At 47.6% G+C, this 115,343-nt stretch carries 107 protein-coding genes and 2 riboswitches (2 of these 109 cut by a window edge); of the genes, 71 read left to right on the top strand and 36 right to left on the bottom strand.

The genetic code is table 11. The features are described from left to right. Both K6T22_RS14250 and K6T22_RS14245 read left to right on the top strand, forming a co-directional pair. Window positions 1-94 carry the end of a Delta(5) desaturase DesA gene (locus tag K6T22_RS14250; protein WP_238237913.1) on the top strand. The gene continues 926 nt to the left of window position 1, outside the view, so only the last 94 of its 1,020 coding nucleotides appear in the window; its start codon lies off the left edge, out of view; the stop codon is at window positions 92-94. 158 nt (window positions 95-252) lie between these two features. Continuing rightward, window positions 253-765: a VanZ family protein gene (locus tag K6T22_RS14245; RefSeq protein WP_238237912.1), complete on the top strand. Its 513-nt coding sequence runs from the start codon at window positions 253-255 to the stop codon at window positions 763-765. Between the two features lie 52 nt (window positions 766-817). On the opposite strand, the gene K6T22_RS14240 is transcribed toward K6T22_RS14245, so the two are convergent. Further along, window positions 818-1,012, bottom strand: a complete 195-nt coding sequence (locus tag K6T22_RS14240) for a hypothetical protein (protein WP_238237911.1) — start codon at window positions 1,010-1,012, stop codon at window positions 818-820. 258 nt (window positions 1,013-1,270) lie between these two features. Between K6T22_RS14240 and K6T22_RS14235 the strand changes: the two genes are divergently transcribed. Continuing rightward, window positions 1,271-2,704 (top strand): ankyrin repeat domain-containing protein, encoded by a 1,434-nt coding sequence (locus K6T22_RS14235; protein ID WP_238237910.1) that lies wholly within the window; start codon window positions 1,271-1,273, stop codon window positions 2,702-2,704. 201 nt (window positions 2,705-2,905) lie between these two features. Here the strand turns inward: K6T22_RS14235 and K6T22_RS14230 are convergent, their stop codons facing one another. Then, window positions 2,906-4,591, bottom strand: a complete 1,686-nt coding sequence (locus tag K6T22_RS14230; protein WP_238237909.1) for a bifunctional metallophosphatase/5'-nucleotidase — start codon at window positions 4,589-4,591, stop codon at window positions 2,906-2,908. A gap of 300 nt (window positions 4,592-4,891) precedes the next feature. Between K6T22_RS14230 and K6T22_RS17315 the strand changes: the two genes are divergently transcribed. The 3 genes from K6T22_RS17315 (at window position 4,892) to K6T22_RS14220 (ending at window position 7,119) form a co-directional block, all read left to right on the top strand. After that, on the top strand, window positions 4,892-5,014 hold the full coding sequence (locus tag K6T22_RS17315) for a hypothetical protein (protein WP_255359374.1): 123 nt from the start codon (window positions 4,892-4,894) through the stop codon (window positions 5,012-5,014). A gap of 326 nt (window positions 5,015-5,340) precedes the next feature. Next, window positions 5,341-6,150 carry an ABC transporter permease gene (locus tag K6T22_RS14225; RefSeq protein ID WP_238237908.1) on the top strand — a complete coding sequence of 270 codons (810 nt, stop codon included), beginning with the start codon at window positions 5,341-5,343 and terminating at the stop codon, window positions 6,148-6,150. Between the two features lie 15 nt (window positions 6,151-6,165). After that, entirely contained in the window at window positions 6,166-7,119 is a 954-nt protein-coding gene (locus tag K6T22_RS14220; RefSeq protein ID WP_238237907.1) for an ABC transporter ATP-binding protein, read from the top strand. A 148-nt stretch (window positions 7,120-7,267) separates the two neighbouring features. On the opposite strand, the gene K6T22_RS14215 is transcribed toward K6T22_RS14220, so the two are convergent. Continuing rightward, window positions 7,268-7,849 (bottom strand): LOG family protein, encoded by a 582-nt coding sequence (locus K6T22_RS14215; RefSeq protein WP_238237906.1) that lies wholly within the window; start codon window positions 7,847-7,849, stop codon window positions 7,268-7,270. Window positions 7,850-7,928: 79 nt separating this feature from the next. Here K6T22_RS14215 and K6T22_RS14210 point away from each other — a divergent pair, with 79 nt between their 5' ends. Together K6T22_RS14210 and K6T22_RS14205 are read left to right on the top strand one after the other, a co-directional pair. Continuing rightward, the gene (locus tag K6T22_RS14210) at window positions 7,929-8,102 is read left to right on the top strand and encodes a hypothetical protein (protein WP_023469413.1); all 174 of its coding nucleotides are present in this window, start codon (window positions 7,929-7,931) and stop codon (window positions 8,100-8,102) included. A gap of 291 nt (window positions 8,103-8,393) precedes the next feature. After that, complete coding sequence (locus tag K6T22_RS14205) at window positions 8,394-8,711, top strand: hypothetical protein (RefSeq protein WP_238237905.1); 318 nt, start codon at window positions 8,394-8,396, stop codon at window positions 8,709-8,711. A 31-nt stretch (window positions 8,712-8,742) separates the two neighbouring features. Here K6T22_RS14205 and K6T22_RS14200 read toward each other — a convergent pair whose 3' ends face one another. Further along, window positions 8,743-9,624, bottom strand: coding sequence for a helix-turn-helix domain-containing protein (locus K6T22_RS14200; protein ID WP_238237904.1), 882 nt, complete (start codon window positions 9,622-9,624; stop codon window positions 8,743-8,745). 147 nt (window positions 9,625-9,771) lie between these two features. On the opposite strand from K6T22_RS14200, the gene K6T22_RS14195 reads away from it, so the two are divergent. The 4 genes from K6T22_RS14195 to K6T22_RS14180 all read left to right on the top strand — a co-directional run bounded on the left by K6T22_RS14195 (window position 9,772) and on the right by K6T22_RS14180 (window position 12,384). After that, the gene (locus K6T22_RS14195; RefSeq protein WP_156323178.1) at window positions 9,772-9,918 is read left to right on the top strand and encodes a hypothetical protein; all 147 of its coding nucleotides are present in this window, start codon (window positions 9,772-9,774) and stop codon (window positions 9,916-9,918) included. A 77-nt stretch (window positions 9,919-9,995) separates the two neighbouring features. Then, a complete protein-coding gene (locus K6T22_RS14190) occupies window positions 9,996-11,201 on the top strand; it encodes a hypothetical protein (protein ID WP_238237903.1) in 1,206 nt (401 codons plus the stop codon). Then, entirely contained in the window at window positions 11,194-11,931 is a 738-nt protein-coding gene (locus K6T22_RS14185) for a class I SAM-dependent methyltransferase (RefSeq protein WP_238237902.1), read from the top strand. The genes K6T22_RS14190 and K6T22_RS14185 overlap by 8 nt, the downstream gene beginning before the upstream one ends. A gap of 141 nt (window positions 11,932-12,072) precedes the next feature. Further along, a complete protein-coding gene (locus tag K6T22_RS14180; protein WP_238237900.1) occupies window positions 12,073-12,384 on the top strand; it encodes a hypothetical protein in 312 nt (103 codons plus the stop codon). A 41-nt stretch (window positions 12,385-12,425) separates the two neighbouring features. On the opposite strand, the gene K6T22_RS14175 is transcribed toward K6T22_RS14180, so the two are convergent. Next, window positions 12,426-12,845, bottom strand: a complete 420-nt coding sequence (locus tag K6T22_RS14175; RefSeq protein WP_238237899.1) for a helix-turn-helix domain-containing protein — start codon at window positions 12,843-12,845, stop codon at window positions 12,426-12,428. Between the two features lie 207 nt (window positions 12,846-13,052). On the opposite strand from K6T22_RS14175, the gene K6T22_RS14170 reads away from it, so the two are divergent. Both K6T22_RS14170 and K6T22_RS14165 read left to right on the top strand, forming a co-directional pair. Beyond that, window positions 13,053-13,577: a VanZ family protein gene (locus K6T22_RS14170; protein ID WP_238237897.1), complete on the top strand. Its 525-nt coding sequence runs from the start codon at window positions 13,053-13,055 to the stop codon at window positions 13,575-13,577. Window positions 13,578-13,593: 16 nt separating this feature from the next. Then, on the top strand, window positions 13,594-14,589 hold the full coding sequence (locus tag K6T22_RS14165) for an ATP-grasp domain-containing protein (RefSeq protein ID WP_238237896.1): 996 nt from the start codon (window positions 13,594-13,596) through the stop codon (window positions 14,587-14,589). Between the two features lie 63 nt (window positions 14,590-14,652). Here the strand turns inward: K6T22_RS14165 and K6T22_RS14160 are convergent, their stop codons facing one another. Further along, window positions 14,653-15,411 (bottom strand): homing endonuclease associated repeat-containing protein, encoded by a 759-nt coding sequence (locus K6T22_RS14160; RefSeq protein ID WP_238237894.1) that lies wholly within the window; start codon window positions 15,409-15,411, stop codon window positions 14,653-14,655. Between the two features lie 28 nt (window positions 15,412-15,439). Continuing rightward, window positions 15,440-16,708: an O-antigen ligase family protein gene (locus tag K6T22_RS14155; RefSeq protein WP_238237892.1), complete on the bottom strand. Its 1,269-nt coding sequence runs from the start codon at window positions 16,706-16,708 to the stop codon at window positions 15,440-15,442. 338 nt (window positions 16,709-17,046) lie between these two features. Between K6T22_RS14155 and K6T22_RS14150 the strand changes: the two genes are divergently transcribed. The 14 genes from K6T22_RS14150 to K6T22_RS14085 are packed head-to-tail and all read left to right on the top strand — an operon-like array spanning window position 17,047 to window position 31,680. After that, window positions 17,047-17,682, top strand: a complete 636-nt coding sequence (locus tag K6T22_RS14150) for a YveK family protein (protein ID WP_238237891.1) — start codon at window positions 17,047-17,049, stop codon at window positions 17,680-17,682. Between the two features lie 21 nt (window positions 17,683-17,703). Next, window positions 17,704-19,569, top strand: coding sequence for a polysaccharide biosynthesis protein (locus K6T22_RS14145; protein WP_238237889.1), 1,866 nt, complete (start codon window positions 17,704-17,706; stop codon window positions 19,567-19,569). A gap of 15 nt (window positions 19,570-19,584) precedes the next feature. After that, complete coding sequence (locus K6T22_RS14140) at window positions 19,585-20,844, top strand: oligosaccharide flippase family protein (protein WP_238237888.1); 1,260 nt, start codon at window positions 19,585-19,587, stop codon at window positions 20,842-20,844. 12 nt (window positions 20,845-20,856) lie between these two features. Beyond that, entirely contained in the window at window positions 20,857-22,143 is a 1,287-nt protein-coding gene (locus K6T22_RS14135; protein WP_238237887.1) for a hypothetical protein, read from the top strand. Beyond that, window positions 22,133-23,167: an NAD-dependent epimerase gene (locus K6T22_RS14130; protein WP_238237886.1), complete on the top strand. Its 1,035-nt coding sequence runs from the start codon at window positions 22,133-22,135 to the stop codon at window positions 23,165-23,167. Before K6T22_RS14135 ends, K6T22_RS14130 begins: the two co-directional genes overlap by 11 nt. After that, window positions 23,157-24,506, top strand: coding sequence for a phenylacetate--CoA ligase family protein (locus K6T22_RS14125; protein ID WP_238237885.1), 1,350 nt, complete (start codon window positions 23,157-23,159; stop codon window positions 24,504-24,506). Before K6T22_RS14130 ends, K6T22_RS14125 begins: the two co-directional genes overlap by 11 nt. A gap of 12 nt (window positions 24,507-24,518) precedes the next feature. Further along, on the top strand, window positions 24,519-25,862 hold the full coding sequence (locus K6T22_RS14120) for a nucleotide sugar dehydrogenase (protein ID WP_238237884.1): 1,344 nt from the start codon (window positions 24,519-24,521) through the stop codon (window positions 25,860-25,862). Next, on the top strand, window positions 25,850-26,959 hold the full coding sequence (locus tag K6T22_RS14115) for a glycosyltransferase family 4 protein (RefSeq protein ID WP_238237883.1): 1,110 nt from the start codon (window positions 25,850-25,852) through the stop codon (window positions 26,957-26,959). The genes K6T22_RS14120 and K6T22_RS14115 overlap by 13 nt, the downstream gene beginning before the upstream one ends. Window positions 26,960-26,974: 15 nt before the next feature. Then, the gene (locus tag K6T22_RS14110) at window positions 26,975-27,595 is read left to right on the top strand and encodes a sugar transferase (RefSeq protein WP_238237882.1); all 621 of its coding nucleotides are present in this window, start codon (window positions 26,975-26,977) and stop codon (window positions 27,593-27,595) included. Next, window positions 27,576-28,649 (top strand): lipid II:glycine glycyltransferase FemX, encoded by a 1,074-nt coding sequence (locus K6T22_RS14105; RefSeq protein ID WP_238237881.1) that lies wholly within the window; start codon window positions 27,576-27,578, stop codon window positions 28,647-28,649. The genes K6T22_RS14110 and K6T22_RS14105 overlap by 20 nt, the downstream gene beginning before the upstream one ends. Continuing rightward, window positions 28,646-29,797 (top strand): aminotransferase class I/II-fold pyridoxal phosphate-dependent enzyme, encoded by a 1,152-nt coding sequence (locus tag K6T22_RS14100; protein ID WP_283205689.1) that lies wholly within the window; start codon window positions 28,646-28,648, stop codon window positions 29,795-29,797. Before K6T22_RS14105 ends, K6T22_RS14100 begins: the two co-directional genes overlap by 4 nt. A gap of 23 nt (window positions 29,798-29,820) precedes the next feature. Further along, window positions 29,821-30,564, top strand: a complete 744-nt coding sequence (locus K6T22_RS14095; RefSeq protein WP_238237880.1) for a hypothetical protein — start codon at window positions 29,821-29,823, stop codon at window positions 30,562-30,564. A gap of 28 nt (window positions 30,565-30,592) precedes the next feature. Further along, entirely contained in the window at window positions 30,593-31,489 is an 897-nt protein-coding gene (locus K6T22_RS14090; protein WP_238237878.1) for an LCP family glycopolymer transferase, read from the top strand. Beyond that, window positions 31,486-31,680, top strand: a complete 195-nt coding sequence (locus K6T22_RS14085; RefSeq protein WP_238237877.1) for a hypothetical protein — start codon at window positions 31,486-31,488, stop codon at window positions 31,678-31,680. The genes K6T22_RS14090 and K6T22_RS14085 overlap by 4 nt, the downstream gene beginning before the upstream one ends. A gap of 94 nt (window positions 31,681-31,774) precedes the next feature. Here K6T22_RS14085 and K6T22_RS14080 read toward each other — a convergent pair whose 3' ends face one another. Both K6T22_RS14080 and K6T22_RS14075 read right to left on the bottom strand, forming a co-directional pair. Next, on the bottom strand, window positions 31,775-32,380 hold the full coding sequence (locus tag K6T22_RS14080; RefSeq protein ID WP_238237875.1) for an AmiS/UreI family transporter: 606 nt from the start codon (window positions 32,378-32,380) through the stop codon (window positions 31,775-31,777). A 148-nt stretch (window positions 32,381-32,528) separates the two neighbouring features. Continuing rightward, window positions 32,529-33,782: an SH3 domain-containing protein gene (locus K6T22_RS14075; RefSeq protein WP_238237874.1), complete on the bottom strand. Its 1,254-nt coding sequence runs from the start codon at window positions 33,780-33,782 to the stop codon at window positions 32,529-32,531. 172 nt (window positions 33,783-33,954) lie between these two features. Between K6T22_RS14075 and K6T22_RS14070 the strand changes: the two genes are divergently transcribed. Continuing rightward, window positions 33,955-34,866, top strand: a complete 912-nt coding sequence (locus tag K6T22_RS14070) for a Gfo/Idh/MocA family protein (protein ID WP_238237872.1) — start codon at window positions 33,955-33,957, stop codon at window positions 34,864-34,866. 60 nt (window positions 34,867-34,926) lie between these two features. Here K6T22_RS14070 and K6T22_RS14065 read toward each other — a convergent pair whose 3' ends face one another. Next, a complete protein-coding gene (locus K6T22_RS14065; RefSeq protein ID WP_238237870.1) occupies window positions 34,927-35,550 on the bottom strand; it encodes a hypothetical protein in 624 nt (207 codons plus the stop codon). Next, window positions 35,547-36,236, bottom strand: coding sequence for a hypothetical protein (locus K6T22_RS14060; RefSeq protein WP_238237869.1), 690 nt, complete (start codon window positions 36,234-36,236; stop codon window positions 35,547-35,549). Before K6T22_RS14060 ends, K6T22_RS14065 begins: the two co-directional genes overlap by 4 nt. A gap of 133 nt (window positions 36,237-36,369) precedes the next feature. Here K6T22_RS14060 and K6T22_RS14055 point away from each other — a divergent pair, with 133 nt between their 5' ends. After that, window positions 36,370-37,443: a glycerate kinase gene (locus tag K6T22_RS14055; protein ID WP_238237868.1), complete on the top strand. Its 1,074-nt coding sequence runs from the start codon at window positions 36,370-36,372 to the stop codon at window positions 37,441-37,443. A 63-nt stretch (window positions 37,444-37,506) separates the two neighbouring features. After that, window positions 37,507-38,076, top strand: a complete 570-nt coding sequence (locus K6T22_RS14050) for a hypothetical protein (RefSeq protein WP_238237866.1) — start codon at window positions 37,507-37,509, stop codon at window positions 38,074-38,076. Between the two features lie 45 nt (window positions 38,077-38,121). Here K6T22_RS14050 and K6T22_RS14045 read toward each other — a convergent pair whose 3' ends face one another. Continuing rightward, window positions 38,122-38,601, bottom strand: a complete 480-nt coding sequence (locus tag K6T22_RS14045) for a glutathione peroxidase (protein ID WP_238237865.1) — start codon at window positions 38,599-38,601, stop codon at window positions 38,122-38,124. A 171-nt stretch (window positions 38,602-38,772) separates the two neighbouring features. Here K6T22_RS14045 and K6T22_RS14040 point away from each other — a divergent pair, with 171 nt between their 5' ends. From K6T22_RS14040 to K6T22_RS14020, 5 genes are all read left to right on the top strand, one after another. Next, the gene (locus K6T22_RS14040; protein ID WP_029342614.1) at window positions 38,773-38,967 is read left to right on the top strand and encodes a hypothetical protein; all 195 of its coding nucleotides are present in this window, start codon (window positions 38,773-38,775) and stop codon (window positions 38,965-38,967) included. Between the two features lie 241 nt (window positions 38,968-39,208). Next, window positions 39,209-39,362: riboswitch (cyclic di-AMP (ydaO/yuaA leader) on the top strand. A 325-nt stretch (window positions 39,363-39,687) separates the two neighbouring features. Further along, the gene (gene kdpA, locus K6T22_RS14035) at window positions 39,688-41,328 is read left to right on the top strand and encodes a potassium-transporting ATPase subunit KdpA (protein WP_238237863.1); all 1,641 of its coding nucleotides are present in this window, start codon (window positions 39,688-39,690) and stop codon (window positions 41,326-41,328) included. Window positions 41,329-41,345: 17 nt separating this feature from the next. Next, window positions 41,346-43,415: a potassium-transporting ATPase subunit KdpB gene (gene kdpB / locus K6T22_RS14030; protein ID WP_337927080.1), complete on the top strand. Its 2,070-nt coding sequence runs from the start codon at window positions 41,346-41,348 to the stop codon at window positions 43,413-43,415. Between the two features lie 14 nt (window positions 43,416-43,429). Beyond that, the gene (kdpC, locus tag K6T22_RS14025) at window positions 43,430-43,951 is read left to right on the top strand and encodes a K(+)-transporting ATPase subunit C (RefSeq protein WP_238237861.1); all 522 of its coding nucleotides are present in this window, start codon (window positions 43,430-43,432) and stop codon (window positions 43,949-43,951) included. Then, window positions 43,948-45,036, top strand: a complete 1,089-nt coding sequence (locus tag K6T22_RS14020; RefSeq protein ID WP_238237860.1) for a universal stress protein — start codon at window positions 43,948-43,950, stop codon at window positions 45,034-45,036. Before kdpC ends, K6T22_RS14020 begins: the two co-directional genes overlap by 4 nt. A gap of 332 nt (window positions 45,037-45,368) precedes the next feature. Here the strand turns inward: K6T22_RS14020 and K6T22_RS14015 are convergent, their stop codons facing one another. Together K6T22_RS14015 and K6T22_RS14010 are read right to left on the bottom strand one after the other, a co-directional pair. Beyond that, a complete protein-coding gene (locus tag K6T22_RS14015; protein ID WP_238237858.1) occupies window positions 45,369-48,953 on the bottom strand; it encodes an SH3 domain-containing protein in 3,585 nt (1,194 codons plus the stop codon). Between the two features lie 201 nt (window positions 48,954-49,154). Then, window positions 49,155-51,185 (bottom strand): thioredoxin domain-containing protein, encoded by a 2,031-nt coding sequence (locus K6T22_RS14010; RefSeq protein WP_238237857.1) that lies wholly within the window; start codon window positions 51,183-51,185, stop codon window positions 49,155-49,157. A gap of 600 nt (window positions 51,186-51,785) precedes the next feature. Here K6T22_RS14010 and K6T22_RS14005 point away from each other — a divergent pair. Together K6T22_RS14005 and K6T22_RS14000 are read left to right on the top strand one after the other, a co-directional pair. Next, entirely contained in the window at window positions 51,786-51,965 is a 180-nt protein-coding gene (locus tag K6T22_RS14005; RefSeq protein WP_238237856.1) for a DUF2188 domain-containing protein, read from the top strand. 129 nt (window positions 51,966-52,094) lie between these two features. Then, window positions 52,095-54,842: a DUF8508 domain-containing protein gene (locus K6T22_RS14000; RefSeq protein ID WP_238237855.1), complete on the top strand. Its 2,748-nt coding sequence runs from the start codon at window positions 52,095-52,097 to the stop codon at window positions 54,840-54,842. 15 nt (window positions 54,843-54,857) lie between these two features. On the opposite strand, the gene K6T22_RS13995 is transcribed toward K6T22_RS14000, so the two are convergent. Further along, entirely contained in the window at window positions 54,858-55,214 is a 357-nt protein-coding gene (locus K6T22_RS13995; RefSeq protein ID WP_238237854.1) for a hypothetical protein, read from the bottom strand. 350 nt (window positions 55,215-55,564) lie between these two features. On the opposite strand from K6T22_RS13995, the gene K6T22_RS13990 reads away from it, so the two are divergent. Next, window positions 55,565-56,443, top strand: coding sequence for a CAP domain-containing protein (locus tag K6T22_RS13990; RefSeq protein ID WP_238237853.1), 879 nt, complete (start codon window positions 55,565-55,567; stop codon window positions 56,441-56,443). Window positions 56,444-56,529: 86 nt separating this feature from the next. Then, entirely contained in the window at window positions 56,530-57,027 is a 498-nt protein-coding gene (locus K6T22_RS13985; RefSeq protein ID WP_238237852.1) for a GNAT family N-acetyltransferase, read from the top strand. Between the two features lie 58 nt (window positions 57,028-57,085). On the opposite strand, the gene K6T22_RS13980 is transcribed toward K6T22_RS13985, so the two are convergent. The 4 genes from K6T22_RS13980 to K6T22_RS13965 all read right to left on the bottom strand — a co-directional run bounded on the left by K6T22_RS13980 (window position 57,086) and on the right by K6T22_RS13965 (window position 61,037). Then, window positions 57,086-57,901: a MetQ/NlpA family ABC transporter substrate-binding protein gene (locus K6T22_RS13980; protein ID WP_238237851.1), complete on the bottom strand. Its 816-nt coding sequence runs from the start codon at window positions 57,899-57,901 to the stop codon at window positions 57,086-57,088. Between the two features lie 27 nt (window positions 57,902-57,928). Further along, the gene (locus tag K6T22_RS13975; RefSeq protein WP_023469366.1) at window positions 57,929-58,594 is read right to left on the bottom strand and encodes a methionine ABC transporter permease; all 666 of its coding nucleotides are present in this window, start codon (window positions 58,592-58,594) and stop codon (window positions 57,929-57,931) included. After that, the gene (locus K6T22_RS13970; protein WP_238237850.1) at window positions 58,584-59,597 is read right to left on the bottom strand and encodes a methionine ABC transporter ATP-binding protein; all 1,014 of its coding nucleotides are present in this window, start codon (window positions 59,595-59,597) and stop codon (window positions 58,584-58,586) included. Before K6T22_RS13970 ends, K6T22_RS13975 begins: the two co-directional genes overlap by 11 nt. An 84-nt stretch (window positions 59,598-59,681) precedes the next feature. After that, window positions 59,682-59,787: riboswitch (SAM riboswitch) on the bottom strand. 62 nt (window positions 59,788-59,849) lie between these two features. Next, a complete protein-coding gene (locus tag K6T22_RS13965; protein WP_238237849.1) occupies window positions 59,850-61,037 on the bottom strand; it encodes an aminotransferase class I/II-fold pyridoxal phosphate-dependent enzyme in 1,188 nt (395 codons plus the stop codon). Between the two features lie 149 nt (window positions 61,038-61,186). Between K6T22_RS13965 and K6T22_RS13960 the strand changes: the two genes are divergently transcribed. Continuing rightward, the gene (locus K6T22_RS13960; protein ID WP_238237848.1) at window positions 61,187-62,797 is read left to right on the top strand and encodes a glycoside hydrolase family 13 protein; all 1,611 of its coding nucleotides are present in this window, start codon (window positions 61,187-61,189) and stop codon (window positions 62,795-62,797) included. Window positions 62,798-62,864: 67 nt separating this feature from the next. On the opposite strand, the gene K6T22_RS13955 is transcribed toward K6T22_RS13960, so the two are convergent. The 3 genes from K6T22_RS13955 to K6T22_RS13945 form a co-directional block, all read right to left on the bottom strand. Next, window positions 62,865-63,593 (bottom strand): MBL fold metallo-hydrolase, encoded by a 729-nt coding sequence (locus tag K6T22_RS13955; protein WP_238237847.1) that lies wholly within the window; start codon window positions 63,591-63,593, stop codon window positions 62,865-62,867. Between the two features lie 126 nt (window positions 63,594-63,719). Continuing rightward, the gene (locus K6T22_RS13950) at window positions 63,720-64,526 is read right to left on the bottom strand and encodes an SMP-30/gluconolactonase/LRE family protein (protein ID WP_238237846.1); all 807 of its coding nucleotides are present in this window, start codon (window positions 64,524-64,526) and stop codon (window positions 63,720-63,722) included. Between the two features lie 168 nt (window positions 64,527-64,694). After that, window positions 64,695-64,958: a metal-sensitive transcriptional regulator gene (locus K6T22_RS13945; protein WP_023469359.1), complete on the bottom strand. Its 264-nt coding sequence runs from the start codon at window positions 64,956-64,958 to the stop codon at window positions 64,695-64,697. Window positions 64,959-65,184: 226 nt separating this feature from the next. Between K6T22_RS13945 and K6T22_RS13940 the strand changes: the two genes are divergently transcribed. From K6T22_RS13940 to K6T22_RS13930, 3 genes are all read left to right on the top strand, one after another. Further along, window positions 65,185-65,748 carry an RNA polymerase sigma factor gene (locus tag K6T22_RS13940; protein ID WP_238237845.1) on the top strand — a complete coding sequence of 188 codons (564 nt, stop codon included), beginning with the start codon at window positions 65,185-65,187 and terminating at the stop codon, window positions 65,746-65,748. Continuing rightward, on the top strand, window positions 65,729-66,466 hold the full coding sequence (locus K6T22_RS13935; RefSeq protein WP_238237844.1) for an anti-sigma factor: 738 nt from the start codon (window positions 65,729-65,731) through the stop codon (window positions 66,464-66,466). Before K6T22_RS13940 ends, K6T22_RS13935 begins: the two co-directional genes overlap by 20 nt. 182 nt (window positions 66,467-66,648) lie before the next feature. After that, window positions 66,649-68,691: a bifunctional diguanylate cyclase/phosphodiesterase gene (locus K6T22_RS13930; RefSeq protein WP_238237843.1), complete on the top strand. Its 2,043-nt coding sequence runs from the start codon at window positions 66,649-66,651 to the stop codon at window positions 68,689-68,691. A gap of 230 nt (window positions 68,692-68,921) precedes the next feature. On the opposite strand, the gene K6T22_RS13925 is transcribed toward K6T22_RS13930, so the two are convergent. Genes K6T22_RS13925 through K6T22_RS13915 form a run of 3 tightly spaced genes read right to left on the bottom strand, consistent with a single transcriptional unit; the run spans window position 68,922 to window position 70,957 of the window. After that, on the bottom strand, window positions 68,922-69,269 hold the full coding sequence (locus tag K6T22_RS13925) for an iron-sulfur cluster biosynthesis family protein (RefSeq protein ID WP_133207743.1): 348 nt from the start codon (window positions 69,267-69,269) through the stop codon (window positions 68,922-68,924). 51 nt (window positions 69,270-69,320) lie between these two features. Further along, a complete protein-coding gene (locus K6T22_RS13920) occupies window positions 69,321-70,052 on the bottom strand; it encodes a tryptophan-rich sensory protein (protein ID WP_238237842.1) in 732 nt (243 codons plus the stop codon). 56 nt (window positions 70,053-70,108) lie between these two features. After that, window positions 70,109-70,957 carry a DegV family protein gene (locus K6T22_RS13915; protein ID WP_238237841.1) on the bottom strand — a complete coding sequence of 283 codons (849 nt, stop codon included), beginning with the start codon at window positions 70,955-70,957 and terminating at the stop codon, window positions 70,109-70,111. Window positions 70,958-71,144: 187 nt separating this feature from the next. On the opposite strand from K6T22_RS13915, the gene K6T22_RS13910 reads away from it, so the two are divergent. The 6 genes from K6T22_RS13910 (at window position 71,145) to K6T22_RS13885 (ending at window position 76,153) form a co-directional block, all read left to right on the top strand. Beyond that, window positions 71,145-71,690: a helix-turn-helix domain-containing protein gene (locus K6T22_RS13910; protein ID WP_238237840.1), complete on the top strand. Its 546-nt coding sequence runs from the start codon at window positions 71,145-71,147 to the stop codon at window positions 71,688-71,690. A gap of 13 nt (window positions 71,691-71,703) precedes the next feature. After that, window positions 71,704-72,798, top strand: coding sequence for an ABC transporter ATP-binding protein (locus K6T22_RS13905; protein ID WP_053454271.1), 1,095 nt, complete (start codon window positions 71,704-71,706; stop codon window positions 72,796-72,798). Next, entirely contained in the window at window positions 72,795-73,604 is an 810-nt protein-coding gene (locus K6T22_RS13900; protein WP_238237839.1) for an ABC transporter permease, read from the top strand. Before K6T22_RS13905 ends, K6T22_RS13900 begins: the two co-directional genes overlap by 4 nt. Beyond that, window positions 73,604-74,404: an ABC transporter permease gene (locus K6T22_RS13895; protein ID WP_029342587.1), complete on the top strand. Its 801-nt coding sequence runs from the start codon at window positions 73,604-73,606 to the stop codon at window positions 74,402-74,404. Before K6T22_RS13900 ends, K6T22_RS13895 begins: the two co-directional genes overlap by 1 nt. A 3-nt stretch (window positions 74,405-74,407) precedes the next feature. Continuing rightward, the gene (locus tag K6T22_RS13890; protein WP_238237838.1) at window positions 74,408-75,481 is read left to right on the top strand and encodes an ABC transporter substrate-binding protein; all 1,074 of its coding nucleotides are present in this window, start codon (window positions 74,408-74,410) and stop codon (window positions 75,479-75,481) included. Between the two features lie 162 nt (window positions 75,482-75,643). Further along, window positions 75,644-76,153: a YjgB family protein gene (locus K6T22_RS13885; RefSeq protein WP_238237837.1), complete on the top strand. Its 510-nt coding sequence runs from the start codon at window positions 75,644-75,646 to the stop codon at window positions 76,151-76,153. A gap of 31 nt (window positions 76,154-76,184) precedes the next feature. On the opposite strand, the gene K6T22_RS13880 is transcribed toward K6T22_RS13885, so the two are convergent. Next, a complete protein-coding gene (locus K6T22_RS13880) occupies window positions 76,185-76,793 on the bottom strand; it encodes a YktB family protein (protein ID WP_238237836.1) in 609 nt (202 codons plus the stop codon). Window positions 76,794-76,927: 134 nt separating this feature from the next. Here K6T22_RS13880 and K6T22_RS13875 point away from each other — a divergent pair, with 134 nt between their 5' ends. Then, window positions 76,928-78,625, top strand: a complete 1,698-nt coding sequence (locus K6T22_RS13875; protein WP_238237835.1) for a GGDEF domain-containing protein — start codon at window positions 76,928-76,930, stop codon at window positions 78,623-78,625. 96 nt (window positions 78,626-78,721) lie between these two features. Here K6T22_RS13875 and K6T22_RS13870 read toward each other — a convergent pair whose 3' ends face one another. The 4 genes from K6T22_RS13870 to K6T22_RS13855 form a co-directional block, all read right to left on the bottom strand. Continuing rightward, on the bottom strand, window positions 78,722-79,372 hold the full coding sequence (locus K6T22_RS13870; RefSeq protein ID WP_047393045.1) for a homing endonuclease associated repeat-containing protein: 651 nt from the start codon (window positions 79,370-79,372) through the stop codon (window positions 78,722-78,724). Between the two features lie 269 nt (window positions 79,373-79,641). Next, window positions 79,642-81,291: a peptide ABC transporter substrate-binding protein gene (locus K6T22_RS13865; protein ID WP_238237834.1), complete on the bottom strand. Its 1,650-nt coding sequence runs from the start codon at window positions 81,289-81,291 to the stop codon at window positions 79,642-79,644. 330 nt (window positions 81,292-81,621) lie between these two features. After that, a complete protein-coding gene (gene bcp, locus K6T22_RS13860) occupies window positions 81,622-82,071 on the bottom strand; it encodes a thioredoxin-dependent thiol peroxidase (RefSeq protein ID WP_238237833.1) in 450 nt (149 codons plus the stop codon). Window positions 82,072-82,084: 13 nt separating this feature from the next. After that, window positions 82,085-82,924: a hypothetical protein gene (locus K6T22_RS13855; protein WP_238237832.1), complete on the bottom strand. Its 840-nt coding sequence runs from the start codon at window positions 82,922-82,924 to the stop codon at window positions 82,085-82,087. Between the two features lie 121 nt (window positions 82,925-83,045). Between K6T22_RS13855 and K6T22_RS13850 the strand changes: the two genes are divergently transcribed. The 9 genes from K6T22_RS13850 to rlmD all read left to right on the top strand — a co-directional run bounded on the left by K6T22_RS13850 (window position 83,046) and on the right by rlmD (window position 93,839). After that, window positions 83,046-83,333, top strand: a complete 288-nt coding sequence (locus tag K6T22_RS13850) for a HesB/YadR/YfhF family protein (protein ID WP_023469340.1) — start codon at window positions 83,046-83,048, stop codon at window positions 83,331-83,333. 129 nt (window positions 83,334-83,462) lie between these two features. Continuing rightward, window positions 83,463-85,007: an L-glutamate gamma-semialdehyde dehydrogenase gene (gene pruA / locus K6T22_RS13845; protein WP_238237831.1), complete on the top strand. Its 1,545-nt coding sequence runs from the start codon at window positions 83,463-83,465 to the stop codon at window positions 85,005-85,007. Window positions 85,008-85,085: 78 nt separating this feature from the next. Continuing rightward, complete coding sequence (gene putP / locus K6T22_RS13840) at window positions 85,086-86,597, top strand: sodium/proline symporter PutP (protein WP_283205688.1); 1,512 nt, start codon at window positions 85,086-85,088, stop codon at window positions 86,595-86,597. A 67-nt stretch (window positions 86,598-86,664) separates the two neighbouring features. Then, window positions 86,665-87,948 (top strand): Nramp family divalent metal transporter, encoded by a 1,284-nt coding sequence (locus K6T22_RS13835; protein WP_425293158.1) that lies wholly within the window; start codon window positions 86,665-86,667, stop codon window positions 87,946-87,948. 200 nt (window positions 87,949-88,148) lie between these two features. Next, the gene (gene gatC / locus K6T22_RS13830; RefSeq protein ID WP_023469336.1) at window positions 88,149-88,439 is read left to right on the top strand and encodes an Asp-tRNA(Asn)/Glu-tRNA(Gln) amidotransferase subunit GatC; all 291 of its coding nucleotides are present in this window, start codon (window positions 88,149-88,151) and stop codon (window positions 88,437-88,439) included. A 15-nt stretch (window positions 88,440-88,454) separates the two neighbouring features. Further along, entirely contained in the window at window positions 88,455-89,897 is a 1,443-nt protein-coding gene (gene gatA / locus K6T22_RS13825) for an Asp-tRNA(Asn)/Glu-tRNA(Gln) amidotransferase subunit GatA (RefSeq protein WP_238237829.1), read from the top strand. Window positions 89,898-89,911: 14 nt separating this feature from the next. After that, entirely contained in the window at window positions 89,912-91,345 is a 1,434-nt protein-coding gene (gene gatB, locus K6T22_RS13820; RefSeq protein WP_238237828.1) for an Asp-tRNA(Asn)/Glu-tRNA(Gln) amidotransferase subunit GatB, read from the top strand. Window positions 91,346-91,492: 147 nt separating this feature from the next. Then, complete coding sequence (locus tag K6T22_RS13815) at window positions 91,493-92,455, top strand: diacylglycerol kinase (RefSeq protein ID WP_029342573.1); 963 nt, start codon at window positions 91,493-91,495, stop codon at window positions 92,453-92,455. A gap of 25 nt (window positions 92,456-92,480) precedes the next feature. Beyond that, on the top strand, window positions 92,481-93,839 hold the full coding sequence (gene rlmD, locus K6T22_RS13810) for a 23S rRNA (uracil(1939)-C(5))-methyltransferase RlmD (protein WP_238237826.1): 1,359 nt from the start codon (window positions 92,481-92,483) through the stop codon (window positions 93,837-93,839). Window positions 93,840-93,965: 126 nt separating this feature from the next. On the opposite strand, the gene K6T22_RS13805 is transcribed toward rlmD, so the two are convergent. Further along, a complete protein-coding gene (locus K6T22_RS13805) occupies window positions 93,966-96,107 on the bottom strand; it encodes a bifunctional glycosyltransferase/CDP-glycerol:glycerophosphate glycerophosphotransferase (protein WP_238237824.1) in 2,142 nt (713 codons plus the stop codon). A 101-nt stretch (window positions 96,108-96,208) separates the two neighbouring features. After that, entirely contained in the window at window positions 96,209-97,366 is a 1,158-nt protein-coding gene (locus K6T22_RS13800) for a helix-turn-helix domain-containing protein (protein ID WP_238237823.1), read from the bottom strand. 455 nt (window positions 97,367-97,821) lie between these two features. Between K6T22_RS13800 and K6T22_RS13795 the strand changes: the two genes are divergently transcribed. Together K6T22_RS13795 and K6T22_RS13790 are read left to right on the top strand one after the other, a co-directional pair. Next, complete coding sequence (locus K6T22_RS13795) at window positions 97,822-98,244, top strand: CBS domain-containing protein (RefSeq protein WP_029342568.1); 423 nt, start codon at window positions 97,822-97,824, stop codon at window positions 98,242-98,244. Window positions 98,245-98,382: 138 nt separating this feature from the next. Beyond that, the gene (locus K6T22_RS13790) at window positions 98,383-101,169 is read left to right on the top strand and encodes a putative bifunctional diguanylate cyclase/phosphodiesterase (protein ID WP_238237821.1); all 2,787 of its coding nucleotides are present in this window, start codon (window positions 98,383-98,385) and stop codon (window positions 101,167-101,169) included. A gap of 302 nt (window positions 101,170-101,471) precedes the next feature. On the opposite strand, the gene K6T22_RS13785 is transcribed toward K6T22_RS13790, so the two are convergent. Next, window positions 101,472-103,178 carry a M3 family oligoendopeptidase gene (locus tag K6T22_RS13785; RefSeq protein WP_238237820.1) on the bottom strand — a complete coding sequence of 569 codons (1,707 nt, stop codon included), beginning with the start codon at window positions 103,176-103,178 and terminating at the stop codon, window positions 101,472-101,474. Between the two features lie 175 nt (window positions 103,179-103,353). Between K6T22_RS13785 and K6T22_RS13780 the strand changes: the two genes are divergently transcribed. From K6T22_RS13780 to K6T22_RS13745, 8 genes are all read left to right on the top strand, one after another. Next, window positions 103,354-103,857, top strand: coding sequence for a PTS sugar transporter subunit IIA (locus tag K6T22_RS13780; RefSeq protein ID WP_035396161.1), 504 nt, complete (start codon window positions 103,354-103,356; stop codon window positions 103,855-103,857). 157 nt (window positions 103,858-104,014) lie between these two features. Further along, on the top strand, window positions 104,015-104,776 hold the full coding sequence (locus K6T22_RS13775; RefSeq protein ID WP_238237818.1) for an ABC transporter ATP-binding protein: 762 nt from the start codon (window positions 104,015-104,017) through the stop codon (window positions 104,774-104,776). Next, entirely contained in the window at window positions 104,763-106,679 is a 1,917-nt protein-coding gene (locus tag K6T22_RS13770; protein ID WP_238237817.1) for an ABC transporter permease, read from the top strand. The genes K6T22_RS13775 and K6T22_RS13770 overlap by 14 nt, the downstream gene beginning before the upstream one ends. A gap of 94 nt (window positions 106,680-106,773) precedes the next feature. After that, window positions 106,774-107,460, top strand: coding sequence for a response regulator transcription factor (locus K6T22_RS13765; protein WP_238237816.1), 687 nt, complete (start codon window positions 106,774-106,776; stop codon window positions 107,458-107,460). Then, window positions 107,457-108,449: a sensor histidine kinase gene (locus K6T22_RS13760; protein WP_238237815.1), complete on the top strand. Its 993-nt coding sequence runs from the start codon at window positions 107,457-107,459 to the stop codon at window positions 108,447-108,449. The genes K6T22_RS13765 and K6T22_RS13760 overlap by 4 nt, the downstream gene beginning before the upstream one ends. Then, window positions 108,442-109,206: an ABC transporter ATP-binding protein gene (locus K6T22_RS13755; RefSeq protein WP_238237814.1), complete on the top strand. Its 765-nt coding sequence runs from the start codon at window positions 108,442-108,444 to the stop codon at window positions 109,204-109,206. Before K6T22_RS13760 ends, K6T22_RS13755 begins: the two co-directional genes overlap by 8 nt. Then, window positions 109,172-111,103, top strand: coding sequence for an ABC transporter permease (locus tag K6T22_RS13750; RefSeq protein WP_238237813.1), 1,932 nt, complete (start codon window positions 109,172-109,174; stop codon window positions 111,101-111,103). The genes K6T22_RS13755 and K6T22_RS13750 overlap by 35 nt, the downstream gene beginning before the upstream one ends. A gap of 30 nt (window positions 111,104-111,133) precedes the next feature. Further along, on the top strand, window positions 111,134-111,763 hold the full coding sequence (locus K6T22_RS13745) for a helix-turn-helix domain-containing protein (RefSeq protein ID WP_238237812.1): 630 nt from the start codon (window positions 111,134-111,136) through the stop codon (window positions 111,761-111,763). Window positions 111,764-111,811: 48 nt separating this feature from the next. Here the strand turns inward: K6T22_RS13745 and K6T22_RS13740 are convergent, their stop codons facing one another. The 3 genes from K6T22_RS13740 to K6T22_RS13730 form a co-directional block, all read right to left on the bottom strand. Further along, the gene (locus K6T22_RS13740) at window positions 111,812-112,240 is read right to left on the bottom strand and encodes a hypothetical protein (RefSeq protein WP_149427807.1); all 429 of its coding nucleotides are present in this window, start codon (window positions 112,238-112,240) and stop codon (window positions 111,812-111,814) included. Window positions 112,241-112,306: 66 nt separating this feature from the next. Further along, window positions 112,307-113,506, bottom strand: coding sequence for an ABC transporter permease (locus K6T22_RS13735; protein WP_238237811.1), 1,200 nt, complete (start codon window positions 113,504-113,506; stop codon window positions 112,307-112,309). Continuing rightward, complete coding sequence (locus tag K6T22_RS13730) at window positions 113,496-114,389, bottom strand: ABC transporter ATP-binding protein (protein ID WP_238237810.1); 894 nt, start codon at window positions 114,387-114,389, stop codon at window positions 113,496-113,498. The genes K6T22_RS13735 and K6T22_RS13730 overlap by 11 nt, the downstream gene beginning before the upstream one ends. A gap of 179 nt (window positions 114,390-114,568) precedes the next feature. Here K6T22_RS13730 and K6T22_RS13725 point away from each other — a divergent pair, with 179 nt between their 5' ends. After that, window positions 114,569-115,343: the 5' portion of a VOC family protein gene (locus K6T22_RS13725; protein ID WP_238237808.1), read on the top strand. Its footprint extends 161 nt past the window's final position; the window shows 775 of its 936 coding nt (coding positions 1-775); it begins with the start codon at window positions 114,569-114,571; its stop codon lies beyond the right edge, outside the window.

The following is a 115,343-nucleotide window of genomic DNA, read 5'->3' as shown; positions in this document are numbered from 1 at the left end:
TCGCTATAAATTATACGATGCGAAGAACAGAACGTTCGTGACGTTCCAAGACATCAAGCACCTCTTACGCGAGCCAAAGACGTCATCGTTGTAAGTTACTGCACCTCATCCATGTGGATGGGGTGTTTTTTGTTGTATTCGAAGTGAAAACGGGAATATCATATGTATCACAAACAGCGGATGTCCGTCTTATGACGTATGTTCTTCGTGATCATCCATGATAGGATGTACCAATAGAGAGGAGAGTGCAGGATGCGCCGGATACCCATTGCTGCTTATGTAGGAGCAGCCATCTTACTTTCCTTATTCGTCTTTAGTTCAATGACGTACCAGCAACAATCCTTGATTCCGTTTTTGACGCAACATATCCCGCTTGACTGGGTCTATGCGTTTTCCTTCGTATCGTTCCATTATGAAGTGCCGATTAGTGTCGCGTCGCTTGGACCTGCAGCATTCCTTGAGTTTTTCATTCGTAAGGGGATGCACGCTGGTTTGTTCTTTATCCTCGGGATCAGTATCGTTCATTTCTTACGTGGACGAGGCTACGCGGCATTACCAGCTGCCTTCTTTGCCTTCACGACGGCGATGACGATTGGTGTCATGGATGAGTTCCATCAATTGTTGACGGGTGGACGAACACCACTCGTTGGAGATGTACTGATCGATGGAAGTGGAGCACTCATCGGTATCCTATTGTATACAATGATACGACTGTATTTAAAAGCCGATCAGATCGTTCGCGAACAAGAACAGCAGCGGGCATGAAAATACCCCATTGTCTCAATCCTATGACTGAGGCAATGGGGTATTTTAGCGATTAGAATCGTTGCACCCATTCAATTTTGAATTGGGTACGTCCGAATTCTTTTCTTAAAGTTTCATCCGCTTTTTTTCTAGCTATGGTGTGGTTACCAGCTCGAACATTAAGCCGATCCGTATCAATAACCTCGTCTTGATGTAATACTTGATACTGAATCGTATAGTCTCGCTTAAATAAGTTAAGTACACCCAATATACTCACTCCTCTGTTCATGAATTTTTGTCGATTATTTAGTTAATAACCTTTTATTACGAGTTGTAATCGGAAATGAGTTAGAAATATTAAATTTCGAATTTTGTTTGATTAGATATAGATTAATGTAATTTGTATAACTATCGTCCTTTTAGTATTCCAAAAAAGGATTACCTTGGAACTTTAAGGGGATTACCGTTAAAATAAAAAAGTAGCAACGATTATAATGTACCAACTGATATATAAAGGAGAGTAATCATGGAACAGGAGATGAACGAATCAAACGATCATGCACAATTGATCAGGCAAGCGGTGACACGCAAAGAGACCACTTTTTTTAGTTTATTATTAGCAGTCGCCATTTTGACGGTGGGTGGCATCATTGGATTAGTATTTGAAACAGGTGAGAGCGGGATCTATGCCATGTTCGCGCTAGTGATCCTACTATTCCTACTTTGGTTACGTCAATGGCGGCGAGTATCCCGGATTCGAAGTGAAGGGGTTCGCTTGAGTGCGGAGCAGTTCCCGGAGTTGTTCGAGCAAATCGGTCTATATACAGAACAATTGCAGTTGTGGCGGATCCCAGAAATTTACTTCCAAAACGACGTGGAACGACCAAACGTCATCGGATTATTTCAAAAGTATTTGATTGCCCTTCCGACGTCGTATTTGGAATTGACAGAGGTACGACGGTTCCAGTTATTGCTTGAACTCGCGCGCATCAAACGAAATCATCAAGAGAAGCAGGTCTTGCTTTGGGTCGGGAGCTGGGTTCCATTTTTACGTCCGGCTTACACGCGCGCATGCGAACGGACCCGCTATCAGATGGTCCTACCGCTTGTATCTAATCAAATTGCCCGGCAAGCGACCTTTGAAGATACCCTGGGACCAACACTTCTTGCGACGACGGATCTCGCCGTCTATGCGGCGGAGAAGCGTCAGCAACGAACGTTTTCTGTCTTATTGTATGAGAAACTACGGACCAATCTTTCGATGCTGGAACGGCTTCGCTTGATGGGGGAACCGCTCGATCAACCTCGTCCTGTCCTGCGTTATAGTCAGGGGATCGTCATCGGTCTCAGCGTTCTAACAGCTATGTTCTTCGTTAGTGCAGGGGCGGGGATTCTGCTGGACGAAGAGGGAACGCAAACGGTAGCCAGTAACGACATGGCGACGACAAAGACGAACAATCAGGATTTGAACGAGACGGAATTGATGGTGGCGATTCAAAAAGGGAAGCTTGAAGACATCCATCGTTTGATTCCGAAAAGTGATATGAAGGCAGTCGATGCAGACGGGGATACGGCGTTGCATTATCTCGGTTACCGGAAGTCGAGCAAGGGGCTTGAATCGATTTTTAAGGAACTACTTGCAGCAGGGAGTGATGTTGATGCCGTCAATGACTTTGGCGAACGACCATTCATTACAGCCGTCTTCAGCAATAACAATGAACTCGTCGATCTGTATTTAAAACGAGGCGAAAAGATCAATCAGCAGGATGACGATAAGTTCACGCCACTTCATCATGCGGTCGAAGGGGAAGGGAAACAGACAGTCAAGCTGCTGCTCGATCGTGGTGCCGATCCGTCAATCAAAAATGCCGATGGATTCACACCACTGATGATGGCGCAGGAGTATGAACTCGATGAAATCATTGATTTGTTGAAACAACACTCAGCACAGACGTTATGAAATGAAGACTAATTCAAATCATTATAAAAACGGCTTAATCCTTAAATGAGAGGATTAAGCCGTTTGCGTCTATAAAGTTGAATGGTTCGTTAAATGTTCAAATCGAAAATTTATTACAAAATATGCTTATAAAAGCAGATAAATTTATTAGCCAAATTGCTTTTGTAAGGAAGTATATGAAAGACTAAATGTATTTTCTACTTATTTTGCAGTTGCCGAAACATTAACGATGCGACCCTCTACTTTGTAATTGACTTCTTTTAATGAAGCTGCATAATCTCGAAGGTTTTCCCAGTCTGATAACCCAAGGTCAGTAACGCGACCTTCTTTATATGCTGTCGCGAATGGTGTAAGACCGTCTCCTCCTTTTGCAGTGAAAGCATTCGTTGCAATCACATAAGACTTAGCGAGATCAATCGTTTCGAATGTGCCGTTGTTATTGACCTGCATTTTTGTGACTCGAGAGCCTTTCACCTTTGAAGCGTCATATTCAAATTTCATACCTGCTACATGAAGGAAACCACCATTTTCGATTGGTGCCACACCAACACTGATTTCAAGAAGATCTTTAATTTCCTGTCCTGTCATTTTTGCTATCGCTAAAGTATTTCCGAATGGGAGTGTTGTCAAAACTTCTCCAACAGTCAATGGACCTGCATCGATAGCAGCACGAATTCCACCGCCATTTTGCATTGTGATAACTGTATCTTTATTATATTCTTTTGCTTTTTTTAGCATACCGTCAGTAATGAAGTTGCCGAGTGCTGTCTCACTATTTCGAACGCTAACTGTTCCGCGCGGATTCGGTAAGGCGTTAATGATATTCGCACCGACTTCTTCATTTTTGAGTTCCGCAATTTGATCAGCATACGGTTTGAGAATTTCAGCAGCGCGCGCATCTTCCGCAGCTTTCGACACATCAATCAATGAACCGTTGTAAGCTGTCAGTTTTCCTTGATAATCAAAAGTGACATCAAGATTTCCTAGGAAATCACCATATTGATAGGCTTGAGTAATGATGGTAGGCTCAGTCTTTCCAGGAACGACTGTCTCATCGACAACTACAGGCTTTTCAAGTTTCGTATGAGAATGACCACCGATGATAACGTCGATGCCATCGACGTTACGAGCAAGCAATTGGTCATTGTCGACCGCTTCATTATCATCGAATCCAATGTGTGTCAAAGCAACAATTTTATTTGCGCCACGTTTTTCTAAATCTTTTACAGCTTTTTTAGCACTTGCAATATAATTCGCAAATGTTACTGATCCAGCACTTGAGATTTCTGCTGTCTCTTCAGTCGTCAATCCGAAGAAACCGATTTTTTCATTTTTATATTGTTTAATGACGCCAGGATAAATTTGACCGTTTTTTGGGTTAGACTTATAGGAATCTGATTGAAGATTTGAAAGTAATTCATTTTTACTAAAGTCAATATTTGCTGTGACAAAAGGGAAGTCAGCATTTGCAACGAAATCCCGCAAAGCTTGGTGGTTATCTTGGCTTCCAAGATCAAATTCATGGTTACCAAATGTCATAAGATCATACTTCATATAATTCATTAGTTCTAAATCAGCTTGACCTTTAAATTTATTGAAGTATAAAGATCCTGAAAAAACATCACCTGCATCTAGTAACAAAGATGGAATTCCTTTTTTCTGAGAATCCAAGCGCAATTCGTTAATGACAGTTGCTCTTTTTGGTGCCTTATCTAGATTTGCATGTGTGTCGTTTGTGTGCATTAAATGAAGTGAAAATGACGGCTTTTGCTTTTCTTCTTTTTCTTTTGGAGAGGCAAGCACATTAATCGGTTGATTGATCAGAAAAGCGGACGAGACAAGAGACAGGGCAACTGCATTCGAGAGTAAGACTTTTGGATTCTTCATGATAGACCCCCTATGAAATATGATGATTAGTTTAAAGGTCAACGTGCAATCAGCGACCTCTATTTATTACTATAAATCTTTTTTTAGGATTTGGGTTTAAAATTAAGGTAAAAATTTTAAAAACAAACTAAATATATGATAACGCTTACAAAAATGAATATTATTTTTAAATATATACCTTAAAATATGAGTAATAGGAAATTTATTACGAATAATTCCGATTTGTTAGTGGTTTAAAATTACTAAAAATTGTATAATTTTGATTAAGGATAAAGTTCGGATGAAAAGAGGCAACGATAGATGAATGATACGATTCGAGGAGGCGTCCTCGTCGGCATTATTTGTGTGATCACGGTGCTCCTCGTATGGGGGCTTGCATCACCACCGACGACGATTGAGTTTCCACATTTTAATCACGCGTAAAGGAAACAAACTAGGAGATGACCGGTGGTATACCCGCCGGTTTTTTTCGTGCCCGAAAAACTACAGTTTGGTGTCGGTTCGTCCTATACATTGACACGCTTTTTCACGATAGCTAGAATTGATTAAGTGTATATAAGAAGTATTGCTTCTGTCATGCACGAATGAGTGGATAAAGGAGGCGAGTCGGAATTGACCGGGCAAGGTCCCGTTCACGCAGAGAGAGCGTTCGTTTGAGTAATCGCGGACGGCATCTGTCTTTTTTTGAGTGGAATCAACGAATATGAAAATAAAATACATGTATCATGAATCGGAAGGAACTTACACTTATGCTGAAAGAAATGAGAAGTATCATCCGGGAACAGGTGGAGAATTTCCCTCTGATTCGCCGGTTGGCGCGATATGAGATCAAATCAGCGCATGCAGAGCAACGCCTTGGCCTTTTATGGGAGCTCCTCAATCCGGGTCTCCAAATCTTTATCTATTGGTTCGTCTTTGGTGTCGGTCTTAAAGGAAATAAGAACGTGGATGGCGACATTCCGTTCATCGTCTGGCTCCTTTGCGGGATCGTCGTCTGGTTCTTCATTAATGATGCGTTACTTCGCGGATCGAACTCGATCAACAGTCGTCTCGCGATGGTGACGAAGATGCGTTTCCCGATGAGTGCGATTCCATCGTATGTCATCTTGTCACGGATGTATCAACATTTTGCGATGCTCTTGATCGTCTTCATCGTCATTATCGCAAATGGCATCCCAATCACGTGGAAGTTACTTCAATTGCCGTATTATATGATCGCGACGTACATTTTCGTCTATGCGTTCTCACTTTGTTTTTCAACACTCATCACACTCGTCAAGGACATCCAGCTCTTCTTGCAATCGATGATGCGGATGCTCTTTTATATGACACCGATCCTCTGGAACATTGATCGGTTCCCGGACTTTTTACACGGCGTCCTTCGTTTAAATCCTGTCTTTTATCTCGTCGAGGGATACCGGGCGAGCTTGCTCGGTGGGCATTGGGTCTGGCAGGAGTGGCCGACCGGTCTGTACTTCTGGAGTGTGACGCTCCTATTGTTCACAGCGGGAACATTCTTGCACATCAAGTTCCGTAAATCATTCACAGAGCTCGTTTAAGGGAAGGAAATCGCCATGTCTATGATTAAACTCGACCATGTCACGAAACGCTTCGACATGGTCACGACTACAAAAGAAAAATTCAAGCTCTTGTTCAAGAATCAAAGCAAGAGCGTTAAAACATTCACTGCACTACGGGACGTCTCACTTGAAATCGGATCAGGTGAAGTCGTTGGACTCGTCGGAATCAATGGTTCCGGTAAGTCGACGTTATCGAACTTGATTTCAGGCATCATCTACGCAAACGAAGGAGACGTCGCGATCAACGGTGAAGTTGCGATCATCGCCGTCTCACAAGGATTGAAGAACGTCCTGACAGGGCGGGAGAACATTCGCTTGAAGTGTCTTATGCTCGGGATGGACGATGCGGAAATCGAACGCCGGATGCCTGGCATCATCGATTTTGCCGATATTGGTGACTTCATCGATCAGCCAATCAAGAAATATTCGAGTGGGATGAAGTCGCGCCTCGGTTTTGCGATCGCCGTCAACGTCGACGCGGACATTTTGATCGTCGATGAAGCATTATCGGTCGGGGACCAAACCTTCTACAACCGTTGTATCGATAAGATGAACGAGTTTAAAGAAGAAGGAAAGACGATCATCTTCGTCAGTCACTCGCTTTCGCAAATCAAAAGTTTCTGTGAGCGCGTCGTTTGGCTCGAGTACGGTCAGGTCCGGCTCGACGGAACGACGAAAGATGTCTTGCCAGAGTACAAGAAGTTCCTCGCTGAATATAAGAAATGGTCGAAAGAGGAACAGCATCAATACCGACGTGATCGCTTGAAAGAACAAGCAGCCAATGCACGGTCAGGTAAAGAAAACGCGGATTCAGCGGATACGGTCAAACATCCAGGTTGGATCTTGTCAGGTCTTGGTCTAATCGTCCTGGCAGCCGGGAGTTTGATGGTCATTGACGAAACGCCGTCTTTGACGAATCTCAGCGATGCGATCTTGAATTTCTTTTAATAGTAAGCCAGGTGCCAACGTGCATCTGGTTTTTTTGTATCAGAAGAGTAGGAATCCTAAAGCGTCATGGAGAACACTAGTAACGAGAGAGAAGTAGAATCGGAAGAGTTAGGAATCAAAAAAAACGGAGTCGAGGACTCCGCTTTCATCAAGTTTGTGAGCGATCCATATATGTTTTGACGTGTGGGGCTTCATACGTCGCGAAGCGTTCAAGGAGACAATCGGGGTCTGACTCGACGATCAACATCGCGCGGTGTTCCGGAATCAAGAATCCTTGACGTTCCATCGTATCGAATAGGGCGATCAAGGGATCGTAGTAGCCGTCGATGTTAAGGACACCACAGGGCTTTTCATGTAGACCGAGTTGCGCCCACGTAAAGACTTCGAAGAACTCTTCCATCGTACCGGGACCACCAGGGAGAATGATGAATCCGTCGGCAAGCTCTGACATCTTTGCTTTCCGCTCATGCATCGAGTGGACGAGATGTAATTCAGTTAATCCCGGATGGGCAAGTTCCTTTTCTTGTAGAAAATGAGGCAAGACACCGAGGACTTGACCTTGAGCAGCGAGCGTAGCGTCCGCAACAGCTCCCATCGTTCCAACGCGGGAACCACCGTATACGAGTCCGATGCCGTGCGCAGCGAGCGCTTGACCAAGCTTCCCCGCAGCCTCGCGAAAGACTGGGCTAGCACCATCTTTAGAACCACAAAATACAGCAAGTCTATTCATGAAACAGAACCTCCTTCGTTATTTCCACCATAGCATATTCGGTGATCGGACGGCAGGGTAGACCAGAAAGGAGCTCGATATGCGACCACGTACGATTGTTTGGCTCGTCCTAATTATCGCAGCAATCAATTTAGGACTTGGGATATGGATGCCGGATACGTCGACTCGGACGACGATTAGTTCGATACTACTAGGCGTGATTGTAGTACTCGGTATCTTTTACGTCATTGCGTTACGACAATCCTCAAAATGAAGAGAGCTCGTCGACTCGTAGGAGTTGGACGAGCTCTTTTTTTGTCTGTTACGGAATTTCACCATGATGGAATATTCAAAAAAATCTATTTTCATACACAAGTTCGACATATTGATGGATGATTTGTAAAAAAAACACAGTAATCAGGACATATGACCCGCGTCAATAGTAATGGAAAATGAAAATAATGTGTAAAATACCATAATTATTCGTATTCGAATATTCAGAGGGGGTCTAAGGTTATATGATGTTGTTACGAAGCCATACGAAAAAAATTAGGAGGTAATTTATATGAACTTGAAAAAGAAATTAGGTTTAGTTTTAGGAACAATAACTCTATCTATCACCTTAGCCACAACATCTATTCATTCAATTGATTCAAGTAAACAATTAGCGAAAGAGATCCCGTTCGAGTTTTCAGTGAAGCGTGATTTAGCGAAAGAGATCCCGTTCGAGTTTTCAGTGAAGCGTGATTTAGCGAAAGAGATCCCGTTCGAGTTTTCAGTGAAGCGTGATTTAGCGAAAGAGATCCCATTCGAGTTTTCAGTGAAGCGTGATTTAGCGAAAGAGATCCCATTCGAGTTTTCGGTAAAGCGTGATTTAGCTTAAGAGAGGTTACTTGAGTTCTCTGTGAAGCGAATCATTGGTCAAGTACTACAAAGTGCGACTTTGTGTCTAAAATAATCTGAGTGTATTCTTTCATATTTAATAAATCAAAAAGTAATAAGGCATTCTTGTATGAATGCATAATTTCTTTTTGAGAATGATTTAAAAGTTCTTGGCATTCACCTTTTTGGGAGTAAAGTTGACCTAACAACGACATATTCTTATTGAGCAGGCTAATATTAATTGCTTTTTGAACGATCTCTAATGATTTCTGAACTTCATTAAGTTTTAGTAAGATTTTCGAGTAATTATAATGTATTCGAATTTTTTCAAGAATTAGTTCATCGCTATCATAGTCCAAATTCATTAGTTCTTCATAAACGATTCGACTATGCTTATAACTTTTATTCTCAAAATGAAGGATGGCAATCGCCGATTTAATTCGAAGTATCATACTAGGTGAATAATAAAGTGATGAATATTTCTCTGAAATTTGCTGTAATTCTATAATACATGTACGATAGTCTAATTTTTCTAACCTATAAGAACTGAGTAAGTAGAAATATCGAACAAGTAGGTTAAGTTCTTCATCCAAGGGACTTGAATTTATTATTTTTTGAGTCTCAAAATGTAGTGCTTGGAAGTCACCACTTCTAAATCGATGTAGTAGTTTTTCATCTAAAAGTTTAAGTGACTCTCTAAAATTAGTATGATCAAGAAAAAGTGTCATTGGCACTTGCAATCGACGCGATAGTGCATAGAGCAACTCTACCGTCGGTGAATGTGTGCCACTTTCAATCTTACTAATCTCTGCTTGACTGCAGATTCCGTTCGCTAAATCTTTTTGGGTCAGGTTGTGTTTCTTCCGCAATCGGCGTAATGCTAAGCCGATTTGCGGTGACATGAATTGATCCATCGGCTCCTCGTCCTTTCGTGGAGATTGAACTGGTATAGGGTATCAACTTCTATTATAGAAGCGAACAAGACTAGATACTACTGATTTACTTGATTTCGTATCAATGTTTCAACGACCATCTCACTTGATTCAGAAAGGGGTACAACCATGACACTCATCTTAAAAGAAACGCGACGTAACATGACTTCTTGCGCTTGGTGTCTTAATCCTGCTACCGTCTCCGTCGCCCCCCTCGCTCATCGGGAAATGGACCGGACTGCTACGAAACCTAAGGCAAACGTCAAATCGGCTTAATGCACGCAAAAAGGACTTCATTCGGCTATTAGAATGAAGCCCTTTTTTCAATCACTTAACGAGAAAGGAGAGAGGGCATGATCGGATTATCGCTTTTATCGGAACAAGACGGCTGGCTACAACGTTCTCTTCCGTCGACCGACCTGCAAACTTTTTGCCAGACGCACCGTATTTCACTCGACGCTTTTGATTACGATACGCATACATTCCATGATTTACTCGATTATATGGATTTTCAGGAGTACGAACATTACGTCTTCGTCCTCCAAGGAGAAGGCGAGCGGACGTTACGGCTCGTCGCGTATTTACAACATGAGATGCTGCACGTCCAGTTCCATCTGATTCGTCCGAATGGAGAAGTGCTGTTCGGACAACCTGATTTCTTGAATGGTCTCGTCTTACCGCAAGAAGAAATGCCTGCTTCTGCATCCGTTCCAGCTGTCCATCATGCGCTTCTCTCGTTGATGACGGGTGTTTACCCAGCATCTGTGCCGCACCATCCGCAACCGTTACGTCATGTCTACATTGAGGATAGCTCGTTACTGGACCAGATTCCAGCTAGTAATTTCCGAGCGATGACGATCAATAGCGTCATCTACTTTGATCACCCGATGCGTCACGATCTACCGATCATCGAACTGATGAGTCGAACACCAATTCTATTGACGTTTTCTGATCGCCTCTCTCCGTCGCTTGAGTCACAGCTGACCGTTTTGTCGCGTGATGCGCTTGCGGAAAGATTAAAGGATTGGCAACAAACGGGACGGATTCGAAACGATCATTCGATGGGGATACTCGATTATGCGACGTTAAGTGGCTTACGCGTCTCGCATCGACTGTTCTTTTTTGCAGACGGGATTTACGCCGATCGCCAGAAGACGATTCAGTTGAGTGCGGACATCTCTGTTGATATCGAGTCGTTCCGGGAACAGCAACCACAACCGGAACCCCTCGCGTCGCAAACCGAGCTGGAGCTATTTCCTCTTTTGTATCAACTGGCAGGATCGTTTCAGGGTACGAGTCGTTTCATCACACCGTACTCCGATCTCGAATTGCCACGGACGTCCGGACGGATTGGACCGTTGACATTGATCGGCATTCAAAACGAAGAAGGCTGTTTTGCTTTCAACCGGACGACATTACGGTTATTTGAGACGAACGAAGCATTCCTTTGGATTCTTGAAGCGGATCAAAAGGAACAGTTCGACGTGTTACCGGAGCGGCTCGGCGCAGATTATGCAGAAGCGATTCAGCATTACAAGGAGTTGATGTATCATGGGTGACGTCTTATTCGGTCCATTCTTACGCAAAGGTAGCTACTCGCGTGTCCAGGTGCTGGATCATGTCCAAGCGGATGAACGATTCGGTCAACTGTATCAAGAAGCGCAGCAACTTACTGAAGTTGATGAGCTGATGTTATACCGACGTTATCTACAAAAAGGAGAGAGCATTCTGTTTCATGGCACGTTTGATCCCTCGCTATTTAATCTCTTGTCTGATGAAGGCTATGATCTTTATCTGATCGAACCGGAAGCTACGCGGACGAAACAGATTGCGGAGAAGTATCAGCATAAGATTTACGGGTGGAGTCATGACATAACGGATGTCGTCGGTCCTGAGTATTTTGACCGGATTATCTTACCGGGAACGACGATTTTACGTTATACGCGCGGGGAGCTGTTGTTGTTCTTCCGAAACATCCGTCAATTATTGCGACCGAGCGGACGATTGCTCGTGTCCTTGTATCACGTCGATCACTTGAGATCGATCGCACATCCGATCGCGACACGACGTTTTCAAAAGACATTGCTCTTCTATGGCTACCACATTGATGGCGAACGTTTATTATTCAACGCCTATCTCAAATTGGGGCAAGAGGAAAAGGTCAGTTATGCGGTCGAATATTTGTACGAACCGAAAACGTTGTTTGAATTTGCGACGTTATCACGCTATCAGGGACAGTTTCTGTATGAGGGGAAAACAATGTTGGTGCTGGAATTCGAGAAACAGTAGTCAAATAATATAATGTAACGATACAATTAAAATTATATGTAATATACTGGTTTGGATAGGTCTAAAGACTGGGTAATGTGATACAGTAGTTTCCTTTTCACGATTCGAAGTACATCATGAGAAAGAGGAGCCGGACACATCATGGAAAATCAGAGCGGAAGTACCTTTCAGCAAAGCTGTTTATCGTTCATTGAGACCTTGTTTCCAGATGAATCTTTTCACTTCTTAGAAGAATCGAAAGTAACAGACGCCTTTGGGCATCCCGGTCGACAATTGTTCTTCTCTTCATCTGCTCGTACTCTGAAATTCAGCGTACTCGCGCAGGCGCATCAGCGTTACGCGCGTGTATTCGTATCCGAGAAAACAAGTGAGAATACGTTTTTTCGCAAGCTTCTAGAAGCGACATATGAAGACGGTCAATTGTACATCGACCATATCGTCCAAACGGAATAAGAAGAGGGATCAAAATCAGCTGATTTTGATCCCATTTTTTATTACGCCTCAATCGAAGAAAGCCCGCGTTTTAATGCTTGGTCAATAGACGTCGCCATCTCATCCCGGACGTTCGGTGAGACGAGGCGCCCATCGAAATAAATTTCCTTTGATAGACTAAGATGAACGAGTAGGTCCTCGAGAATGAGCTTCAGATCAAGCGGTTGCGATGGTTCAAGCGCTTGTTGCATGAATTCATTCAACGAAGGATGCTGTACATACTTCGGATCGATGAGATCAATGACCGTCGTGTCTAAAGCAAGAGCCAAGCGTTCTAGGACTTGAGGAGAGGGCATGCGCTGACCACGTTCGTAAGCGGAGATGTCCGTTGCTGATTCACCACAGCGTTCAGCCAAAAACTTTTGAGTATACTTGTGTTGTTTGCGCAATTGCATGATTTTTTTACCTAGTGCACGGTTCATGGCACTCCACTCCTATTCTTCAGGTCATCGTGTATAGTACTAATTAACCACTTTCATTATAAAAGAAACCTGTGAAATGTAAAATATCGTTTTTCAAGGAAACTAAAAAAATGAAATGGGTTAAACTAGAAATTGAATTTTAGAAGGAATCGTTTGTCGTTTCCACTCATACTATTCTAAAGTGATACTAAAAAAAGGAGTGTCTTCATGAAAAAAATTACGTGGTCCGGCTACATTGTCCTTGCCGTTCTATTGATCCTCTTCATCTCAAGTTCGATGCCATATCAGGCACAATCCATCAAACCAGGATTATCACGATACATCCCGTTAGGATTCGTCGATCATCTGCGTTTTATTTCCTTCTCGTATCATGGAGAAGTCAGTGTCGATGCACTTGGACGAAGTGGCTTCATTGAGTTTTTCATCCGAAAAGCAGCTCATGTCTCGACGTTTCTCGCATTAGGGATCGGATTGATCGATTTGACACGTCGTCGCCTGACGCTAGGACTGGCCGTCTTGTTTGCCTATTCGTTAGCGATTATGGTCGCTGTCTTTGATGAGTTCCATCAGATTTTGACAGGGGACCGGACGGGACTCATCCAAGATGTCTTACTCGATGGGACCGGTGCCTTGATCGGAATCGGATGTTTTCTACTCGTCTATAGGAAAAAAGTACGACGCCAAGCAGGAAGTGTTTCCTTGCAGCACGAAAAGAACAGGCATCACTTTTAACGAAGGAGACTGCCTTATGAAGACTTCCCATTTGTTGATGACGAGCGTCGGTCGCCGGACGAAGCTGGTCGAGTATTTCGTTCGTGAGATGCCAAACGGTCAAGTTAGTACGGCGGATTGTAGCCCACTCGCACCGGGGCTCTATATGACAGAACGTCATCATCTCGTACCACGGACCGATGCACCGGATTATATCGATCATTTACTTGAACTGTGTCAGCGTGAACAGGTGACAGCGTTGTTGTCATTGATTGATCCTGAACTGGAGTTGCTGGCAGCGGCGGCGGAACGCTTTGAAGCAATCGGTGTCACCGTACTAGTCTCACCGATGGACGCGTGTCATCTCTGTTTCGACAAATATGCGATGTATACGTACTGTGTTGCGGAAGGTATTGCACATGCGCGGACATACGTGACGCTCGAAGCGTTCAGGAGCGCACTGACGCAAGGGGAAGTCCAGTTTCCAGTCTTCGTAAAACCACGTAATGGGAGCGCGAGTCTCCATGTCCAGTCGGTCTCTTCACTTGAGGTCGTTGAAGGATTGTTTGCCGTCCATCCGAATCTATTGATTCAAGAATACTTAAGAGGACAAGAGCTTGGTGTTGATGTTTATGTCGACTGGCTAACGCATGAAGTGACCGATATTTTCATCAAGGAGAAACTTGTCATGCGTGCTGGAGAAACCGATAAGAGTCGCTCCGTCAAACGCGACGACGTCTTTGAATTAGTCGAGCATGTCTTAGCGGGAACGGGTCTCGTCGGTCCGCTTGATTTTGATCTCTTCGATGTTGACGGAACGCTCTATTTATCAGAAATCAATCCGCGATTTGGTGGTGGGTATCCACATGCTTATGAATGCGGCGTCAATTTTCCGAAAGCAATCCGAAACAATTTACAGGGGCAACGTAATCCTCGACGCATCGGTGCATATGTGGAAGACATCTATTTATTGAAGCACGATACAGTAACGCTCTTACCGGCGTCGCTGCTCGAGCAAATCAAAAAAGCATAGGCGTACGAAAAAGGAGTGATTCGGTGTGATACCGGGTCACTCCTTTTCGATAGAAGGGGATGATCAGGAAAGAGAGACGCGTGCACGCTTGAGGCATTGCACGGCAGAGGTCCAGCTACCAAAGAGGGCATTGATCGTTGAGGTGCTCGGAACCGAGCGACCTTCTGCCCATTTTCGGTAATGAATGATGCTGAGAGAAGGTAATTCTTCTTGCGCCTGCCGTAGTGCTTCAAGGACATCCTCTTCGACCCATTTCCGGCGAGGCGGTGCAATGTCGAGGCAAGCGAGGGCATCAGCCCATGAACCGTATTTACGGGCAATCGTCGCGACTGTCGGATGTCCGTTTTCCTGTGCCCAAATTGCATACGTCTGCGTCGTCAGACGGGGGAGGACATCAGAAGCTTCGAGTAAGGCTGTGATGATCCGTTCTTCCGTCATCGAGATGGAACGTGTCATCTCGATGTGCGCTTCTTCGAGTGCGCGTGACCATGATCCGAAACGTAAGTTGATCAGTGTCAAGGATGGTCCATGTTTCGCCTTTGCCCATTCCCGGTAGCTGTTGCTATGGAAAGGGTGGAGACGTGTTGACGCTTCCTTGATGAAAGCAAGGATCTCTTCGTCAGAGAAATAAGGACGGATCGATGAGAGACCAGCAGCTTGGAGTGCTTCACGCCAAGAGCCGAATACATTGATAATCGTCGTGATCGACGGAATGTCTTTTCCGATCGACCAGCGCGCATACGTCTTTGCGTCGAGAGCGGGATATTCGATACTAGCTTCGATTAGGCTATCGATGACTTGTTGTTCTGTCCATTTCTTCATGATGTCATACCCCTTTCGTGTAGGTGCTCTAGGTGTGGGTACTGTCGTGAGGTGGAAGTCGACGAAGCGACGTATAAGCAAGAAGGCTGAGCCAAATGAAATAAAAACCACTCGGTCGGACGAGAATGCTTTCCGTGAATTGGAGCAACCCGAGCCATCCAGTAAGCAACAGGGCAAGGAAAGCAAGGTCCGTCGTTTGAATGCGAAAGAGTCGATACAACAGATACAGAAAGACTGCGCCGTACAGGAGACAACCGATGAGTCCGAATTCATAGAGATAGGTGATCGGTGTACTGTGAAACGTATAGAGAACCTGTTCGTTTAGTTGTTCCTGCAGTCCGCGTGGTGCACTCCCGATGCCGTGTCCGAACCAGAGTGCGTCAGCGGAAGCCCGCCATCCTGCCTGCCAGAGCGTAAATCGTCCATTGAGACTGAGCAAACGAGGAAGCAGTCCTTCAAACGCAAAGACGATGAGAAGAATCAGACTTCCCGTCACGTAACAGGCCGTTACTTGCAACCGTCGTCTCGTTCCCGGAACCATTCGAATACTCGTCAAAAGAGCAAGAAGGAGAAAAGAATAGATTCCTGTCTGCGAACCGCTTCTGAGTAAAGCGATAATGATCAGAGATAGGAAGACGGCGTGCAGAAAGCTTTGCCGACGGGGGAACTGTTTGAGCAGATAGAACCAGGCGAACAGCCCTCCCGGAACGAGCCAGGCCGCAAACGTATTCGGATTGTTCATCAGACCAGCAAGGCGAAGGAATGAGCCTTGTTCGCCGACGTACAACTGAGGAAACGACAAAGGACCGATCTGAAGCCATTGCAGGTTTTCGATCGGAACATACTCTGAACCAAATGAGACGATGAGTGCATAGGAAGCGAGAAAGACGGCTTGTCCGTAAAGGAAGTAATAGAGAAGACGATGCCATTGGTCGATCGATGTACGCGAGAGCGAAGTGACGATGCCAACGAAAAGCCAAGTCGAGATGAGATAAAGCGAAGCAAGAATACGATCCGTATTCGCGTTAAAAAAGAAAAATACGATATGAAATGTCAGATAAATCAGAAAAATAAGTGCGATTTGATGTCCTGTTGCACGGTTGACGCGATAGAACGGTTGTAAGATGACCCAACAGAGACTGAATAGAAGAATGTATACGGGAAGCAACCAAAGGGACCACTGTTTCGGCAACACTTCGTCCGTGAAGGCTAAAGGACGAATCCAGGCATCGAGCATGATCCAAACGACTAGGATGGATAAGGTAAACGATGTGGGTATATTGGCTGATTTTAACATGATTTCTAAAGTCTATCCACCCTTCATATAGGACTTATTACCGATTTGAACACTTTTTAATCATCAAATTGGTATTTACCCTTATCTTTCAAAATATCATGCAGATAAATGAAAAAACATTAAGAAAAACGTGATCATTTTTTCGTGAATCGCGTTTTTTTCGTGACATGAATTCATGCTGTGAACTAGCGTCACGCAAGCGAGATAGCTACCGAAAAAAATATAATCATTTCCACCAAGCTCTAATTGTTTTGGGAGTCGATTGGAAATAAGGTGTAGACATAACCAATGTCCATCCATTCGGTCAAGCCAGAAAGAGGTGAACAACAGTGAGCTCGATGCATCAAAGAAAAACCTTCGGAGATCATTTGAAGACACTCCGACGCGGCTGGTGGCTACTCGCACTCTTCATGATTCTCTTTGCGGGAGCCGGATATGCGCTTAGCACGTATGTCATCCCGAAGACATACGAGGCGACGGCCTACATCCTCGTCGTTCCTCAAGCGAACGCAGAAGCGACATCGACGCCGACACTCGTCAGTACCTATCAAGATATCCTACGAAGCCCAGAGGTCGTCGATCAGGTCGCCCAAAAGATGGACGTCACCGACAAGCGGTTATTCGATTTGACGGATCGTCTGACGGTCTCGAGCAATCTCGATTCGCAAGTCATCGCCTTATCCGTCACGGATCGTTCGGCGGAGCAGGCAGCTATCCAGGCAAATACGATGACGGAAGTCTTCCAGGATTATCTCCCACAACTGATCAACACGAGTAAGACGGAAGTGTTCTCGAGCGCACGGATTCCAACGAAACCCGTGTCACCGAACATTCTGATGAATACAGGCATCGGTGGCGTCCTTGGTCTAATGCTCGGACTCCTGATCGTCTATTCTCGCTCGTTAAGCAAAAAGGAAGCGACACGCGAATCCACTGATAGTTATCCGAAAGCGATTCCCCGCAGTCATTCATGAGAGAGGAGAGGAGACACCGTCATGCAGCATTCCCCGCTCACCCCGTACCGTCGGCAGTTGAAGATCGGACTCCTTCGCCTGATCGACGCCGGAATCATCGCACTCGCGACCGTAGTGACGTTTTATTTCTTCAATCCACTCCATCTCACCGTCAACTTCGAGTTGCAGGATGCACTCGAAATCGCCCTCATCCAGTGGGTTGCCCTTACGTTCGTCGCTCATTGGATGCGCTTCTATCAAATCATCTGGCGTTACGCAAGTCTACGTGATCTCGCTGTTTTACTCGTCGTCGTCCTCGCCAGCAGCTTCGTCTTACTTGGTCTTGAATACGCGTTGTTCGACTTCGCTGTCGAACGGGCGATTTTCTTGCAAACAGGGCTTGTCCTAAACGGGATCTTATTCGTCCGGCTGTTGATTCGTGGACGTAGTTTAAGACTCGTCCCAGATCATAAGACGCTCGGTAAACGAACGCTGATCATCGGTGCCGGTGCTTCCGGTCAGATGATTACAAAAGAACTGAAGCAAAAGAAATCGCATATCTTAAATGTCGTAGGACTCCTCGACGATTCGCTCGAACTACGCGGAATGCGGATTCACGGTGTTCCCGTCATCGGAGCAATCGATCAACTCGAATGCATCATCGAGGAACAAAAAATCGAAGCGGTCGTCCTGGCGATTCCATCCTTACCTTACCCGCAACGAATTGAACTGCTGAACCGAATCAAACAGACGCAGGTCGAGGCGCATACGTTACCGATGCTCGTCGAACTGGCGTCCGGAAAAGTCTCCATCAAACAGATCCGTGAAGTCTCGATCGCTGACCTACTCGGTCGCGAACCCGTCGAGCTCGATATTACAGAAATCGAGCGAAGTGTCCACGGTGCGACCGTTCTCGTCACCGGTGCCGGTGGTTCGATTGGTTCCGAGATTTGCCGGCAACTGATTCGTTTCCGTCCTGAACGACTCGTTCTCCTCGGACACGGTGAAAACAGCATCTACTTGATTCGCCGGGAGCTCGAGTGTCTTAGTCGGGACATCCAGTTCGAATCCGTCATCGCTGATGTACAAGACAGTGACCGGATGCTTGAAGTCATGCGGCGTTTCGAACCGGATCTCGTCTATCATGCAGCAGCCCATAAACACGTGCCGCTGATGGAGGATAATCCAAGCGAAGCGGTCAAGAACAACATCTACGGAACACGCAACGTCGCTCGAGCAGCAGAAGCAGCTGGTGTCAAACGATTCGTCATGATCTCGACCGATAAGGCCGTCAATCCGACGAGTGTGATGGGCGCGACGAAACGGATCGCCGAGATGATCATCCAACAGATGGCCCGTAACAGCGAGACGACGTTCGCCGTCGTTCGGTTCGGGAACGTCCTCGGTAGCCGCGGTTCCGTCATTCCACTCTTTAAAGAACAAATTGCCAAAGGCGGACCGATTACGATCACGGATCCGCGGATGACGCGCTACTTCATGACAATCCCGGAAGCGAGTCGTCTCGTCATCCAAGCAAGTGTTCTCGCAAAAGGTGGCGAAGTCTTCGTCCTCGACATGGGCGAACCAGTTCACATCACGACACTGGCGAAGAACTTGATTCACTTAAGTGGCTTCACGGAAGAGCAGATCCCGATCGTCTACAGCGGGATTCGAAAAGGTGAAAAACTGTATGAGGAACTACTCGCTCGAGATGAGGTCCATGACGAACTCGTCTTCGACAAAATTCTCGTCGGTAAGACACGTCCCTTCGGATCCGTCGACCCGTACTTGCGTGAGATTGCCCAAACGCTTGGACAGGATGAGGCACTTCGCCAGTACTTGTTAGGGATCACGAACGAGACCGATATCGATCCAGTCGCGACAACGATGCGGATCGCTCGCAAATAGAGAGGAGGGAAAACGATGAAAACAGCCCGGCTGTCCCGCTTCAATCTCATCTTCATTGCCGATACCGCCTATTCACTGCATCAATGGATGATTTTGACGCTCCTGATCAAATGGAGCACACCGCTCAACATCGGTTATTTCAACTACGCCCTTGCCATCACCGCACCGATCGTCATGTTCTGTTGGCTCAATGCCAGTACGATCCTGACGGCAGAACGGGCTGGGCTGACGAACTTCTGGCTCTTCATCAAAACGCGTTTTTCGCTCCTCTCAGCAGGCGTGTTTGTCTTACTCGGTATCTATTACTTCTTTGGTGAAGCGGACATCTTACTCCTGACGTTACTCGTTTATCTCAATAAATACATGGAGTCGTTCGCAGACCTCGCATATGGTTTCTTGCAAGGACACACCGCTTTCAAGGAAGTCGCTGTCTCAAAGATTTTCCGTAGTCTCTTGAACGTCTCGGGCGCAGCACTCGTCCTCTTTACGACCCATTCGATTCACGGTTTCGTGCTCGCCTTAATTGCTGGGAACTTGATCATGCTCCTCGTATACGACTTGCCGACAATTCGCCGGGTCGGTCGTGGTTTTGACAACCAAGCGCTTGACTTACGGTACCGGTCAGGCAAGGAATTGTTCCTCAAAGCAATGCCACTCGGATTCGTCGCTCTCCTGATCGCCTTGAACGCAAACATCCCGCGATTGTTCGTCGGGCACGCAATCGGAACAGAAGAGCTCGGGTACTACGCCAGTATCGCCTATCTACTCGTACTCGGAAGTCTATTCATACACTCCTTGATCGCTGTCTTACTACCGAACTTCTCGTCTGAGACCGGTGAGCGTCAAAGTTTGCCAGAACTGCGGAAGTTGACGCGATCGATGTTAGTCATGACGAACGTCGTCGGAATCCTGTTGATTATCGGAGCGATCTTCTTTGGGAAGTGGGGCTTGACGATTTTCTACAATGCTTCGTTCGTTCAGTACCATCTGATTTTCGTCTTGATGATGGTTGCCTCACTCTTTTTCTACAATTCGACCGTCATTCAGGCACTCCTGACCGGTTTCCAACAGTTTCGGATCCAGACGATCTCGATCTTCGGCAGTGTCGTCGTCAATCTCGTCGCGTGTAGCTTGTTGATTCCGCTGTACGGGCTGTACGGAGCGACGATCGCTTACACACTCTGCGCCGTCACTCAGATCGTCCTACTGTTACCAGCACTGTATCGGTCCTTATATCCACGGGACGTCGCCCTCGTCGTCGAACAAAGCAGCTAAGGAGGGAAGAAGATGCGACCAATCCTACTACTCATCGTGCTCGAAGCGCTCGTTTGTCAATTCGCCCGGTCGCTCTTCCCGGACACCTACGTGACCGCCTTGCTGCTCATCAACTCGGTGTTGTTTCTTTATTATCTGCTCCGTCAGGCAGAGACGACGCCACTCTTTCTTATCTTCATCACCGCTTTCTTCGTCCGACTGGTCCTGATGTTCATCGATCTCGAATTCTTTCGCTTACCACCACACAGTGGTGACGATACCGAAGCCTTTCATCTCGAAGGTGTCCAAATCTTCACCGATCCGTCGACCTTCAATGATGTCGTCCGCGGCACCTATTCTAAGTTTCTCGGAATCTTCTACCTGATGTTTGGTCCAGAACGGATACTCGCTCAGTTCTTAAACGTCATCCTCGGCGTCGTCGCCGTCGTCATCCTCGCGAAGACACTGCAACGGTTACGCTTACCGGAACGCTACGTGTTCGGAGCGACATTGATCTTCGCGTTCTTCCCGCAAGGATTGTTGCTCTCGCCAATTCTCTTACGCGACCAAATCGTCGCCCTTGGTATCGTCTACACGCTCTACTACATGGTGCGCTGGACGGAAGAGAAGTCCGGCTGGTCTATGATTCTCGCGTATCTCGGCTACTTCGTCAGTACGATGTTCCACTCCGGTCTTGCTGTTGGCATCATCGTCTTACTCGTCTACTTCTCGTTTTACAGTCACGAGTCACGACGAATGAATTTTGAACCGACGAAGGTGCAGCGACTGATCTTTCAAGTACTGGTCGTCGGCTTCATCGTCTATAGCTTCCAAGACGTCTTGTTCGCGAAGTTCACCCACGTCTCAGAAAACGGCCAGTTGTTCAGCGGAATGAGTTACGACCGTGGCGGCTCCGCTTATCTGAACGGATTGACGGTGACGGGTCCAGCTGACATGATTCTCTACTCACCGATCCGGACGATTTACTTCCTGTTCTCACCGTTCCCGTGGCAATGGTCGAGCGTCATGAACATTCTAATCTTCTTCCTTGATGCCATCTTCTACTTCATCGCCTGTTTTGCGATCGTCCGGTCCTTTAAACTGATCCGTCAGCATCCGTTCGGCAGCGTCCTCTTCTTCTTTTTCCTTCTCTTTGCTCTCAACGCCGTCATCTTCGGTCTAGGAACCGGCAATGTCGGAACGGCCATTCGACACCGGTATAAGTTGTTCCCGATGTTACTCATCGTCTACACATCCGTTCACTACATGCGCTTACAAGCGCGCCACTACTTCGAGGAGGTCGAACACCGTGCTGAATAAAACGATCTTAATTACAGGTATCGCAGGCTTCATTGGATTTCACGCCGCACGTCGTTTCATCCGGGAGGGTTACCGAGTCATCGGACTCGATGAAGTGAACGACTATTACGACCCGACGTTAAAAGAAGCCCGGCTCGCTGAACTCGGAACGAACTACACGTTTTACCGGGTCTCACTCGAAGAGACGGCAGCCGTCGCGCGGATCTTTGAACAGGAATCAATCGATCTCGTTCTCCATCTGGCAGCACAAGCAGGCGTACGATACAGCATCGATCGACCGGACGTCTACATGACGTCAAATATCGTCGGTTTTCTCTCGATTCTTGAAGCCTGTAGGCATCATCCAGTTGAACAATTGATCTACGCTTCCTCAAGTTCCGTCTACGGATCGAATACGAAGATGCCGTTCGCGACGACGGATGCCGTCGATCATCCGCTAAGTCTTTACGCCGCCTCAAAAAAAGCGAATGAACTGATGGCACACACCTACAGCAGCCTTTACGGGATTAAGACGACAGGCCTTCGCTTCTTCAGCGTCTACGGTCCGTGGGGACGCCCGGATATGGCATTGTTCAAGTTCACAGAGGCGATTGCGAAGGGCGAACCGATTGATCTCTACAACTACGGCGAGATGGGGCGAGACTTCACTTACGTCGACGACATCATCGAAAGCATCTATCGCCTGTTCCAGACTGAACCGCAAGTCGACGAAGCGTTCGATGCTTCAAATCCGTTGCCGGATCGCAGCAATGTTCCGTACCGTGTCTACAACATCGGCAGTCACAGCCCAATTCGACTGAACGAATTTGTCGCCTTGATTGAACGGCGTCTCGGGAAGACGGCAATTAAAAATGGGATGCCGCTTCAACCAGGTGACGTTCCAGAAAGCTTTGCTGACGTCACTTCCTTGTTCGAGACGATCGGCTACCGACCACAGACGACGGTCGAAGCGGGAGTTAATGCATTCATCGACTGGTATGAGAGTCACTACTTGCTGAAGGAGGAAATCCAAGATGGCGCTTAAAGAGGAATTCTACTACCGCTCTCCGATCTTCATCCAAAACTGGCTGACATCGTTATACGGTCGCAAGTTGATGCAAGAACGTTACGGTTCCTTTTATGAGCAAAAGATGAAGGAACTCCGGATGAAGGACCGGACGCAGGACTATAAAGCAGAACAACTCGATCGCCTGAATGCCTTTCTCGCTTTCGTCGTGACGCATACACCGTACTATACACATCTCTTTCACGAACACGAGATCCAATTACCGTTGACGTCACTCGACCAGTTGAAGACGATTCCGATCCTTGAAAAAGAGACGCTCCGCCAAAACAACGATGCGTTCATGTCCCGCGTCGATGCACCGGTCCGGGGACGAACAGGAGGAACGAGCGGGAAGTCACTCCAAGTGGCATTCATGCGCGAGGATGTTCAAGAACGGATGGCACACCTCGACTACTTCAAGGAACGCCATGGTTTTCACGCTGGGATGCGTCGGGCGAGCTTCACCGGTCGGACGCTAACAGCTGTCGATCAAAAGAAACCAATCTTCTGGCGGATGAATCGACCGCTCAATCAATTACTCGTCTCAATCTTTCATATGAAGGAGGAAAATTTCCCAGCCTACATCGAGGAGCTAAATCGATTCCAGCCGCGAGCACTCGATGGTACACCGACAGCGATGGTCGAAATCGCCCGTTATATGCTGAAGCATCACATTCAGCTGGATATTCCGCTGATTGCCATCTTCCCGACGTCTGAGACGGTAACAGAAGAGATGCGCTCCGTACTCGAAGAAGCCTTCCGCGCACCGGTCTTCGATCAATACGGTTCTTCAGAAGGTGCTCCAATCATCTCGGAATGTAGTCATCGAAAACTACATCTCCACCATGAAACAGGCATCATCGAACCGTATGGAGAGGACGGAGAAGTCGTCGTCACGTGTTTTACGACACGTGGGACACCGCTGATTCGATACCGGATCGGTGACCGAATGACGCTGAGTGACGAGACCTGCAGCTGTGGCTTAAACGGACCGGTCATCGCTTCGATTGATGGACGGGGAACGAGTTATATCGTCAGCGAAAAGCGGGGCAAGGTGTTTGAAGGGGATATCACGACGATTGCCCGTGAACTTCCGAATTCGGTCTTACGACTCCAAGTTGAGCAGCACACGCTCGATTACGTGACACTTCGTTATATTCCAGATACGAAACGTTTCCATCCGAAACACGAACAGATCCTCTTAAACGAGATGCGCAAGCTACTCGGCTCCGAGATGAAGATCGTTCTCGAGCCAGTCGAACAAGTCAAACAAGAACCGAACGGAAAAACGTTGATCGTCAAACAGTCGATGAAATAGGAGGAACCCACCATGAACAAGGCAGTCAAACACATCGTAGATACGACAGCAGCCCATACCGGTGCACTTCCCGTTGCCAACCGTTCGATTGCCGTCGTCGGACTCGGATACGTCGGACTTCCTGTCGCCGTCGCCTTTGGCGAAAAAACAGACGTCGTCGGCTTTGATATCAAGGAACAACGCGTTCAAGAACTACAAGAAGGGATCGACGCGACGCTCGAACTCAGTCCGTTCACGTTGAAGAACGTAACCGTCGACTACGTCTCTGATCCAGCGGCGCTACAAGCGAGCGACTTCATCATCATCGCCGTTCCGACACCGATCAATGCGCAGAATCAACCGGATTTAACGCCGCTCCTACGCGCTTCTCATCTCGTCGGTCGCCAACTCAATAAAGGCGACATCGTCGTCTACGAGTCGACGGTTTACCCAGGAGCGACAGAAGAAGATTGTATTCCGGTTCTTGAAGAAGCATCCGGATTACGTGCTGGCGTCGACTTCTTCGTCGGTTACTCACCGGAACGGATCAACCCGGGCGATCACGAGCATACGTTCAAGACGATCAAAAAAATCGTCTCTGCCCAGGATGAACAGACGCTCGACATCGTCGCTGAAGTCTACGAAGCGGTCGTTGAAGCTGGTGTTCACCGGGCCTCGTCGATCAAGGTCGCGGAAGCTGCGAAAATCATCGAAAACACACAACGTGATCTCAACATCGCCTTGATGAACGAATTAGCGATCATCTTCGACCGGATGGACATCGATACGCTTGAAGTCCTCGAAGCAGCCGGCACGAAATGGAACTTCCTCCCGTTTCGACCAGGTCTCGTCGGTGGGCATTGTATCGGTGTCGATCCATTCTATCTGACGATGAAAGCCGAGTCCCTCGGTTATCATCCGGAAGTCATCCTCGCTGGTCGCCGAATCAACGATACGATGGGACGTTTCATCGCAACGGCACTCGTCAAGAACTTGATTAAACAAAATATGCCGGTCCTCGGCGCGCGCGTTACGATTCTCGGCTTATCGTTCAAGGAAAACGTCAGCGACATCCGTAACTCGAAAGTCGCGAATCTCGTCCGCGAAATCGAAGAGTTCGGGATCGACGTCCAAGTGACGGATCGACTCGTCGAAAAGAGTGAAGCAAAACGCGAGTACGGGATCGACTTGCTCGAGATGAGCGAACTCAAACCAGCCGACGTCGTCATCTTTGCTGTCTCACACGAAGAATACGTCGAGGGTGGCTGGAATCTTGCGCAACACTTATTAAAAGTCGGACGCGGCATTGTCGTCGACATCAAAGGGATGTTACCACGAGCAGAACAGCCAGAGGGGGTTCACGTATGGCGCCTCTAAAAATTCTTCAAGTCTGTGCTCTTGATACGACGGCAGAGACGATGTTGCAGCCGCTCTTACTCGCTTTACAAAATGCCGGACACGACGTCGGCATTGCCTGTGCTGATACGGGAGCCTCCGTCAAACTCGCAGCCAAAGGCTTTCGGATGCACGACATTCCGATTGAGCGCCGGATTGACTGGACGAGTAACTGGCGGACGATCCGTGAAATCACACGAATCTTGAAGGAGGACGGCTACGACGCCGTCCATGTCCACACACCGGTCGCCGCCGCCCTCGGTCGGGTCGCCGCGAAGCGGGCCGGAACGAAGCACATCGTCTATACAGCACACGGTTTTTACTTCCACGAGAAGATGGGGCGAATGACGTATCAGCTGACGTACTCCGTCGAGAAGTGGCTGGCACGTTTTGCAACCGATTATTTGCTCCTCCAGAGTGAAGAAGATTATCAGCTCGCTCAGCGCAAACGCTTCAAAGCGAATACTCGCCTGATGCACCTTGGAAATGGGATCGACTTAACGCGTTTCTATCCACGCCCGCGTGAAGCAGGCGCACCGTTCACCTTTTTATTCATTGGTCGGATCGTCGAAGAGAAGGGGATTCTCGAACTCCTTGATGCGTTCGAGGATGTCGTCTATCGTCACCCGGAAGCCCGCCTCGTCATTGCCGGTGAGATGATGGCAAGCGAGCGGGATCAGACGACGAAACACTTATTCTTACGACGGATTCGCGAGATTCCAAACGTCGACTATCTTGGATTCGTCGAAGATGTGCCGACCTTGTTCCAGCAAGTCGATGCCTTCGTCTTACCGTCGCATCGCGAAGGGGTACCACGTTCGATCATCGAAGCGATGGCGAGTGCAAAACCGGTCATCGCAACAAACATCCGGGGCTGCCGCGAAGAAGTCGTCGAGGGGAAAACGGGGTATCTCGTTGAAGTCCACGACGTCAAAAAACTTGCCAAACGGATGAACACACTCGTCGAACACCCGGACCGTTCCAACGAGATGGGACGGAACGGATTTGACCGTGCCATGAAACATTTCAACGAAGCCGACGTCATCAAACGACAACTTGATCTCTTTTCAGCTATGTAAAAGGAGGACGTCATCATGAAACGCATATTCGACTTCACGGTTAGTCTCATCGCCATCCTCATCCTAGTTCCTGTTTATGCCGTCGTCGCTTTAGTCATCTATACGAAACTCGGACGACCGATCTTCTTCAATCAGGTCCGCCCTGGCTATAAGGGGGAGCTGTTCAAAATCTATAAGTTCCGCACGATGACGAACGAAATGGATGCTGAAGGACAACTCCTACCGGACGCGGACCGGATTCCAGCATCGCTCGAGTGGATCCGTCGCTTGAGTCTCGATGAGATCCCGCAGTTCGTCAACATCCTCCGTGGACAGATGAGTTTCGTCGGACCACGTCCTTTACTCGTCAGCTACTTGAACCACTATACGAAAGAGCAGATGACGCGTCACGACGTCTTACCTGGTCTGACGGGCTGGGCGCAAATTCACGGACGGAACGCAACGACGTGGCAACAACGCCTCGAGCAAGATCAATGGTACGCAGCACACCATACGTTCCGACTCGATCTCTATATCTTGTTCAAGACGTTCAAGATGGTTATCTCGTCAGAAGGGAACTCGACGGCTCACCAGACTGGCATGGGTGAGTTCAAGGGTCTCGACGGAGGTGTTCCCCATGATGTCGCTAAGCGATGAACGGTTGATTCGGGATCCCCGCGAATGGGACGCACTCGTTACGACCTATCAACTTGATTGTTATTACGAATATGCTTACTTCGAACTCGCAAAAGAGCACGATGAGATTCCTGAACTCTTTTATTATCCGACGGAGTTCGGGACGTTGATCTATCCGTACTTGCGGCGACGGATTCCAGGGACACTCTTTGAAGACATTACGACACCATATGGATACGGTGGCCCTTACTTCACGGGCATCTGGTCGCTCGATCAAATTCGCGAAGCGCGTGAGCGATTCGAACGGTACTGCAACGAAACAGGGATCGTTACCGAGACGGTTCGCTTTCATCCACTTTTGCACAATCAAGAACTCGGGCAATATTGGTGTCATCATACGAATATCTTGCAACCGACTGTGACACTCGAACTGACCGATCCGTTTGAGACGATCGAAGGCGGATTTTCACAGATGACACGACGCAACATCCGGAAGGCACGTCGCGAAGGCGTTACGATTCGCCTTGGACGTCCGGAAGAATACCAGGACTTCGCGCGTCTCTATCAGATGACGATGGACAAACATCATGCCGATGCACGGTATTACTTCGACCAGAACTACTTCGACCACTTCGCAGAAGGACGGATCAACAACGTCCTCTTGCTTGCCGAACAAGACGGGCATATCATCGCTGGATGCATCGTACTAACGGGTCGACAATTCGCGCACTACCATCTCGGTGCCTCGGATCCTGCCTACTTGGCTCTTCGGCCGAATCATCTGTTATTCGCAGAGATGATCCGCTGGGCGAAACAAGCTGGTTTTCAAGTCCTTCACCTCGGTGGAGGAACGACACGGTCCGACGAGGATAGCTTACTCGCTTATAAACGCTCTTTTGGCGAAGCGAATCTGACGTTCTTCGGTCTCGGTACATCGATTCTTGATGCGACGATCTACGAACGGCTCGCGCGACAATTCGAACGACAACATCCAGAAGTCGAGACAGGTCAATGGTTTCCGCTCTACCGAACGCCAATCCGTCAGCTGTCACCTCGAAGGGAGGAAACATCATGAAACACATCCCGCTCTCCATCCCGCACTTAAGTGGTCAGGAAGCACGTTACGTTACGGAAGCACTCGAGACGAACTGGGTTGCACCACTCGGACCGAACGTCGATGCCTTCGAACGCGATATGCAGACGTATACAGGAGCTGGCGCCACACTTGCGACGAGCAGTGGCACGGCGGCGATCCACTTAGCACTCGCAACACTTGGTGTCACTGCCGGAGATGATGTCTTCTGTCAGTCCTTGACGTTCATCGCTTCGACGAATCCGATCCGCTACGTCGGAGCGCAACCGGTGTTGATCGATTCGGAAGAAGAGACGTGGAACATGTCACCCGCTGCACTTCGTCGGGCGTTATTGCAGGCAGCAACGCGAGGAAAACTTCCAAAAGCGGTCATCGTCGTTCATCTGTACGGCGTCGCAGCGCAAATCGAGGAGATCGCGGCTCTCTGTGAAGAGTACGATGTTCCGTTGATTGAAGACGCAGCAGAATCGCTTGGGACACGCGTCAACGGGCGGATGACCGGAACGTTCGGGACGTGCGGGATCTATTCCTTCAATGGCAATAAAATCATCACGACCTCAGGTGGCGGGATGCTTGTCGCAAATGATCCCGCTTTGATCGAACGCGCCTTTTATCTTGGAACACAGGCACGCCAACCGGTCTTACATTATGAGCATACGGAAGTTGGCTACAATTACCGGATGAGTAATGTCGCTGCTGGTATCGGACGGGGACAGCTGGAGGTGCTCGATCAACGTGTCGAGGCACGGCGGAACATCTTTGATCGCTACGACCGTGCCTTTGCACCGGTCGGCGTCACGTCGCAAGTCGAACAGTCTGGGACATTCGCCAATCGTTGGCTCAGTGCCTTCCTCTTACCGGGTGGTCAAGCGCAACGTGATGCGATGATTCAGACGCTGCAACAAGCGAATGCGGAATCCCGTCCGGTTTGGAAACCGATGCACTTACAGCCCGTTTACCGAGACGTACCATTCGTCACAGCAGAAGGGATGGATGTCAGCCGTCGCTTGTTTGAAGACGGTATCTGCCTTCCGTCTGCTTCACAAATGACATTCACCGAACAAGCCGTCGTCATCCGAAACGTTCGTCAAGCCTTGCAGACGACCGTACGCCGGAACGTCCAGTCATGAATATATGGGAAGGGGACATCGTCATGCGCGATATGGAGGAAGCGATCCACGCACTCCGTCTCGCTGCGAACGGGAAGAATGAATTGACGGCCAATACCTATTTCCGCTGGCAACTGAATACTACGCATCCAAGCGTCGCGGAAATCTTGATGCTATTTGGATCGTGGCAAATCGCCTTGGAACGAGCTGGCATCGGGCATGCCCGCTTGACGTTCACGAAATCGGAAATCATTGACGCTTTGCGTCAGGCACGAGAGGAACTCGATCCTTTCACGAGCGCGACGTACCGCGAATGGGCTCAGCAGAAGCAAGCACCTAGCCTGACGGATATCGTCCATCAATTCAACTCGTGGCAGCAAGCATTGTCAGAAGCAGATATCTTGAAGGAACGCGTACAAGAAATGGAACAACGAATCATCGAGTCATTACTTGAAGCGCAAGGTGCCTTGCCGGTCTTGACGAGCCAGACCTACACGAAGTGGGCGGCTGGTCAAAATCGTCCGACCGTCGCAACGATTGCTCGCCGGTACGGCTCTTGGTCAAACGCCCTTGAAATCATCGGCATCGAATTCCCGCGGAAACGCTGGCGAGAAGAAGAGGTACTCGACGTACTTGCTGCAGCCGCGCAAGAAACGGAACATCTGACGATCGCAAGTTACCAACGGTTCAGCATCGGTCGTGATGCACCAAGCATCGGTGTCATCACCGCCTTGTTCGGTAGCTGGCGCAATGCCTTGCTTGTACTTGAAGCGCAGAGACCGTCCTGATTTAGAACGAAGAAAAGGAGAATGGATGATGAAGAAGTGGAAATGGATCGTGTTGACACTAACGGGGATATGCCTGCTCCTTCTCTTCGGTTCAGGCGGATATGTGTATCATAAAGCGAGTCAGACGATGAAAGAAGTTCAAGTGCAAGTGCCCGTCAAGGCGAGCGTCGAGACAGAGAAGGCCGTCGAACAGAAAAAAGGACTTTCGTTTCTCTTACTCGGCGTCGACCAACGGAAAAATGAGACAGGACGCAGTGATACGATCATCGTCGTGACGGTTGACCCAAAGACGAATAAAAGTCAGATGATCAGCATTCCGCGTGATTTGAAGACAGCGATCATCGGCAATGGATCGAACGATAAAATCAACCATGCGTATGCCTTTGGTGGTCCACAGATGGCACTCGATACGGTCAGCCACCTGCTTGATATTCGGATCGACTACTTTGCGGAAATCAATCTAGACGGCTTTACGGATCTTGTCAATGCCGTCGATGGCGTCACCGTCGAGAACGATATCAATTTCTCATATTACGAGATGCAGTTCCCAAAAGGAGAACTGTCGCTGAACGGGAAGGAAGCACTTGCCTATGCGCGGATGCGCTATGATGATCCACGCGGAGATTTCGGACGACAAATTCGTCAACGGCAAGTCGTTCAGGCGGTCGCTGATAAGATGACAGAAGACTTCTCGATTCGTCGTTTCAACGCGGTCCTTGAAGCACTTGGGAAAAACGTCAAGACGAACGTACCGTTCTCTGTTGCGCGGACCGTTGCGACGGACTACCGGGATGCTTTACGAAACGTCGAGACGTTGTCGCTTGACGGAGAAGGGGGCATCGAGTCGGACGGCATCTATTACTGGCATCCGACAGATAAGTCGTTGAAAGAAGTTCAAGTTCAACTGCAGGAAGCATTGGAATGATTGAAATAGAGAAAGAAATGACGTTAGGTCTGATGTATAACGAAACGAACGCTACTACCATCCGCGCTTTCCTCAGGCGGGAAATCAGCCGCGGCATCTCGCACTTTATGCGATTTGCCGGGTCTGATCCATCCCTGAAGAAAGTGCCGATAGCACTTTCTTTTCCTGTAGGAGTCGCGGATGAATTGTAGCGTTCTACATTCATTGAACGAAAGAGGTCCGTTTCCCAGTATATATTCGGGAAAGGACCTCTTTTCATGTTAGTGATTTGACGCCATGTATCCATTACGACGAACGGATCGTCCGAAGCATCGAGAATTTCATCATCGTATAAAGGAAATAGACAGCAGTCAGAATGGCAGCACCGCTCCATAACCATTGGTATGCCGAACTAAAGTAGCCGAACCGAAGACCGATCAGTGCTGGGACGATTAATGTCAACCAGCTTAAGACGAGGGCAACGCGGGCCGTGATCGCGTCGATCGGGCGATTCATTCCCATTCCAAGGAAGAACAGGCTCCAAAGCAGCGCCCAGAACAACCACGTCACGCCACCGATGATGTCATTCGTCGTGAAGCTGACGAACGCATAAAACAATGCGGCGATCGCAACAAACAAAGAGAACCAACCGACTCCGCTTCCATCGAGATTAAACAAGAACGTGATTCCGACATAGACGTACGTAAAAGCAAACAGATAAATGCTCGCATATCCGAACGTCAGCGCCGGATCGCCTGCTGCACCGATGACGAGATACGTCGCGATGAACGTCTGCAGTAGACCCGTGATGAGACTGAAGACACCAGCGCTACGGAGATCGACTTTTCCGAACAAGGTCAAACTATTTAAAAAGAGCGCGACGCCCCCAAATAATAAACTGACATTTCCCACGTAAAACCTCTCCTTCATTAAGACGTCAGACGTCTGATTCTAAAGTTAACTCTAAGATGAATTCGTTTTCAGCGCAAGCATAATTTTAAAGGAGAAACGAAAAACAACCTGACTCCCGAAATGGGGAATCAGGTTGCTGATTGAAAAATCATTGGTTCAGGACGGAGCGGAGTGTCGTCTCAGTTTGAGACAACGTTCCTTTCAGTGTGACGAGACCGTATCGTGTCGAACCTTTTTTGATGAAGAAGACACGTGTGTAGCCAGATTCTGGTGTGTAACCAGTCTTGCTCGCATAAACACGTGTATCACCCGGGAGTGATGTGTTCGTATGGTACCACGTCAATGTCCGTGCATAGGGACCTTTGACGGTCGTCTGATACGACTTGCGTCCACTGACTGTCATGAGGTAGCTATACTTCGCGTATGTATTCGCGAGTTTTTGCATATCAGCGGCCGTCGTGTAATGACTTGAATGATAGAAGCCGTGTGGGTTCATGAAATGGCTCGCACTCATCCCGATCGAACGGGCGCGGTTGTTCATGTACGAGACGAACTTCGATTCAGAACCTGCTGTGCGAACGGCGATCGCTTTTGCTGCATCGTTACCAGAACGGATGAGCATCCCGTTCAACAGTTGGCGCATCGTGACTTTATCCCCGGCACGGAAACCGGCAACGCTGCTACCTGCAGGAACGGATAACATCGAAGACGTCAGCGTGAACGTTTGATCGAGCGTACCTTTACGTGCTGCTTCGTCATACGCGACGATGCCCGTCAACAGTTTTGTCGTACTCGCTGGGTAACGGCGGACGAAGCTTTCTTTCGTCAATTGATAACTTGACGATCCAAGCTTGAAATACCGCATCGACGCAACAGGATAACTACCGCTTGATGGTTTTGGACTGCTCGTCGTCACTTTTCGGGCGACTTGACTAGAGACGTAATAATAATTGACTTTCCCTTTGACCTTATACCAACCGTTCGAGTACGAGACTGCATTAAACTTCGAGTTGTATGATGCGAGTCGCTTGATGTTCTTTGACGATGCCGTGCTTGGTGATGTCCGGACGTTCGCTCCAGCTTTCGAGTAGACAACGATTTTGTACGTCTTCACTGAACTACTCGATACTTTTTGAGCGACTTGGTTCGATAGATAACGATATGTACCTCCGTCCTTGATCTTGTACCAGCCATTCGTATACGAGACGGCTGTGAATTTTGCTTTGTACGCAGCACGTCTTACAATTGTTGTAGACGAGGCAGTACTCGGCTTCGAGCGGACGTTCGCTCCAATCGTCGAAGTGACGACGACTTGATAGCTGGCTGCCTGAGCCGGAATGGCAGGAAGACATAAAGCGAACAATAATAAGAGCGTAAGACTAGTACGGAGCAAGCGCTTCATAAAAACTCATTCCCTCCTTGTTCAAATATGGTTTTATCATAAAACAAAAAAAGGAAATTCACTTCTTTTCAAAAAAAGGAATTCTAATCCTTTAAAGGGTCGTTTCTCATCTTTTCGTGTCAATTGACGTATCATAGGGAATGTAAGCAACAGAAAAGAAGGAGGAGTTCAGATGAAATTAGCAGTCATTGGTTTAGGGGATATTGCTCAAAAAGCATACTTACCTGTCTATGCCGAACGATCCGATATCGAAGTCTATTTGATTTCGCGAGACGAGGAAAAAGCGAAGCGGTTGCAAGCGGCCTATCGCTTTGCAGGAACATACGCGACGTTTGAAGACGCTGTACAAGCGGGGATCGATGCGGTCATGATCCATTCAGCAACAATCGTCCATGCCGAGCAAGCACGCCAAGCGCTCGAAGCAGGAATTGCCGTTTACGTGGATAAACCTGTCTCGATGGAAATCGAGGAGATTCGTGAACTGACACGTCTATCGGAAGAGAAACAGTTACCGTTCATCACGGGATTCAACCGTCGCTTCGCATCAGCGCATCAACGATTGCTTGAGGTGAACGATCCGAATCTCGTCCTCATGCAAAAGAACCGAACATCGTTCATCGAAGATGCAAAGCCGTTCTTATTCGATGACTTCATTCATGTCGCGGATACCCTTCGTTTCTTGACGAGATGCGGTGAGATTGAAGACTTGCACGTCAAGAGTAAACAGGACGAAAGCGGTCTACATCACGTGACGATCCAATTCGTCTCAAACGGGATCACGGCAATCGGTGTCATGAACCGCAATAACGGTGTCACGGAGGAACGGGTCGAAGTGATGGGACCAGAAGAAAAGCGAATCGCAACTGACGTGACGACGCTTGATCAAATGACGAAACAAGGAACGCTCCGGTATCCGCTTGATAACTGGGAAGCAACCTTAAAGCGTCGTGGATTCGTCGATATGCTGGAGGCATTCCTTCGGACAGTCAAAGGGGAACCATCTGAATCGGTCGTAGCGTCAGATAGCCTCGCGACTCATGAACTGTGTCAACAAGTGTATGAGCAGGTTCAAGCTTCACGATGAATAGAGATTTAAAAAGCGCCGCTTCACTCGAGGAACGTCTCAAGTGGAGCGGCGTTTGACCTATTCTTTTTCTGAAAGTTGTTTGAGTTGATAGATCCGTTTTCCGCCTGGTCCTTCAAATGTCACGCGGAGCGTCGAACGGGCGAAACGATAGCTGACTTGTCCTTCGGATAGATTGACACGAGCAGATAGGTCCGGTTCAAAACGGATGATCTCTTCATCGTTTCGGAGTGCGTCCGGGAGACCGAACTGATCAAAACGAAGCGTTGCAATGAAGGTATCTTGCTCGTCGAAGGAGACGTGGATCCGTCCGGTCCCATCAAAGGGCTCGTCTTCGAGCGTACTGCGTTCGACTTCGTATGTGCCCTCGAACTGTTTGACTTGCTGCAACGTCTCCTTTGCACTGAGGGCAATGGCTTCGGCTCGTTTTCGGACAGGATGGTCCGTTGTGAGTTGGAGGCGTTCAATCGCCTCTGCTGTTTTTAAGACATCACGTAATTGATAACCCGCAAGCTGTCGCTCAAGCTGAACCATCAGTCGAGCAGCTGGTTCATCGATGTCTTGTTTCGATTGTTCGACGGCACGAGTGTACGTTTGCTGTTCGAGCTGTTCTTGAATCTTTGATGTTTCAGGTGTACACGCCATCAAGAGACAAAGCGGCAGACAGAAGAGTATACGTTTCATGAGCTCACCTCCGTCCGATTGACATCAATGATTTGGAGATGATCCGTATGCACCTTCAAACGATAGTGGACGCGGTAGGTCACGGGCGTCGTCCCTTTTGCCGTCTCGATTTGATACGTTTCCTGTGTGCGTAAACGATAAGTCTCACCCTTTGACGTGAACTTTTGGAAGGTGACGGCGAGAACACTCGGAGAAACAGGGGCATCTACGGCATTCGTTAACCGCTCGAGGTGTTTGAACTCGGATTCGAACACGTTCAATGTCGTGAACTGGATCGCTGAAAACGTCTCGATCGAATCGTATTCCTTCGCGTAAGTCGCAAGCTCTGGAATCGTCCGAGTGTATTGACGGACGAAACGAAGAACATCGTATGACGTCGGTGGACGATCTTTCGAATACGTTTGATTGTACGCTGTTTGCTCATCTGACCATTCGGAAAGGGCGAGTGCTTCGACGCTTGGTGTCTGACCGGCTTCAGGTGAAACCGGATCTTGTAACGAATACCACAGGAAACCGGCTCCTCCGACGAGAAGAAGGAACAGAAACATACTGATGAGCCAAGTCCGCGAAGACGACGGAGCGGGTGGGTCAGCGGGTTGTTCTTTCTTGATGACAGGATGCTGACAATGAGAACAAGTCGTATCGTTTTGACGAAGTGGTGTACCACATAACGAACAGCGTTCCATGAAATAAGACCTCCTGTGTATGTAAAATGAAATGTCAGATAAGGTAATGGTAATTTGAAATTAGTATCATCGTAACATTAATTGGAAACGCAATCAAAACCTGATATTACTTTTTTGAAGGGGGAATCTACAGATGGCACGTCACTTGATTTTAATGGATGCGTTCAAAGGAAGTATTTCCTCAAAAGACGCGGCAGAAGCCGTTGCGTCTGGTATACGGGCACATGACCCGACAGCGATCATCGATTCCTCACCTGTCGCGGACGGTGGAGAAGGTACGCTCGACGTTTATCTCGCGCTCGGATATGAGTTGAAAACAGCGATGACGATGGATTTAGCAGGTCGCCCGTGTGAAGTACAGTATGCCGTCAAAGGTCCGGACGCTATCATCGAAGTCGCGCGTATTTGTGGACTGCCGATGCGGCGCGTCGAAGACGATCCGATTCGCATGAACACGCGTGGTGTCGGTCGTTTGATGAATCAGTTACGCGACCAGGGAATAACGCACATTCGACTAGCATTAGGAGGGACAGGAACGACCGATGGGGGACTCGGTTTGCTCGCAGAACTCGGCTGTAAGCTGCAAGACGCGTCCGGTGTTCCGATTTCGTTTCAAACGAATCCCTTACTTGAGACGCAAGACATTCGTTGCCACGCATATCCTGTTCAACTCGAGGCACTCGTCGATGTGACAGCACCGTATTTCGGTCCAGACGGTCCAGCTTATCTGTTTGGACCACAAAAAGGATTGCTCCCGAAAGACATCGTAAGACTCGACCAGCAACTTGAACGGATCGGGCGATTGCTTGGACTAGAAGGTGTCGCAGGAGCCGGAGCAGCGGGTGGACTCGGGGGAGCCGTGCGTGCTCTTGGTGGATTGATCGTTCCAGGGGCACGGACGATCCTGCAACACCTTCGCGTAGCAGAGCGGATGCAGCATGCTGATTATGTTTGGACAGGAGAAGGACGCGTCGACCGTCAAAGCCAAATCGGCAAGTTACCAGGCGAGGTTGCGCGCATGGCGAATGCAGCAAATGTTCCTTGTTTGATCCTTGCTGGAATCGTAGAAGAAAAGATGCCACAAGCGCTCGATTGTCGATCGATTCATGCCGATCAAGCAATCACGTTCGACTCAGAACAGACGATGATTCGGATGAGTGAACAGGCACGTAAGTGGCTCGAAGAACTTTCAGTGAAACAGGGATGAAGTCGGAAAAGTTTGGGTAAATAACTGTATATTGCCATACTTTTAGAGAAGGTAGGTCACTTTATGATCAATCAATCGATTCAATTATCGTTTCGCCAAGTTCGAGCGCTGGTCGAACATACTCTGCTATTATTCAAAGAGCTCGATCAACAATTAGCGAATCGTGGATACGAACCGGTTCTGCCGGAAGTCGTCCAAACGGAACATGGTCTGAGCATCCATCAGACGAAGGAGAGTGCCGAGTCACTCGTCCCGCACTTTTTGACGCGGACGTATGTCCGACAACAGGAAAAATCGAACCAACACGGGTTGCTGATCTCGGTTCAATATACGCATCCGCTTCATGAACGATTCGATCCGGTCGTCCTCGTCGGCGATGTTGCGTTCAAGCATGCGAAACATGCGCAAAAAATCTTAAGTGAAAAACCATGGCTCCTGAAATATGCTGCGTTTGAATCGACGATTGCGCAAGAGTTCGTTGCCGATGGAACACGATACACGACGCAACCGATTGAAGAAATCGAAGAGTTGATCGTCTGGGGACACCCATTCACGGAAATGCGTGATATCGATGACGTCAAACGATTGGCAGAAGAGATGATTAGCCGTCATCTTGAACCGGGAACGACATAAAAAACAAGCTTCCATTCCTTCACGAGAAGGGTGGAAGCTTGTTTTTTAGACTTGAACGAGCAGTCGTTCGATTGCTGCCGTTAAGTCGGTCGGATTCGTTTTTGGAGAGAATCGTGTCACTTCCCCATCGCGTGTCACGAGGAATTTCGTGAAATTCCACTCGATGTCTGTTGCACCATCCGTCGTTGGCGCTTGTGCTTTTAGTTCTTCAAATAATGGGTGTGCCTGCTCCCCATTAACATCGATTTTTGAAAAGACAGGGAACGTCACGCCATAGTTGACTTGGCAAAACGATTGAATCTCTTCATCCGTTCCTGGATCTTGATTCGCAAACTGATTGCACGGGAAACCAAGCACGGTCAATCCTTGCGAACGATAGTCTTGATGCAATTGTTCGAGTCCTTCGAACTGTGGTGTCAAACCACATTTGCTAGCGGTATTAACGATCAGCCACGCTTGACCAGGGTAGTCTTTCAAGGACGCTATCGTCCCATCAACACGTTGAAATGTATAATCCTGTAACATATCGATTCCTCCTTTTTTAACTGCCTCTTCAGTGTAACAAATCCGTTTTCTCATCGTCTTCTGTCACTACTCATGAGATGACAGAAACATCACAATCGGGTATCATCGACGCATTTCGAGTCAATCTTTGTTACCATGAAGGAGAATATGGAAGGAAAGGAGAGATGCCACATGAGAAAAATGTTGAAACAATCGCGGTTCGTTATGATCGCGACGCTTTGTCTCGTCCTGGTCAGTAGTTGTATTACATTGCTGACGCTTGGGTTCGAACGCGATATTGTGATTCTTGTTTCTGGAGTGGTTGCCCTATGGGTGACGATGCTAGCTCCTTTGACGGTCCATGCCAAAATGAATCAGCAATCATAATCATTGTTTGTTCATGAAACCGCGGAACGATTCTCGCTAAAATGGAGCTCCTCCATTTTAGATGAAGGAATCGATTTCTGCGGTTTTTTTTCTTCTATAGCATAGCGACAAAAACTACTATTTTTCGAAAGTAAGTCATTAAAAAATCAGACTATTTTTTTTTCATCTTTTCTATTTACAACCCTAAAAAATCGGAGTAATATCCATCTCATCAACGAACACTAACATGTTAATGCTTCGATCTCAAAGTACGCCGAGTTCATGATTGAAGCGGGGGACCCAACCGTCACGACACGTGACACGGGGTGAATCCTTTCCGACCGGGAAAGGTAGGGCGAATTCCTAGGTATGCCCGAATCCGACAGCTAACCTCGCAGGCGTTTTTAGGAGGGAACGACTCTTTTTCAGTATGCCAAGTTATATAGGCGATGCTGGGGCCGTTTATTGCCTCACATCGTCTTTTTGTCGTGTTTAATTGTAAAAATATTGAATAATATGGAGGTAATTTCATAATGGGAGAGCTTTGGACTATTTTGTTACTCGCTTTTTTCTTTGGGACCTCGTTCGGAATGATTCATCTGATCGAGCGTGTTCAGTGGAGAGCAGGTGACCGCAAATGACATGGTTTTTACTAGCGACGGGCTGCCTCGTCTTCTTGTATCTCGGTTATTGTCTAATGTATCCAGAAAAATTCTAATCGCATAGGGAGAAAAGAAAAACATGTGGACTCAATTCATGATCCAATTTTGGATCCTGCTCGTCATCGCACTTTGCGCGGCGGTCTTACTTGGTCGCTATATCGGTACGCACTTCGCACCGATCGCTGATCGTCAGATCGATAAAATCGGTAAAGTCGAACGACGACTCTTGTTGTTACTCGGTGTCGATGAAAAGAAACACAATCAATCGTGGGTTGGTTATTCGAAAAGTTTATTGCTCGTAAATGTCTTCTTCTTCATCGGTGGATATTTTCTACTTCGTTTCCAAGGGAATCTACCCTTGAATCCAAACAGTGCTGTCAACCTCGACTGGTCGACGGCACTTCATACGACGATCAGTTTCATGACGAACACCGATCAGCAGCACTACTCAGGTGAGGCGCTCTCGTATCTGTCACAAACGTTCGTCCTCGGAACGATGTTGTTCGTCGCACCGACAATGGCGTTTACGGTCTGTATCGCCGTCATTCGTGGACTAGCGAACAAACCGCTCGGTAACTTCTATGCCGACTTCGTCCGCTTCATCTTCCGAATCCTCATTCCGATTTCGCTCTTCTTCGGGATGCTGATGATTTTATTCGGTGTTCCGCAAACGTTTGGTGGGGCGGTCAGCGTCACGACTCTAGAAGGTGCGAAACAATTGATTTACCGCGGTCCGGTCGCTGCATTTGAAGTCATCAAACAGCTCGGTAACAACGGCGGTGGATTCTTTGGTGCTAACGGTGCGCATCCATTTGAGAACCCGAACCAGTTCGTCAACTTTATTCAGATGTTCTTGATGCTACTGATTCCGATGTCACTTCCGATCGCTTACGGCAAAATCATCGGTTCTGCGAAACAAGGACGACTGTTCCTCGGTGTGATGATGCTTCTCTTCATCATGATGACGATCGGTATGGCAGGGAGCTTACTTGCTAATCCGACGGCGCATGGTCAGGAATTACGATTCGGTCAAATTGGAACGGCGCTCTATAGTTCGATTACGACGGCAGCTGAAACCGGAGCGGTCAACGCGATGCATGACTCACTTCATCCGCTCGCAGGATTGATCCAGCTCGGAAACATGATGTTAAACGTCGTTTACGGTGGTGCCGGCGCTGGATTCTTGAATGTCTTGCTTTATGCTTTCGTCGCAGTTTTTCTGACAGGTCTCTTGATTGGTCGGACGCCGACGTTCCTCGGGAAGAAAATCGAGACGTTCGAAGTGAAGATGATCGCCATCGCACTTCTCGTGCCGCCTTTCTTGATTCTCGTCGGAACCGCAATCTCGATGTACGTCGCACCAGGTGTTGCTGGCATCTCGAACCCAGGCTATCACGGGCTATCGCAAGTGTTGTATGAATTCACGTCAGCGACAGCAAATAACGGATCTGGATTCGAGGGACTCGGTGATGCAAACGTCTATTGGAACGTCTCGACTTCGTTCGCTTTGTTCTTTGGTCGTTATATCCCGTTGATCCTCATGCTTGCGATAGTTGGTTCGCTCAAAGCGAAGCCGTCAGTCCCGCAAGATGAATTTTCGTTTAAGACAGACACACCACTCTTCGGAACAGTCTTCCTCGGTACGGTCGTACTCGTCGGTGCATTGACATTCTTGCCAGTGCTCGTACTTGGACCGGTCGCGGATTGGCTGACGATGTGAACAGGAGATAAAAGCATATGATGGAACGAATCATGCATCCGACGCCCGAGGAACACCAACCGAATGGGCAGCCGGAACAGCAATCAAAATCAGCAATCAACGGCTCGATCGCGCGTCAAGCGACGATCGATGCCTTTAAAAAATTAAATCCCGTCAACATGTTCAAACAACCGATCATGTTCGTCGTCTGGATCGGCTGCCTGCTCGCGATCGGGTACACGATTTTCATTGACGAGATGCGCGGCTTCAACTTGACGGTCAGCATCATTCTCTTCTTGACGGTCTTGTTCGCGAACTTCGCGGAGTCAATCGCGGAAGGACGCGGGAAAGCACAAGCAGATTCGCTGAAAGCATCGAAAGCAGACGTCATGGCTCGTAAACGTGTCGGACAACTGATTCAAAGCGTCTCGTCTGCAACACTCCGCAAGGGCGATGTCGTCTTCGTCCGAGCTGGTGAGTATGTACCAGGTGACGGTGAAATCATCAAAGGGCTCGCCTCGATTGATGAATCTGCGATCACGGGTGAATCCGCACCAGTCATCAAGGAAGCGGGCGGTGATTTTTCATCGGTCATCGGGGGGACACTCGTCGTCAGTGACGAAATTGAAGTTCGAATCACAAGTAATCCGGGTGAATCGTTCCTCGATCAAATGATTGCCCTCGTCGAAGGGGCGAGTCGTCAAAAGACACCGAACGAACTCGCATTATCAACGCTCTTAACGAGTTTGACGTTGATTTTCCTACTCGTCGTCATGACATTACCGGTCTTTACGAACTACCTTGGATTTGATTTATCGGGTCCCATTTTAATCGCTTTACTTGTCTGTCTGATTCCGACGACGATCGGTGGCTTGTTGTCCGCGATCGGAATCGCCGGAATGGACCGCGTCACCCGCTTTAACGTCATCGCGATGAGCGGGAAGGCAGTCGAAGCAGCAGGCGATATCCAAACGATCATCCTGGATAAAACGGGAACGATCACGTTCGGTAACCGGATGGCGTCAGAAATCACACCAGTCGGTAGTCATTCTACCGAGCAAGCTTTCGAAGGTGCGATTCTCGCCTCACTCGCTGACGAAACACCAGAAGGACGTTCTGTTCTTGAACTCGCTGAACTTCGCGCGATGCCGGTTGAACGTCACTGGTTGGATGGCGCAGAAATCGTACCGTTTCGTGCAGAGACACGGATGTCTGGACTCGATTTAAGAGATGGACGTCGTGTTCGTAAAGGTGCGGGGCAAGCGATTCAAGAGTGGGTTGCAGAACAAGGCGGAGCGATTCCGGATGATTTGCAAGAAACGATCGATTCGGTCTCACGACTCGGTGGAACACCACTCGTCGTTGCGATTGACGCAATAATTCTTGGTGTCATCTATTTAAAAGATACCGTTAAACCTGGTATGCGGGAACGGTTCGATCGACTGCGTGAGATGGGGATCAAAACGGTCATGTGTACCGGAGACAACCCGTTGACGGCAGCAACGATCGCTCGAGAAGCTGGTGTCGATGATTTCGTCGCGGAATGTAAGCCGGAAGATAAGATTCGTGTCATCCAGCAGGAACAAGCAGCCGGTCACCTCGTCGCAATGACAGGGGACGGTACGAATGATGCACCAGCTCTCGCTCAGGCCGACGTGGGACTTGCGATGAACAGTGGTACGCAAGCTGCAAAAGAAGCAGCGAACATGATTGACCTCGATTCGAACCCGACGAAGATCATCGAAGTCGTCGAAATCGGGAAACAGCTCTTGATGACGCGTGGTGCCTTGACGACGTTCTCGATCGCAAACGATGTCGCGAAGTATTTCGCAATCATCCCGGCAATGTTCATGGTTGCGATTCCGCAAATGGAAGTGCTCAACATCATGCGACTCGATTCACCGACGAGTGCGATTCTGTCTGCCTTGATTTTTAACGCGATTATCATTCCGCTCTTGATTCCACTTGCGATGCGAGGGGTCACGTACAAACCGATGACCGCAGATCAATTGCTTGGTCGTAACTTACTGATCTATGGTCTTGGTGGTGTCATCGTTCCGTTCATTGGGATTAAAATCATCGATGTCTTGCTTGCAAGCATCCTCTAAGGAGAAAACGAATCATGAAACAAGCCATTCGTGTGACGATCTTCGTCGCAGCGTTGTGTGGGATCGTCTTTCCCGCTTTGTTGACCTTATTCGGTCAACTGCTCGTACCAGATAAAGCTGAAGGTTCTTTAGTACAAGAAAACGGAAAATTCATCGGATCGGAATTGATTGCCCAGCCGTTCACGTCGAAACAATATTTTCACGGACGTCCATCAGCGGTCGATCAATTAGCGGGAGCGTCTGCTGGGGATAACCTAGCAGCATCGAACCCGGAGCTTGGCACGAAGATGACGGAATTACAGAAACAGAACCAAGTGGACGGCGCTTCGCTTCCGGACGATGCCCTCGTGACATCCGGTTCTGGCTTCGATCCGCACATCTCAGTCGATTATGCCTTGGTGCAGGCGAAGCGTATCGCAACCGCACGCGACCTGTCGCGTGACGAGGTCCGCAAGCTGATTACGAAGGAAGCCGGGACGAACGATTACGTCAACGTCCTTCGCTTGAACTTAGCGCTTGATCGGAGTAGATCATGACACGGGGAAAGCTGAAGCTGTACATCGGCTCAGCTCCTGGTGTCGGAAAAACGTATAAGATGCTTGCCGATGCACGACTCTTAATCCATGAAGGAAAGGACGTCGTCATCGGTCTGATCGAGACGCACGGTCGAAAAGAAACAGCAGAGATGGTCGGACAGCTTGAGCAGGTGCCGTTACTTGAAGTCGTCTATAAGGACAAGAAATTCCCCGAGGTGAACGTGGACGCGATCATTGCCCGTCGTCCGGATATCGTACTGATCGATGAACTGGCGCATACGAATGCGCCGGGATCGGTACGAAAGAAACGCTATCAAGATGTTGCGGCGCTCCTTGATGCCGGTATCAATGTCTACTCTGCCGTCAACATCCAGCACTTCGAGAGTCTACTCTTTAAGGTCAAAGAAGTCACAGGTGTCGAGGTCCGGGAACGTATCCCGGATCCGTTCCTCGGAGAAGCCGATGAGATTCTACTCGTCGACGTCACACCGCAAACGTTACGGGAACGACTTGAACAGGGGAAGATTTATAAGAAAGAAAAGATTGAACAGAGTCTGAATTCGTTTTTCTCGCTTCAGAATCTCGCGAGCTTACGCGAGTTATCGTTACGTCAGGTCGCGGATGAAGTTGACGATCAAGTCTATCAATCACGTTTGTTGATTGAAAAGGATCCAGCGACGTTACAAGAACGAATTCTCGTCTGTATTCAGCTCAATGACAACGCACGAAAGCTGATTTACCGCGGCTTTCGCATGGCGAGTCGTCTGAAAGCGGATCTTTACGTGCTGACGATTCTACCGGCAGCAGAGAATCAGTTAAATGCGAAGCAAAAAGAAGTCTTAGCGATGGTGCGAGAGAGTGGTTCCTTGTTCGGAGCAGAGGTGCTGATTCGAATCCAGGGGGAACGCTCGATTGCCCAAGCGATCACAGCTGCTGCGAAACATCATCGCATCACGCAAATCGTCCTTGGTCAATCCGCTCGGACCCGGTGGCAGGAAATCCGGCGTGGATCGATCATCAATGAAATCATGCGTCATGTCCGCGGTATCGACATTCAAATCGTTGCCGATGACTTAGAACGCTAGGGGAGCCCTTCCGCGTAAATGCAGGGGTTCTCTTCGCAATATCACAAATCTGTCGTTTCATAAAACGAATGAGTCAGTCGGTCATCCTCCCTTTCCGCAGGCGGGAGGTAAGCCGCGACACCCTTGCATTTCATGCAGTTTGTCGGGTCTTATCTATCCCTGTCGAAAGCGCCGCGCGCGCTTTCTTTTCCTGCAGGAGTTGAGGATGATTCTGATCGTTCGCTACTAACAACAAAAGGAAAGACCATTCCGGTGGGATCATCGGAATGGTCTTTCCTTTTTTGTGTGTTAGAACACACTCATTGAGTTAAAGGCGTTGGTTCATCGTTTTCTTAACGAGCGAAGACTGGGATATCGAAGGTTGCTGTATAGCTATCCATCTGTTGATAGAGTGAATAGATGCGCGACGTCTGTTTGACGGCCCAACCCATGTCTGTTGCGTACTGGTGACTACCAGGACGCATCGGACTCCAACGCATCTTATAGAGCGTGTTTTGTCCGTAGGCATTGTGGATGTACTTCGTGCTGATGAATTCGGCACCACCGACGATGGCTGCTTCTGGTGTGAACCACCCTTGGCTATAGGCATAAGCGGCACCGGTGTTGATCGCATCATAATCGTACGCACCGATTCCGTACATGTTGTAGACTTTACGTCCATTCCATGTCACACCCATTGCGAGTGTCGATTGTCCGTTGCCTGTCTCAAGTAAAGCGTGTGAGATCAAGTACGCTTCGTTGACGCTGTATTTTTGACCAGCATCGATGAACGCTTGACCACAACTACCGTTGCTACACTTATTGAAGATACCTAATCCTTTCGTCACGTTCGCTAACATCTTATCGAGTGTCGCAGGTGTTGCACCTGTTGTCTTCGATAGATCAAGGAACTGATAGAAATCAGAAGAATTTCGGTCGATTTTCAGTGGATCAGCAGCATTGCGGACATCTGTTTCGAGTGCGTTCAACCACTGGATCGTCGAGTAATTCGTTGCACTCGTATAGACCCGTGGATACGTCGTATAGAAACCACTGACGGATTGATAAACGCGAATCATCCGACCGGGCTGGAACTGACCGTAGACGTGACTTGCTGTTGAAGCACCAGAACGGATGTTGAGTGGTGTTGTCGCTGTGACGGTCGCAAGTGTTCCGTTGACTGGGTCAAGTCCACCACCTAGACGTACATAACTAGTGCTGACATACATCAATTTGTTTTTGTAGATATCCGTTTGCGGCGGTGGGTTCAGTTTCATCTGTGCGCTAATGAAACTATCGAACGTATACGGTGTTGGAACAGAATTGTAGACGTTTAATTTCGAAGAAGTCGTCACGAACGCCCCCTTATACGCATAACCACTTTTGCCATCATAGGAAATCTTATACCAGTCACCAATTTGACCAGTTACGGTAACGACGAGATTTTTAGGAATCGTCTTGATGACGTTGTATGAGCTACCGACATAAGAACGTAAAGCCGCATCTGATGTAGCCCGTACATAAAATTTCTGTTTTGCTTCGTACTTGATGGATGACGTGTTTTGACCAGTCTGGATATAACCCGTTTTGCCATCAATCGTTACTTTATGCCACGAACTGTTCGTGTACGATGTGATCAAAGAAGACGTGTAATAAACATTCCCGAACGAGAGCGTCGTAACAGTCGATGCTTGATCGTTTGGTGCTTGTTTGACAGCGAGTGATTGATTCGCTAAGAAGCGCGCACCCGTAATCTTTTTCGTTTCTGTGTACGGTGTCAGCGTTGATTTTAAGACATAGCCGCTTTTACCGGAATAGCTGATTTTCAACCAATTGTCGAGACTACCTGTTACTTGAACGACGGCTGCTTTTGGTAGCTTCGTTACCGTTGCATACGCTGAACCGGCATCCGACTGAAGTGTCGTATCGGTCGTTGCCTGATAGCGATGACCATTGACTGCTTCATACGTAACGGGTGAACCTTGATTGATTTGGATGTAACCTGTTTTGCCATCAACCGTCAGACGATGCCATTGCTCCGAGCGACCCGTCGTGACGATTTGATTCGTCGTGTAGACGTCTCCAGAGGAAAGGCGAATGACAGTGTCAGCAGCCGCTTGATGTGATGCTTTTACTTCAACGGTACGCCCAAGGCGATAATAAGAAGAAGGAATCGATTGCGTCATGACTTTTTCCTTCACGTAACGTGAAGCGATGTAACCTGTTTTTCCGCTATACGTCACACGATACCAGTCGTCGATCATTCCAGTCACTGTGATGCTTGTACCAGAAGGGATCGTTTTGACGGTTGCGTAGGTGTTTCCGGCATATGAACGGAGTGGGGTCGAAGTCGTCGTTTGCATGGCGATTCGGTCCGATTGATAACGAACACTCTTGCCTTGACCGACAGGGATGTAGCCTGTCTTGCCATCTTTACTAACACGGTGCCATTGCTGTCCGTTTGACGTGACGAGTTGCGTCGTGTAGTAGATATCACCGGTCTGGAGTGTCGCAAGAGTGGATGCTTTTGCATCTGGTGACGATTTGATAGAAACCGCTTTTTCAAGTTCAAAGCGTGCTCCTGCAATTTTTTGCTTCGTTGCAAGTGTCGTAAAGGTACTTGATGCAGCATAGCCTGTTTTTCCATTGTAGCTGACACGGTACCATGAACCGATGTTTCCGGAAATCCGGATGATCGTGTTACTTGGGATTGTTTGCACTGCAGCGTACGATGGACCCGCATACGAGCGAATCGTCGTCGATGTTGTTGTCTTTAATGAAAGATTGGATTGCGACTCATAAGCGATTGCTTTTGCTTGATTCGCTAAGACAAAGCCGACTTTACCTTCTTTTGATACTTGATGCCATATTTCACCGAGCGGATTCGTCACACGTGTTTTCGTGTAATAGACGTTTCCGGCACTTAGTGTCGCAAGTGTTTTTCCATTTGCTGCAGGTGTAGCTTTGATGGCAAGTGACGAGGTCAACAGGAAGCGTGAAGATGGAAGTTTTGCTTTTTCTGTGTACTCTGCCAATGTAGCGGATAAGATATAACCTGTCTTACCAGCGTATGTGACTTGATGATACGTTGCCGTCTTAGCACTTGAAGTAACGATTGCACCTTTTGGAAGACTCGCTAAGCTTTGTTTCGCTTCAGCTTGACTGTAAAGCGGTGTCGCACTTTTCGTCTGATACCGTGTTTTTGGAATCAGTGTCACACTTTGTTTTTCGGAAGAGGCGAACGCATCTTGATGCATGTAGCCTTTCTTTCCACCGTACTGGACGCTGACCCAGTTCTCGATCCGACCGACGACTTTAACGTCTTTTCCAGATGGAATGGTTTGGACTTTCGGATAACCCGTTCCGGCGTATTGACGCAAAATATAAGCATCGACCGTTCGTGACGTCGTGTTCGTCACCTTTTTATAGGCAACTGCTTTTGCTCCAGCGGCAACATAGCCCGTCTTTCCGTCATATTTGACGCGGTACCATGTTTCACCATACGGATTCGTCACACGTTGTGACGTGTAGTACACATCCTCTTCGTTCAACGTACCGATCGTCGATGCAGTCGAGACTGCCGTCTTTTTGATCGGTGTTTTTTTGAGGACGAGGTAACGCTGACCAGAAACGGTTTGTTTCTTTTCATACAGCGTGAGGTATTTCGACGCGACATATCCCGTTTTTCCAGCGTACGTAATTCTTCTGAACGCGCCAGAAGCATACGTGGATGAAACGACAGTTCCGGTCTTGATCGTCAACAAGCGTTTCCGAGAAGATGCCGTCTTGTCATACAGATAACTATCGGTAGACAGACGATAGGTCGTTGCTTTCGTCGTCGCTGCTTCAGCTACTGGTAAAGATGTTAAAACGATGCTGAAAACGATGAGAAAGCTCGCGAACACCTTCAAGGTCTTCGAGAATGATGTCGTGTTCAAAGTATCTTTCCTCCTAGTAGATATTCGTCCGGTTGGACGGAATCGGCTTCTAGGATGTCTAAGTCTAAGTTGTAAGTTCTGTTGCCTATCCTTACTATCGACAATATCGGATTTTTATGAATAAGATATTGAATTATTTTGAAAAAAGGGGTCTGGTTTTTTGAAAAACCCTCCTGTTTTTTTAAACAAGAGGGTAAATGGTCAGATATTGAGACGTGCGAGGAGTTCCTTCAAATTCGTCGTTGGACGTTCACAAGTAAAGTCATGACACAGGTAAGCGGTCGGTTCGTCTGGTTCCGGATAATCTGCGAGCAGTGGGACGAGCGGTAACAAATCGTGTTTCGTACCAATCAACAAGGCGACTTCCGGTAAGCGCATCTGTTGCAGTTGATGTACTTCAATTGGAATGTCTGCTTCTTCTGGAATCAAGAGGATCAACTCCTTCGGTTCCATCTGCCGAGAGGTGAAGATACTAACGAGTGAGGCGAAGCCGGTCGGTTGTTGCCGGACTTCTTCTGTTAAGGCTACGAGAGCCCGTTCAGCACTTTCCTGATAGATGAGATGCCCAGTAAGGCGGCTGAGCGTAAAGAAAGCGTTCAAGGCAACACTGTTTCCGGCAGGTGTCACACCGTCATACAGATCGAGCGGACGAACGAGTAGCTGGTCGGAGCGCAAAGAGGTTAAATAAAAATAACCATCTGCTGTCTGAAACTGATCGCGTAACACATCAGCTAGTGTTAAAGCCTCCTTCAGATGCAGTGCCCGTCGTGTCGATTGGAACAGTTCAAGATGTGCATCGATCAAGTAAGCATAGTCGTCAAGAAATCCGTGCCCGGTCGCTTGTCCTTCGCGGTAATGAACGGCAAGCTGATTCTCAGTCCGGACGACTTTCTCGAGCGACGTCATAGCACGCGCTGCGACATTCGTGTAATGAGGTTCGCTAAAGACACGACCGGCTTTGGCAAATGCTGAAATCATCATCGTGTTCCAAGCCGTCAAGCGCTTATCATCGCGAAACGGACGCGTGCGTTCATTTCGCGCGTGAAGGAGAAGCTGCCGCTCACGTTCGAGTTGTGCCGCTGTCTCAGCAGGTGATAGGTCAACCGAACGTGCAAACGCCTCGAGCGTTCGGCCTGTCCGGTAAAAGACGTTGCGTCCTTCGAAGTTTCCGGACGGTGAAGCATGATAGAAGCGCGGGAACAGTGCATCCGGTCCGAGTAAGTCCGCAAGTTCTACTGACGTGAACGTATAATAATGTCCTTCGCCCCCTTCGCTATCCGCATCAAGTGCAGCATAGAAGGTGCCGTCCGGTGCGGTCAATTCACGCTCCGTAAACGAGAGGACTTCTTCTGCGTAGCGCCGGAAGCGGATTTGTCCGGTCACTTGATACGTCTCGATACATAGCGTCGCAAACCAAGCGTTATCGTAAAGCATTTTCTCGAAATGAGGAATTTCCCACTTGGCATCGACCGTATAGCGGAATAAACCGTAGCCGACTTGATCGGTCATTCCACCGTCACGCATCGCGATCAATGACCGCATGACCATGTGGAGTGCCGTCTCGTCCTCTGCGAACTGATAATAATCGAGTAAGAAACGGAGTAGGGCAGGCGACGGGAACTTCGGTGCCTCTCCGAATCCACCGTGTTGACGATCGAATTGCCGCATCGCTTGATCAAAGGTGTCGTGAATGATCGATTCATCCCAAGCGCTAGTCGAAGAAGTCGGCTGCAATACGTCATGAAGCGTCTGTGACATATTTTGTCCGACTTGTGCAATCTTATCCGGTGAACGGCGGAATTGTTCGCTCAGCTGTAGCGTCACCTGACGAAAGCTTGGGCGATTGAACTGAGGCGTCTTCGGAAAATACGTGCCGATATAAAACGGTTGTTGATCCGCTGTCATGAAGACGCTGAGCGGCCAGCCGCCTTGCCCGTTCATGACTTGGGCAGCTGTCATATAGAGGTGGTCGATGTCGGGACGTTCTTCCCGGTCGACCTTAATTGAGATATAACGTTCGTTTAATAGACGTGCTGTTTCTTCATCCTCGAAGCTTTCGTGGGCGAGCACATGGCACCAATGACACGTCGAATAACCGATCGATAAAAAGATTGGCTTTCCTGTTACCTTTGCTGCGATGAAAGCTTCTTCTCCCCACGGATACCAATCGACGGGTTGATGTGCGTGTTGTAGTAGGTAGGGACTCGTTTCATGGATAAGTCGATTCGACATGATGGATTTTCCCTCATTTCTTCTATAGTAATAAGTCTTCTTCACGATACTCGGCTTTGACGATAGGTGCAATACCGATTCTAAGTAGAATAAAAACGATTTTTTAGAAGAAAGATTGACTTTATAAAGAAATGTGTGCTATATTATTAAAAGTCATGAATCGGGGATGATCACTCATGTGAGAATCTTCAATCCATATCATACAATTAAATCGACAGGTCAGGATTTTTAGACCGCTACTGACAAATGAGTCAGACATAAGTCATCGCTTTTATTTTGTCCTTCTTCATACTACGAGGAGAAGTTGACCCAGCAAGATAAACCTTCCAATCGATACTTTTCCGCTCATTCCCGAGCTATTTCTAAAAATCCCAGTATCATGCGTCCGTTGCAGACGCATCACGATTCTTGCTAAAATGCTTGATTCAGCTGGCGCGGCCAAGGAGCCGTAACAACGAAAGAGAGGTAGGGCTTTCGTCGTTTCAGGTGTTTTGATCACCTGTAATCCTCGATTCTCATGACAACCAAAACAACGACACGCTGATGAGGCGTTTTTTTTGTGCCTTTTTTCGGGTAAAGCTGAAAGAAGGGGGTGACGACATGCCATGGAATGAGAACGACTACCCAGATTCATTCAAGAACTTCGATCCACCACTTCGAAAGAAGGCGATCGAGATTGCGAACGCTTTACTAGAAGAAGGATACGAGGAAGGACGGGCAATTCCGATTGCGACGTCGCAAGCTGAAAAGTGGTACGAAAGTCACAAAGACGAACAATAAAATGTTGTAAGCGATACCATTTCTTTCATTTACGAAGGATGGTATCTTTTTTTACGAAAAATATACACTCTTGAGAATATAATCTGATATTATAAAGAAGTGTCAGAAAATTCAATAGGGGGTCTCATCATGAAATACGGCAGTACGTTTGGAAAGTGGGCATTGGCCGGAGTATTAACAGCAGGAATCCTTCCACAAGCGGGTCTTGTCGGGGCAGAAGGCGAAGGCGTCATCTTGTCTGAATACATAGAGGGAACAAGTAACAACAAGGCAATCGAGCTATACAATGGGTCGGGGCAAATCATTGATTTAGCAGACTATACACTCGTTCAATATACGAATGGTGGACCGTCAGAAGCGAAAATCACACTATCGGGGAAAGTCGATCCAGGGAAGACCTTCGTCATCGCGAACTCGAGTGCGAATGCAGATATCAAAGCCAAAGCACAATTAACGACGGGGTCATTGAACTTCAACGGAAATGATCCAATCGCACTGAAAAAGGGCGACGTCGTCCTTGATATCATCGGACCGCTCGGTTCATCGACGGATTTCGCGAAAGATACGACACTCGTCCGGAAATCAGGTGTCACTTCAGGTGCTAAAACGTACGAACCATCACAGTGGACGAGCTTCCCAGTTGATACACTGACGAATCTCGGCAGTCATCAGACAGAAGCGGGCGATGTTCTCGCAGCACCTACAGCTTCTCCAGTCAGTGAAGTCGAACGTGGGGATCAAGTGACATTGTCAGGTGAAGGAACGATTCATTATACGGTTGATGGCACAACACCGACTGTCGACAGTCCGGTCTATTCGTCACCGATTACGATCAATGATGAAGTGACGATTCAAGCAGTTGCCGTCAAGGACGGTAAAACGTCAGCTGTTTCGACATTCAAGTATTACATCGCGCCACCAATCACGAAAATCAGCAACATCCAAGGCGTTGCGCATACGTCGCCTTACGCAGATCAACTCGTCCGAACGACAGGTGTCGTCACGTACGTCGTCGATGCGAACAACTTCTACATGCAAGATCCGAATCCGGATAACGACAGCCGGACGTCGGAAGGGATTCTCGTCTACGCGAAAAACCATGGTGCTGCCGTTGGACAAAAAGTCGCGACGACAGGATATGTCAAAGAGTGGTTGCTTGGCGGCTACAGCGATAAGTTCGATACAGATTTAGCGGTCACGGAAATCAGCACGGTCAATCTCGTCAAAGGTGCGCTTAACGAAGGGTTACCAGCAAGTATCGTTCTCGGCGATAAAGGCGTCTTGATTCCGACGCAAGTCGTCGATAACGACTCTTTCGCTCAGTTTGATCCAGAAGAAGATGCGATCGACTTATATGAAAGCTTAGAAGGTATGCGTGTCGCTTTACCGAACGCAATCGTCACAGGACCACAAGCGAACCGGACGATTCCAGTTCGGACGCAGACAGCGGATAAGGTCTACACGAAACGCGGAACTCCGATTCTGACGAAAGACAACGTCAATCCAGAGCGTCTCTTCGTCGAGATGGGCAGCTCGTCGTACCGTGCGAAAGCTGGTGATACATTCAACGGAACAATCGAAGGTGTCATGAGCTATAACTATTCGGCTTATAAAGTACTCGCAAAAGCAGCGGATCTGCCGGAACTCATCACGCGCGAAGCGGATCGTCAACCGACGAACATCGAAACGGGTGAGTCTCGTTTGACAGTTGCTTCTTACAACGTTGAGAACTTTGCCTCGACAGCAGACGCTGGAAAAGTCGATCGCGTCTCAGAAGGTATCGCGACATTCCTCAAGACACCGGACATCGTTGGTTTGACAGAGATGCAGGATAACGATGGTGCAACAGATAGTGGCACGGTTGATGCCTCAAAATCATTCGAGACATTAATTGCAGCAATCGAAGCAAAAACAGGAATTCGCTATGCGTATACGGATATCGCACCAGAAGACAAGAAGGATGGCGGACAGCCAGGCGGAAACATCCGTGTCGGATTCCTCTACAATCCAGCACGTGTGTCACTCGCACCAGGTGAAAAGGGTGGCGCGACAGAAGCCGTTTCGGTGGAAGATGGTAAGTTAACGAAAAACCCAGGTCGCATTCAGCCGACGGATCCGAACTTCGCGAGTTCACGGAAACCACTCGTCGCAGAATTCCTCTTTAACGGTGATTCGTATCATGTCATCGCGAACCACTTCAACTCAAAAGGTGGCGACGGAGCGGACTTCGGTAAAAACCAACCGGTTGTACGTAAGAGTGAAGTCCAGCGTCATGCAATCGCGAACATCGTCCAAGATTTCGTCTCTGAATTGAAGACAGAAGTCAAAGGATCGAACGTCGTCGTACTCGGTGACTTGAACGACTTCCAGTTTTCGAAGACGCTTGATATCTTAAAAGGCGATAACTTGTGGAACACAGTCGACGATCTTCCGGAATCGGAGCGTTACTCTTATGTCTATAACGGAAACGCACAGGTGCTCGACCACATCTTGATCTCGAACAACCTGAAGTCATACACGTCGTCTGATATCGTCAATATCAACTCAGAGTATATGGAAGCAGACGGTAGCGCGAGTGACCACGATCCAGCAATCATCTCGATTCAAGGTGCAGAGACGGCTGTACCGGTCAAAGGAAAAGCAGAAGTCGGAAACTGGCGTGCTGTCCAAAAAGGGAAACATATCTTCGTTGAACGAAAACTAGGTCGCAACTGGGATAAAGCGAGTGAAACACACGCCGATCAACAGGGTGAATTGCTCGCACTCCGTGTTTCGCAAGGTCGTCCATACATTCAAGTGAAGACAATCAAAGGAAAAACAATTTGGCTTGAACTGTCGAACAAATACAAATTAACTGAAACAACAAAATATCAATGACATTAAAAAGCGGACTTAACGGTCCGCTTTTTTGCGTGCTGGGATCAAAAGCGAAAGAAGTGAGAGTGTACTGATGGAAAGTGTCGAAATTAAAGCAATCGGTAGAGGGATGACGCGGAACATATAGGTGAAGTGGACCAAAATCAAAAGAAGAATGATGGCAAGACCAGGAATGAATTTCTTGGATAATAGCATACCTGATCCTGGTACGAGCAACTCGAAACCGAGGCGTTGATTCAGACGGACATCTTCGTGTGCATTAGCTAAACTAAACGATACGGTCAAGGCGACAAGAATCATCCATCCAGAAAATAAGTATTGTTGAATCGGTAAGAAGGCGATGGATTCGTAAATGAAATATAGTAAAACCATAGGTCAACTCCTTCACATCATTATGTTATTTGGAAAAGCATTGAAAGTTTGGCTTACGAATTCTAATGATACCGAGTCGAGAATCGGAGAGCAATCAAAAATCGCTTAGAATGAAATAAAAGAATGTTCACACATTTTAACAATAGGGGAAAATCATTTAGTATGTGTACTAAATGATTTCAAGAATCGACTAAACAAAAGCATTTCACCTAAATGAGAGCGGTATCATTAAATATGTCGGATTTGTGGACGAAAGATGTGATTTAGACGAATGAGAGCCAATGACTGTTCGAAGGAATGATTTTCTTTTAAAATAAAGGTAATGAAATAGAAGGAGGCGAAACGAAGACATGAAAAAATGGTTGATCATCGGAGTAGCAGCAGTAGCCTTTTTCGGCTATGAGAACATTCCAATGGAACAAGCAGAAGCCGATTATCCGAAAAGCGGCGGCAAGCTGATTGATCGATATAGCAGTGAGTATCCAGGATACGACTGGGAAGTCAGACGGACATCAACAGAAGAATTCGTCGCCTTGACGAAGGATGGAAAAGACTACGGGAAGTATCGTTTCAAGAACGGAGTGACGACGCAAGGCGCCGTTCTCAATAAAGATACAGAATCGTCGTTGAAGAAAAAAGGGTGGACGGCAGTCAAGTCATACCGTAAAGGGAACACGAACTACATGTTGAACCTAGATCATGCAGCCGTTTATGAGAAGAAAGGCAACTACGTGACATACTTCTTCGATCAGCATGACGGTAATAAGGTCAAAGCGACGCTTGCGATTCCAAAAGACGTCGAAGCGAAGAAAAAAGGCTTCTACGGTACCGCATCGAATGCGTTACGCACGACAGATGAAAAACTGATGCTTCGGTTGATGAACTGGGAACGAGCTGACTATAAGTTGAATCCGTTAGCTCCGTACACAGCATTGAAGCCGGTCACACGTGGTCATAGTGAGAACATGGCGAAGAACAACTTCTTCTCGCATACGGATCCACAAGGGCGTGATCCGTTCGATCGAATGGAACGTGGCGGTATCAAGTTCAGGGGAGCCGGTGAAAACCTCTCGATGGGATACCCGAACGTCTTTGCAGCGCATTGGGGCTTGATGAACTCAAAAGGACACCGCGATAACATCCTTCAAAAGAGTTTTAAACAGGCAGATGTCGGTGTTGCGTTCCGAGACGATTCACCGTACTTCACGATTAACTTCCGAACACCTTAATACGTTAATGGAGGACGATATCACTTGATGTCGTCCTCTTTTTCATGAGTCGGTTTGTTCTATACTAAAAGCAGGAGGTGGGGTACTTGAAAATCCGTCAACTGAACGCAGAAGATGCAACGCTTTATAAGATGCTCCGCTTAGAAGCTTTACAACATCATCCGGAAGCCTTTGGCTCCGATTATGAAGCGGAAAAAGATCGACCAATCGAGCAGTATGCCAAGCGTTTCGAGAGCGAGCAGACATCAACGTTTGGTGCTTTTAGTGAAGGAGAACTCGTTGGTGTTGTCACCGTCGTCTGCTTAAATCCGGTCAAGATACGACATCGAGCGAATCTATTTGCGATGTACGTCACTCCACGCGTCCGAAAACAGCAGATCGGACGGCGACTCGTACAAGAGGCATTACAGATATTAGAGGAGCATCCTTTAATCGAGCAAGTTCATCTCTCGGTCGTTCGGACGAACGAAGCTGCTAAAGCACTCTATCAATCACTTGGTTTTGAATCATACGCGATTGAACCGCGAGCGCTGAAAATCGGAGATACGTATCACGATGAAGAACTGATGTGGTATCAGTTCTAACGCAAAACGACCGGAATTCAAGGAGAAGTGATCTCGTTGAATTCCGGTCGTTTTTAAATCAGTTTGCCCATTCAGGCTTGCTGAAGCCTTTGAATGATTTTTCGATGACTGTATTGAAAGCGTCCGATTCAACAGCGGCTTTCAAGTCTTTTGCAACTTGTGCATCCGCATCTTTTGTTTGAACGGCAACAAGGTTACGGTACTGCTCATCCATCGTCTCAAGCGCTAACGCATCGAGTAAGTCGAATTTCGCAGCAAGCGCGAAGTTCCCTGGAACGGCTGAGATATCGACACTTTCGACAGCGCGTGGCAATTGAGCCGCCTCGAGTGGTTTGATGACGAGTTTCTTAGGATTTTTGACGATGTCCTTCTCTGAAACTGTCAGTGGATCGACATCTGGCTTGAGTTCAATCCAGCCTTGTTCCGCAAGTAAGTTCAAAGCACGAGCTTGGTTCGTCGGATCATTTGGCGTCGCGACTTCGGCACCTGTCTTGACGTCTTCAAGTGTCTTCGCTGTCTTACTGTACAGTCCCATCGGTGCCGTCGGAACAGTGATCAGGCCTTTTAAGTCAAGATTCTTTTCTTTAGAAAACGTCTTGAGATAGATTGAGTGTTGGAACAAGTTGGCGTCGATATTACCGCTACCGAGGGCGATGTTCGGTTGGATATAATCGCTGAACTCGACGATTTCGACTTTATAGCCTTTCTTTTCGAGTTGTGGCTGGATCGCTTGTTTGACCATGTCGCTATACGGACCGCTCGTCGCACCAATCTTGATCGTTTTGTCTTTTTCATCCGCACTGCTGTCTCCGCATCCTGCGAGGACTCCTGCACCAAGTAAGGCTGTTGCTAAAAAGGCATATCGTTTTTTCATGATTCCACTCTCCCTTAGTATGTATGATTAGCGTTTATCTGTTTTTCGCGCCAGTTGATTGCCAAGTGCTTGAATGCTTTGAACGATGACGATGAGCACGACGATCGTCACGATCATAATGAGATTATCGTAGCGATAGTACCCGAAACGGATCGCGAGGTCACCGACACCACCACCACCGACGATACCTGCCATCGCTGAGAAGCCGATCAGGCTGATCGTCGTTAACGTGATGCCCTGAATGATGCCAGGGAGTGCTTCCGGTAAGAGGACGCTGACGATGATTCGTAATGGTTTTGCACCACAGGCTTCGGCAGCTTCAATCAAACCAGGTGGAATCTCACGCAATGATGTTTCGACGAGTCGCGCAAGAAACGGGATCGCTGCGACGCTGAGGCTGACGGATGCTGCTGTCGGACCAATCGTATTGTCGAGCAGGAACTTCGTTAACGGAATGAGGGCAACTAGCAAGATGATGAACGGTAGCGACCGGACGATATTGACGACGAAGTCAAGGACACGCCGGACGGCCAGGTTTTGAAAAAATAATCCGCGGTCGGTGACGAACAAGAGAATCCCGAGTGGAATCCCGACGACCAATGCGAAGGCAAGTGAAATTCCGACCATCCATGCCGTCTCACCGAGCGCTTTTAGGAGCTCGGGTAACATCGTTTGAATACGATCAAGCCACATCCTGAATCACCTCGAGTGCATGAAGTTCCGTCGCGAGCCAGTCGAGTGCAGGAGCGATTTGGTCGGATGATCCGGTCAAGCTGACGATCAAGACACCAAAGGCGACGTCTTGAATGTAGTCGACCTTCCCGTGCAAGATGCTGACCGAGATATCGTAACGGCGGATTGCTTCTGATAACGTACTCTCACCGGTCTTTTCGCCCGTGAACTGCAAGCGGATGATCTTACCCGGTGTTGCCTGTAAGATGCGTTCCGGCAGTTCGATCTGTAACGCGGTGTCGACGTAATGTTGTGTCACCGGGTGTTTAGCTTGACTGAACAAGTCATAGGTCGAAGCGACTTCGACGACTTCACCTTGCGACATGACGGCAACACGATGACAGATCTGTTTGACGACATCGATCTCGTGGGTGATGAGAACGATCGTCAATCCGAGTCGTTCATTTAAATCCTTCAGCAGTTCAAGAATCTGTAGTGTCGTAACGGGGTCAAGAGCTGATGTCGCTTCATCACATAATAGGACGGTCGGATTGTTTGCGAGTGCCCGGGCAATCCCGACGCGCTGTTTCTGCCCACCGCTCAATTGGCTCGGGAAGTTCGTTTCAAACCCTTCGAGTCCGACGAGCGAGACGAGTTCGCGAATTCGTTCCGGGAAATCGGCTCGTTTGACACCAGCTGCCTTGAGTGCGAAGGCAATGTTATCCGCAACGTTACGCGATTGGATCAATTGGAAATGTTGAAAGATCATTCCTGTCCGCAAACGAAGTTGACGCAAGTCGGATTTTGACATCCCACCGAGCGAGACACCGTCGACTTTGACCGTTCCTTGTGTCGGATGCTCGAGCCCGTTGATCAGGCGAAGCAATGTACTTTTACCGGCACCGGACTCACCGATGATGCCAAAGATTTCTCCTTTTTGAATCGTCAAATCGACATCTCGTAATGCAAAAATCGGTGTCCGATCTCGAACGAACCGTTTTGTAATGTGTTTGAATTCAATCATCCGCTCATCTCCTCATACAAAAAAAGTCGCTTTTTCCTAGTAGCGGAGCAACCAGAAAAAAGCGACGAAAGTGTAAGATTTCGTAACTTATCTCTCAGAATGAAAATCATTCTGTAGGATGTGGCACCGTTCCTTACAGGTGGTTGCCGGACGTCGTTGGGCCTAATCCCTCGGTCGCTCTCGATAAGTAGTTATGCTGTTGGGATTTACTTTAACGGAAATGATTCCCATCTGTCAAATGTTTTTTCAGAATTATTCCGCAACAGGTGTCCGGAACAGGTTGAGCGTACCGATCCGGTCGACGGCTTCTTCTAACCGTTCGACGTCAGCGATCAAGCTAATTCGGACATATCCTTCACCGTATTCACCGAAGAATGATCCTGGTGTCACGGCGACATGCGCTTCGTCAAGCAAGTGATCGGTGAAGCTTTGGGACGTGTAACCTTCAGGCACCGGAAGCCAGACGAAGAACGAACCGCCTGGGCGTGGTCCACTCCAACCGATCGCATCGAGTTTTGCGAATAAGGCATCACGACGAGTTTCGTAAAGGCTACTTAACTGACGGACGCACGTTTGGTCACTCGTCAAGGCGACAGTTGCCGCATGCTGAATCGGTGTGAAGGCACTGACGTAGAGATGTTCTTGATACGTCTCGATGCTTGAGATGACGGACGGATTTCCGATTGCGAAGGCAATCCGGAAGCCTGACATGTTGAAGCGTTTCGAAAGCGAGAATAGCTCGATTCCGACGTCTTTTGCGCCTTCCGTCTGCAAGAAGCTTCGCGTCGGACCATCGAAGCTGATGCCGCCGTATGCTAAGTCATGGACGACACAAATATCATTCGCATCGGCGAAAGCGACAGTCTGTTCGAAGGCTTCCGCTGTTGCCGTAGCGCCAGTCGGATTACTCGGGTAGTTGAGGAACAACATTCGGGCACGCTCGACGTCTGTCGTATCAAGTAAGTTGTAATCGGGTAAAAAGTCGTTTTTCTCAAGCAACGGTAAAGTGATCGGGTACGCGCCAGCAAGTGCAGCACCGGACAGGTAATCCGGGTATCCGGGATCTGGGACGATGACACCTTCTCCGGGGTTGACGATCGTCTGAGGTAAGGCGACGATTCCCGCTTTACTACCGAGGAGAATCGCGACTTCCGTAGCCGGATCAATCGTGACACCAAATTCGTTTGCGTAAAAGCTTGCGACAGCTTGTTTTAGAAAATCATGGCCACGAAACGGTGGATATTGAAGGTTCGTTGGCTCATCGATCGCCTGTTTCAAAGCGTCGAGAATATGTACGGGCGTCGTTTGATCGGGTGTTCCTTGACCGAGTGTGATGACATCGTGTCCGGCAGCTTTGACAGCACCAATGCGGTTCGCAAGTTCAGCGAATACGGGAGCAGGAAGCCGGTCGATGGCGATGGATGGAGCGAAATGTTTCATAAGATGCGTGCCTCCTTCGTGGTATTGTCGTCAAGGATAACGAATATTCAGTCAAAAGAAAAGAACTTTTTCGAAAATCAAAAAAATTGTCTGATAAACAGGTACAGATAAGTGGAGCGGGAATAAGGAATAGGGAGAGGAGTGAAGAGATGAAGCGAGCTAACTGGAAAGAGGCAGTCGTTTATCAAGTCTACTGGCGTAGTTTTAAGGATTCGAACGGAGACGGGATCGGTGACTTACGAGGTGTCATCGACAAGCTTGATTACATCGCGTCACTCGGCGTCGATGTCGTCTGGTTGAATCCGTGTTACCGTTCCCCGGACGTCGATAACGGCTATGATATTGCCGATTATTACGAAATCATGGAAAAAGCGGGGACAATGGGTGATCTACAAGAATTGATTGCAGCGGCACATGCGCGTGGACTAAAGATCATCTTAGATCTAGTCGTCAATCATACAAGTAACCAGCACGATTGGTTCCGCCAGTCACGGGACCGGATCAACGATAAGGACGACTGGTATATCTGGAAAGATGGAACGAAAGACATGCCACCGAACAACTGGCGTTCGTACTTTGCACCAAGTCCATGGACGTGGAGTGAAGAGCGCGGGCAGTATTATTTCCATTCCTTTGCGAAAGAGCAACCGGACTTGAACTGGGAACACCCAGCTGTGAGACAGGCGATTTACAACATGATGAACTGGTGGGTTGCTCAAGGCATCGACGGCTTCCGGATGGATGTCATCAACTTGATCAAGAAGCGGACACTCGAAGATGTGGCGAACCCATTTGATCTATCGTACTTAGGCAACCAACCTGGTGTACATGATTTTCTACAAGAGATGCATGCGAACGTTCTCGCTGGTAAAGACTTGTTCACGGTCGGTGAAATTCCGTTCGTTGGTCCGGAAGATGGTCTGTTATATGTCAGCGAGGAACGAAAAGAACTCCGGACGCTATTTCACTTCGAAATCGCGGACGATATGGAAGCGATGGATCTCTTGCGATTCAAGGAGATTCAAAAACGCTGGTATGACGTTTTATACCCACTCGGCGTCAATTCGCAGTTCCTCAACAACCATGACCATACGCGACAAGTGACGCGCTTCGGCAGTGAACGGTACCGCGTCGAGAGTGCAAAATTACTCGGATTGATGTTGCACACGCTACCAGGCATTCCGTATGTGTACCAAGGAGAAGAGATCGGGATGACGGGGATTCGTTTTTCTGATCCGTCGCTCTATCAAGACGTCGCGTTCCGTAATCGATACGAGGAGCGTGTCGCTGGTGGAGAGGATCCAGAAGTCGTGCTCTCGTCAATGCAGTTACTCGCACGCGATAACTCCCGCACACCGATGCAGTGGGACAGTACGCATGCAGCAGGCTTTACGAGTGGGAAACCTTGGTTAGCGGTCAATCCGAATTATACGGATATCAATGTCGCGCAAGCAGAAGCCGATCCAACGTCCGTACTTGCCTTTTACCGGGCGTTGATTCAGATGCGAAAGGATCATCCGATCATGGTCTACGGTACGTACCGCGACTTAGCACTCCATGATCCGTATCTCTATATCTATGAGCGGGAACTAGAGGGGGAAGTGTGGCGGATCGTTCTCAATGTTCATGATGAACCGATGCAAACGGCCTTCGTTTTATCGCAAGATAAGTTGCTTTTCTCGAACTATCCAGATATCTCGAATGAACTGCGTCCTTATGAAGCACGAGTATATCGTTATACTGTTACAGAACAGCCGTAAATCATATGAACGAAAAACATCCGCGACGTGTCAAGAACACATCAGCGGATGTTTTAGTGTAACGGTTTCACTTAAAAGGTGATGTTTTTTTCGTCTGTAAGACGTGAGCGAACCGATCGACGGCTTGACGCATCTCGTAACTCGGTCCGAGAATGAGTGGACCATGTCCGACAGCGAGAACATCCGGAGACAGTTCCGTCAATTGATCAGCGGAACGGAGTGCAACGTCCGGATCCCATGTCGCAAGTGCCGGAAACGGGAATTGCCAGCGGACGTCACCGGAGACCGCCAGTCCTCCTTGCGTCTGAAAGGCGTCTCCTGCAATCAATGTTCGGCTACCTTCATGCCAAAGCGAGATCGAACCGGGTGTATGACCGGGTGAGGCGATGACACTGAGACTTCCGACTTGTTGTCCACTTTCAAGCAATCGATCCGGACGTGTTTTGATGTTCTTTGGAATACCGCCTTTGAGTGGTGTCGTTTCGCCTTCGCGTAGCGTCTCATCCCCACTGAGTAGTGCAGCATCACGGTAACTGATACAGACTTCAGCGAGTGGAAAAGCGTTCGCGAGGAAATCGAGCGAACCGACATGATCAGCGTGCGCATGAGTCAAAATGATCGCACCGAGCGGTTTCTCTTGCTTTCGAATATAGTGATAGAGGGCCTTTGCATTGATACCGAGTCCGGCATCAATCAATGTCAAACTGTCTGCTTCTTCAAATAAGTAGCAATTGACCGGGAAAAAAGAAGGGGTCGTCTGCAATTGGTGTAAACGTTCGATCGTCGTGACACGCATCGGCTTCACTCCTTTAAAAGATTAATAAGCTTCTTCTTTAGTATCGTCTGTTTTTGAATAGGCGTCTAGTCGGATTATTTGTAAAAAGAGGCACCACCTATCACTAGATGATCCCTCCTTTGCTAATCATTCAAATGTCACAGCGAAGACGGCGCCGGCATGCGGTGCATCATCTCCGTTGGCAGCGGTCGTTACGAGCAACCGATCTTCGTAGAAAATCGGACACGTCGGATTTGCGACAGGGAAGTCGACATGATCCAGTTTTGCACCTGTTTCGAGATTCCAACGCGTAATACAAGATCCGGCGTAATGTGCAATCCAAGCATGACCTTCTGCGTCTTTCGTCATACCGTCTGGGAATCCGTCTTCTTCTTCGAGATCAACGGCGACGCGTTTATTCGAAAGTGGTGCGTCCGGCGCATAATCAAAGGCATAGACTTTTTTCGTCGGTGTATCGATATGATAGAGGGTCTTACCATCTTCAGACCAGACAAGTCCGTTCGAGTTCGTTAAGTCTTCGTGTAAGACATCGACGGAACCATCGTGGCGCAGACGGAACAGTCCAGCGGTCTTGCCGTCTTCTTCATTAATACTTCCAGCGACGTATTGACCAGTCGGATCAAGCTTGCCGTCATTCATTCGATCGGAATCGGGTAACGATAGTTGATGTTCAAGCGACAAGTGTCCTTCTTTAAGATCAAACGTACCGAATCCGTGTTCAGCCGTGACACGTAATAAATCCGGTGCATCGGTCAAGGCAATCGATGTGATCGCGCTTGGTAACGTATACGGTTTGAGTGCTTCTGTGACGAGGTCATATGAAAAGAGAAGTTGATTCGGAATATCAACGAAATAAAAGCGCTTTGTTTTTGCGTCGTAAACAGGAGATTCGCCTGTCTTACATGCGACATCAATGAATAGGGAAACGGTCATAAGTACTCTTCCTCCTAAGTGGACACCTTTTACGAGCAGTCCAGATAATAACAATTTAGTATACCTGTTTTGACCCGCACTCAAACCTGGATCAAACAGCTGTTATACTAAATAAACGTCTAAAAAAATAGCCTGCTGTCAAAGCAGGCTATCGGTATGAACGTTATGTCAGCGGCTCTTAACGAGCAAGTTAACCGCTTCTTTGACGAGTTCTTCGGTCTGTCCATCGCCGTTTTGTTCTGCGTCCTTGACGCACTCAATTAAATTCGAGCTTACGACGACGCCAATCGTCCGGTCGATCGCAGAACGGGCAGCTGAGAGCTGGGTGATGACATCGCGGCAATCTTGCCCTTCTTCCATCATCCGTAAAATACCCCGTAGCTGTCCTTCAATCCGACTAACACGGTTCTTCATCTTCCGATCATAATCCATTTTTATTCCTCCGATTCCCGTTGACCTGACGTCATGTAGTATCTTTATGCTATGCCCATTACGGTATCGCTGTCAATTCAGCAGAATTATGAGCTATACTTTTCTTAGAATTAGGGAATATGGATGTGGTGAAGTTTTTTACTTAGAAATTTGATAAAATCAAAAACGATTTGGTGTCAGCTTGCGTATACTATATGATAAGGCTGACATCAGAAGGAGGAGAAGGATGCACACTCAATCCGATGAATCGCTTTATCATCTGATGCGTAGCGGTGATGAGCATGCCCTCGAGACATTGTACGATAAGTACGAGCGGCTGTTGTTCTCATTTGCCCATCGCTTTACGAATAATGACCGGTTGTCCGAAGAAGTCATACAGGAAGTATGGATGAAGATTTGGAATGGTCGTGTTGATTTCGATACACAAAAAGGAAAATTTTCATCGTGGATTTTAACGATTACACGTAACGCGGCACTCGATTGTTTACGTCGAGAAAAGCGACAACCAACGATCGAAGTCGAAGAACGAGATGGTGGATATGATGAGCCGGTCGAGCGGACGGTCATGCAGCGAGAAACGGCTGCTGAAGTGCGCGGGGCGATCAATGAACTGAAGCCAGAGCAGCAAGAGCTGATTGAACTCGTTTACTTCCAAGGAATGACGCAACAACAGATTTCAGAGCGGCTCGATTTACCTCTTGGAACGGTCAAGACGCGAATCAGGAGCGCGATTCAAGCACTACGAAAACGAATGGATGGGAGGGAACGAGATGGAAGAACGTTGTCATGACTTAATCGATTATTTCAATGGAACATTATCCGCAGCAGATCGCGACGCGTTCGAAGCGCATCTTGCGACGTGCGAAGAATGTCGCGAAGCGCTTTTAGAAATGGAAGAACTCATGCTTCCCATCGCTGAATCGCTTCCGGAGCGACCCGTTCCTGCAGGTATGAAAGCACGGATTCTTGGAGAAGTCCTTGGTTCAGCAGAGACAGCGTCTCCGAAGGAAGCCCCGATGACTACTCCGGTAGACATCAAACAAGCACGTCAGCAACAAACGAAGAAAAAGAGTGTTCCACTCGGCTGGTTGATGAGTATCGCCGCCGCCTTGATTCTTTCACTTGGTGCGAACGCCTACTTCCTGTCACAGGAAGAGAGCACGGATACACCAGAAACGCTGGCAATGGATGATATTAAAGGGATGGGGAACTTCGAAAGTACAGCATCCATCAAAGGATCGAGTATGATTTTCACACAAAACGATAAATCGTATATGCTCGTTCAATTAAAAGATTTACCACCTCTTCAAGAGGGGGAGCTTTATCAGTTGTGGACAATCGAAGGAGAGACTCCTACTGCGAACGGTGTCATCGAAAAAGATGGAGAAGCAGCAGCTGTCTTCCCACTTAAAGGAGACGGAGAAGTCGATGCCGTCGCCATCACGGTTGAACCCGAACCAGATTTAGAAAAACCGACAGGCGAAATCGTCGCATCGGTTGCATTATAAGAATGAAGCTTAGCGGATCCGTCTTGTACGGATCCGCTTTTTTGTGCAAGGTGCTGAATGGATTCATTAAACGAGCGTTGAAATGATAAGAAATCGAATGAATTTCTAATTTTTACTGAAGAAATGAGACCGAGCAGACGATAGTTAGGAGAATGACACTCCATAAAGAGAGGCCTCATACAATGAATGAATGGATCATCTTAACGAAACATTACGAAGTGACACTGGTCGTGTTGTCGGTACTTGTTGCCATCATCGGATCATACGGCTCACTAGAGTTGAATCGGCGTCTGGCGAAGGCCACTGCCTTAAAAAAGCGTGCGTTGTTCCTCTCGTCGTTGACGATGGGATTATCGATCTGGGGAATGCATTTCGTCGGGATGGGTGCGTTCGCGCTGTCCGTCACGGTCCGCTACGATTGGTTTTTAATGTTCTTATCCGTCATTCCCGCTATTTTGGCTGCTTTCATTGCCTTCCATCTGTTGTACTCGTCGACGATTACACGCAAGAAAGTTATTTTAGCAGGAGCACTGATGGGTGGTGGAATCGCTACGATGCACTATCTCGGCATGATGGCGATGGAGTTCGGTGGAGCCGTTCGGTATGAGAAGAGCCTATTTTTCTTATCAGTCCTGATTGCCGTCACGGTCGCCTATATCGCATTGCTACTGCTCCATCGTTTGCGCCATGTCGATAAGAAACGCATCTTGATTCCCATCGCGATCGTGATGGGGTTTGCCATCTCGTCGATGCATTATGTCGGGATGCTCGGCACATCGTTTTGTATCCCAGCTTCAAATGCCGGGATCATCGGTGACGCACCGATCACATCGAATATCTTAAACGAAGTCGCAATACCCGTCTTCTTGATCATCATCTTGATTGCAGGTCTTTATATTCATCTTGAACGTCGCGCCCTGCAGATGATGGCGTATACGGATCATCTGACAGGACTGCACAATCGCCGGTGGCTCGATCATCATATGATGAAGGTCGATACCCATTACGTTCGCGCGAAACACGAGATGGCGATGGCCTTGCTTGATCTCGATGGGTATAAGTGGGTCAACGATACATTCGGTTTTGATAAGGGCGATGCGGTCATCCGTCAATTTGCTGAACGGATGCTACGAACGTTGAAGGAAGATGAAGCATGTATCCGTTATAACGGCACACAGTTCTTCCTCATCAAACGTGTCTCGCAAGAAGATATGACAGATGTCTTCGAACAAATTTTAGAGGATGTGCGTCAACCAATCGACCTTGAAGATCAGGCTGTCCATTTAACAGCGACGATGGGCGTCATCTTACCGAATACGAAGGAATCGCTTGAGATGCGGATCGGTCAGATGGAAAGTGCGTTACGGGCTGGTAAAAATGAGGGGCGTGACCGCTTCATCATTTATGATGAGACGCTCCACTCGGATCGACGAGAGCAATTGATCGTTGGTTCGTTACGCCGCGCGATGACGGACTTCAAGGAGTTCGCCCTCGTTTATCAACCGAAAATCGCACTCGCTACAGGGAAGGTCGATCAAGCAGAAGTCTTGATTCGCTGGAACCATCCGAAGTTCGGTTTCATCTCACCGGCGGAGTTCATTCCGCTTGCTGAGAAGTACAGTTTGATTCATCGTTTGACCGAGTGGGTACTAAAAGAAACAGTCGCACAGATGGAGATTTGGAAGAAGGAAGATTATTTCATCCGTCAAGTTTCCGTCAATTTATCAGCAATGCACTTCCGGTCTGAGTCGCATAATTTGATGATTAAAGAAATCGTTCATCATTCCTTGAAGAATGGAAGCGAGTTGCAACTACAGCTCGAAATCACCGAAACGTCTGTCATGGAGAATCTCGACCGAGCGATGACGATGCTTGGTGAACTGAAACAACTTAGTCTGACGATCGCCCTCGATGATTTCGGAACCGGTCTATCGTCGCTCACGCACCTGAAGCATTTGCCAATCGATATCCTAAAGATCGACAAGTCGTTCATCGATGAAGTACCGCATGACGAACGAGGAACGGCGATTACGGAAATGATCATCCAACTCGCGAAAAGTCTTGGAATCGAAGTTGTCGCGGAAGGTGTTGAGACACTCGAGCAGCATCTCTTCTTGAAACGTCTCGGTTGTGATTATGGACAAGGCTACTATTACAGCAAACCGATGCACGTCAAGGATTTAAACCAGCAAACGATCGAAGAGACCGTTTTGAATGTCGGATAAGGCAATCCAGACACGACTTTCATTCGTATACTAGATAAGCATGCGAGGATGATGCATGCGACGTCTGGGGGGACGCAAAGCGCTGGGTTTTCACCAGCTCGTGCACGATGCAGACAGACATCCAGTACATTCAAGCATACTCAGGCAATCCAGCTTTCAACGCAGCAACTGTCTGTTCGAACACAAACAAAGGCAACTTCCACGACGGAAGTTGCCTTTTTCATCTGTGCTTATGAACGAACCGTCAGGACACAGCCTGTTTGATCTGTCACGAGAACATTCGTATTGAAATATTGCCCATCACTTTTTAAGATGAGGGATTTTTTCTCTGCGTTGTAATCAAGCGTCATGTCTTGATCAAGGAAATGGCTCGACCAGCGTTTGACGAGAACCGGACCGACGTTCGAGTCGATTGTCATGTCTTCCGGTGTCGCTTGATCGACGATACGAATGCTGAAAATACCAGAGTTTCCGCAACCACAGCCCTCTGTATCATAGTAGAGATGCAGCTGACCAGATACTTCACCGCGTAATTGGCGAATCCGTTCCTGAGCGGGTGGTGTAAATGTGATGTTCATAGTCATTCACTCCTTTCCTCTAGTATACGCCGTTTGAAGCAGAAAAGAACGTCACTTGCTCACGCTGACTTGGCGACGCATCCGAACGAGAAGGAAGATATAACCGGCTAACAACAGGACGACACTACCGAGAACTGTCGTATCGACGAGACCATTGTCGGACTCGAAATTAATCGCAATATACGCCCAGACGAAGACGAGCGGATAAATCGGATCACGGTTCGCGAACATAAAGAGAAGGGCGACGACGACACCAACGACGAGCATGATCATCGTCCAACCCGCATCGCCAATACCGAGCCAAGACGTCACACCTTCTGCGTTGATTGTCAGGAAGATATCCGCAATCGTTGCGACCGATACCCAGCCGAGATACAGCGAAAATGGCAATTTGAAACGTAACCCTTTCGTCTCACGATCGATTTTTGAGTAGATGACGATCAGTGACAATAAAAGACCAACGATGACGACGACTGAGACGACAAATAGTTCGAACGTGAACGAGACGATCCAACCGGCATTGAACAGACAGCTGATCAAGAACCACGGTCCAATTTTTTTCGCGAGTTCATGTTCCTTGAATTTCGGAATGGATTGTAAAATCAACCAAATGAGTAATACCATATAAATCAATCCCCAAATTGAGAACGCATACCCGGCAGGTTTGAACAGTGTGATGATCGAGTCGGAAATTCGTCCGGTCTTTCCACCATCAAGGGCGTTTACGGCAATCGTGAAGATGAAGCCGACCCAGTTGAGCCAAATCCATTTATTATTTTTCAAACAAAAAACCTCCTTTATTCTCTAAAGAAGGTTTACCCAAAAATCATTTTCATTAGTCATCGAGGTCGGCTTGTAGGATTTAAAAAGGACATACCGATAGCTGGATTTCCCGTATGCGAACCGAGCACCGGCGTTAAATCATCAATCCGGACACGCACATCGTACTGCGATTCAAGTCGTTGTTTCCATTCCAGTGCGAGTTCATACGCTGTCGCGTGGAACAAGGAGATATCTGTCACCTGTCCTCGTTCGATGATCGTGACGAGGTGATCAAAAATCTTCGAATGGGCTTTCTTGAACGTCCGAACGGTTTGGTAGGGAACGATTTTTCCTTCCTCGAAGTGGAACAACGGACGAAGCTGCAACAAGTTGCCGACGAATGCTTTTGTAGAAGAGATGCGTCCACCGGCTTGCAATTGATCGAGATTCGCAACAGTGAACTCGATATGGTGGTCAAAACGACGCTCAAGAATCATTTGTTCGACGGATTCAATCGAGTGTCCGGTTTCGACGAGTTCAATCGCTTCTGCTAGGAGTTGACCAGCCGGATAAATCCCACAACGGGAATCAATCGCAATCAGGCGGAATCCGGCAATCTCTGCACCTTGGACGGAAGCACTATACGTTCCACTCAGCTCACTTGATAAATGGACAGCAAAACCGACATCGTATTCTTCTTTTAATCGTTCATAGTGCTCCGTGAAACTGCCGATCGAAGGTTGGCTCGTCGTCACTTTGTGTTTGGCATCAATCCAGCTATAGACGGTTTCCGCATCGACGTCGACTCCATCGACGAAACTTTCTCCATCCTTCATGACGAGTAAAGGGACAACCGAAAGATCATCGCGCTGAGCGATCGTATCCGGTAAAATCGTTGTACTATCAGTGATCCAAGCGATCCGCATAACAAATTCCTCCTTAAATTAGTACCTGATATTAATTGTAGGTGTAAGCGTTCTCGCTGTCAAATGAACATTAAAAAATATTGAACGTTTTAGTTGATTAAATAATGAAATACGCTATAATCGGTACGAGATTAGTAAACTTTTAGTCATCTTATACTAAACTAAGCAGATGAGAGGAGGACGTCGATTGTACTCAATCGGTCAAAAAATTAAAAACCTCCGTCTTCAAAAGGGGTTGACCCAAGAGGAACTAGGGGAAAGAACAGACCTCAGTAAAGGGTACATCTCGCAACTCGAACGGGAAATCAGTTCACCGTCGATCGAGACACTGTTTCATCTCCTTGAAGTCCTTGGCATTTCACCAAAGGATTTCTTTGATGAGGATACGCTGAATCAAAAGGTTGTCTACGGTGAAGAAGATGTCACGACGTATGCAGACGAAGCACAAGGGTATCATGTCACCTGGCTCATTCCGGAATCGAACGAAAAAGAGATGGAACCGGTCTTACTGACACTCGCACCAGGTGGAGCATTTAAGACGTACGAACCGTCGAGTGCTGAAACGTTCGTCTACGTGCTTGCAGGAAATGTCACGCTGACGCTTGGTCGCCAGTCTTTTGTAGCGAAACAAGGCGAGACACTTTATTATAAGGCTTCAGAAATCCATCAACTACGCAATGAGTCCACACAAGAGACGAAAGTCCTTGTGACTGCGACTGACTCATACCTATGAAGGAGGAACTAGATTGGCAGATACTACAATCATTCAATTCAAGGACGTCACGAAACGATATGACGATCAGACCGTCCTCGATCAAGTTAGCTTTGAAATCGAACGCGGGAAGTTCTACACCTTACTCGGACCATCGGGTTGTGGGAAAACGACGATTTTACGACTGATTGCCGGCTTTTCAGAAGCGACAGAGGGAGACATCGTCTTCAATGGAAAACGGATCAATGATGTACCAGCGAACAAACGCCAAGTCAATACCGTCTTTCAGGATTACGCGCTCTTCCCACATTTAAATGTTTTTGAAAACATTGCCTTCGGTCTTCGGATCAAGAAGGTGAAAGAAGCGGAAATCGCACAACGCGTAACCGATGCGTTGAAGTTCGTTAACTTGTCCGGCTATGAAAAGCGGGAAATTACTGAGATGTCGGGTGGACAACGGCAACGTGTCGCGATTGCTCGAGCGATCGTTAATGAACCGGAAGTCATCTTGCTTGATGAACCGTTATCAGCCCTCGACTTGAAATTACGGACAGAGATGCAATATGAGCTCCGTGATTTGCAACGTCGTCTTGGAATCACGTTCATCTTCGTCACACACGATCAAGAAGAAGCACTGGCGATGTCGGATGAGATCTTCGTCCTCAATCATGGTGTCATTCAACAATCAGGTACGCCGACGGATATCTATGACGAACCAATCAACCGCTTCGTTGCTGATTTCATCGGTGAGTCGAACATCATTCCTGGGCGCATGGTCGAAGATTACCGGGTCTGGTTCGCAGAAAAGGAATTCGAATGTGTCGACCGTGGTCTTGAACTGAACGAACCGGTCGAAATCGTCATCCGTCCTGAAGATCTTGAAATCACGAACGTGACACAAGGAAAACTACAAGTTACCGTTGATTCACAACTCTTCCGTGGCGTGCACTACGAGATCGCCTGCATGGATGAAGTCGGGAACGAATGGCTCGTCCATAGCACGAAAAAAGCAACGGTCGGTGAGCAAATCGGTCTGACATTTGATCCAGAAGCGATCCACGTCATGCGATTGAACGAGACAGAGGAAGAATTTGATAAGCGTCTGGAATCTTACGACGGGGTGTTATGATGCAAAAATCACGTAACTGGTATCTCATCCCGTATCTATTCTGGATCGCTTTGTTCGTCATCGCACCAATCGTCCTCGTCGTCTATTATTCGTTTCTCGACCTGGATGGGAATTTCTCGTTTGAGAACTACCAGAACTTCTTTACGTCGACCTATTTGACGATGACGCTTAGTTCGTTCTGGTACGCCTTCTTAATCACGGTGTTCTCACTTTTGATTGGTTATCCGACGGCCTACTTGTTGACGAAGACGAAACATAAACAACTGTGGTTACTTTTAATCATCTTACCGACATGGATCAACCTATTGTTGAAAGCTTATGCGTTCATCGGGTTGTTCAGTACGTATGGTCTAGCGAATCAAACGCTTGAAGCGATCGGCATCGGTCGTAAGCAGATTCTCTTTACCGACTTCAGTTTTGTTTTTGTATCGGTCTATATCTTTATTCCGTTCATGATCTTACCGATCTTCAACGCGATTGAAAAACTCAGTCCGTCACTCGTCTTCGCTGCACGTGACCTCGGGGCATCGAACTTCACGACGTTTCGTCGCGTCGTCTTCCCGTTGACGCTCGATGGTGTGAAATCAGGCTGTCAGCTCGTCTTCATTCCAGCGTTATCGCTGTTCATGATTACGCGTCTGATTGCTGGGAACCGCGTCATCACGCTCGGTACCGCGATTGAGCAACAGTTCCTCGTGACACAAAACTGGGGGATGGGGGCAACGATTGCTGTCTTCCTCATCATCGCGATGGCAATCATCCTTGCGTTGACGAGTACGAAACGGAAGAAAGGAGCGACGACTTGATGAAACGTTTGAAACTAGCAAATCTTTATTTAATCGGTGTCTTCATCATTTTGTATGCTCCGATTTTCTACTTGGCGTTCTATTCATTTAACAGCGCCGATAATATGACGAACTTCGATTCGTTCACGTGGGACTGGTACAAGGAAGTCTTCCAAGACTCACGCTTGTTGATCATCGTCTTGAATACGCTCGTCATTGCCCTGTTATCAGCAGCGATCTCGACGATTCTCGGGGTGTTCGGAGCGATCGGGATCCAAGCCGTCCGCAAGAAACGTGTCGAGACGTCATTACTGACACTAAACAGCATTTTGATCGTCAGTCCGGATGTCATCATCGGGGCATCGTTCTTGATCTTCTTCACGCTACTTGGCATTCAGCTTGGATTTACGTCGGTCTTACTGTCACACATCGCGTTCTCAGTACCGATCGTCGTCATTCTTGTCTTACCGAAGTTGCAGGAGATGAGTCCAACGCTCGTCGATGCAGCACGTGACTTAGGAGCAAGCCGCTGGGATGTATTGACGAAAGTCATCTTGCCGTACATCACACCGGGTATCTTCGCCGGATTCTTTACGGCATTGACGTACTCACTGGACGATTTTGCCGTGACGTTCTTCGTAACAGGAAACGGCTTTACGACGCTGTCTGTAGAAATCTACTCACTTGCCCGCCAAGGGATTTCGATGAAGATCAATGCTTTGTCGACCGTCATCTTCCTGTTTACGTTCTTACTCGTCATCGGCTACTACTTCTTGAACCAACGAGCTGCTACGAAGCTTTCGCGACCGGAGGTGAAATGACCGTTGAAAAAATTGATTCAATTGTTCGCCGCGATTTTCCTGATTTCAGGTGTCATTCTTTTCACCTTGAATCAGTTAAATGAGACACAAGGATATTCAGGTAAAAATGTTCTGAACATCTACAACTGGGGCGATTATATCGACCCAGCACTGATCAAACAGTTTGAAAAGGAGAGCGGCATCAAGGTCGTCTATCAAACGTTCGATTCGAACGAAGCGATGTTGACGAAAATCGAACAGGGTGGGACGACATACGATATTGCCGTCCCGTCTGATTACGCGATTGCGAAGATGATCGAGGAGAAGCTTGTTCTACCGATCGACCATCAAAAGATTCCAAACCTCAAGAACATCGATTCACGTTTTTTGGATTTATCCTTTGATCCGAATAATAAATATTCGATTCCGTATTTCTGGGGAACAGTTGGGATCGTCTACAATAAAGAGTTGATTGGTGGGAAAGAACCGACGAGCTGGAAGGATCTTTGGGATCCGAAGCTGAAAAATCAAATTCTACTCGCTGACGGTGCCCGTGAAGTGATGGGGATGAGCTTAAATAGTCTTGGTTATTCGTTGAATGAAACGGATGAATCAAAACTACAGGAAGCAAAAGCGAACTTGATGCGCTTGACGCCTAACGTCAAGGCAATCGTCGGTGACGAGATCAAGTTACTCCTCGCGAACGAAGAAGCGGGACTCGGTGTCGTCTGGTCTGGTGATGCAAACGAGATCATGAGCGAAAACGAGAATCTCGACTACGTCATCCCGAAAGAGGGATCAAACGTCTGGTTCGATAATGTCGTCATTCCAAAAACGGCTAAAAACGTCGAAGGTGCACATGAGTTCATCAACTTCATGCTGCGTCCAGATATTTCAGCGAAGAATGCCGACTACGTCGGGTATTCGACACCGAACAAAGAAGGCTTGAAATTGCTCGACAAATCGGTGCAGACCGATGAGCGATTCTATCCTGATAAACAAGTTACAGATACGCTTGAAGTCTATGATAACCTCGGGAAGAAGATGCTTGCGCATTACAATGAGTTGTTCCTAGAGTTTAAGATGCATAAGAAATGAGGTAGAACCTAGTGTCAGGCGACACTAGGTTCTTTTTTTATTTCTCCTCAAAAAAATAAATATAAGTTCCCAGAAAAAAACTATAAAAACTGAATAATTTTTTGAAATAGGGGAATCAGTTTATTATCAACGCCTTTTACAGGCGCCGAGGAGGACATCATCATGAAACAAGTTTTAGGGATCATCTTAACTGCCGCACTCACTGTCAGCATCGTGTCAGGCGCTTCATATAATCAACCGGTCGAGGCAACAAAACAAACAGACGTCAAATGGCTTCAAGAAATCCAGACGCAAGCAAAACAAGCACGTTCAATCGATGGAAAAGTCGCTCTTAACAAAACAACACTTGCACAAGTACATAAAGCATATAAGGGGGAAAAGAACTCGAATTGGTGTCAAAGCGGAAACGGGCTTGCATCAGCTGATCGTGCCCTCCATTACTGCTCAACGTATGGTGTGAAGGATGCGAAAGCAAAAGTCAGTGCCATCGTCTATGATCCAAAACAAGTCAAACGAAATGTGACGGTTAAGGAAGTCAAACAAGCGTATGCGACAGCAAAACTTGATAAAACATTCAACGTCATGACCGTTTCCTCAAAACAGGTCAACATTTATCTAAATTTAAATTCCGACCGTACACAAGTCATGTCAATTCTAGTAAAATATAACTAATGAAAAAGGATGACCGATTCGGCCATCCTTTTTATTTAATTGTTTTATAGAGTGGTACGAGATGCGAATAGGTATTTCGAATCATTTCGAGTAATTCTTCGCGTGACAGTTGATGCACTTGTTCTGCCGAAATGTGGCGACCGACAAGGAATTCTGCTTTTTTGACGTCGTGGAAACGTTGTAATCCCTTTTGGATATCTGTCTCATGAACGGAAACCGCGTCTTTTTTCATATGGTCGTATGAGACGACAAAATCATCCGGTAGGGATGTCAACAGCTCGGTATGCTGTAATAGTTTAGATGCGTATTGTTGTTTATTCGGCAATTCGTAAATATAAGCGAGCCAAATGAACAGATGATCATCAAACAGACCGACTTGGAAATGGGGGTGCTTTTTATACCCACGTTTATCTGGTGAGAATGCCATCCATGTATCTTTCGGAGGATTGACCTTCCGCCGAGCGTGTTGCGCGATATGAACGTGGACGTCTTCCGCCGTTGCAACAGTCAAGTCAGGTGCGACTTCTTGACCGATGTCCCGAAAAACCGGTTGAATCCGTTCGCGAATTGCTTCCATCCGGGGTTCTAATCCATCAATCTGAAATGTATCAAATGCATGTTGCGTAAATGTGTTTGTCATAAAAAATATCACCTCGAATTAATTGTATCAAAGGAGACCATCGAAGTTCGACTTTTTGCTCGAAAAGTAGAATAATGGACATATCGATTTCCAGTAATATACAACTACATAATTTAAAGGAAGGGGAATGTTTTGTGCGTCGTTTTCAACAATATCTCCTTCGAAGCTGGGTTGTTTTTTTCGTAATCGTCATTGGCATCGATCTTTTTGCGAAGTCGAAGGATTATAGTCTCAGCGTCGATTTGTTCACGTTCTTATTGATTGCCGCCTTATCGACGATTTTCGTCGTCGATCCTGTCCGCCGTCGCCATATGAGTTTTACTTTTCATTTTGGATTCGTTCTCTTCACCTTCTTGACGTATGGATTATTATCAGCGATTTGTGTTGGGCAACTGACGATGCTCATCTATCAATTGCGGACGATCCATACACCGGTCGGACGTCGTCGGATGTTACATAACTATCCGTTCAACGTCGCCCTCGAACTGTTTTTAATCGTTCCAGCGGGTCTTGCCTACAATGCACTCGGTGGGACGCATGGAGAAGGATTCGTACTTACAGAAAACATCGTTCCGTTAATGGCAATGGTTGCCATCCTCTGGATCGTTCTTTTATTACAATACCAGTTATCTCGATTTCTTCTTGGAGAAAATATCCCAAATGACGTCATGTTTCAGCTGCTACGGTTTGAAGCGGTCGTCATCACGGCAGAATTGTTATATGGGATTTTCAGTACGCTCGTCGTCCAAGGAAACGGAAATAGTGGACTCGTCATGGCTGCCTTTGCTTTATTCATCATCAAGCGAGCACTAGGGAGTTCAGTCGAAGCGACAGACCGGATTGAACACTGGGAGCAGATCGAGCGATTAAAAGAAGCGGCTTGGAAGGACGGCGATGCGCAGTTCATCATTGAGCGGTATCTGCGACAGCTCAATCAATTCGTCAAACCGGACATCGCTTGGATTAAGTTCGATTTCAAAGAAGGAAAGCAGAGCGTGTACTATTCGTTGAAGGATGGACGAAAGTTAAAAGCCGATCATGTCGAAGGACGAATCATTGAAGACATCATCGAAAAAGAAGAAGTTCTCCTTTATGGAATGCAACAGGAGTGGGATATTCGACTATACGATTGTTTACCGGAAGAGACGCAATCCGTCCTCTTCATCCAACCGGAAGCGACAGAGACGATCAACTGCTCGTTGTTCCTGGCATCTGAAGCGAGCGGGGAGTTTACGCAAGATTTCGGCTATGAGCTGTATCGTGCCCTTCGTGTTCTGTCATGGGCAGTTGAGCGAGCGCACGAGCGAGAGCGCTTGTTGACCGACAGCCGGACAGATGCGATGACGAAACTACCTAACTATCGTGCCTTGCAAGAATGGGGCGATCGTCGCATTAAACAACGTGACCTCTATCCGTTTTCTGCTTTAATGATTGATTTAGATCATTTTAAACAAATCAACGATACGTATGGTCATGAAGTCGGAGACGTTGTTTTATTTGAAGTCGCGAAGCTGTTGATGCAGGCGACGCGCATCACGGATCTCGTCGCGCGTTATGGGGGAGAGGAGTTCGTCATCTTATTACCGAATACGGATCTCGATTCCGCCCAAATCGTTGCAGAACGAATTCGGGAGACGTTACATGCGAATCCAATCTTAGTCGAAGAACATACCCTCCGGATCACAGCAAGTATCGGCATCGATACATTAAAGGAACTCGGGGACCTCGCGAGTTTGATTCGAAACGCGGACCGGGCGATGTACGTCGGAGCGAAGTTCCAAGGACGCGATCGTGTCGCATCGTATCAAGAGTGGAAAGAGAAGGTCATTTAAATCAAGTAGGAGAAGGTAGCGGAGACGTTACCTTCTTTTTTGATATAAAAAATCCTCCCAGTTCAGATGAACGAGGAGGATCAAAAAGGAATGAGTTCATTGTGCTTGTTGTTTACTGAGACGAATCTCGTTTTCAATCGCATGGATCGCAGCTGACCAAGAACCATAGCGATGAAGTAAGGCTTTCGTCGACGGTTTGTTGTTCCGTTTTGCCCATTCCCGGTATGCTTCAAAGGAAAGAGCGAAACCAACTTCTTCGATGGCTTGACGTAGGGAAGCGGCGAGTTCAGCTTTTGAATAAGTGACACTCGCTTCAAGACCGGCAGCGGTACAAGCATCATGCCATGAACCGAACATCTTGACGATATGGTAGTGACTCGGTGCATGATGGACGGATTTACGCCACATCTGATACTTCTTGAGTGTGATTGTAGAACCGACGTCTTGTGCGTATCGTTCGAATGACTTCAAAATTTCGTCTTTCGTGTATTTCGGCGCACGTTCGAGTTCCTCCGGTTGTTGATCGACATTCCACTCGTATCCAGCAGCAGACAGGGCTTCTGGCCACGATCCGAATTGACGAATGATATTTTCCGGCTGAGGCCAGTCATTGACTAAAGCATAACGGCGATAGACAGTTCGGCGTGGACGGTCTTGGATGAGTTCACCGACCGCACGGATGGCTTCAATCATCTCAAGTTGCTCTTCTGTATAACTCTGTTGACTCGTAAGTACACGTTGCTTCATGAGTGAGTCCTCCTTCCTAGTTCGATGTAGTATTGAGGCAAAAGTCCTCTGTATTAGATATATCGGTACATTTCCATTAATTATGAATAATTCCCGCAAAATATTGTAAATAAAGTGAATCGGATTCTTTGCTTAGTATAAATGGAAGTCATGGAAATGAAAACAGAATGACACGAAATTTTAATTCTATTCAGAAAAATAGGACAAACGGCTCATATGGAAAAAAAGACCAGACACGCTCGTCAGCGAATCTGGTCTCTTGATATAACTTATTTTCCTTCAATGTAAGCCCATTTGTACGAAGTATCGGCACCGACTTTGTGGTTGACGATTCCTTTGACGTACGGTTTACGAAGAGAAGAAACACCACGTTGGTACATGACGGAGATTGCTTGATCGTCTTCGAGAAGCGTTTTCTCAGCCTCTTTAAGTGACGCCCAACGTTTTTCAGCATCTACTTCTTTTTGAGCCGATTTGATGAGCGAATCATACTTATCGCTTGTGTACTTACCGCGGTTGTATGGTCCACCTGTTACCCACATGTCGAGGAATGTCATCGGATCCTGGTAGTCAGGTCCCCATCCTGCGAACGATAGTTCGAACTCACCTTTTGATTCAAGATCTAGCTTGTTCTTGAACGGTTGTTGTTTGATCGTAACTTCAAGACCTGGAAGGTTTTTCTCCCACTCGCCTTTGAGGTACTCGGAGATTTTCTTCGAGTTGTCATCATCGTATGAAAGGAGTTCAAGTTTCATCGATTTCTTACCGACTTCTTTGAGTCCTTTTTCGAATGATGCTTTTGCAGCAGACGCATCGTATGAACCGAAGCCTTCGTTGCCATCACGGAAGTCTTTACCGTCTGGACCTTTTGCGAAGTCTTTTGGTACGTAGTAGTAAGCAGGGATCGAACCGTTGTTCAAGAGAACTTCAGCCATCTGAGCTTTATCGTATCCAGCGTCGATTGCTTTACGGATATCCTTGTTCTTCAAGAGTTCGTTCTTGAAGTTCATTTGGATATAGTACATTGCTGCATCAAGACGTGTTTCGAAGTCTTCTTTATCTTTGTACTGATCAACGAATTCACTCGTTAAGCCTGCTTGGTCGATGTCACCTTTTTCATACAAGTTGACGCCCGTCGAGACTTCTTTAACGATTTTTACGTTGATGTCTTCCAGTTTGACGTTATCTTTATCCCAGTACTGATCATTCTTTTTGTATGTCCAGCCAACATCTGTCTTCCATTCCGAGAGGACGAATGGTCCGTTGTAAAGGAATGTATCCGGCTTCGATGCGAAGTTCTTGCCTTGTTCTTCGACGAATTCTTGTTTTAGTGGCATGAATGAACCGAAACCAGTGAGGGATTTGAAGTATTCAGCAGGTTGTGTCAACTTGACTTCAAGTGTTTTGTCATCGACCGCTTTGACTGCGACGTCATCTGCTTTTCCTTTACCTGTGTTATATTCTTCTGCGCCATCGATGATATACATGATGTACGCATATTGCGATCCACTTTTCGGATCAAGGACGCGTTTCCACGCATATTCGAAGTCTTTTGCTGTAACGTCGCTGCCATCCGACCATTTTGAATCACGAAGTTTGAACGTGTATGTAAGTCCATCTTCAGAAACATCAACACTTTCCGCAACACCTGGTGTTGCTTCTTGGTTCTCGTCAAGACGGAACAGTCCTTCTTGGACGTTGTTCAAGACTGTGAAGGATACAGAGTCTGTTGCGACTGTCGGGCTAAGTGCTGGAATATCCGAACCGCTGATGATATTCAAGACTTGTTTGTCTGAAGCTTTTTCTCCAGATGTTGAACCGCCTTCTTTTGAACCTTCATCTGTCGTCGAACATGCCGCAAGACTTGATCCAGCGATTGTCAGTGCTCCGACGAGTGCAAGTGCCTTTTTCTTTTCCATAAAGTAAATCCCTCCCAAAAGAAATAGATATATCTGGTGAAACGATAAGAACCGATAGGATAGCGATCCGGTGTCCGACTAAAAATAAGAGGGGTCATCGCCTTTTATTCTTAAGCTGTGGAAAGCACCGGATCAACTTGTTATCAATAATAAATACAATATTCAGAAAAATCAATAGAATATTTTCAGATTATTTCAAAATTATTAAATTTGTGTGTAATACCAACGTTTTTTCACATAAAATTATTTTTATGTAAGGATAAAATTAGGAGTCTTTAGAATATATGAATACAAAAAGAACCAGCTGAATCAATCAACTGGTTCTCTGCATTATTTCTGTTCTTGCACGTATTGGAGTGCTTCTGCGACGTGATCCTTCACTTTCACGCTGCGCCATTCCTTGACGATTTCACCGGACTCATCAATCAAGAACGTTGAACGAACAATTCCAAAATATTCCTTGCCATAGTTCTTTTTCAGTTGCCAAACGCCATATTGCTCACACACCTCGTGATCGACATCTGATAACAATTGGAATGGTAATTCATATTTTGAAATAAAGTTTTGATGCCGTTTCTGACTATCGGCAGAAACACCGAGAATGACCGTGTTATTTTCTTCGAATGCTTGCGTCGCATCGCGGAAATCACATGCCTCGGTCGTACAACCTGGTGTTGAATCTTTCGGATAGAAATAAAGCACGACTTTTTTTCCGCGATAGTCTTCGAGAGAAATCGGCTCTCCTTGTGCGTTTGGTAAAGTGAATGCAGGTGCTTGCATGAAAAAATCCTCCTTATCCAAGTTCCATATTTAGTTGATCCGCATACTTCTCAAGCTTTTTTTGAAGACTTTCCTTTAATGGATCGAGTGCGATCAAATATTTCTCATAATCCGTACCGGCTTTTGCTGTCTTCATGAGGAGTGGCTGTTCCTCCTCATACCAGTCCGCATAATCCTCGTAGTAATCGACGAGCGTTTCGGGATTTCCTTCGTTCTTCAGCGCCTCACCGTAAATCATCAGGATGTTACTATTCATCTCAAGCGCCATATAATCGGTTTGTGCGTTGACGCGAGAGAAGACGGCATCCTGTTCTTTTTCATCCGTTTTTCCGATCTCGTCAGCTGCTTTTGCATTAACACCGTATTCATCAGCGTTAAACCCAGTGAACAGATCACCGAGCGTCGAAAAGACGGACGGATCGAATGTCGTTGGTGTCAGGACAATCTTCCATTCATCGTCTTTCTTCAATAACAGCTTCGATCCCCGGTTCGGGAGAATCGATCCTTTTGCATCCTTGAATTCGTGGATGATATAAGCGACGTCACCTTTTTGGAACGACTTGACGACCTTACCGGGAATGACGTTCAAGTTCTTTGCACCGACGGCGAGCGGCTCGAGTTGTTTTTCGTCACCTGTATATTCAATTGATGCAAGATCTTTTGCATCTGCTCGCCCTGATTGACCGAGCGTTTGTTCATACGTTTGATAGACATCAAGAACGACTTGTTCTGCTTTCTGTTGTTTCGTTTCCGTCGTCTTCGGGGATTTGGTATCTGTAGAAGACGGGGAATCGTTTCCGCATCCGACGAGTACGAGACTGGTCGCAAGCAAGACTACGAGCGATCGTTTCATTCGAATTCCTCCTAGATGAGTGTTTCATGGTGATTCCATAGCTAATCTTGTCTCTACCATACAGGAAATTCGCTTTTTTGAGTAGGATATCGGTACACTAAACGAAAGGAGAGTGATAGATATGAAAATTCATATTACAGATGAGGCATTGCAATACTTTAAAGATGAGATGGAAGCAAAATCGGGAGATACGATTCGCTTCTTCGCAAAATATGGTGGATCAACGGATTTAACACAAGGTTTCTCGGTCGGTGTTCATATGGAAGAAGTCGAACGGGCGGCAGTTGAAGAGGTCGTTGATGGCATTCATTTCGTCGTCTCGGATCAGGATGACTGGTTGTTCCAAGGACAGGACGTCAAAGTTTCGATCGAACATGAAGAGATCGTCTTTTCACAAGCGAAGGAATAATAGAAAACAAGGGGTGACCAAATCGGTCACTCCTTTATTTTTTTGACTAGAATAATTGTAAGCGGACTCATGCTTCTGTACAATGGAGAATGTAAGCGATTTAAAGTAGAGATTAAAGGGGGAATAGAGATGATTCCGTACAAACACGAACCATTCACGGACTTCTCACAAGAAGCAAACAAGAAAGCGTTCGAAGAGGCACTTGCACTCGTCACGCAAGAACTCGGCAAAGATTATCCGCTCGTCATCGGTGGAAAACATGTGACGACGGAAGATAAAATCGTCTCCGTCAATCCGGCTAACAAAGAAGAGATCGTCGGACGTGTCTCGAAAGCGACACAGGAACATGCGGAAGAAGCGATGCAAGCAGCAGTCACAGCCTTCGAAACATGGAAATTCGTCAATCCGTCTGTACGTGCGGACGTCCTATTCAAAGCAGCGAACATCATCCGTAAGCGGAAGCATGAGTTCTCTGCCTACCTCGTCAAAGAAGCAGGGAAGCCTTGGAACGAAGCCGATGCCGATACAGCAGAAGCAATCGACTTCCTCGAATACTACGCACGCCAGATGCTCGTCTTAAAAGACGGCAAAAAAGTCGAGAGTCGTCCAGGCGAATACAACCGTTACGACTACATTCCACTCGGTGTCGGTGTCATCATCTCACCATGGAACTTCCCACTCGCGATCATGGCTGGAACAGCAGTCGCAGCGATCGTGGCAGGGAACCCGATCCTCTTAAAACCAGCATCGACGACACCGGTCGTCGCAGCGAAATTCGTGGAAGTGATGGAGCAAGCAGGTCTTCCGGCTGGCGTCTTGAACTTCGTACCAGGTTCAGGAGCAGAAGTCGGTGACTACCTCGTCGACCATCCGAAAACACGTTTCATCAGCTTCACAGGATCACGTGATGTTGGTCTTCGCATCAACGAGCGGGCATCGAAATTGAACGAAGGTCAAATCTGGCTCAAACGCGTGATCGCGGAAATGGGCGGAAAAGACACGATGGTTATCGATGAGTCGGCTGATCTTGATTACGCAGCAGATATGATCACAAAAGCAGCGTTCGGCTTCTCAGGTCAAAAATGTTCAGCTTGTTCACGTGTCGTCGCACTCGATTCTGTCTATGACGAGTTGCTCGAAAAAGTCGTCGCGAACACGAACAAACTCAGCATCGGTAACCCGACGGATGTCGCAAACAATGTCGGACCGGTCATCGACGCAGCAGCATTCAAGAAAATCACGTCGTATTTCGACGTTGCAAAAGAAGAAGGGCGCATCGTCGCAGGTGGTACAGCGGATGATTCAACAGGATTCTTCGTCTCACCGACAGTCGTCGCTGACGTTCAACCAAAAGATCGTTTAATGCAAGAAGAAATCTTCGGACCAGTCGTTGCCTTCACGAAAGCGAAAGATTTCAAAGAAGCAATCGCCATCGCGAACAACACGGAATACGGCTTGACTGGTGCTGTCATCACGCAAGACCGGACGAATCAAGAGTACGCGCGTGCGAACTTCCACGTCGGTAACCTCTACTTCAACCGTGGTTGCACAGGTGCGATCGTTGGTTACCAACCATTCGGTGGATTCAACATGTCAGGTACGGATTCAAAAGCAGGCGGACCGGATTACTTGACTTTACATCTTCAAGCAAAAACAACTTCAGAAATGTTCTGAAATGGTGTTTAATAGATGAAACGGGTGTGCGACCTGCATGCCCGTTTTTCTTATATCACGAAAAAAGGGGGAGCAAGGATGAACGGAATGTGGTTCGCGATTTTGCTGTATCTTGGACTGATGGTCGCACTAGGCGTCATTGCGTATTATCGGACGAAGAACATGAATGACTACATGCTTGGGGGACGTACGATTGGTCCCGTCGTCACGGCGCTCTCTGCAGGAGCAAGTGACATGAGTGGCTGGCTGTTGATGGGATTACCGGGTGCGATGTATGCAACTGGTCTGTCCAGTGGATGGATCGTCATTGGATTATTACTTGGCGCTTATGCCAACTGGTTACTCGTCGCGCCGCGTCTGCGTGCGTATACGGCACATGCAGGGGATGCGATCACGATTCCCGATTACTTTGAAAAACGATTCCACGATAAAAGTGGTGTATTGCGTACAGTTTCAGCTGGAGTTATCTTAATATTCTTTATAATGTACGCATCAAGCGGTTTTGTCGCCGGTGGTCGTTTGTTCGAAGCCGTCTTTGGTCTTGAGTACACGACGGGTCTTTGGATTTTAGCGGGTGTCGTCATTGCTTACGTCTTCCTCGGTGGTTTCCTTGCCGTCAGTTGGACGGACGTTGTGCAAGGAATGATCATGGTTATCGCACTACTGATTGTACCTGCTGTTGCCCTTACGTTAAGTGGTGGGATCAATGAGACGCTCGAGACGATCCGGTCGACGGACGGCTCGAAACTCGAACTCTTCAAAGGGACGACGACGATCGGCATCATCTCGCTCCTTGCTTGGGGGCTCGGTTACTTTGGTCAACCGCATATCATCGTTCGTTTCATGGCGATTCGGAACTTGCACGAGATGAAGTCAGCACGTCGCGTCGGCATGATCTGGATGACGTTCTCGATTGTCGGAGCAATGGTGACGGGTTTGATCGGATATGCCTACTTCACGCAACAAAGTGCTGGATTAGAAAATCCAGAGAACGTCTTTATTCAATTATCACGAGATCTCTTCCCTGGATTCATTACAGGATTATTGTTAGCGGCCTTACTTGCTGCGATCATGTCAACGATCTCGACGCAGCTACTCGTTTCTTCGAGCGCAGCAACGAATGATTTCTATCACCGTTTCTTTAAACGGAGTGCCTCAGACCGCGAATTGATGATCATGGGTCGCGTTATGGTTCTAGTCGTAGCGGTTCTCGCAATTCTCTTGTCGTTCGGCGCACAGAAGTCGATCCTGACGCTTGTCGGCTATGCATGGGCTGGTTTTGGTTCAGCATTCGGACCAGTCGTGCTGTTCAGTTTGCTCTGGCGCCGAATGAACAAGACGGGAGCACTTGCTTCGATGATTACGGGATCCGTCGTCGTTATCGCGTGGATTCTCATTAACCAGAATGTTGATGGATTACCGTCCTACATTTCGGAAATGTACGAGATGATTCCGGCGTTCATCGCTTCGACGATTGCGCTCGTCATCGGTAGTCTCGTGACGAAGGAACCAAGTCAAGCGATCTATGATGAGTTCGATCAAGTACAAGCACAGCTAAAAGGTGCAGAACCTGAGCGAAAGATCGTCTAAATGAAAAGGGTGTTTCCTATATTATAGGAGGCACCTTTTTTATTTACTTACTACTTTGTTATTTACCATAAACATATTTGTTGCACATGCGCAAAATGAGCGTATAATAAAAACAAAAAGTGAGGTGAAGGAGATGGCGACACAGCCACTTACACAAGATTTACCAAGGAAACGGACATATCTCGGACCAGCGTTCGTCGCTGCCGTCGCTTATCTTGATCCGGGGAATTTTGCGACGAATATGACAGCGGGTGCTCAGTATGGCTACTTACTGCTCTGGGTCATCGTTGCCTCGAACTTGATGGCCGTCGTCATTCAGTTTCTGTCAGCCAAGCTCGGGATCGTCAGTAATCTCAGTTTGGCAGAAGTCATTCGCGAAGAATTATCACCCGTCAGTCGTTTCTTCTACTGGGTACAAGCCGAACTCGTCGCGATGGCGACGGATCTTGCCGAGTTCGTCGGAGCGGCGCTCGGATTTCATTTACTATTTGCGATCGATTTACGCATGGCAGCCCTTTTAACAGCTGTACTGTCCTTCGTCATCCTCGGTTTCGAGCAAAAAGGACTCCGGCATTTCGAAGCCGTCATCGCGGTGCTTGTCCTAATCATCGCAGCGGCTTTTGCAATTGAAGTATTTGAAGTCCATCCGGTCTTCCGTGATCTATCAGCAGGGCTAATACCGGGATTCGAAGGCACATCGAGCATCGTCCTTGCTGCCGGGATGCTTGGAGCGACCGTCATGCCGCACGCCATCTATCTCCATTCTGATTTAACGAAACGACGGATGGGGCACGTTGCGAATAAAGCTTCGATGTTACGGATTCAACGCTTCGACATCTGGGGTGCGATGTTGATTGCTGGAGCAGTCAACGGAGCGATGCTCGTCATCGCAGCCAGTGTCTTTTACGGCACGTCATACCAAGCGGGTTCGTTAGAAGAAATCTATGAAGGACTGCATGTCACACTCGGTGGTATCGCACCGTATCTGTTTGCAATTGCCTTACTTGTCTCGGGTCTCGCTTCTTCAAGTGTCGGGACGATGTCGGGGGACGCGATCATGCGTGGCTTCTTACATCTTCAACTACCATTGTTCGTTCGACGGACTGTGACGATGTTACCGGCAATCTTACTGCTCTTCTCGGGCTTTGATCCGACGCGCGCTCTCGTCCTCAGTCAAGTCGCCTTATCGTTCGGGATCCCGTTCGCCTTGATTCCATTGATTCGGGCGACAGCAAGTGAGCGATACATGGGAGAACACAGGAATAGTCGGTTCATGAACGCGTTGGCTTGGGTGATCGTCTCAATCGTCATCGTCTTTAATGTCTATCTGCTCATCGATGTATTAGTATGAATATTCAGTATTTTTGTTTCGTCTGATTTAAAGCGGGTATTTCATAACTAGAAGCTTTCCGCCCGGAAGCTTTGCTACCCCTATAAGGACGATGGTGCGGACCTCCCCCCGATGCACCATCGTCTTTTTTGTCTGGACGAAAAGTGCTATGATTAGAAATAGTGTAAAATATATTGCAAAAGTTCCGGAGGTGGAATGACATGGCAAAGATTAATGAGGAGCAAGTCCGCCACGTGGCGCATTTGGCACGCCTTGCCGTGACAGATGAAGAAGTAGCACAATTCACAGGACAACTCGAGAAGATTCTCGGGTTCGCTGAACAATTAAATGAACTCGATACGACAGGCGTCGAACCGACGACACATGTCCTCGATTTAAAGAACGTCCTACGTAAGGACGAAGTACGTCCATCACTTCCGCGTACGGAAGTAGAACGACTCGCACCCGATTGGGAAGACGGACAAGTCCGCGTCCCAGCGGTGTTCGAATAAGGAGGAAATGACCCGATGTCACTTTTTGAACATGGTGTCAAAACACTACACACACTCATTCAGGATGGCGAAGTCAAAGTTTCTGAACTCGTCCAAGAATCCTTTGATCAAATCGACCGTGTCGACGGAAAAATCGGTGCGTTTCTTTCATTGAACGAAGAAGCATTCGAGCAAGCGAAACGGATGGATGATGTCGCGAAACACGAAGCTAATCCATTGTTTGGTCTTCCAATCGGTGTCAAGGATAACATCGTCACGAAAGGGATGACGACGACATGTGGTTCGAAATTCCTTGAGAACTTCGTACCGGCACATGATGCGACAGTCGTCGAGCGTCTGCATGAAGCAGGGGCAATTACGATCGGTAAACTCAACATGGATGAGTTCGCGATGGGTTCGTCAAACGAGAACTCGGCGTACAAACCAGTCCGTAACCCATGGAATACGAAACACGTTCCAGGCGGTTCTTCGGGTGGTTCAGCAGCAGCTGTCGCAGCAGGCGAAGTCTTATTCAGCCTTGGTTCAGATACGGGTGGTTCGATTCGTCAACCGGCTGCGTATTGTGGTGTCGTCGGTTTGAAACCGACTTATGGTCTTGTCTCTCGTTTCGGTCTTGTTGCGTTCGCGTCGTCACTTGACCAAATCGGTCCAGTGACACGAACGGTCGAAGACAACGCCTATCTCTTGAGCGCAATCGCTGGACACTGTGAGATGGATTCGACATCTGCGAACGTCGCAGCAACGGATTACACACAAGCGTTGACAGGTGATATCAAAGGTTTGAAGATCGCTGTTCCGAAAGAATACTTCGGTGAGGGTGTCAGTGAAGGCGTCAAAGCCAACATCCGTGAAGCAATCCAAAAGCTCGAAGCACTCGGTGCAACGGTTGACGAAGTCTCACTTCCGAACTCGAAATATGCGCTTGCGACGTACTACTTACTTGCTTCATCGGAAGCATCATCGAACCTCGCACGCTTTGACGGTATTCGTTACGGCGTCCGTGCTGAAGCGGATGCACTTGAAGATGTCTTCAAATATTCCCGTTCACAAGGATTCGGAGACGAAGTCAAACGCCGGATCATGCTCGGAACGTATGCACTCAGCTCTGGTTACTACGATGCCTACTATAAAAAAGCACAACAAGCCCGGACGCTGATTAAAAAAGATTTCGACGATGTCCTCGCGAACTATGACGTCATCATCGGACCAACAGCGCCGACACCAGCATTCGAACTCGGTGCACAGCTCGATGATCCCGTCACGATGTATGCGAATGACATCTTGACGATTCCAATCAACTTAGCAGGTGTCCCAGCAATTTCAGTTCCAGCTGGATTCGTCGACGGACTTCCGGTCGGCTTACAAATCATTGGAAAACATTTCGATGAGGCGACGATCTATCGCGCTGCGCATGCGTTTGAGCTTGCGACAGGTGGATTCGCGCTTCCGAAGTTATAAGGAGCGAATGTATCATGAACTTTGAAACGATCATCGGGATCGAGGTCCACGCTGAACTGAGCACGAACACGAAAATGTTCTGTGGTTGTGCGCGGGAATACGGCGCAGAGACGAACACGAAAACGTGTCCGATTTGTCTTGGACATCCGGGCGTTTTGCCGAAAATCAATGAAAAAGCCGTTGAACTCGCTGTTCGTGCAGCGATGGCACTTAACTGCCAAGTTGCCGATCAAACGAAATTCGACCGGAAGAACTACTTCTATCCAGATACGCCAAAAGCGTATCAAATCTCGCAGTTTGATCAACCGATCGGTTTTGACGGATTCATCGATGCGGAAGTCGATGGCGAAACGAAACGTTTCCGAATCGAACGTGTCCACCTTGAAGAAGATGCTGGGAAGATGAACCACACGGGTGCTAACCACTCGGTCGTCGACTTCAACCGGACCGGCGCACCGCTGATTGAGATCGTCAGTGAAGCGGATATGCGTTCACCAAAAGATGCTGTCGCTTACCTCGAACGCCTCAAGGAAGTCTTGCAATATGCAGGCGTCTCAGACGTTAAGATGGAAGAAGGGTCACTCCGTTGCGACTGTAACATCTCGGTTCGTCCATACGGACAAGAGAAGTTCGGTACAAAAACAGAGCTCAAGAACTTGAACTCGTTCGGAAACGTCTTAAAAGGGCTTGAGTTCGAAGAAGATCGTCACCGCAAACTATTGCTTGCAGGTGGTGTGATGCGTCAAGAAACACTTCGTTTCGATGAGACGAAAAAACAAACCGTCCTCATGCGTGTCAAAGAAGGGGCGTCAGACTATCGTTACTTCCCAGAGCCTGACCTCGTCAAGCTCGTGCTTGATCATGACTGGAAAGAAGCGATTCGTGCCGGGATCCCGGAACTTCCGGATGCACGTCGCGTCCGTTACCAAGAAGAACTCGGTCTTTCAGCGTATGACGCGAAACAACTGACTGTCACACGTGAGATGGCAGAGTACTTCGAAGCGACACTTGCAGCAGGCGCAGAGCCAAAAGCAGCAGCGAACTGGACAGTTGGTGAGATTCAAGGTCACTTGAATAAATCGACGGAAACGTTCGAAACGGTCAAGATGACACCAGCTCGTCTGGCGGAGATGATCGACTTGATCGCAAGCGGAACGATTTCGTCGAAAATCGCCAAACAAGTCTTCACAGCCGTCATCGAAGAGGGTGTTGAGCCGCGTGCGTATGTCGAAGCAAACGGTCTCGCACAAATTTCGGACGAAGGGTTGTTGCGTGGTCTCATCGTCGAGATGTTCGAAGCAAACCCAGCCGTCGTCGAGGAATTACTCGGTGGACGTGACCGGAAGAAAGGCTTCGTCATCGGTCAAATCATGAAGAAAACAAAAGGAATGGCAAACCCTGCCCTCCTCGATCAACTCTTCTACGAAGAGCTCGAAAAACTAAAATAAGTAGCTGATCGAACAGCGCTCGTTCCTCCTTTACTTCTGTGAGGAATCGGGCGCTGTCTTTTTTGGCTTTGTAATGTCTCGAGAGTTCATGTAAAATAAAACAGTTATGTATCAAATGAACGGTTGAGTCAAAAAGGAGAAAATCTTATGAGACCTAGAGCGCGCGTGATTTATAACCCGACTTCCGGGAAAGAGATGGTTAAACGAAACTTACCGTATATCCTCGACCGACTCGAAGCAGCGGGTTATGAGACATCTGTCTACTCGACGAAAGCGGTCGGCGATGCGACGTATGAAGCAGCACGAGCATGCGAAGCAGAATTTGATCTCGTCGTCGCAGCAGGCGGCGATGGTACGTTGAACGAAGTGATCAGCGGTATGGCTGCTTACAACAAACGACCGAAGCTTGGTGTATTACCTGTTGGCACGACGAATGACTTTGGTCGGGCGATGCGTATTCCGTTGACGATCGAAGGGGCAATGGATGTCATCTGCACCGGTCATACGATGCCGGTCGATATCGGTAAGATCGAAGGATCGGCAGGCGTCCATTACTTCATCAACATCGCTGGTGGTGGCATCATGACAGAACTGTCGTACGAAGTACCTTCGAAGCTGAAGACGGCACTTGGACAGCTCGCGTACTATGTCAAAGGGATGGAGAAACTTCCGCAAATCCGACCGACATATGTCGAACTTGAGCATGAAAAGGGTATATTCAAAGGAGAAGTCATGTTGTTCTTGACATCAAATACGAACTCCGTCGGCGGATTCGAGAAGTTGTCACCGAACGCGTCGCTCAATGACGGTCGGTTCGATCTCTTTATTCTGAAGAAATGTAACCTCGTCGAATTGATTCGTGTCATGCGTCTTGCCTTAAAAGGGGATCATTTCTCAGATCCTTGTATCGAGCATGTTACGACCTCATTCGTCCGCATGAAGAATACATCAGAGATGAGTTTGAACATCGATGGTGAGTTTGGCGGCATTTGCGAAGGCGAGATGACGAATCTTCGCTCTCATTTCGAAGTCATGACACCGAAGTTCCGGATCGAAGAGATGGAACAGATTAATACACAACTACAAGAAGCAGAAACGAACCTCGCGTGAAGCGAGGTTTTTAAGGAGGATATTCATGATTCCAGTACAAAAGAACGATGAACACGTCGTCGAGATCGTCGACCTGACACATGAAGGGTCAGGGGTCGCACGTATTGATGGCTACACGGTCTTCATCCCAGGTGCATTGCCGACGGAGCAGGTTAAAATCAAGATCACGAAAACGACGAAGTCTTACGGATTCGGTCGCATCATCCGTCAAAAGACGAAGAGTGTCGATCGTGTCGAGCCGCCTTGCCCAGTCTACAACCAGTGTGGTGGTTGCCAATTACAACATTTATCCTACGACGCAGAGCTCAAGTTCAAGCACAACCGTGTTCGTGACGCTTTCGCGCGTCTAGCAGGTCTTGAGATTCCAGTCCATGAGACGATCGGCATGGAAGATCCGTGGGGTTACCGCAACAAAGCACAAGTACCGGTTGCGTTCCAATCGAACAAATTGATGGCTGGTTTCTACCAAAAACGGAGTCACCGGATCATCGATATGGACTATTGCTTGATTCAAAACAAAGAAAACGACGAAGCTGTTCAAGCGGTTCGTAAAGTCCTTGCTGATTTAAAAGTACCAGCATACGACGAGAAGAAAAAAGCAGGTGTCATCCGTCATATCATGGCACGTCATGGTTACCATACAAACGAGTTGATGGTCGTTCTCGTCACGAAGGTCAAACAACTTCGCGGTATCGATAAGATCGTCGAAGGCATCTTAAAGGCGTTACCGAACGTCACATCGATTCAGCACAACATCAACCCGGATGATACGAACGTCATCCTCGGGAAAAAGAACGTCGTCTTGTACGGACCGTCTGTCATCCGCGATCAAATCGCCGGATTGACGTATGAGATCTCACCGCACTCGTTCTTCCAAGTCAACCCGCTTCAAACGGAGAAACTCTACGCGAAAGCGCTCGAGTATGCCCAGTTGACGGGAGATGAGACAGTCGTTGATGCCTACTGTGGCATCGGTTCGATTTCCTTGTCACTCGCACAACAAGCGAAGCACGTCTACGGCATCGAAATCGTGCCGCAAGCGATCGATGACGCACGTCGTAACGCACAAGCGAACGGGCTCGAGAACGTGACGTTCGAGTACGGCGCAGCAGAGAAGGTCATGCCAGCACTCGTCAAAGCCGGTATTCAACCGGACGTCATCGTCGTCGACCCACCACGTAAAGGCTGTGACGAAGAGTTCTTACGTGCAGCAGCAGATGTCGCACCGAAGCGGATTGTCTACGTTTCATGTAACGCGTCGACACAAGCGCGCGACGCGAAGCTGTTGACAGAACTCGGTTATACACTCGTTGAAGTGACACCAGTCGATATGTTCCCGCATACGACACACGTCGAGAGCGTTGCCTTGTTCGTCCGCAACTAAAATCGTTCATGCCTCTTTCCGTTAAGGAAGGAGGCATTTTTTGTGTCGTTGCGTTGAGTAATCAAGAAGGTAAAAACAAAAAAATGAGAAACGGCTATGTTAAGCCATTTCTCATTTTGATACTTATCATTCCGTTTCAGTTGTTTCGTCTGCATTAATCGACTGTGCTGTATCCGGGAACAATTCAGCAAGAACACGTTCACTTGCCGTGCCGTCATCAAGACTACAGAACCGTTCGAGGAAACGATCGTATTTTTCTTGATAAGCGAGAGATTTCGTATCGATTTGTTCGATATAATCGATGACTTGATCTGTTTCTTTTAGGAGTGGTCCTGGAACGACCGCTTCGAAATCGAAGTAGAATCCACGTAACGTCGAAGCATATTTCTCCAAGTCGTACGTAAAGAAGATCATTGGGCGTTGTAAGTGTGCGTAATCGAAGAACACAGATGAGTAGTCAGTGATCAGCACGTCACTGATCAAGTACAACTCAGCGATATCACCGTACGACGAAACATCGTAGGCAAATCCTTCGTGTCCACTGATGTCCATGTTTTGCGCGATCAAGTAGTGCATCCGGAGCAAGACGACATAATCGTCACCGAGGCGTGCCTGCATCTCGTTCAAGTCGAGCTGGAGGTCGAAGCGATATTTCCCGCGCGCGATGAACTCGTCATCTCGCCAAGTCGGTGCATATAAGACGACTTTCTTCTCAGCAGGGATATCAAGACGTGCTTTGATTTCGCTGATTAGACCAGCTTGATCGTCCGCATACAAGAGATCGTTTCGTGGATATCCTGCCTCGAGCATCGTGTTTTGGAAACCGAACGCACTCTTGAAGATTTCGCTCGAATAAGCATTCGGAGAAATCAAGTAGTTCCATTCCTGTGCTTGGTTGTAGAAGTTGCGTTTGTAGCGGGTTGCGTTCGTTCCTGCCATATGGACTTCTTCCATGTCGAGACCTAGTCGTTTTAATGGTGTACCGTGCCATGTCTGGAGATAGATCGTCTCTTCGCGCTTCGTTAAGCTGAGTGGCTGACGCGTATTGAAGATCCAGTACTTCGCACGTGCCATCGCTTGGTAGTACGCGAAGCTGTTTTTAAGCACCCAGTTCGGGCAAGCTTCCTTGACGTCATCCGCTGGTTCTTTTGCGAAAATCCAGACGAGCTCAAGTTCTGGTCGTTGTTCTTTTAACTTCAGATAAAGGGCCTTCGGATTATCGGAGTAGCTTCGTCCGAGGAAACTCTCGAATAAGACAAGGTTCTCTTTGACAGGCATCTTTTGGAACAGACGATAGAGCATCAGACCGTTCTTGATTTTTTTGCGTCGTGCCGTCCGTAACGTCTGTTTTGTCTTCACAGCAGTAATATATGAACGGAACATGATGTAAGAACCCGTCGACCATGCTTGTAGATACTTACTCTGTGTCTTCGCCCGTCTCAAGTCGTAAGCGACATGGCGGAAGACATCTGCCTGCTGACTTTTTGACGCGCTTCGCTCAAGTAATGCACGACCACGTTTTGAGATGAAACGCTTGTACCACGTGTTCAAGAACTTTTGAACGTCGTTATCCTGCGTATGGGCAGATAACATCCCGTAAATCCGTGAGATATCGGACAATGTCGTGATATCACGTGCTTGATAGAGTGATTGTCCTTCAAGTGGTGTACTGCGTGAGTTTCGACCGTAGACGACGTAGCTGACCGATGTCAGATTCGTCAATTTCGAGATGATTGTATGCGCGATGATCGTATCGGCGAACCATCGTGTCTCAAGAACCGGCAAATCGTTCAATAAATCTTTTTTGATCATCCAGCCGTGAATCGTCGTCAAATGACGCGAGTTGAACTTCGTACGGGTATAGAAGAAATAACGATCGTCATCGATCGGCATGAGCCATTTTTTCTTGTTGTAGACGGGTGAGACTTTACCGATGATGACTTCACCGCGTGATTTCTCATAGGCTTTGATATACGTATAGAGTGCACGTGGTGCGAGGATATCATCACTATCGAGGAAGGTCACGTAGTCACCTGTCGCTACTTCAAGACCACGTCGACGTGCAGCGTAAGTGCCTTGATGCGTCTGTTCAACAATCGTACATGTCGGATAGAGAGAACGAAGCTCATCGATGTATGTGCTTGGTCCATCAAAAACGACGATGATTTCTACCGGAATAGACACCTTCTGGTCAAGAACGGATTGAATGGCTGTCTTCGTTTGTGATTCAGTTTGATAGACAGGAATGATGACACTAATTGAGTTCATGTTAATTCTCCTTTTTGATGAAAGAATCCGCCAAAAACGGATTCGCGAAAATAGTTCCTGTTGAATAGGATATCACAAAACGAAAAAAAGGCACGACTCTCTTAAAATTCACTTCGTTGTCGATAATGCGTCGGCGTCTCACCAGTCGTCTGTTTGAAAGCTTGACTAAAGTGACTTTGACTCGAGAAGTGCAACTTGTTTGAGATTTCTAGAAGCGAGTCGTCGGAAGAACGTAAGAGACGTTTCGCTTCCCGGATCCGTTCCCGGATGACGTACCGGGCAAGTGGTAATCCTGTCTCATCTTTAAATAGAACGGATAAATAATTAGAGGAGACATGAATCGCTTGGCTAATCGATGAGACGGACAACGGTTCATAGAGATGTTGCTGGATGTAGCGAATGGCAGCCAGTACATGAGGGGAATGCCGTAGCGATTGGAGTTCCTTGACGGCTTCTGCGAATGACACGGTAATGCGGACGTGACGATTACGGAGTTCAGCAATACTCGTCGCTGCCTCAATCGTCTCAATCATCCGGTCACTAAGAGAGAAGGCTTCGTCAGGTTCTAGTCCTCCACGTATCGCGGCGCGTGCGCTCAGCAGAACGGTTCCAAGCAACAGATTCTTTTCGGCACGTAACGGTTGATGTCGAGCGAGCGTTCCGAATTCCCCATAAGCAGGTAAGGAATAGGTCGTTGCGAGTCGTTCACTTTGACCCGTTGCGATCCAATCGATGATTTGTTGCTCCCGCTGCCATGCTTTTCGATACGCTGTCACACCCGTATGTGAGGGAGCATCTGCGACGAGAGGGATTTCAGCTTCCTGAATCTCAGACAGTTGTTCAATCTCTCGTTTCGGTAAAGCTTCCCCGTGCAACAGGCGATACATCAGGTGAGCACAGTCAATCAGTCGATTCTCCGTCGTGCGCGGCAGGACCTTATAAAACTGATGATAGGCTTCGTCTTGGATGTGTGCCCGAAAGAGAGCGGATTGCAATAAAACAGGTCCAATTCGATACATTCCTTGGTCCGGAACGTCTAAAAAGAGGTAAGCTGTTCCGTCTTTCAGGGTATAGAGTAGAGGAGTCTTTTTAAGTACAGGCCATTCGTTCTCAATCGGCAAAGGTCCTGGATGAGGTGGAGCTTCTGGACGTAATGCAAGCTGAGTATCATTACGATCTCGGTACGTGACGAAAAAACCAGTCATCCCGTAGAGATGCTCTGCGATTTGCGTCAAGTCGGATGTCGACAAGCGATTCATGACACGACTCCTTTCAAAGTAAAGTGGATTGCTTCTAGTGTATGTCCTCTTTCACGGATAGTCGAGAACGAACCAAGAAAAAACGAGGCCTTCCGAAAAAGGCTTCGCTGCAAAATCAATCGGATGAAGCTAAGGGGTCCATTAAACCTGAATCGTGTCGTTTATCGTCCAGTAGTGCGAGAGTTGCTTTTTCGTGCAAAAAAGGATTCTTCTTAACAGACGATTTTGAGTAGATCCATTTGTTAAAGTAAGAATCTAGTGTCCGAGACTTCTTCCGTTGCTTGCATCAGTGCATGGATGTTACCGGTCAGTTCATCTTTCCACTTGGAACGTCGAAATAGTATAACTAATTATGAAGGAATTATGTGGAGATTTTCATCATTTGAGAAATGAATCAATGCAGGGTTCATGATAAAATGAAAAGGGTGTCACAGAGTGGCTAGGGAGGAACAGAAATGAATATTGCTTTTTTCTTATTACCTAAAGATGAGGTGAAATATTTAGATCCTGAGTCAACGGTCAGACAAGCACTAGAAAAGATGAAACATCATCGTTTTACGTCAGTCCCACTCGTTGACAATAAAGGGAAATACGCAGGAACGCTGACAGAAGGCGATATCTTGTGGGCGCTCGAAGCAAATCTCGAGCATGCCGATTACGACCACGTCTTGCAGACACGATTAACCGATATCAAACAACGTGTCCGTTATAAACCAGTTTCGATTACTGCGCAAATGGAAGAGATGATTGAAGTCATTACCGATCAAAATTTCGTACCTGTCATTGATGACGGAAGACATTTTATCGGGATTATCCGACGACGTGATATCATCGATTATTTTGCTAAAAAAGTAGCGCGTGAGAACGTCAGTTATTAAAAAAGAATAAAACTAGTAAAAAAAGCACTGATTTTCGCAGAAATGCGGGAAGAAGTGCTTTTTATTGACCCAAAACGACTTCAGGAAATGCTGTAAGGCGACGATATAGAAGCATAATGACAATTTAGGGAGGACGATGTGTTGCGACGTTTATCACCAGTCTTCATCGTAGAAGCTTTTCGAAGACGCTCCTACTATAAAACGTTCTCATGGATGATTGCGATCATCGGTCTGTTAGCATTGATCGTCGCTTGTCAACATTTGATGAAAACATTGGATGAAGGATATCGCTTTCAGGCATCGGGGAAAACAATTGCTGGAGTGACACCTTTTAATCATGCCGAACAAGAAGTGACACGCTATTATTTTTCATCTTTGGATGACGATGCCGATGTAACGCAAGCTTCAAAACAAGCTGATCAAGCATTGGAACAATTGACGGACCGTCTTCCGAATATGAAAGTGACCGGATCTACACGTGAAGAAGTCCTGGCAGAGATTAAGAAACTGCAACGACAAGGATATGAATCAAATCATCGCTTTTTTACGACGATGACGAACTTCAAGAGTGAAATCATCTTCAATCAGCTCGTATTGAGTAAAGAAACAGGGTCTTATTATAATGTCTTCTCCAATTTGATTCTCATGGAAGAACAGCTTGGGAAGTCGGCTGAGATTTTAAAGGATGCCCGACAAAAAGACGAACCTAGCTCAATTGATCGGCTACGCATTCAACAGATGCGGATTGATTTGCCTTTACGCCAGGATTCGCTCATCAAATCCCTGTATGACGTCATCCCACTTCAAAATGATGCGGGTCGTCAAGACATTGCAATCATGCGGGATCAGATGGATGCCTACACACAAACGCTTGACGATCTATTACGCGATGCAGAAGGAATGACTTATGCTGCTTTGGCAAGCCATGCCGAACAGTATGAATCCAGCATGTATCGTCTGTATGATCAAGAACTCAACCAAGTCGCTCAAGAAATGCAGGATCGAGGAAATCAAATCATTCGCAATGCCTGGCTCCTGTTTGGCGCAACAAGTGTCCTGATTCTTGGATTATTGATTTTGACCTTAGCGTTATTACGCGCGTTCCGCCAAGATCTCTCCTTGCTAAAAGGTGAGGCGAACACTTTCGCTGAAGACCGGAGACAATCTGATTATCACGTACCGGAGCGAAATGATTTTCAACCTGTCGTCCAAGCCTTTCGAACGATGACAGCTATCATTGCTGGATTATTAGACCATAGCGATGCAAAAACAAAAGAGATTAAGCAAAAGAAAGCAGAAATCGAATCGCTCTTTTCGCAAAATACAGATCCAATCCTTGCCTTATCATCTGACTATACGATATTAAACGGAAACGAACGTTTTCGACAATTGACGAAGGCAACAGCAGGATGGACGATTGAAGAATTGATTCATCCGGCTGATTTGAACCGGATGCGGCGAGCTTTGAGACGATCATTTGAAGGACATAGTCAAACGATTCGTTGTAAGATGCTTTTCAATGAAGAGATTTTGAATATGTTCGTCAACATCATCCACGTCGCGAATAAAGAAGACGATACAGGTGTTGCACTCTACTTATCTTGTCATGATGAAACGGATCAGTTCCGGCGGGAAGAACGGATTACACAACTTGCACTCTTTGATATGTTGACAGGGTTACTGAACCGGAATGGTTTCGAACAAAAGATGTCCGACGCGTTAAAGGCTCCTCAGCCGGGTGAACTCGTCACGATCAGTGTCCGACAATTCCGGCGGATCAATGACATCTACGGACACGGTGCAGGGGATCAGATTCTAAAAGATCTCGCAAACCGACTCAAGCATCATTTCATCGGAACAGGACAAGCGGCACGAATCGGTGGAGACGAATTCGCTGTGTTGGTCGCGCAGCAGGATATCGTTGATTACCAGCAATTGAAGCAGGTCATCGAACACGTTTATGAGATCAACGGAGAATACGTCAATGTCAGCATCAGTATGAGTATGGTCCGCTATCCGGACGATGCGGTAGCTGTGACCTCCTTGTTGTCCTCGGTCGATATCGCGATGCAACATGCGAAACAACAGACAGAAGGTGGCCCAGTCTGGTTCGAACCATGGATGAGTGCTGAATATCTGGAATCGGTCGTTCTCGAAGGGGAATTACGAGACGCGATTGAAAAAAATGAATTACAACTGTTCTATCAGCCACAGATTAATCTCGCGACCAATCAAGTCGATGGCTGTGAAGCTCTCTTACGCTGGTTCCATCCTGAACGGGGGATGATCAGTCCGGCAATCTTCATTCCGATTGCCGAACGATCGATGTTGATTGAAGAGATCGGCATGTGGGTCGTTGCCGAAACGGTTCGACAAGTCGAGGAGTGGAAGGAAACGGAACTCGGAGTACTTCGTGTCTCAGCGAACTTATCCGTAAAAGAACTCGTCTCTGGTCGGATCGTCGATTATCTGACTGATGTTCGAGAAATTCATCCGGGGATTGAACAACGGATGGAACTCGAGATTACGGAATCGTTCGGTGTCTTTTCAGACACGCGTGTGTTTGATGCCCTGCAGACATTGCACCAAATGGGGTATCGTCTTGCGATTGACGACTTTGGTACAGGTTATTCTTCCTTGTCTTACTTGAGTCGATTGCCAATCCAGCGATTGAAGATTGATCGTTCGTTCATCAGTGGTCCGGATGCGTGTTCGAATGCACCGCTCATTGAGACGATCATCAAGCTTGCGCATACGTTGAAATACGATGTCGTCGCTGAAGGAATCGAGGAAATTGAACAAGCAGATCATTTACGAGTGCTTGACTGTGAGTATGCGCAAGGGTTTTATTATTCAAGACCGATTCCAGCAGATGAGTTTCGAATTTGGTACGGGAAGTATCATGAAAAACTTTTATCTGAATGAAACTAGACCCGTCATGTTCTTGGCTACAGTGCTGACTTGAATAGTGAATCGATTTAAGAGAGTAATAGGAATGCAAAAGGTGAGTTCCCAGACGGGAAACTCACCTTTTGCATTCTATAAATGGATAACGTGAATGTTCATCCTTGACTCCTACAGGAAAAGAAAGCGTGATTGACGCTTTCGACAGGGTTAGGTAAGACCCGGCAAACCAAATGGAATGCGGAGTGTCGCGGCTTACCCCCGCCTGAGGAAAGCAAGGATGACAGAAACGTTCGTTGTAGGCATGAACTTTAGAGCGGTGATTAAACGCGGTCGAGCACGAGGTCATCTGCTTGTTCAAGATACGCTTTAACCGGTGCAACCGCTGCTTCGACAGTTCCAGGTGCAAACGGAGACTTCAATCCAGCGCGCTCAACGAGTGCGAGGAAGCTTTCTGATCCGCCAGCACGGCAAAGTTCGAGATATGACTTCCATGCCGCTTCCCGGTCTTGTTCCATCCATGCATAGAACTGGAAGGCACAGACTTGAGCGAGCGTATAATCGATATAGTAGAACGGACTGCCGAAGACGTGTCCTTGCTGATGCCACCATGCGCCCGAATCAAGGTAATCGTTCGTTTCATAGTCGCGATGCGGCAAGTATTTCTTCTCAATCGTCCGCCATGCATGACGACGTTCTGCTGGCGTCAGTTCAGGTTGGTTATAGATGACGTGTTGGAACTCATCAATCGCAACACCGTACGGGAGGAATGTGACGCTCCCTGCGAGGTGATTGAATTTGTATTTCGCTGTCTCTTCACCGAAGAACTCTTCCATCCATGGATAAGCGAAGAACTCCATTGACATCGAGTGGATTTCACACGCTTCATACGTCGGGAAAGCACTCTCTGGAGCAGTCAGGTGACGGCTCTCATAGACTTGGAACGCATGTCCGACTTCATGCGTCAAGACATCGATGTCGCCTGCTGTCCCGTTGAAGTTCGAGAAGATGAACGGGAGTTTTTCGTCTGCGATGTAGGTACAATAGCCACCACCGGCTTTACCAGGCTTCGCTGTTAAATCAAGTGCTTCCCGGTCGAGCATATAGTTAAAGAATTCGTTCGTCTCGGGTGACATCTCGGCGTACATCTTTTTACCGCCTTCGATGATGAATGACTCTTCTCCTTTAGGTGTCGCGTTACCAGATTTGAAGGCAAATCCTTCATCGTAGTAATACAGGTGATCGACACCGATGCGTCGTTGCTGCCGTTCTTTAAGCTGTGTTGCAAGTGGAACGATCGTTTCGCGGATCTGTTCCCGGTATTGCTCGACCATCGATTGATTATAGTCGACGCGAAGCATCCGTGCGTAACCGAGCTCGACGAATGACGGGAAACCGAGTGTCTTCGCGATCTCTGTCCGGATGCGGACGAGTTTATCGTAGATTGTATCAATCGCTTCACCATGCTCGTTTAAGTAACCGTAGCGTGCTTCTGAGGCCGCTTTACGGACGTCGCGGTCTGGTGATTGAAGGTACGGACCGAACTGCGATAAGTTGAGCGTTTTGCCATCGAACTCGATTTGAGCCGAAGACATCAGTTTCGTATATTCACTTGAGAGTCGGTTCTCTTCTTGAAGCTTCGGAATGATTTCTTCTGAGAACGTCTTCAAGCTTGCTTCAGCAATCAGGAATAACTGTTTGCCATGCGTCTGTTCGAGTTCACTACGGAGTGGGTGTGTCGTTAATGCTTGATAATAACTCGAGACATATCCTTGATAGATCGCGCTCGCTTCATCGAAGAATCCTTGCTCCGTTTCATAGAACGTATCGCGTGTATCGATCGTGTGACGGATCTCGACGAGTTGGCTAGCCGTTTCGAATTGGTTTCTGAGGGTATTAATCTCAGTGATGGCTGCGTTTGCTTCATCTACCTGTGTGGCTTCCGTTAATCGAGCGATTGCTTGATTCATGGACGTTTCAAGTAAGGCAAGATCAGGACGGACATATGTAATTTCTGAAAATGGTAACATGTAAGCGCCTCCTTTTGATTTCTAACTATTATCACACAAAAATACTTGCAAAACCAGAGGGACAAACGTATGCTTTTTGTGAGAACGTGAGCGAGCTGTCTAACAGCTTACTCCTATAAAAAATCGAAACTTCCACTTGGAAGAATAACGATCGAGAAAGTAGAGGGATAGTATCATGGGATTCTTAAAAAAATTGTTTGGTGGTAACGACGCAGGAAACGCGAAAATCGCTTCTGCACTTACAGGTAAAATCGTCAACATCGAGAACGTACCCGATCAAGTTTTCTCTCAAAAAATGATGGGCGACGGTGTCGCAATCGAACCAACAGAAGGTAAAGTCGTCTCGCCAATCAACGCGACGGTTGAAACAATCTTCCCAACAAAACACGCAATCGGTCTAAAAGGTGAAGACGGTCTTGAACTGTTGATCCACGTTGGTCTTGATACAGTCAACCTTAAAGGCGAAGGCTTCACAGCTCACGTCCAGTCAGGTGACAAAGTCAAAGCAGGAGATGTTCTCGTTGAGTTCGATCTTGACTACATCCGTGCGAACGCACCATCGACGATCACACCAATCATCGTGACGAACCACGATCAATTCACGCTTTCAGCTGTACCAGCTGAAGGAACTTCTGTTGTTGCAGGAGACACAGAGCTCTTCAAAGCAACACATAAATAAGATGCGACCAGCCTCTATCCCTTGCGGATGGAGGCTTTTTTGTTGTCTCCTCCCTTGCCTTACCGTTTTGTAAGAGAAGTGAAAGTAAAGTCCATTTTGAGAATCGAGCACTCGTACTAGACTGAGTGTAACGAATCAAACACAGGAGGCATTACAGATGAAAGCAATCTTACAAGCAGAACAGATCTCAAAAACCTATCAAACGAAAACAGCGCGCCATGAAGCGCTGCGCCCGACGACACTTAGTGTCCATGAAGGAGAGTTCGTCAGCATCATGGGACCGTCCGGTGCTGGGAAATCGACGTTACTCAACTTGTTGTCGACGATCGATCAGCCGACGGACGGATCGATTTTAATCAATGGGGCAGACGTGACAGCGATGAAGGAAAAACAATTGGCACGTTTTCGTCGGGAGCAACTCGGCTTTATCTTCCAGGATTTCAATTTACTCGATACGATGACGGTCCGGGAAAACATCGCCTTACCACTATCACTCGCGAACGTTGATAAAAAAACAATTCTTGAACGGGTGGAACGTGTCGCTCGCCAACTAGGGATCAATGACTTACTGGATAAACGCCCCGTCGAACTATCAGGTGGACAAAAACAACGGACGGCTGCTGCCCGCGCGATCATCCACGATCCGTCACTTATCTTAGCGGACGAACCGACCGGTGCGCTTGACTCGAAGTCAGCGACAGGGTTACTTGAGGCGATGCAGGCGCTCAATGATGAAGGCGCAACGATCTTAATGGTAACGCATGATCCGATGACAGCGTCATATGCGGAACGGATTTTGTTCGTCAAGGACGGGGAGCTATTCAAGGAAGTCCATCGCTTCGGTTCGCAGAAGGAGTTCTTCGAACAGATCATGGAAGTTCAGCGCGAACTCGGAGGTGCCGTCCGTGAGCTTGTCTAAACTAGCATTTCAAAATCTAAAGAACATTCGTCAAAACGTCATGTACCTCGGTGCAGTCACGTTCGCAATCCTGATTTACTATACGTTCCTTGCCATTCGATCCAATGAAGCAATGCTTCAGGCAAATGAAATGTACGGAAAACTAGGAACGGTCTTTACGGGAGCAAGCGTCATCCTCGCGCTCTTCTCTGCCATCTTCATCTGGTATTCGAGTGACTTCTTCTTACGTCGCCGCAAGAAAGAAATTGGACTCTATGCGTTGCTCGGTCTAGAACGAGGACAGATTGCACGCTTAATCTTCCTTGAGACGATGGGGTACGGTGCAATTGGTCTGATTCTCGGAATCGCGATCGGAACGGTGGCTTCGAAATATTTCGTTCAGTTGCTGGCTTCTGTCATGGTGATGCAAGTCGACGCGTCGTTTACGATTAGTTTTGCGTCCGTCGGTCAGACGATTGGTGTCTTCTTGTTGATTTTCTTGATCATCGCTTTGCGTTCGGCACGGATAATCTATCGTTTTACATTGATTGAACTGTTCAAGGCAGAACAACAAGCAGAATCACTACCGAAAGTGCACCCGATTCTTGCCGTGCTATCCGTCGGATTGATCGGCGTCGGATACTACTTGACGGGACAACCACTGATGGATCACTTCACGATCGTTGCCCCGCTCTTGATGCTTTGTGTCATCCTCGGAACGTTCGGAACAATGAGTTACTTCACGATTTTCTTATTACGCCTTTTAAGTAATCAAGCACGACATTTTAAAGGAACGAACTTAATTTTACACGGGCAACTCTTGTCACGGATCAAATCGAATGCCGTCATGCTGTCGACGATCACGGTCATTACCGCTGTGACATTGACGACAGTCGGTACAGCGACGTCGATCTATTACTTCATCGATCAGACCGTCGAAGAACAAATGCCATACAGTCTGTCGATTGCAAGTAAACAGGCAGAAGCAGAAAAACGGATTGCGAAGTCCGATCAAAAGATCGACAGCCGGACGATGGTCAACGTCAAGAACGTCGATCACAAGATGACCGAGCTTCCGAATCCGCTGACGTTCACACGTTATTATCAGACCTATGCTTACGAAGATCAGCCAGGGCAATTTAGTTACGTCAATTACTCGGATTACGTGAAGCTTGCAAAAGCCAATGGGAAATCGGTCATCGCAGAGCCAAAGCAAGGCGAAGCGATCGTCCTTGAGACATTCAAAGGAAATGATTTATTGAAGATGAAAGTCGAATCACCGATTGGTGTTGAAATCAAGGATGTTCATGCGTCCTTTCGCATCACCGCTGCGACGAATTTACCGATCGCTCAACTTTATGAGAAACAGCGGCTTGCCTTCGTCGTAAGCGATGATGCCTTTGCGAAGATGCCGGAAAAAGGCTTTACGCTGACGAATTATCAGTTCTCCGACGAACGTCATGATGATGGACTGATGAAACAGTTGACGCAACTTTATGGAAAACAAGCAGATACCGAGATGGCAGCATACTATCCTGTCTATGCGATGACGACAGCGACGACTGGATTACTCGCGTTCGCAGCGGGATTCCTTGGTCTTGTCTTCTTACTTGCAACTGGTTCGATCATCTACTTCAAGATGCTCGCAGAAGCCGAAGAATCAAAACAACGATTTGCGATCATCCAGAAAATCGGTGTCGATGAGAAGGAACAGACCGGTATCATCCGTCGTCTCGTTGGATTCGTCTTCTCTTTACCGTACGTCCTCGGACTCGTTCATAGTGTAGTTGCGATGCAAGTCTTGCAGAAACTGTTGAACTACAACATCGTCCGTCCGACGTTGCTTGCGATCATCTGTTATACGATCGTCTATCTCATCTATTACATCGTGACTGTTCGTGCTTATCGCCGTATCGTCACGTAACCAACTAGATACTTCACGGAACTGGAAACGGAATAATCGTTTCCAGTCCTTTTTGAGTTCGTTATGATAAAGGGAGAAGGAGTTGACATGAACGATGCATACGATTTTATTAGTCGAAGATGATATGAAGATTGCTGCATTATTGAAAGAACTACTCGAACGATATGATTTTAAAGTAGTCGTTGAAGATGGACGAGGGGACGTCGTTGCGACGTATGAGGAAGCGAATCCGGACGTCATTCTCCTAGACGTTAACTTACCGAAGTTTGACGGCTTCTATTGGTGCCGACAATTGCGGATGAAAACGCGGGCACCAATCTTGTTCATCTCGGCACGGGTCGGGGAGATGGATCAAGTGATGGCGCTCGAATATGGTGCGGATGACTACATCGTCAAACCGTTCCAAGGTGCCGTCGTCATTGCAAAGATCAAAAGTCAGATTCGCCGGGCATATGGCACCTTGTCGAACGAGACGGACGAGCGGACAGTGACGAAAGCGGGTGTCACGCTGTACTTGGATCGTTATATCGTCGAGTATGGGGAGCAGTCGATCGAGTTGTCGAAAAAAGAAGGGTTGATCCTTGAGATGTTGTTGACGGCAAGTCCGCGGATCGTCAGTCGAGGAGACTTACTCGAACGGATTTGGGATGATGAGGCATTCGTCGATGAGAATACATTGAACGTCAACATCACCCGCGTCCGTAAACGACTCGCCGAGATTGGTGTTGCAGGTCTTGAGACGGTGCGGGGTGTCGGCTATAAACTGGTTCTTGAGCCATGAAGCTCTTTTTACGGCACGCGATACCAGGCATCCTCTTCTTTACTGGACAGATGTTGATTTTATACGCCGTCTTATGGCTCTATGATCTGTACCGTCCGGCAGCCTTCTTTTATATCGTGCTCTTGAACAGTATCGGTCTTCTGATTTATCTCAGTTACCGTTTCTTCAGCATGCTTCCGCTGCTACGGCGGATGCAACAGCCGGTTCAGTCGGTTGCAGAACCGATTCGTAGTGATAGCGAAGAACCGATTTCCGTTGCGGTCGAACAATTTTTAGAGCGACAACAGACGCTGTTTCGAAACAGTTTGTTCGCTGAGCGCCGCAAGGAAAAGGAACGGCATCGCTACGTCGACCAATGGATTCACCAGATGAAGACGCCGTTATCCGTCATCGAGCTGATCCTTGAACACCCTGGGGAGCACTATCAAGCGGATTTACGACAAGAGGTCGATCGGTTGCGTAGTGGTCTTGATCAGATGCTTTATTCGTCACGTTTAGAAGCGATCGAGACGGACTTAAAGGCAGAACAATTGTCATTGAAGCCGCTCGTCACGAGCATCATCAATCAGGAAAAGCGATTGTTCGTTAAAAATCAGGTCTTTCCGAAACTCGATATCGCAGAGGATGTGTATGTCTACACGGATGCGAAGTGGTTCCGTTTCCTTGTCCTACAACTCGTGACGAATGCGATTAAATATACGACGGGACACGGACGAGAAGTCGTTCTGTCAGCAGAAGAGATTAAAGGGCAAGTCATTCTTTCCGTTCGAGATGACGGCGTCGGTATCCCGAAACGAGACGTTCCTCGCGTCTTTAATGCGTTCTTTACGGGTGAGAACGGACGACGATACGGGGAATCGACCGGGATGGGATTGTATTTCGTCCAGCAAGTCTGCTTGAAGCTTGGGCACGAGATCGAACTTGAGAGTGAGGAAGGTGTCGGCACGACATGCCGGATTCGATTAGTAGGAGGTCGCGCACATGATTGAGGTCAAACAATTGGGGAAGGTGTACCCCGGAAAGGTGACGGAGCAACCGTTGACGGATGTGAATTTTCGAGTCGAAGAAGGTGAGATGGTCGCGGTCATGGGACCATCGGGTAGTGGAAAGTCGACGCTGATCAACTTGCTTGCGACACTCGATGAGCCAAGCTGGGGATCCATTCTGATCGATGGCGTCGATACAGCGACATTCAAACGAAAAGAGATGACGCGTTTTCGGCGCGAGACGCTTGGCATCATCTTTCAGGAGTTTAATTTACTCGACTCCTTAACGCTCGGTGAAAACATGCTCGTTCCGTTGATGTTGTCTGGGAAAAAAGCCAAGCACGCACGCGAAGAAATGGAAGAGTTGGCACGCCGTCTACAAATTGAGGATCTGCTTGATAAACAAGTCGATGAAGTCAGTGGTGGACAACGGCAGCGGACTTCGATCGGTCGCGCCTTGATTCATACACCACGTCTGATGCTCGCCGATGAACCGACGGGAGCACTCGATTTCCAAGCGACGAAACACGTCATGGACGTCCTAGCTGAATTGAATGCGACGGGAATGACGATGGTCATCGTGACACACGATCCGCAAGTCGCGTCATACTGTAACCATGTCTTATTCCTAAAAGATGGTAGCATTCAAACGGAGTTGTTCCGCGATGAGCCACGACGTATCTTTTTCCAACGGGTCATTGAATCACTATCGCTGTTAGGAGGGGATGAGCATCAATTATCTGCAATACGCCCTACGTAATATCCGGCGTTATCAGCGATTGTATTACGGTTATGCCTTGACGATCATCATCGCGATGACGATTGTGACGAGTTACTGGAACTTGTTGACGAATGGATCGTTTCAAAACGTCGCTAAGGTTCTCAGTCAATTGAACCAAGTCATCGAGATGACGATTTTCTTCGTCTTCATCGCAGAGCTGATCATCCTCTTCTTCAGCGTCCTGTTCATCTACTCGACGACGTATACGATGCTTGAGCACCGTAAGAATGATCTACGGACGATGCGGACGCTTGGGAGTGGGTTGTCACACTTCTTGAAGTATTTTTTAATTGAAGTCTTAATCGTGGGTGGTCTCGCGATTACAGCGGGGATGGTTCTCGGGAATGTCTTGACGAAGATGCTGTTGCTATCCGTCGTCAAAGTTATGTTCTTACCATCCATCGAGTTCGAGTTGTCCTTTTATGCGATTCTCGCCTTGATTGGCGGCGCCTTCTTAGTATTATTGACGGCAACGGTCCTCGCGATTTACCGTTTTCGTCCCGATCGACCGACTCGTTTACGTTCGCCTTTTCGAAAACGAGTCTGGGTTCTGACGCAAATCGGAGCGTTACTACTATTGATCTATAGTTATGCTTTAGCATTTGTTCGGACGGAAGGATTTTATATATTTTTTCCACTCGTCATCTTTATCGGGTCGTTCTTCATCTGTCGGTATATCTTGCCATGGATGACGAAGTTGTATCGGCCGCGGCGACTGTCGCTTCGCAAGCTGATTGTCTCAGAAATCGCCAATCAACTTCGAACGAATAGTACATTGATTGCCCTCGGAACGATTTTGACGTCGTGTGCATTGACGGCAGTCGGACTCGTCTTCTTATTTCAATTAATCGGATTCGACTTGTCGTCACAAAACCAGTTCGGTTTAGTCTATTACGAGGAATCCGCGCAACAAACGAAACGATTAAAAGAAGTCAAACAGACGATGATGGAGGCGTTTCCGGAGCGTTATCAACAAGATGTTCGACTAAAATCAAAGGGCACACGTTATGTCTTACCGATCTCGTCTTATAACGGAATGATGCGTCACTTGAATCTCCCGGAGCGAACGGTGACCGGACGACAAAGTTTCTTCGTTCCAGCGCGTCCAGTCCAACTCGAGGAGAATACACCAACGATGAAAAAAGCGAAGCAAGCGATGGAGAAAGCCGATTTCGAGTTGCTTCCACCGTCTTCGCATGATTTAGTGTTTGGATACAATTATCAAATTGAAACACTATTTGTCGTCAGTGACGAAGTCTTTCAAACACTCAAGCAACCCGTTCGCCAAATCGTCGTCTTCGATACACCATCCTATCAGGATTACGGTACCGAGGACTGGAAACAGTGGATGAAAATCGTCCGGAACATTCAGTCGACGGCAAAACTCGACGAGAAACAATCGGTTCCGTATCAACTGATCAACGAGACGGAAGATGAAATCGATGGGATTCGAATCGTTCGGCTCGTCACGTTCGTCGTCATTCTCTTAACGGTCTGGTTGTTCGTCATCAACGCGAGCTTTTTGCATGTATGGATGCAGATGACGGCGGAACAGGAACAAAAGCGGATGAAGACATTGTTTGCACTTGGGTTTGGTTCGGGCAATATCCGTCGCTACTTGTTAATGAAGTATGGCGCTGTCTTGCTCATCCCGTATCTGATTTCCGTCTTTCATGCCTTCTTATTGTTTCAAGTCGTCGTGACGCAAGCCGGATTACAGGTCGGATCATTTCTAAACTTAGCACTGTTTTGGATCAGTATCGTTACGATCGGCTATTTCCTGAGCGTCTTACCGATTTGGTTACGCTACCCGCGTCATCTGTTTCGGAAATCATCCGAAAGTTCGATGTATCCAACACCAGATTCAAGGGTATGATGATACCATAGGAACAAGGGAGGGAAACGTATGCTAGACCATTCACCATATCGGGGTTACGGTGACCGGATTCGTATTTTACGAGAGCGTGCCGGGATTACGATCGAACAGTTAGCTGAACGACTCGGTGTCGCGCCGTATTTCATTCGACGGACGGAGCTCAGCGAAGTCTATCCAACGAAACCCTATATCGAAGCATTGGCGGACGTCTTAAATATCGATCCAAGTTATTTGGCACGGCATATCTGGACAGGGGAGTCGTTGAAGTTCATCATGCAACAGAACACACCGCTTGAAGAGATGAAGCTTGCTTATGAGCAGACGCTCGGACAAGACGGAACGTGGGTCGAGGAGCAGCTCGAGGAGCGGATGCGCCTGTTTGATTTGATGTATGACGAAGACGTCAAACGAATCGAGCAGACGATGAGTGCGACAGAGCAACGAATCTTCCATGAGCTTGTCGAAGCTGTGATGGAAGCAGGGGAATTACAACGCGATCAAGCAGAAGAGACGTATGAATTGTTTGAGGATAAATTGCCATCGATGATGCAACTCGACGAGTACTTGGACCGGATGACGAACGGTGTATCGTTACCGGCTTCTACCTACTATGCGGATTATAGTGATCGCAAAAGTCGATCGCGTTACCATCGCAAATAAAAAAAGTCGCTGTCTTCTGATTGATGTTCAGAAGACAGCGACTTTTTATTAACGTTGTGGCATCGGACGTGGACGACGCGTCTTTTGACGGATCCGACCGATGATGAAACCGATGATCGCATTTGCAATGACGAGTACCCAACCGACATAGCCGAAATTGAGAGTTAAGCTACCGAGCATCGCTTGCCATTTGAAAATCATCATCACATCACCACGCAAGACGAATCGCGCGATACAGACGAGTAAGACAGTCAGTCCGGCGATGAAGACACCAACCCAGCTCCCATACAGACGGGAAGAGTGGCGGCGTACCGCAACGAAGGACCAGCAAAAGAGGCTAGAGATGAACGCCATGCCTCCATAGGCAAGGACGAGCTCCCATGTCGCACTCGCTTGCGGGAATTTCGTGAACATGACAAGTGACGAGACCATGGCAGCAGCTGTGAAAAGGATCGCTGCCCAAAAACGAGACCGCATAACGTAGTTCCTCCTAAAGGCTTTTTCTCACCTAACGATAGCGGAAACGATTCGTCTTGTAAACTGTTACCGGCGACCGCTTAAGATTCGACGGAGTTGTTTGAGTGGGTTTGATCCGTAGAATAGAACGCCACCCCGATAGAATTTTGTTCCGACGAACAAGGCAAGCGAGATACTGATTAGCATCAAGATGAGCGAAATCGCGACTTGCCAAAATGGAACATCGGTCAACATGACGCGCAAGAACATGACCATCGGTGTAAAGAACGGAACGAACGACAAGACGACAACGGCTTGGTTCGTTGGAGCATTTAGACTAAACATCGAGATCATGAAGGCAGCGACAATCAACAAGATGACCGGTAACGTGACTTGTTGTGCATCCTCGACGCGACTGACGAGCGAACCGAGTGCTGCGAGTAACGTGGCATATAGGAAATATCCGAGTAAGAAGAAGACGAATAGATAAATGATCGTCCGGGCACTCAAGGAATCGAGTGATAACTGATCAAATAAACTGCTACTCTGGGCACTGTAGTAGCCGACGCCAACGAGAATCGATAACTGCACGAGACTGACCGTTGCGATCGAGAGAATCTTCGCGAGCATATGTTGGATCGGACTTGCTGCTGAAATCAACAACTCCATGACACGGGATGATTTTTCGTTCGCGATTTCCGTGACGATCATCCCGCCGTAAATGGCAATCGTGAAATACATCAAGAACAGCAATACATAGACAAGGGCAGAGGCAGCAAAGAGTTCATCCTCGCTTTTACCACCTGTCGATGTCAATTCTTGTTTGACGGGAACGGGTTCAGCGAGCGAAGCAAGAACGTTCGGATCGATTTCAGCGTCCGTGATGACGGCTTGATCACGGACTTCTTTGACGACCGTTGCGACCTGTGTTTGTAATTCAGATTCAGGACTAGCACTGACGAGTGTTACGTCATACGAATCCTGAACGATCGCCACGGCATCAAATGTGCCTCGATCGACTGCTTTTCGGGCTTCAGCGACCGTATAATCCTTCGTTGTGATATCTGAAGTGACACCAGCCTTCTTCAAGGAAGGACGAAGGTCCGTCGATAATTCACTGACGAGGGCAACTTTCGGATCGTCACCCGAGAACCAGTCGAGAATCCGTTCGATATTGCCGAAGCCGACGAGGAACAGGACCATCAGGACCGTCGAAATCAAAAAGCTTTTAGCGCGCAATTTTTGGAGTAGATTGAAGCGATATAAAGTCAGGAATTTACGGTTCATAACGTTTTCCGACCTCCTCGATGAAGATATCCTGCAGCGATAGTTGATCCCAGACGAACCGATCGACATGGTGTCCTTGGCTGACGATATGTTGGAGAAGTTGATCAGCCACCTCTTTGGAAGAGACTTGGACGATATGACCGTTGTTGTCCGACTCGATTTGGAGGACACCCGGCAAGCTATCCCAGAGGAGCGGTGGGGCATCTGTCGTCAAGAGAACGCGTGTTTTTCCGTAGCCTGCCTTGATGTCAGGAAGATAGCCGGCAACGACGGGTTTTCCATGATCGAGAATCGCGACGTGTTCACAGAGTTCTTCGACGTGATCCATTCGGTGACTTGAGAAGACGATCGTCGTTCCATCGACGGTCAACTTTTTGACAGCACGTTTTAATTGTTCCGCGTTGACTGGATCAAGTCCGCTGAACGGTTCATCTAAAATCAGGAGTTCTGGTTTATGTAGGACGGCAGAAATCAACTGGATTTTTTGTTGATTTCCTTTTGAGAGTTGTTCGACGCGCATTTTTTCATACTGTGGAATTTGGAAATACTCGAGCCATTCCGTTAATGCTTGTTTCGCATCTTTCCGTTTCATATCACGGAGTTCTGCGAGGAATAGCAATTGTTCGTCAACGCGGACTTTTGGATAGAGACCTCGTTCTTCCGGAAGGTATCCGATTTTTGAAGTCGGAATGCGCTCTCCGTTCCAGGTGATCGAACCTTCAGTCGGTTGCAGTAGACCGAGCAGCATTCGGAACGTCGTTGTCTTCCCGGCACCGTTCGCACCAAGCAAACCAAAGATTTGCCCGCGTGGCACCTCGATCGTCAGAGCATCTACGGCTGTAAAATCGCCGAAACGCTTCGTGATTTGTTTGATTTCTAACATATGAACCTCCTATAAAGACGTCTGTTGCACGACAAGTGTAACATTGTTACCTAGTGTCCTACGCTCTAAATTGGGTAAAGGTTCCAGAAAAGAACGATGAAAGGCTTATTGGTTTACTTTTTGTACATTAGTTACTATTATTGTGTTAACAAGACGATCTTAAAGGAGGAACGCGTCAGATGAAAACACAAGGCATCCATCATATCTCCGCGATGGTCGGAGATCCACAAGAAAATCTCGATTTTTACGGAACGGTCCTCGGGCTCCGATTCGTCAAAAAAACGGTCAACTTCGATGATCCTGGAACGTACCACTTCTACTTCGGGAATGAGTCGGGAGCGCCAGGAACGATTATTACCTTCTTTCCATTTGAAGGCATGCCGAAAGGGCAAGTCGGTGCCGGACAAGTCGGGACGACAGCTTATGCGATTCCGATCGGTACAGCGGATTTTTGGAAAGCGCGACTGACAGAAAAAAACGTCTCGTTTGAAGAGACGGTTCGGTTTGGAGAGCAACAGATTGCCTTTGAAGATCCACACGGTCTTCAAATTGAACTCGTCGAACGCAAGGGATCGAACAGCCGCTACGAAATCGACGGCATCACGCGAGACGTCGCGATTAAAGGATTTGCTGGAGCGACATTGCTGTCACGAGATCCGTCGGATACAGCGAAGTTACTGACAGACACATTCGGACTGACACTTAGTAAACGGACGGAAACAGTCGATCGTTACATTGCAGAAGGGGAGTTCGGAAATGTCATCGACGTCGTCCACGGTCATATTCCAGCTGGGCGTCCGGGGACCGGAACGGTTCACCACATCGCGTGGCGAGCGACCGATCAACGCGAGCAACTGGACTGGATGAAAGAGATCAACGCATTTGGTTTGATGACGACTGAAGTGAAGGATCGCAATTACTTCACGTCGATTTATTTCCATGATCGCGGACGGA

It is taken from the genome of Exiguobacterium acetylicum, from assembly GCF_022170825.1.
Lineage (GTDB): Bacteria > Bacillota > Bacilli > Exiguobacteriales > Exiguobacteriaceae > Exiguobacterium_A > Exiguobacterium_A acetylicum_B.
The sequence above is the reverse complement of the archived record's forward strand: the minus strand, read 5'-3'. Positions and strand labels throughout refer to the sequence as shown.

What these genes read in the sequence shown, in the direction of transcription:
- rlmD (WP_238237826.1), top strand. Translation starts at nt 92,481, where the DNA reads ATGATTCCAGTACAAAAGAACGATGAACACGTCGTCGAGATCGTCGAC.
- K6T22_RS14065 (WP_238237870.1), bottom strand. Translation starts at nt 35,550, where the DNA reads ATGAAACGTATACTCTTCTGTCTGCCGCTTTGTCTCTTGATGGCGTGT.
- K6T22_RS14140 (WP_238237888.1), top strand. Translation starts at nt 19,585, where the DNA reads ATGAAAACAGCCCGGCTGTCCCGCTTCAATCTCATCTTCATTGCCGAT.
- K6T22_RS13870 (WP_047393045.1), bottom strand. Translation starts at nt 79,372, where the DNA reads ATGAAGCAACGTGTACTTACGAGTCAACAGAGTTATACAGAAGAGCAA.
- K6T22_RS14205 (WP_238237905.1), top strand. Translation starts at nt 8,394, where the DNA reads ATGAACTTGAAAAAGAAATTAGGTTTAGTTTTAGGAACAATAACTCTA.
- K6T22_RS14200 (WP_238237904.1), bottom strand. Translation starts at nt 9,624, where the DNA reads ATGGATCAATTCATGTCACCGCAAATCGGCTTAGCATTACGCCGATTG.
- K6T22_RS13960 (WP_238237848.1), top strand. Translation starts at nt 61,187, where the DNA reads ATGAAGCGAGCTAACTGGAAAGAGGCAGTCGTTTATCAAGTCTACTGG.
- K6T22_RS13925 (WP_133207743.1), bottom strand. Translation starts at nt 69,269, where the DNA reads ATGAACATCACATTTACACCACCCGCTCAGGAACGGATTCGCCAATTA.
- K6T22_RS17315 (WP_255359374.1), top strand. Translation starts at nt 4,892, where the DNA reads ATGAATGATACGATTCGAGGAGGCGTCCTCGTCGGCATTATTTGTGTG.
- K6T22_RS14055 (WP_238237868.1), top strand. Translation starts at nt 36,370, where the DNA reads ATGGCACGTCACTTGATTTTAATGGATGCGTTCAAAGGAAGTATTTCC.
- K6T22_RS13900 (WP_238237839.1), top strand. Translation starts at nt 72,795, where the DNA reads ATGATGCAAAAATCACGTAACTGGTATCTCATCCCGTATCTATTCTGG.
- K6T22_RS13795 (WP_029342568.1), top strand. Translation starts at nt 97,822, where the DNA reads ATGAATATTGCTTTTTTCTTATTACCTAAAGATGAGGTGAAATATTTA.
- K6T22_RS14100 (WP_283205689.1), top strand. Translation starts at nt 28,646, where the DNA reads ATGAAACACATCCCGCTCTCCATCCCGCACTTAAGTGGTCAGGAAGCA.
- K6T22_RS14195 (WP_156323178.1), top strand. Translation starts at nt 9,772, where the DNA reads ATGACACTCATCTTAAAAGAAACGCGACGTAACATGACTTCTTGCGCT.
- K6T22_RS13730 (WP_238237810.1), bottom strand. Translation starts at nt 114,389, where the DNA reads ATGTTAGAAATCAAACAAATCACGAAGCGTTTCGGCGATTTTACAGCC.
- K6T22_RS14190 (WP_238237903.1), top strand. Translation starts at nt 9,996, where the DNA reads ATGATCGGATTATCGCTTTTATCGGAACAAGACGGCTGGCTACAACGT.
- K6T22_RS13915 (WP_238237841.1), bottom strand. Translation starts at nt 70,957, where the DNA reads ATGCGGATCGCTTGGATCACTGATAGTACAACGATTTTACCGGATACG.
- K6T22_RS13940 (WP_238237845.1), top strand. Translation starts at nt 65,185, where the DNA reads ATGCACACTCAATCCGATGAATCGCTTTATCATCTGATGCGTAGCGGT.
- K6T22_RS13745 (WP_238237812.1), top strand. Translation starts at nt 111,134, where the DNA reads ATGCTAGACCATTCACCATATCGGGGTTACGGTGACCGGATTCGTATT.
- K6T22_RS14230 (WP_238237909.1), bottom strand. Translation starts at nt 4,591, where the DNA reads ATGAAGAATCCAAAAGTCTTACTCTCGAATGCAGTTGCCCTGTCTCTT.
- K6T22_RS14005 (WP_238237856.1), top strand. Translation starts at nt 51,786, where the DNA reads ATGCCATGGAATGAGAACGACTACCCAGATTCATTCAAGAACTTCGAT.
- K6T22_RS14245 (WP_238237912.1), top strand. Translation starts at nt 253, where the DNA reads ATGCGCCGGATACCCATTGCTGCTTATGTAGGAGCAGCCATCTTACTT.
- K6T22_RS14165 (WP_238237896.1), top strand. Translation starts at nt 13,594, where the DNA reads ATGAAGACTTCCCATTTGTTGATGACGAGCGTCGGTCGCCGGACGAAG.
- K6T22_RS14040 (WP_029342614.1), top strand. Translation starts at nt 38,773, where the DNA reads ATGAGAAAAATGTTGAAACAATCGCGGTTCGTTATGATCGCGACGCTT.
- K6T22_RS14060 (WP_238237869.1), bottom strand. Translation starts at nt 36,236, where the DNA reads ATGGAACGCTGTTCGTTATGTGGTACACCACTTCGTCAAAACGATACG.
- K6T22_RS14145 (WP_238237889.1), top strand. Translation starts at nt 17,704, where the DNA reads ATGCAGCATTCCCCGCTCACCCCGTACCGTCGGCAGTTGAAGATCGGA.
- K6T22_RS13775 (WP_238237818.1), top strand. Translation starts at nt 104,015, where the DNA reads ATGAAAGCAATCTTACAAGCAGAACAGATCTCAAAAACCTATCAAACG.
- K6T22_RS13785 (WP_238237820.1), bottom strand. Translation starts at nt 103,178, where the DNA reads ATGTTACCATTTTCAGAAATTACATATGTCCGTCCTGATCTTGCCTTA.
- K6T22_RS14180 (WP_238237900.1), top strand. Translation starts at nt 12,073, where the DNA reads ATGGAAAATCAGAGCGGAAGTACCTTTCAGCAAAGCTGTTTATCGTTC.
- K6T22_RS13995 (WP_238237854.1), bottom strand. Translation starts at nt 55,214, where the DNA reads ATGGTTTTACTATATTTCATTTACGAATCCATCGCCTTCTTACCGATT.
- K6T22_RS14000 (WP_238237855.1), top strand. Translation starts at nt 52,095, where the DNA reads ATGAAATACGGCAGTACGTTTGGAAAGTGGGCATTGGCCGGAGTATTA.
- K6T22_RS14170 (WP_238237897.1), top strand. Translation starts at nt 13,053, where the DNA reads ATGAAAAAAATTACGTGGTCCGGCTACATTGTCCTTGCCGTTCTATTG.
- K6T22_RS13855 (WP_238237832.1), bottom strand. Translation starts at nt 82,924, where the DNA reads ATGAAACGATCGCTCGTAGTCTTGCTTGCGACCAGTCTCGTACTCGTC.
- K6T22_RS14095 (WP_238237880.1), top strand. Translation starts at nt 29,821, where the DNA reads ATGCGCGATATGGAGGAAGCGATCCACGCACTCCGTCTCGCTGCGAAC.
- K6T22_RS14045 (WP_238237865.1), bottom strand. Translation starts at nt 38,601, where the DNA reads ATGTTACAGGATTATACATTTCAACGTGTTGATGGGACGATAGCGTCC.
- K6T22_RS14185 (WP_238237902.1), top strand. Translation starts at nt 11,194, where the DNA reads ATGGGTGACGTCTTATTCGGTCCATTCTTACGCAAAGGTAGCTACTCG.
- K6T22_RS14215 (WP_238237906.1), bottom strand. Translation starts at nt 7,849, where the DNA reads ATGAATAGACTTGCTGTATTTTGTGGTTCTAAAGATGGTGCTAGCCCA.
- K6T22_RS13880 (WP_238237836.1), bottom strand. Translation starts at nt 76,793, where the DNA reads ATGACAAACACATTTACGCAACATGCATTTGATACATTTCAGATTGAT.
- K6T22_RS13760 (WP_238237815.1), top strand. Translation starts at nt 107,457, where the DNA reads ATGAAGCTCTTTTTACGGCACGCGATACCAGGCATCCTCTTCTTTACT.
- K6T22_RS13930 (WP_238237843.1), top strand. Translation starts at nt 66,649, where the DNA reads ATGAATGAATGGATCATCTTAACGAAACATTACGAAGTGACACTGGTC.
- putP (WP_283205688.1), top strand. Translation starts at nt 85,086, where the DNA reads ATGAACGGAATGTGGTTCGCGATTTTGCTGTATCTTGGACTGATGGTC.
- kdpC (WP_238237861.1), top strand. Translation starts at nt 43,430, where the DNA reads ATGAAACAAGCCATTCGTGTGACGATCTTCGTCGCAGCGTTGTGTGGG.
- kdpB (WP_337927080.1), top strand. Translation starts at nt 41,346, where the DNA reads ATGATGGAACGAATCATGCATCCGACGCCCGAGGAACACCAACCGAAT.
- K6T22_RS13805 (WP_238237824.1), bottom strand. Translation starts at nt 96,107, where the DNA reads ATGAACTCAATTAGTGTCATCATTCCTGTCTATCAAACTGAATCACAA.
- K6T22_RS14010 (WP_238237857.1), bottom strand. Translation starts at nt 51,185, where the DNA reads ATGTCGAATCGACTTATCCATGAAACGAGTCCCTACCTACTACAACAC.
- K6T22_RS14110 (WP_238237882.1), top strand. Translation starts at nt 26,975, where the DNA reads ATGAAACGCATATTCGACTTCACGGTTAGTCTCATCGCCATCCTCATC.
- pruA (WP_238237831.1), top strand. Translation starts at nt 83,463, where the DNA reads ATGATTCCGTACAAACACGAACCATTCACGGACTTCTCACAAGAAGCA.
- K6T22_RS13865 (WP_238237834.1), bottom strand. Translation starts at nt 81,291, where the DNA reads ATGGAAAAGAAAAAGGCACTTGCACTCGTCGGAGCACTGACAATCGCT.
- K6T22_RS14220 (WP_238237907.1), top strand. Translation starts at nt 6,166, where the DNA reads ATGTCTATGATTAAACTCGACCATGTCACGAAACGCTTCGACATGGTC.
- K6T22_RS13955 (WP_238237847.1), bottom strand. Translation starts at nt 63,593, where the DNA reads ATGCGTGTCACGACGATCGAACGTTTACACCAATTGCAGACGACCCCT.
- K6T22_RS13980 (WP_238237851.1), bottom strand. Translation starts at nt 57,901, where the DNA reads ATGAAAAAACGATATGCCTTTTTAGCAACAGCCTTACTTGGTGCAGGA.
- K6T22_RS14090 (WP_238237878.1), top strand. Translation starts at nt 30,593, where the DNA reads ATGAAGAAGTGGAAATGGATCGTGTTGACACTAACGGGGATATGCCTG.
- K6T22_RS13965 (WP_238237849.1), bottom strand. Translation starts at nt 61,037, where the DNA reads ATGAAACATTTCGCTCCATCCATCGCCATCGACCGGCTTCCTGCTCCC.
- K6T22_RS13970 (WP_238237850.1), bottom strand. Translation starts at nt 59,597, where the DNA reads ATGATTGAATTCAAACACATTACAAAACGGTTCGTTCGAGATCGGACA.
- K6T22_RS14115 (WP_238237883.1), top strand. Translation starts at nt 25,850, where the DNA reads ATGGCGCCTCTAAAAATTCTTCAAGTCTGTGCTCTTGATACGACGGCA.
- K6T22_RS14210 (WP_023469413.1), top strand. Translation starts at nt 7,929, where the DNA reads ATGCGACCACGTACGATTGTTTGGCTCGTCCTAATTATCGCAGCAATC.
- K6T22_RS14155 (WP_238237892.1), bottom strand. Translation starts at nt 16,708, where the DNA reads ATGTTAAAATCAGCCAATATACCCACATCGTTTACCTTATCCATCCTA.
- K6T22_RS14105 (WP_238237881.1), top strand. Translation starts at nt 27,576, where the DNA reads ATGATGTCGCTAAGCGATGAACGGTTGATTCGGGATCCCCGCGAATGG.
- K6T22_RS13765 (WP_238237816.1), top strand. Translation starts at nt 106,774, where the DNA reads ATGCATACGATTTTATTAGTCGAAGATGATATGAAGATTGCTGCATTA.
- K6T22_RS13735 (WP_238237811.1), bottom strand. Translation starts at nt 113,506, where the DNA reads ATGAACCGTAAATTCCTGACTTTATATCGCTTCAATCTACTCCAAAAA.
- gatA (WP_238237829.1), top strand. Translation starts at nt 88,455, where the DNA reads ATGTCACTTTTTGAACATGGTGTCAAAACACTACACACACTCATTCAG.
- K6T22_RS13945 (WP_023469359.1), bottom strand. Translation starts at nt 64,958, where the DNA reads ATGGATTATGATCGGAAGATGAAGAACCGTGTTAGTCGGATTGAAGGA.
- K6T22_RS13780 (WP_035396161.1), top strand. Translation starts at nt 103,354, where the DNA reads ATGGGATTCTTAAAAAAATTGTTTGGTGGTAACGACGCAGGAAACGCG.
- K6T22_RS14175 (WP_238237899.1), bottom strand. Translation starts at nt 12,845, where the DNA reads ATGAACCGTGCACTAGGTAAAAAAATCATGCAATTGCGCAAACAACAC.
- K6T22_RS14135 (WP_238237887.1), top strand. Translation starts at nt 20,857, where the DNA reads ATGCGACCAATCCTACTACTCATCGTGCTCGAAGCGCTCGTTTGTCAA.
- K6T22_RS14235 (WP_238237910.1), top strand. Translation starts at nt 1,271, where the DNA reads ATGGAACAGGAGATGAACGAATCAAACGATCATGCACAATTGATCAGG.
- bcp (WP_238237833.1), bottom strand. Translation starts at nt 82,071, where the DNA reads ATGCAAGCACCTGCATTCACTTTACCAAACGCACAAGGAGAGCCGATT.
- gatC (WP_023469336.1), top strand. Translation starts at nt 88,149, where the DNA reads ATGGCAAAGATTAATGAGGAGCAAGTCCGCCACGTGGCGCATTTGGCA.
- K6T22_RS13990 (WP_238237853.1), top strand. Translation starts at nt 55,565, where the DNA reads ATGAAAAAATGGTTGATCATCGGAGTAGCAGCAGTAGCCTTTTTCGGC.
- K6T22_RS14050 (WP_238237866.1), top strand. Translation starts at nt 37,507, where the DNA reads ATGATCAATCAATCGATTCAATTATCGTTTCGCCAAGTTCGAGCGCTG.
- K6T22_RS13850 (WP_023469340.1), top strand. Translation starts at nt 83,046, where the DNA reads ATGAAAATTCATATTACAGATGAGGCATTGCAATACTTTAAAGATGAG.
- K6T22_RS13885 (WP_238237837.1), top strand. Translation starts at nt 75,644, where the DNA reads ATGAAACAAGTTTTAGGGATCATCTTAACTGCCGCACTCACTGTCAGC.
- K6T22_RS13975 (WP_023469366.1), bottom strand. Translation starts at nt 58,594, where the DNA reads ATGTGGCTTGATCGTATTCAAACGATGTTACCCGAGCTCCTAAAAGCG.
- K6T22_RS14075 (WP_238237874.1), bottom strand. Translation starts at nt 33,782, where the DNA reads ATGAAGCGCTTGCTCCGTACTAGTCTTACGCTCTTATTATTGTTCGCT.
- K6T22_RS14020 (WP_238237860.1), top strand. Translation starts at nt 43,948, where the DNA reads ATGACACGGGGAAAGCTGAAGCTGTACATCGGCTCAGCTCCTGGTGTC.
- K6T22_RS14150 (WP_238237891.1), top strand. Translation starts at nt 17,047, where the DNA reads ATGCATCAAAGAAAAACCTTCGGAGATCATTTGAAGACACTCCGACGC.
- K6T22_RS13740 (WP_149427807.1), bottom strand. Translation starts at nt 112,240, where the DNA reads ATGCGGTCTCGTTTTTGGGCAGCGATCCTTTTCACAGCTGCTGCCATG.
- K6T22_RS14125 (WP_238237885.1), top strand. Translation starts at nt 23,157, where the DNA reads ATGGCGCTTAAAGAGGAATTCTACTACCGCTCTCCGATCTTCATCCAA.
- K6T22_RS13750 (WP_238237813.1), top strand. Translation starts at nt 109,172, where the DNA reads ATGAGCATCAATTATCTGCAATACGCCCTACGTAATATCCGGCGTTAT.
- gatB (WP_238237828.1), top strand. Translation starts at nt 89,912, where the DNA reads ATGAACTTTGAAACGATCATCGGGATCGAGGTCCACGCTGAACTGAGC.
- K6T22_RS14120 (WP_238237884.1), top strand. Translation starts at nt 24,519, where the DNA reads ATGAACAAGGCAGTCAAACACATCGTAGATACGACAGCAGCCCATACC.
- K6T22_RS13755 (WP_238237814.1), top strand. Translation starts at nt 108,442, where the DNA reads ATGATTGAGGTCAAACAATTGGGGAAGGTGTACCCCGGAAAGGTGACG.
- K6T22_RS14160 (WP_238237894.1), bottom strand. Translation starts at nt 15,411, where the DNA reads ATGAAGAAATGGACAGAACAACAAGTCATCGATAGCCTAATCGAAGCT.
- K6T22_RS13895 (WP_029342587.1), top strand. Translation starts at nt 73,604, where the DNA reads ATGAAACGTTTGAAACTAGCAAATCTTTATTTAATCGGTGTCTTCATC.
- K6T22_RS13800 (WP_238237823.1), bottom strand. Translation starts at nt 97,366, where the DNA reads ATGAATCGCTTGTCGACATCCGACTTGACGCAAATCGCAGAGCATCTC.
- K6T22_RS13950 (WP_238237846.1), bottom strand. Translation starts at nt 64,526, where the DNA reads ATGACCGTTTCCCTATTCATTGATGTCGCATGTAAGACAGGCGAATCT.
- K6T22_RS13815 (WP_029342573.1), top strand. Translation starts at nt 91,493, where the DNA reads ATGAGACCTAGAGCGCGCGTGATTTATAACCCGACTTCCGGGAAAGAG.
- K6T22_RS14225 (WP_238237908.1), top strand. Translation starts at nt 5,341, where the DNA reads ATGCTGAAAGAAATGAGAAGTATCATCCGGGAACAGGTGGAGAATTTC.
- K6T22_RS13935 (WP_238237844.1), top strand. Translation starts at nt 65,729, where the DNA reads ATGGAAGAACGTTGTCATGACTTAATCGATTATTTCAATGGAACATTA.
- K6T22_RS14070 (WP_238237872.1), top strand. Translation starts at nt 33,955, where the DNA reads ATGAAATTAGCAGTCATTGGTTTAGGGGATATTGCTCAAAAAGCATAC.
- kdpA (WP_238237863.1), top strand. Translation starts at nt 39,688, where the DNA reads ATGTGGACTCAATTCATGATCCAATTTTGGATCCTGCTCGTCATCGCA.
- K6T22_RS14085 (WP_238237877.1), top strand. Translation starts at nt 31,486, where the DNA reads ATGATTGAAATAGAGAAAGAAATGACGTTAGGTCTGATGTATAACGAA.